97 protein-coding genes, 4 tRNA genes and 1 pseudogene (1 of these 102 cut by a window edge) are annotated in these 112,374 nt (G+C 65.8%); 53 read left to right on the top strand and 49 right to left on the bottom strand.

The features are described 5' to 3' along the window. The 6 genes from ACIGFL_RS06725 to ACIGFL_RS06700 all read left to right on the top strand — a co-directional run. A protein-coding gene (locus tag ACIGFL_RS06725) for a DNA-binding protein (protein ID WP_397496557.1) crosses the window boundary here: on the top strand, positions 1 to 22 show its 3' end. Its footprint begins 197 nt before the window's first position; the window shows 22 of its 219 coding nt (coding positions 198–219); its start codon lies off the left edge, out of view; its stop codon occupies positions 20 to 22. A 6-nt stretch (positions 23 to 28) separates the two neighbouring features. Next, a complete protein-coding gene (locus ACIGFL_RS06720; RefSeq protein WP_397496556.1) occupies positions 29 to 328 on the top strand; it encodes a DUF5447 family protein in 300 nt (99 codons plus the stop codon). A gap of 470 nt (positions 329 to 798) precedes the next feature. Continuing rightward, positions 799 to 1,167, top strand: a complete 369-nt coding sequence (locus ACIGFL_RS06715) for a hypothetical protein (protein WP_397496555.1) — start codon at positions 799 to 801, stop codon at positions 1,165 to 1,167. A gap of 15 nt (positions 1,168 to 1,182) precedes the next feature. After that, positions 1,183 to 1,362 carry a hypothetical protein gene (locus ACIGFL_RS06710; protein ID WP_021444914.1) on the top strand — a complete coding sequence of 60 codons (180 nt, stop codon included), beginning with the start codon at positions 1,183 to 1,185 and terminating at the stop codon, positions 1,360 to 1,362. Positions 1,363 to 1,373: 11 nt separating this feature from the next. Continuing rightward, positions 1,374 to 1,586, top strand: coding sequence for a hypothetical protein (locus tag ACIGFL_RS06705; RefSeq protein ID WP_397496554.1), 213 nt, complete (start codon positions 1,374 to 1,376; stop codon positions 1,584 to 1,586). A gap of 13 nt (positions 1,587 to 1,599) precedes the next feature. After that, positions 1,600 to 1,806 carry a major capsid protein gene (locus ACIGFL_RS06700; RefSeq protein WP_397496553.1) on the top strand — a complete coding sequence of 69 codons (207 nt, stop codon included), beginning with the start codon at positions 1,600 to 1,602 and terminating at the stop codon, positions 1,804 to 1,806. A 161-nt stretch (positions 1,807 to 1,967) separates the two neighbouring features. On the opposite strand, the gene ACIGFL_RS06695 is transcribed toward ACIGFL_RS06700, so the two are convergent. Then, on the bottom strand, positions 1,968 to 2,321 hold the full coding sequence (locus ACIGFL_RS06695) for a hypothetical protein (protein WP_397496552.1): 354 nt from the start codon (positions 2,319 to 2,321) through the stop codon (positions 1,968 to 1,970). Positions 2,322 to 2,468: 147 nt separating this feature from the next. Between ACIGFL_RS06695 and ACIGFL_RS06690 the strand changes: the two genes are divergently transcribed. The 5 genes from ACIGFL_RS06690 (at position 2,469) to ACIGFL_RS06670 (ending at position 7,343) form a co-directional block, all read left to right on the top strand. Next, positions 2,469 to 3,395: a virulence factor TspB C-terminal domain-related protein gene (locus tag ACIGFL_RS06690; protein ID WP_397496551.1), complete on the top strand. Its 927-nt coding sequence runs from the start codon at positions 2,469 to 2,471 to the stop codon at positions 3,393 to 3,395. Next, positions 3,395 to 3,721: a DUF2523 domain-containing protein gene (locus ACIGFL_RS06685; protein ID WP_021444918.1), complete on the top strand. Its 327-nt coding sequence runs from the start codon at positions 3,395 to 3,397 to the stop codon at positions 3,719 to 3,721. Before ACIGFL_RS06690 ends, ACIGFL_RS06685 begins: the two co-directional genes overlap by 1 nt. A gap of 12 nt (positions 3,722 to 3,733) precedes the next feature. Continuing rightward, positions 3,734 to 4,909, top strand: coding sequence for a zonular occludens toxin domain-containing protein (locus ACIGFL_RS06680; protein ID WP_397496550.1), 1,176 nt, complete (start codon positions 3,734 to 3,736; stop codon positions 4,907 to 4,909). 143 nt (positions 4,910 to 5,052) lie between these two features. After that, positions 5,053 to 6,330 carry a hypothetical protein gene (locus ACIGFL_RS06675; RefSeq protein ID WP_397496549.1) on the top strand — a complete coding sequence of 426 codons (1,278 nt, stop codon included), beginning with the start codon at positions 5,053 to 5,055 and terminating at the stop codon, positions 6,328 to 6,330. Beyond that, a complete protein-coding gene (locus ACIGFL_RS06670; RefSeq protein ID WP_397496548.1) occupies positions 6,330 to 7,343 on the top strand; it encodes a tyrosine-type recombinase/integrase in 1,014 nt (337 codons plus the stop codon). Before ACIGFL_RS06675 ends, ACIGFL_RS06670 begins: the two co-directional genes overlap by 1 nt. On the opposite strand, the gene ACIGFL_RS06665 is transcribed toward ACIGFL_RS06670, so the two are convergent. The 5 genes from ACIGFL_RS06665 to dapA all read right to left on the bottom strand — a co-directional run bounded on the left by ACIGFL_RS06665 (position 7,324) and on the right by dapA (position 11,098). Next, positions 7,324 to 7,665, bottom strand: a complete 342-nt coding sequence (locus ACIGFL_RS06665) for an HNH endonuclease (protein WP_397496547.1) — start codon at positions 7,663 to 7,665, stop codon at positions 7,324 to 7,326. The two genes, ACIGFL_RS06670 and ACIGFL_RS06665, sit on opposite strands and share 20 nt — an antisense overlap. Before the next feature lie 244 nt (positions 7,666 to 7,909). Continuing rightward, positions 7,910 to 7,999: transfer RNA gene (locus ACIGFL_RS06660), tRNA-Ser, on the bottom strand. Positions 8,000 to 8,127: 128 nt separating this feature from the next. Further along, a complete protein-coding gene (locus ACIGFL_RS06655) occupies positions 8,128 to 8,997 on the bottom strand; it encodes a phosphoribosylaminoimidazolesuccinocarboxamide synthase (RefSeq protein WP_122107364.1) in 870 nt (289 codons plus the stop codon). A gap of 87 nt (positions 8,998 to 9,084) precedes the next feature. Beyond that, a complete protein-coding gene (gene bamC, locus ACIGFL_RS06650) occupies positions 9,085 to 10,203 on the bottom strand; it encodes an outer membrane protein assembly factor BamC (RefSeq protein WP_397496546.1) in 1,119 nt (372 codons plus the stop codon). Between the two features lie 16 nt (positions 10,204 to 10,219). Further along, positions 10,220 to 11,098, bottom strand: a complete 879-nt coding sequence (gene dapA / locus ACIGFL_RS06645; RefSeq protein WP_021444964.1) for a 4-hydroxy-tetrahydrodipicolinate synthase — start codon at positions 11,096 to 11,098, stop codon at positions 10,220 to 10,222. 204 nt (positions 11,099 to 11,302) lie between these two features. On the opposite strand from dapA, the gene ACIGFL_RS06640 reads away from it, so the two are divergent. Continuing rightward, a complete protein-coding gene (locus ACIGFL_RS06640) occupies positions 11,303 to 11,860 on the top strand; it encodes a glycine cleavage system protein R (protein ID WP_021444963.1) in 558 nt (185 codons plus the stop codon). Between the two features lie 22 nt (positions 11,861 to 11,882). After that, positions 11,883 to 12,356 (top strand): peroxiredoxin, encoded by a 474-nt coding sequence (locus ACIGFL_RS06635; protein WP_122107366.1) that lies wholly within the window; start codon positions 11,883 to 11,885, stop codon positions 12,354 to 12,356. A gap of 64 nt (positions 12,357 to 12,420) precedes the next feature. Here ACIGFL_RS06635 and ACIGFL_RS06630 read toward each other — a convergent pair whose 3' ends face one another. After that, positions 12,421 to 13,485, bottom strand: coding sequence for an AI-2E family transporter (locus ACIGFL_RS06630; protein ID WP_122107367.1), 1,065 nt, complete (start codon positions 13,483 to 13,485; stop codon positions 12,421 to 12,423). 258 nt (positions 13,486 to 13,743) lie between these two features. Beyond that, positions 13,744 to 13,983 carry a sulfurtransferase TusA family protein gene (locus ACIGFL_RS06625; protein WP_021444960.1) on the bottom strand — a complete coding sequence of 80 codons (240 nt, stop codon included), beginning with the start codon at positions 13,981 to 13,983 and terminating at the stop codon, positions 13,744 to 13,746. Between the two features lie 107 nt (positions 13,984 to 14,090). Here ACIGFL_RS06625 and ACIGFL_RS06620 point away from each other — a divergent pair, with 107 nt between their 5' ends. Continuing rightward, positions 14,091 to 15,524 carry a M48 family metalloprotease gene (locus ACIGFL_RS06620; RefSeq protein WP_021444959.1) on the top strand — a complete coding sequence of 478 codons (1,434 nt, stop codon included), beginning with the start codon at positions 14,091 to 14,093 and terminating at the stop codon, positions 15,522 to 15,524. 223 nt (positions 15,525 to 15,747) lie between these two features. Here ACIGFL_RS06620 and ACIGFL_RS06615 read toward each other — a convergent pair whose 3' ends face one another. Then, on the bottom strand, positions 15,748 to 20,589 hold the full coding sequence (locus tag ACIGFL_RS06615) for an NAD-glutamate dehydrogenase (protein ID WP_122107369.1): 4,842 nt from the start codon (positions 20,587 to 20,589) through the stop codon (positions 15,748 to 15,750). 167 nt (positions 20,590 to 20,756) lie between these two features. On the opposite strand from ACIGFL_RS06615, the gene ACIGFL_RS06610 reads away from it, so the two are divergent. From ACIGFL_RS06610 to ACIGFL_RS06585, 6 genes are read left to right on the top strand one after another with little or no spacing between them, the layout of a single operon-like run. Continuing rightward, positions 20,757 to 21,716, top strand: a complete 960-nt coding sequence (locus ACIGFL_RS06610; RefSeq protein ID WP_122107370.1) for a MoxR family ATPase — start codon at positions 20,757 to 20,759, stop codon at positions 21,714 to 21,716. Positions 21,717 to 21,776: 60 nt separating this feature from the next. Beyond that, on the top strand, positions 21,777 to 22,724 hold the full coding sequence (locus ACIGFL_RS06605) for a DUF58 domain-containing protein (RefSeq protein ID WP_397496545.1): 948 nt from the start codon (positions 21,777 to 21,779) through the stop codon (positions 22,722 to 22,724). Next, entirely contained in the window at positions 22,721 to 23,215 is a 495-nt protein-coding gene (locus ACIGFL_RS06600; RefSeq protein ID WP_122107372.1) for a DUF4381 domain-containing protein, read from the top strand. The genes ACIGFL_RS06605 and ACIGFL_RS06600 overlap by 4 nt, the downstream gene beginning before the upstream one ends. Further along, entirely contained in the window at positions 23,208 to 24,212 is a 1,005-nt protein-coding gene (locus tag ACIGFL_RS06595; RefSeq protein ID WP_397496544.1) for a vWA domain-containing protein, read from the top strand. Before ACIGFL_RS06600 ends, ACIGFL_RS06595 begins: the two co-directional genes overlap by 8 nt. After that, positions 24,209 to 25,960, top strand: coding sequence for a VWA domain-containing protein (locus tag ACIGFL_RS06590; RefSeq protein ID WP_397496543.1), 1,752 nt, complete (start codon positions 24,209 to 24,211; stop codon positions 25,958 to 25,960). Before ACIGFL_RS06595 ends, ACIGFL_RS06590 begins: the two co-directional genes overlap by 4 nt. Beyond that, positions 25,957 to 27,597 (top strand): BatD family protein, encoded by a 1,641-nt coding sequence (locus tag ACIGFL_RS06585; RefSeq protein WP_397496542.1) that lies wholly within the window; start codon positions 25,957 to 25,959, stop codon positions 27,595 to 27,597. The genes ACIGFL_RS06590 and ACIGFL_RS06585 overlap by 4 nt, the downstream gene beginning before the upstream one ends. Before the next feature lie 353 nt (positions 27,598 to 27,950). Here the strand turns inward: ACIGFL_RS06585 and ACIGFL_RS06580 are convergent, their stop codons facing one another. The 10 genes from ACIGFL_RS06580 to ACIGFL_RS06535 all read right to left on the bottom strand — a co-directional run bounded on the left by ACIGFL_RS06580 (position 27,951) and on the right by ACIGFL_RS06535 (position 42,289). After that, positions 27,951 to 30,305 (bottom strand): RND family transporter, encoded by a 2,355-nt coding sequence (locus tag ACIGFL_RS06580; protein ID WP_397496540.1) that lies wholly within the window; start codon positions 30,303 to 30,305, stop codon positions 27,951 to 27,953. 18 nt (positions 30,306 to 30,323) lie between these two features. Further along, positions 30,324 to 31,418, bottom strand: coding sequence for a WD40/YVTN/BNR-like repeat-containing protein (locus ACIGFL_RS06575; RefSeq protein WP_397496539.1), 1,095 nt, complete (start codon positions 31,416 to 31,418; stop codon positions 30,324 to 30,326). 198 nt (positions 31,419 to 31,616) lie between these two features. Continuing rightward, a complete protein-coding gene (locus ACIGFL_RS06570; RefSeq protein WP_122107378.1) occupies positions 31,617 to 32,987 on the bottom strand; it encodes a DUF1329 domain-containing protein in 1,371 nt (456 codons plus the stop codon). 212 nt (positions 32,988 to 33,199) lie between these two features. After that, the gene (locus ACIGFL_RS06565) at positions 33,200 to 35,200 is read right to left on the bottom strand and encodes a DUF1302 domain-containing protein (RefSeq protein ID WP_021445932.1); all 2,001 of its coding nucleotides are present in this window, start codon (positions 35,198 to 35,200) and stop codon (positions 33,200 to 33,202) included. A gap of 484 nt (positions 35,201 to 35,684) precedes the next feature. After that, entirely contained in the window at positions 35,685 to 38,357 is a 2,673-nt protein-coding gene (gene pepN / locus ACIGFL_RS06560; RefSeq protein WP_397496538.1) for an aminopeptidase N, read from the bottom strand. Positions 38,358 to 38,409: 52 nt separating this feature from the next. Next, a complete protein-coding gene (locus ACIGFL_RS06555) occupies positions 38,410 to 39,246 on the bottom strand; it encodes a DUF2797 domain-containing protein (protein ID WP_021445930.1) in 837 nt (278 codons plus the stop codon). Further along, positions 39,246 to 39,509: a YeaC family protein gene (locus ACIGFL_RS06550; RefSeq protein WP_021445929.1), complete on the bottom strand. Its 264-nt coding sequence runs from the start codon at positions 39,507 to 39,509 to the stop codon at positions 39,246 to 39,248. Before ACIGFL_RS06550 ends, ACIGFL_RS06555 begins: the two co-directional genes overlap by 1 nt. Positions 39,510 to 39,569: 60 nt before the next feature. Continuing rightward, positions 39,570 to 40,430, bottom strand: a complete 861-nt coding sequence (locus tag ACIGFL_RS06545) for a rhomboid family intramembrane serine protease (RefSeq protein ID WP_397496537.1) — start codon at positions 40,428 to 40,430, stop codon at positions 39,570 to 39,572. Beyond that, complete coding sequence (locus ACIGFL_RS06540; RefSeq protein ID WP_397496536.1) at positions 40,427 to 41,401, bottom strand: metallophosphoesterase; 975 nt, start codon at positions 41,399 to 41,401, stop codon at positions 40,427 to 40,429. Before ACIGFL_RS06540 ends, ACIGFL_RS06545 begins: the two co-directional genes overlap by 4 nt. Then, positions 41,402 to 42,289, bottom strand: a complete 888-nt coding sequence (locus ACIGFL_RS06535; RefSeq protein ID WP_021445926.1) for an NAD(+) kinase — start codon at positions 42,287 to 42,289, stop codon at positions 41,402 to 41,404. It lies immediately after the preceding gene. 98 nt (positions 42,290 to 42,387) lie between these two features. Between ACIGFL_RS06535 and ACIGFL_RS06530 the strand changes: the two genes are divergently transcribed. After that, complete coding sequence (locus ACIGFL_RS06530) at positions 42,388 to 43,353, top strand: DUF1853 family protein (protein WP_397496535.1); 966 nt, start codon at positions 42,388 to 42,390, stop codon at positions 43,351 to 43,353. A gap of 72 nt (positions 43,354 to 43,425) precedes the next feature. On the opposite strand, the gene ACIGFL_RS06525 is transcribed toward ACIGFL_RS06530, so the two are convergent. From ACIGFL_RS06525 to ACIGFL_RS06505, 5 genes are all read right to left on the bottom strand, one after another. Further along, positions 43,426 to 44,535, bottom strand: a complete 1,110-nt coding sequence (locus ACIGFL_RS06525) for a cyclic nucleotide-binding domain-containing protein (RefSeq protein ID WP_397496534.1) — start codon at positions 44,533 to 44,535, stop codon at positions 43,426 to 43,428. 22 nt (positions 44,536 to 44,557) lie between these two features. Next, positions 44,558 to 45,496: a 1-aminocyclopropane-1-carboxylate deaminase/D-cysteine desulfhydrase gene (locus tag ACIGFL_RS06520; protein WP_397496635.1), complete on the bottom strand. Its 939-nt coding sequence runs from the start codon at positions 45,494 to 45,496 to the stop codon at positions 44,558 to 44,560. 8 nt (positions 45,497 to 45,504) lie between these two features. Then, a complete protein-coding gene (locus ACIGFL_RS06515) occupies positions 45,505 to 46,872 on the bottom strand; it encodes a chromosome partitioning protein ParA (protein ID WP_397496533.1) in 1,368 nt (455 codons plus the stop codon). Positions 46,873 to 47,074: 202 nt separating this feature from the next. After that, on the bottom strand, positions 47,075 to 47,506 hold the full coding sequence (locus ACIGFL_RS06510; RefSeq protein WP_021444514.1) for a nuclear transport factor 2 family protein: 432 nt from the start codon (positions 47,504 to 47,506) through the stop codon (positions 47,075 to 47,077). Positions 47,507 to 47,572: 66 nt separating this feature from the next. Continuing rightward, positions 47,573 to 49,606 carry an FAD-dependent oxidoreductase gene (locus tag ACIGFL_RS06505; RefSeq protein ID WP_397496532.1) on the bottom strand — a complete coding sequence of 678 codons (2,034 nt, stop codon included), beginning with the start codon at positions 49,604 to 49,606 and terminating at the stop codon, positions 47,573 to 47,575. A 202-nt stretch (positions 49,607 to 49,808) separates the two neighbouring features. On the opposite strand from ACIGFL_RS06505, the gene ACIGFL_RS06500 reads away from it, so the two are divergent. The 10 genes from ACIGFL_RS06500 (at position 49,809) to ACIGFL_RS06455 (ending at position 58,078) form a co-directional block, all read left to right on the top strand. Then, positions 49,809 to 50,834, top strand: coding sequence for a carbon-nitrogen hydrolase family protein (locus ACIGFL_RS06500; protein WP_397496531.1), 1,026 nt, complete (start codon positions 49,809 to 49,811; stop codon positions 50,832 to 50,834). Beyond that, positions 50,831 to 51,868 carry an AraC family transcriptional regulator gene (locus ACIGFL_RS06495; RefSeq protein WP_397496530.1) on the top strand — a complete coding sequence of 346 codons (1,038 nt, stop codon included), beginning with the start codon at positions 50,831 to 50,833 and terminating at the stop codon, positions 51,866 to 51,868. The genes ACIGFL_RS06500 and ACIGFL_RS06495 overlap by 4 nt, the downstream gene beginning before the upstream one ends. Before the next feature lie 125 nt (positions 51,869 to 51,993). Next, the gene (locus tag ACIGFL_RS06490) at positions 51,994 to 53,187 is read left to right on the top strand and encodes a PepSY domain-containing protein (protein ID WP_122107388.1); all 1,194 of its coding nucleotides are present in this window, start codon (positions 51,994 to 51,996) and stop codon (positions 53,185 to 53,187) included. Next, positions 53,184 to 53,729 (top strand): hypothetical protein, encoded by a 546-nt coding sequence (locus ACIGFL_RS06485; RefSeq protein WP_021444578.1) that lies wholly within the window; start codon positions 53,184 to 53,186, stop codon positions 53,727 to 53,729. The genes ACIGFL_RS06490 and ACIGFL_RS06485 overlap by 4 nt, the downstream gene beginning before the upstream one ends. Beyond that, positions 53,726 to 54,046: a hypothetical protein gene (locus ACIGFL_RS06480; protein WP_021444579.1), complete on the top strand. Its 321-nt coding sequence runs from the start codon at positions 53,726 to 53,728 to the stop codon at positions 54,044 to 54,046. Before ACIGFL_RS06485 ends, ACIGFL_RS06480 begins: the two co-directional genes overlap by 4 nt. Further along, the gene (locus ACIGFL_RS06475; RefSeq protein WP_397496529.1) at positions 54,043 to 54,606 is read left to right on the top strand and encodes a DUF6162 family protein; all 564 of its coding nucleotides are present in this window, start codon (positions 54,043 to 54,045) and stop codon (positions 54,604 to 54,606) included. The genes ACIGFL_RS06480 and ACIGFL_RS06475 overlap by 4 nt, the downstream gene beginning before the upstream one ends. A gap of 19 nt (positions 54,607 to 54,625) precedes the next feature. Continuing rightward, positions 54,626 to 55,549, top strand: a complete 924-nt coding sequence (locus ACIGFL_RS06470) for a metal ABC transporter substrate-binding protein (protein ID WP_397496528.1) — start codon at positions 54,626 to 54,628, stop codon at positions 55,547 to 55,549. Next, positions 55,546 to 56,298, top strand: coding sequence for a metal ABC transporter ATP-binding protein (locus ACIGFL_RS06465; RefSeq protein ID WP_397496527.1), 753 nt, complete (start codon positions 55,546 to 55,548; stop codon positions 56,296 to 56,298). Before ACIGFL_RS06470 ends, ACIGFL_RS06465 begins: the two co-directional genes overlap by 4 nt. Beyond that, the gene (locus tag ACIGFL_RS06460; RefSeq protein WP_397496526.1) at positions 56,295 to 57,194 is read left to right on the top strand and encodes a metal ABC transporter permease; all 900 of its coding nucleotides are present in this window, start codon (positions 56,295 to 56,297) and stop codon (positions 57,192 to 57,194) included. The genes ACIGFL_RS06465 and ACIGFL_RS06460 overlap by 4 nt, the downstream gene beginning before the upstream one ends. After that, entirely contained in the window at positions 57,191 to 58,078 is an 888-nt protein-coding gene (locus ACIGFL_RS06455; RefSeq protein WP_397496525.1) for a metal ABC transporter solute-binding protein, Zn/Mn family, read from the top strand. The genes ACIGFL_RS06460 and ACIGFL_RS06455 overlap by 4 nt, the downstream gene beginning before the upstream one ends. A gap of 376 nt (positions 58,079 to 58,454) precedes the next feature. Here the strand turns inward: ACIGFL_RS06455 and ACIGFL_RS06450 are convergent. From ACIGFL_RS06450 to ACIGFL_RS06435, 4 genes are all read right to left on the bottom strand, one after another. After that, positions 58,455 to 58,531 (bottom strand) — tRNA-Asp (locus tag ACIGFL_RS06450). Between the two features lie 100 nt (positions 58,532 to 58,631). After that, positions 58,632 to 58,708: transfer RNA gene (locus ACIGFL_RS06445), tRNA-Asp, on the bottom strand. Between the two features lie 31 nt (positions 58,709 to 58,739). Further along, a tRNA-Val gene (locus tag ACIGFL_RS06440) sits at positions 58,740 to 58,815 on the bottom strand. Between the two features lie 113 nt (positions 58,816 to 58,928). Then, positions 58,929 to 59,402, bottom strand: coding sequence for a MarR family winged helix-turn-helix transcriptional regulator (locus ACIGFL_RS06435; RefSeq protein WP_397496524.1), 474 nt, complete (start codon positions 59,400 to 59,402; stop codon positions 58,929 to 58,931). 113 nt (positions 59,403 to 59,515) lie between these two features. On the opposite strand from ACIGFL_RS06435, the gene ACIGFL_RS06430 reads away from it, so the two are divergent. The 5 genes from ACIGFL_RS06430 (at position 59,516) to ACIGFL_RS06410 (ending at position 67,665) form a co-directional block, all read left to right on the top strand. Next, on the top strand, positions 59,516 to 61,285 hold the full coding sequence (locus ACIGFL_RS06430) for an N-acetylglutaminylglutamine amidotransferase (protein WP_397496523.1): 1,770 nt from the start codon (positions 59,516 to 59,518) through the stop codon (positions 61,283 to 61,285). 171 nt (positions 61,286 to 61,456) lie between these two features. Continuing rightward, positions 61,457 to 63,196 carry an N-acetylglutaminylglutamine synthetase gene (gene ngg / locus ACIGFL_RS06425; RefSeq protein WP_397496522.1) on the top strand — a complete coding sequence of 580 codons (1,740 nt, stop codon included), beginning with the start codon at positions 61,457 to 61,459 and terminating at the stop codon, positions 63,194 to 63,196. A gap of 74 nt (positions 63,197 to 63,270) precedes the next feature. Next, on the top strand, positions 63,271 to 64,470 hold the full coding sequence (locus tag ACIGFL_RS06420; protein WP_021444346.1) for an osmoprotectant NAGGN system M42 family peptidase: 1,200 nt from the start codon (positions 63,271 to 63,273) through the stop codon (positions 64,468 to 64,470). A gap of 163 nt (positions 64,471 to 64,633) precedes the next feature. After that, on the top strand, positions 64,634 to 67,378 hold the full coding sequence (locus ACIGFL_RS06415) for a 7TM diverse intracellular signaling domain-containing protein (protein WP_397496521.1): 2,745 nt from the start codon (positions 64,634 to 64,636) through the stop codon (positions 67,376 to 67,378). A gap of 44 nt (positions 67,379 to 67,422) precedes the next feature. Further along, entirely contained in the window at positions 67,423 to 67,665 is a 243-nt protein-coding gene (locus ACIGFL_RS06410; protein WP_021445222.1) for a YheU family protein, read from the top strand. Between the two features lie 60 nt (positions 67,666 to 67,725). Here the strand turns inward: ACIGFL_RS06410 and ACIGFL_RS06405 are convergent, their stop codons facing one another. Genes ACIGFL_RS06405 through ACIGFL_RS06390 form a run of 4 tightly spaced genes read right to left on the bottom strand, consistent with a single transcriptional unit; the run spans position 67,726 to position 70,190 of the window. Beyond that, positions 67,726 to 68,319, bottom strand: a complete 594-nt coding sequence (locus tag ACIGFL_RS06405; RefSeq protein ID WP_397496520.1) for a DoxX family protein — start codon at positions 68,317 to 68,319, stop codon at positions 67,726 to 67,728. A 5-nt stretch (positions 68,320 to 68,324) separates the two neighbouring features. Next, positions 68,325 to 69,035 carry a DUF2063 domain-containing protein gene (locus ACIGFL_RS06400; protein WP_397496519.1) on the bottom strand — a complete coding sequence of 237 codons (711 nt, stop codon included), beginning with the start codon at positions 69,033 to 69,035 and terminating at the stop codon, positions 68,325 to 68,327. Next, positions 69,032 to 69,874: a DUF692 domain-containing protein gene (locus ACIGFL_RS06395; protein WP_122107400.1), complete on the bottom strand. Its 843-nt coding sequence runs from the start codon at positions 69,872 to 69,874 to the stop codon at positions 69,032 to 69,034. The genes ACIGFL_RS06400 and ACIGFL_RS06395 overlap by 4 nt, the downstream gene beginning before the upstream one ends. Before the next feature lie 22 nt (positions 69,875 to 69,896). Next, positions 69,897 to 70,190, bottom strand: coding sequence for a hypothetical protein (locus tag ACIGFL_RS06390; RefSeq protein ID WP_021443516.1), 294 nt, complete (start codon positions 70,188 to 70,190; stop codon positions 69,897 to 69,899). Between the two features lie 314 nt (positions 70,191 to 70,504). Between ACIGFL_RS06390 and ACIGFL_RS06385 the strand changes: the two genes are divergently transcribed. Both ACIGFL_RS06385 and ggpS read left to right on the top strand, forming a co-directional pair. After that, a complete protein-coding gene (locus ACIGFL_RS06385) occupies positions 70,505 to 71,755 on the top strand; it encodes an MFS transporter (RefSeq protein WP_397496518.1) in 1,251 nt (416 codons plus the stop codon). A 118-nt stretch (positions 71,756 to 71,873) separates the two neighbouring features. Then, positions 71,874 to 74,132, top strand: a complete 2,259-nt coding sequence (gene ggpS / locus ACIGFL_RS06380) for a glucosylglycerol-phosphate synthase (RefSeq protein WP_397496517.1) — start codon at positions 71,874 to 71,876, stop codon at positions 74,130 to 74,132. A 95-nt stretch (positions 74,133 to 74,227) separates the two neighbouring features. Here the strand turns inward: ggpS and ACIGFL_RS06375 are convergent, their stop codons facing one another. From ACIGFL_RS06375 to ACIGFL_RS06360, 4 genes are all read right to left on the bottom strand, one after another. Then, on the bottom strand, positions 74,228 to 74,554 hold the full coding sequence (locus tag ACIGFL_RS06375; RefSeq protein WP_397496516.1) for a hypothetical protein: 327 nt from the start codon (positions 74,552 to 74,554) through the stop codon (positions 74,228 to 74,230). A gap of 160 nt (positions 74,555 to 74,714) precedes the next feature. Further along, positions 74,715 to 75,134, bottom strand: a complete 420-nt coding sequence (locus ACIGFL_RS06370; RefSeq protein ID WP_397496515.1) for a VOC family protein — start codon at positions 75,132 to 75,134, stop codon at positions 74,715 to 74,717. 13 nt (positions 75,135 to 75,147) lie between these two features. Next, positions 75,148 to 75,573: a YciI family protein gene (locus ACIGFL_RS06365; protein ID WP_021443521.1), complete on the bottom strand. Its 426-nt coding sequence runs from the start codon at positions 75,571 to 75,573 to the stop codon at positions 75,148 to 75,150. A gap of 128 nt (positions 75,574 to 75,701) precedes the next feature. Beyond that, positions 75,702 to 76,445, bottom strand: coding sequence for an alpha/beta fold hydrolase (locus tag ACIGFL_RS06360; RefSeq protein WP_397496514.1), 744 nt, complete (start codon positions 76,443 to 76,445; stop codon positions 75,702 to 75,704). A gap of 405 nt (positions 76,446 to 76,850) precedes the next feature. Between ACIGFL_RS06360 and ACIGFL_RS06355 the strand changes: the two genes are divergently transcribed. From ACIGFL_RS06355 to ACIGFL_RS06345, 3 genes are read left to right on the top strand one after another with little or no spacing between them, the layout of a single operon-like run. Then, positions 76,851 to 78,047: a DUF6884 domain-containing protein gene (locus ACIGFL_RS06355; RefSeq protein WP_397496513.1), complete on the top strand. Its 1,197-nt coding sequence runs from the start codon at positions 76,851 to 76,853 to the stop codon at positions 78,045 to 78,047. Then, on the top strand, positions 78,047 to 79,648 hold the full coding sequence (locus tag ACIGFL_RS06350) for an SIR2 family protein (protein ID WP_397496512.1): 1,602 nt from the start codon (positions 78,047 to 78,049) through the stop codon (positions 79,646 to 79,648). Before ACIGFL_RS06355 ends, ACIGFL_RS06350 begins: the two co-directional genes overlap by 1 nt. Continuing rightward, positions 79,641 to 80,105, top strand: a complete 465-nt coding sequence (locus ACIGFL_RS06345; RefSeq protein WP_397496511.1) for a nucleoside 2-deoxyribosyltransferase — start codon at positions 79,641 to 79,643, stop codon at positions 80,103 to 80,105. Before ACIGFL_RS06350 ends, ACIGFL_RS06345 begins: the two co-directional genes overlap by 8 nt. A gap of 235 nt (positions 80,106 to 80,340) precedes the next feature. On the opposite strand, the gene ACIGFL_RS06340 is transcribed toward ACIGFL_RS06345, so the two are convergent. From ACIGFL_RS06340 to malE (ACIGFL_RS06300), 9 genes are all read right to left on the bottom strand, one after another. Further along, positions 80,341 to 82,947: a S8 family peptidase gene (locus tag ACIGFL_RS06340; RefSeq protein ID WP_397496510.1), complete on the bottom strand. Its 2,607-nt coding sequence runs from the start codon at positions 82,945 to 82,947 to the stop codon at positions 80,341 to 80,343. A 3-nt stretch (positions 82,948 to 82,950) separates the two neighbouring features. Further along, entirely contained in the window at positions 82,951 to 83,946 is a 996-nt protein-coding gene (locus ACIGFL_RS06335) for an AAA family ATPase (RefSeq protein WP_397496509.1), read from the bottom strand. 561 nt (positions 83,947 to 84,507) lie between these two features. Next, positions 84,508 to 85,143 (bottom strand): glutathione S-transferase, encoded by a 636-nt coding sequence (locus ACIGFL_RS06330; protein WP_397496508.1) that lies wholly within the window; start codon positions 85,141 to 85,143, stop codon positions 84,508 to 84,510. Between the two features lie 86 nt (positions 85,144 to 85,229). Further along, entirely contained in the window at positions 85,230 to 86,345 is a 1,116-nt protein-coding gene (gene malK, locus ACIGFL_RS06325; protein ID WP_397496507.1) for a maltose/maltodextrin ABC transporter ATP-binding protein MalK, read from the bottom strand. A 98-nt stretch (positions 86,346 to 86,443) separates the two neighbouring features. After that, positions 86,444 to 88,072: an alpha-glucosidase gene (locus ACIGFL_RS06320; RefSeq protein WP_397496506.1), complete on the bottom strand. Its 1,629-nt coding sequence runs from the start codon at positions 88,070 to 88,072 to the stop codon at positions 86,444 to 86,446. 290 nt (positions 88,073 to 88,362) lie between these two features. Next, on the bottom strand, positions 88,363 to 91,107 hold the full coding sequence (gene malT, locus ACIGFL_RS06315) for an HTH-type transcriptional regulator MalT (protein ID WP_397496505.1): 2,745 nt from the start codon (positions 91,105 to 91,107) through the stop codon (positions 88,363 to 88,365). Positions 91,108 to 91,184: 77 nt separating this feature from the next. After that, on the bottom strand, positions 91,185 to 92,075 hold the full coding sequence (gene malG / locus ACIGFL_RS06310) for a maltose ABC transporter permease MalG (RefSeq protein ID WP_397496504.1): 891 nt from the start codon (positions 92,073 to 92,075) through the stop codon (positions 91,185 to 91,187). Positions 92,076 to 92,085: 10 nt separating this feature from the next. Then, entirely contained in the window at positions 92,086 to 93,618 is a 1,533-nt protein-coding gene (gene malF, locus ACIGFL_RS06305) for a maltose ABC transporter permease MalF (protein WP_397496634.1), read from the bottom strand. A 101-nt stretch (positions 93,619 to 93,719) separates the two neighbouring features. After that, entirely contained in the window at positions 93,720 to 94,907 is a 1,188-nt protein-coding gene (gene malE / locus ACIGFL_RS06300; RefSeq protein WP_125881655.1) for a maltose/maltodextrin ABC transporter substrate-binding protein MalE, read from the bottom strand. Between the two features lie 254 nt (positions 94,908 to 95,161). Here malE (ACIGFL_RS06300) and ACIGFL_RS06295 point away from each other — a divergent pair, with 254 nt between their 5' ends. Beyond that, the gene (locus tag ACIGFL_RS06295) at positions 95,162 to 97,225 is read left to right on the top strand and encodes an alpha-amylase (RefSeq protein WP_397496503.1); all 2,064 of its coding nucleotides are present in this window, start codon (positions 95,162 to 95,164) and stop codon (positions 97,223 to 97,225) included. A gap of 56 nt (positions 97,226 to 97,281) precedes the next feature. Then, entirely contained in the window at positions 97,282 to 98,361 is a 1,080-nt protein-coding gene (locus tag ACIGFL_RS06290; protein ID WP_397496502.1) for a hypothetical protein, read from the top strand. Positions 98,362 to 98,645: 284 nt separating this feature from the next. Here ACIGFL_RS06290 and ACIGFL_RS06285 read toward each other — a convergent pair whose 3' ends face one another. The 4 genes and pseudogenes from ACIGFL_RS06285 to ACIGFL_RS06270 form a co-directional block, all read right to left on the bottom strand. Beyond that, the gene (locus ACIGFL_RS06285; protein ID WP_397496500.1) at positions 98,646 to 99,176 is read right to left on the bottom strand and encodes an REP-associated tyrosine transposase; all 531 of its coding nucleotides are present in this window, start codon (positions 99,174 to 99,176) and stop codon (positions 98,646 to 98,648) included. A gap of 217 nt (positions 99,177 to 99,393) precedes the next feature. Continuing rightward, the gene (locus ACIGFL_RS06280) at positions 99,394 to 100,119 is read right to left on the bottom strand and encodes a methyl-accepting chemotaxis protein (protein ID WP_397496633.1); all 726 of its coding nucleotides are present in this window, start codon (positions 100,117 to 100,119) and stop codon (positions 99,394 to 99,396) included. 129 nt (positions 100,120 to 100,248) lie between these two features. Then, positions 100,249 to 100,404, bottom strand: a pseudogene (locus ACIGFL_RS06275) (HAMP domain-containing protein); the annotation flags it as partial. Positions 100,405 to 101,491: 1,087 nt separating this feature from the next. After that, positions 101,492 to 103,162 carry a glucan 1,4-alpha-maltotetraohydrolase domain-containing protein gene (locus ACIGFL_RS06270; protein ID WP_397496499.1) on the bottom strand — a complete coding sequence of 557 codons (1,671 nt, stop codon included), beginning with the start codon at positions 103,160 to 103,162 and terminating at the stop codon, positions 101,492 to 101,494. A 363-nt stretch (positions 103,163 to 103,525) separates the two neighbouring features. On the opposite strand from ACIGFL_RS06270, the gene ACIGFL_RS06265 reads away from it, so the two are divergent. The 10 genes from ACIGFL_RS06265 (at position 103,526) to ACIGFL_RS06220 (ending at position 112,334) form a co-directional block, all read left to right on the top strand. Continuing rightward, positions 103,526 to 104,797, top strand: a complete 1,272-nt coding sequence (locus ACIGFL_RS06265; RefSeq protein ID WP_397496498.1) for a maltoporin — start codon at positions 103,526 to 103,528, stop codon at positions 104,795 to 104,797. 209 nt (positions 104,798 to 105,006) lie between these two features. Then, positions 105,007 to 105,930, top strand: coding sequence for a MalM family protein (locus tag ACIGFL_RS06260; RefSeq protein WP_397496497.1), 924 nt, complete (start codon positions 105,007 to 105,009; stop codon positions 105,928 to 105,930). A 169-nt stretch (positions 105,931 to 106,099) separates the two neighbouring features. Continuing rightward, a complete protein-coding gene (malE, locus tag ACIGFL_RS06255) occupies positions 106,100 to 107,344 on the top strand; it encodes a maltose/maltodextrin ABC transporter substrate-binding protein MalE (protein ID WP_397496496.1) in 1,245 nt (414 codons plus the stop codon). Between the two features lie 392 nt (positions 107,345 to 107,736). Beyond that, entirely contained in the window at positions 107,737 to 108,150 is a 414-nt protein-coding gene (locus ACIGFL_RS06250; protein ID WP_397496495.1) for an arsenate reductase ArsC, read from the top strand. 7 nt (positions 108,151 to 108,157) lie between these two features. After that, positions 108,158 to 108,514 carry a metalloregulator ArsR/SmtB family transcription factor gene (locus tag ACIGFL_RS06245; protein WP_397496494.1) on the top strand — a complete coding sequence of 119 codons (357 nt, stop codon included), beginning with the start codon at positions 108,158 to 108,160 and terminating at the stop codon, positions 108,512 to 108,514. A 17-nt stretch (positions 108,515 to 108,531) separates the two neighbouring features. Further along, positions 108,532 to 109,014, top strand: coding sequence for an arsenate reductase ArsC (locus ACIGFL_RS06240; protein ID WP_397496493.1), 483 nt, complete (start codon positions 108,532 to 108,534; stop codon positions 109,012 to 109,014). Next, the gene (gene arsB / locus ACIGFL_RS06235; RefSeq protein WP_397496492.1) at positions 109,011 to 110,081 is read left to right on the top strand and encodes an ACR3 family arsenite efflux transporter; all 1,071 of its coding nucleotides are present in this window, start codon (positions 109,011 to 109,013) and stop codon (positions 110,079 to 110,081) included. The genes ACIGFL_RS06240 and arsB overlap by 4 nt, the downstream gene beginning before the upstream one ends. After that, positions 110,078 to 110,794: an arsenical resistance protein ArsH gene (arsH, locus tag ACIGFL_RS06230; RefSeq protein ID WP_397496491.1), complete on the top strand. Its 717-nt coding sequence runs from the start codon at positions 110,078 to 110,080 to the stop codon at positions 110,792 to 110,794. The genes arsB and arsH overlap by 4 nt, the downstream gene beginning before the upstream one ends. A 15-nt stretch (positions 110,795 to 110,809) precedes the next feature. Next, positions 110,810 to 111,310 (top strand): cyclin-dependent kinase inhibitor 3 family protein, encoded by a 501-nt coding sequence (locus ACIGFL_RS06225; RefSeq protein ID WP_397496490.1) that lies wholly within the window; start codon positions 110,810 to 110,812, stop codon positions 111,308 to 111,310. 19 nt (positions 111,311 to 111,329) lie between these two features. Continuing rightward, positions 111,330 to 112,334, top strand: coding sequence for an ArsJ-associated glyceraldehyde-3-phosphate dehydrogenase (locus ACIGFL_RS06220; RefSeq protein WP_397496489.1), 1,005 nt, complete (start codon positions 111,330 to 111,332; stop codon positions 112,332 to 112,334). Positions 112,335 to 112,374: the final 40 nt, after the last annotated feature.

The following is a 112,374-nucleotide window of genomic DNA, read 5'->3' as shown; positions in this document are numbered from 1 at the left end:
TGAAGAGGAATGGACGGAATGAACGCCTATGAACCTCTCCCGCTACCTGCACCAGCCGCACCCCGCCAACTGCGACTGCTCTGTCTGCTGGGTCAGCCGAAATTGGGTTCCGCCCGTTGGCGCCACCTCCCCGTCCACACCCTGCGCCGAATGCCGCCCCGCGCAATGGTCGTTGGTAAATGGTCGGATGACATTTTTGACGCCGGCCTATATCTGCTCGAAGCACACGCCGTCGAGCCGACCGCCGAAGTACTGGCACGTTGTGAGCGACACCGGCAAACCAACGCCCTTCGTGCCGCTGCGCGACCCCTTCGAACTGGTGGGGTGAGCGCATGACCGTCTCTTTCCGCCTAGGCCGCTATCTGGTCGCCCTGCTCTGGCACTGGATTACTCCGGCTCTTGTTGGTGCAGCTGCCGCAATGATCGTGACCCTGGTCAGCCTGCGGACAAGTGTTGACGCAGTCAGTAGCGCCTTCGAAACCGCTCTCAGCAACGTGGCCGAGTCCTGCAGGGCCCCGCCTGAACCTGCATCGCCTCCGGCGTCCGTGACTGGCCAGCTCGGTCTACCAGACCAACCAACGGATTTACCGCCAGTCGCGGGCGACGGTGGCGAAACGGGATGACAAGGGCCAAGGCCCTTGGTGTTAACGAACTAACAAGCTGCGACAGCGGCAACTGAAACCCCGGCAAGTCGAGAGCCACCCTCGGGCAAAAACGAAAGTTTGCCCGTGCGGGATCGCTCGGCCTGCTGAAAGGCAAAACCCGCGCAATCACGCGCAACTAAGCGAGGAAACACAAATGGCACGTTCGACTATGGAAGTTGCATTCCTGGGCACTCAGATGACTCAGGTTGAAGACACCAAATACGCCAAGGTCTTCTACGGTGACGAACCGGACGGCAAGACCGAACACGGCCTGTCCATCATCGGCATGGCCATCGCAGAAGACGCCGCCGACGAAGTGTTTGCAGCCGGCGCCCAGTTCGCCCCGCTGGAGCTGGTGCGGATCACTTTCGACGTCGCTCGCGGCGGCCAGAACAAGGGCAAGAATCTGGCCCTGCACATCGAAGCGGTGAACCCCAAGCCGCAAACCAAGCCCGCGCCGCAGCCGGCCGCCCAACAACAAGCCAAACCGACCGGCACCCAGCCGGAACCGGCCAAGGCCTAACCCGAGGGCGCCGCCGTGCTGATCGTTGATCGCGTGCTGTGTGACTGCTGCGGGCAGCCCATGGGCCAGCTCTACAGCCAGCCCGCTCCTCAGGCCGACCGCCTGCCCGATCTGCGCACGGCGCCTGACTTCACCGTGTGCCCCGACTGCCTTGACCTGGCTGAGGTCGTCCGCGACCCCAGCTTGGCCGAGTGACAGGGGGCTCGATGAATTTCATCGCCTGCGACGGGGACTGGACGGTTGGCGCGGCTGGAGAACTCCAGTGCACCGGCCAACTGGTGTCCGTCGCGGACGACGAAATGCAGGGCCTGACCGGCTCTGCGCTCAGCTGGGATGACGTATCCGAACTGCAAGGCGAAGCCATGATTCTGTTCGCCACGGTGTTCGGCTTCCTCGTCCTGAAAAAAGTCCTGAAATAGCGAGGTAACACCCATGCAACAACTCAAAACCCTGCGTCGCTCCCTGGGCGCCGCTGCCGCCATCGGCGTGCTGTCTGTTCAGCAGGCTTACGCCGCCCTCCCCGCCGAAGTCAGCACCGAACTCGGCACCACCAAGACCGACGTAGTCGAGCTGGGCGGTCTGGTGCTGGTCGTGCTGATCGCCGCTGCCGCGTTCAAGTACATGCGCCGCGCGATGTAACCGCGTGCCTGCACGCATGTGCCGACGCAAGCAAAGCCCCGCCTCGGCGGGGTTTTCTTATCCGGATAACGCCATGAACTACCAACTCTACGTGCTGATTCTCACCGTCCTGGCGCTGTATCTCGTTTTTTTTGGCAGGGTTTAACATGACTCGTCGGCTCTTATTCAGTTTCCTTTGTTTGTTTGTGTTTTCTTCTTGCTCGTTCGCTGCCTCTTGGGTCACTGAAACTTACCCTGCCTCTCCAAAGTCCACCCCTGATGCCGCTTGCGCCTTCCTTTTCAACAACACGTTGTATAAACCCGCTGGCGGCTATTCTCTTGTTCCAGAAAACGACTATTTCCGCTGCCGCTTTAAGTATCAAACGTTTCCAAACGGCCCCGTCTACGACCGCAACGACAAGACTTACTCCAACACGCCTCCTAGCTGTACAGACGGTATCGATCCGCTCACTGGCGAATGCAACGCGCCTGCTCCTGATCCCTGCGAATCTACTCTTGGCGAGACGCTCAACCATGAGTACAACGCCGGCCCCCTGAGCCAGTCCGTTCCTAATCCGCCGCCACCTTCGCTATGCAGTGGCTCCTGTCAGTACTCCGCGCCGGGGGTCAAGGAATGCAACCGCTTCCTCGACAACGACGACGGCCAGACCGATCTGGAGTCGGTGTATTGCGTCGTCGTGTACTGGGGCCAGGGTCAGAAGTGCACCGCCAACAACCCACCGCCGGGCAACGTGTTCGACCAGCCGCCGAGCAAGGCCCCCTCCGATGCCACGCCCAGCTATTTCAGCGACAGCGACTGCGACAACTGGGTGACCCAGCCGGACGGTACGCAAAAGCGCTCCTGCACCGGCAGCCAGGAATACAAGCAGCCCGGCAAGGTCGATTGCTCCGGTGATAGCTGCAAGGCCGGCACCCCGCCGCCCGAGTACAGCAAGACCGATATCACCCAGGACAGCACCAAGACCACCAACCCGGACGGCTCCAGCTCGACCACCACCAGCACCACCACCGACAAGACCAGCTGCAAAGGCCTCAAGCCCTGCACCTCGACCAGCAAGACCGAGTCCACCACCAGCGGCACCGATGCCGAAGGCAATCCGACCGGCAACGAAAGCAGCGAATGCACCGGCGATGGCTGCAAGCCCGAGGGCGAAGAAGACGGCGAGGACGAAGAAGCCCCCGAACGCGAAGCCGTGGCCGGCAGTTGCGATGCCGCCTTGCAGTGCTCGGGCGATCCCATCGACTGCGAGATTCTGCGCAAGCAGAAAGAACAGCTCTGCCAGGCCGAAGAAATGGCCGACTTCGAAGGCAACAAGGCCGATGTGGAAGGCCTGTTCCAAGGCGAGCAATTCGAACTGCAAGAAGGCAGCGGCGATATCGACGTGCCCTCCTTCATCCAGCAAGGCACGCGCTTTCTCAACCCGTCCTGCCCGCCTGACCGGGTGATTTCCCTGTCCATGGCCGGGCGTTCCGTGGGCCTCAGTTTTCAACCGCTGTGCGACTTCGCCAGTGGCCTGGGGCCGTTCCTCATCGCCGTCACGGCGGTCATCTGCGCCCTGTACGTGGGCCGTTCCGTAGGAGGTCAGTGATGCATTACCTGTTCCTTGCTCAGCTGCTCATCATGATTGTCGGCCCACTGGTGAAAATGGCGCTGCGGGTGATCGGCTTCGGCTTCGTCTCCTACGTCGGCTTCAACATGGTCATCGATCAGGCCAAGGGCTATCTGGAGTCCAGCATGGGCCAGCTCGGCGCCGAGGTCAGCGGCATCCTCGGTCTCGCCGGCTTCGACATCATCGTGAATATGTACTTCGCCGCGATCGCCACGCGCTTCATTCTGGCCGGGATCGACAAGGCCCAGGATCGCAAACGCAATCAGGTCTGGCGCAAGCCGGGCGGCACCTCCATCGAAGCCTAAGGAGGCCGCCCCATGCTCACCATCCGCACCGGCAAACCCGGCCACGGCAAGACCCTCAACACCATCCGCGAAGTGGATCAGAAGGCCCTGGCCGAAAACCGGGTGGTTTACTACCACAACATCAACGGCCTCAAACCGGAGACACTCGAGGCGCAGTGGTTCGCCTTCGAAGATCCCGAAAAGTGGTACGAGCTGCCCAACGACAGCATCATCGTCGTCGACGAAGCACAGGGCTGGTTCGGTGCGCGTGATCCACGGGCACGGCCGCCGGAACACATCACCCGCTTCGAAACCATGCGCCACCAAGGCCACGAAGTGCATTTGATCACCCAGGACCCGCGCTACCTGGATGTTCACTTACGCCGCCTGTGCAACAGCCATATCCATTACTGGCGCGTGTTCAAGTCCTCCCAACTGCTGCGCTTCGAATCCGAAGTGGTGGTGGAAAAGGTCGAAGTCAAAAGCAGCTTCAAGGACGCCGACAAGAAAGCCTTGCGCCTGGATAGCCGCTACTTCGGCGCCTACACCAGCACCAACGCCAAGCACCACTTTCAGACCAAGGTGCCGACCAAGTTCCTAATGGCCGCTGCGGTGATCGCGGTCGCCGGGGTCTGGTCGTACCGCTTCATCACCCAGCTCAGTCCCGAGGAACAAGCCCAGGCCGCCGCGCTCGCGCCCTCGCCCAGCGTGGTCGATCAGGCCAAGGGCGCGCTGGATTCCTTCATCAACCCGCTCGGCCCGTCCTCGGGTGAGACGGGCAAGAAGCCCACCGCCACCTACCTGGGCGAACGCATCCCCCGCGTACCGCAGCTGCCCGCCTCGGCCCCGGTCTATGACGACCTGACCAAGCCGCAGACCTTCCCGCGGCTGTATTGCCTGTCCAGCAGCGACCCCGATATCTACGCCCGCACCTTCACCAAGCGCCCCAGCGGCACGGTCAACGGCAAGCAGATGGTTTGCCAGTGCTACACCCAGCAAGGCACCAAGGTCGAAACGGATTTTCAGTTCTGCCTGAACGTGGTGGAAAACGGCTACTTCGACCCGACCATCCCCGACCGCAGCAAGCAACAGCCTGGCTACGCCCAGGCCCAACCCAACCAGCAGAACACCGCCGCCTACCCCACCCAGGAATCGACTCAGCCGCCCATCACGGTGGTGACCTACGAAAAGGGGCAGTTCCTGTGGTGAGGGTAACGGGACGTCCTGTGCGCGCTCTGCGCACGCCTGCGAGCCCCGAGCAGGCGCGCAGAACGCGCCTGCTGACGTCCCTGTAGCACGTCAGATAAACCAACATCGAAATGGCAAGTAATGCCCAGTAAGGAAAGTCAGGAATGAAGATCAAAGACTTTGCTCGTCTCGACCTGAATGGGGAACACAGCACCCTTGGCCGGATTTTCGTTGATCCGGGTACGGCTCAGATTTTCGACCTATCGAAAGTCCGCCTGCTGCACTGCGGCGTCGATACCGTCCGCCAGCTTTACCGGGGATTGATCCGCCCGGAAGTCATGGGCTTGTTTGAGAAACCCGGCACCCTGGTCGATTTCGCCGGCCAGCGCTGGCACGCCGGTCGCGTCGGCAAGGACTCCGGCTACCAGTACAAGCTGCAGAATGCTGACCTCGGCTTCATCCTGCTCATCAAGAACTTCAACGCCAAGCTCGAAAACATCGGCCCGCACCTGAAAATCGAAGTCTCGCCCCACGCCATCGACGCTCTCTCGCCCGAACGGCTGCAAGAGCGCCTGGACTACTACGCCAGCCACGTCCTGACCCATGTTGAACGCAACCAGTGCGCCGTCCACCTCGCGCTAGACCTGCAAGGCTGGACGCCCCCGGCCGACCTCAATGCACGCATGCACTGCCGCGCACGTGCGGCCCGCGACATTTCCGGCATCAAGGAAATCCAGTGGACGCTGGAGTCCGCCACCTACGGCAAGGGCCAATCCTTCCTGTTTGGCTCGGCCGGTAGCGTCCAGCTCGGCATCTACAACAAGACCCTCCAGGCCCGCTCGGCTGACAAGCTGGACTACTGGGAAGGCGTGTGGCGTCGTCGCGATAGCTTCGACGAAGGCGACCCGGACAACTACAACCCCAAGCAAGACGTATGGCGCGTCGAACTGCGCTACCACCACTCGGTAATCCAGCAATTCGCCAGCGGCTCCTTCGACCTGCAAAGCGGCCAAGTCATCGACACCAACAGCTACGCGACCTTCGCCCCTCACCTCGACGGTCTGTGGCGCTATGGCCTGCGCCAATTCAAGCTGCTGGCCCGCCCCGGCTATTTCGAGCCGATCTGGACGCTGATCCGCGACGACGTGCGCGTCGATCTGCCGGTCGATTCGCTGGTCGATGAGACCGAGTACAAGCGCAGCTACAAGACCTCGCGGGGCTTCTCCGGCAAGAACGTGGAATTGTTCCTGGGAAACTTCGTTAGCCTGCTGGCACGGGAGCGAGTGGGCGCTAGAAAGGCTTTCTACCGGCTCAAGGACTGGGAATGCTGGCCGGTGATCCGCGACCACTATGCCGCCAAGGGCATGGACGAAGACGGCCTATATAAGCACATCAAAGGCATCCTGGAAGAACGGCATGTGCGCTGGGGGCGTGCCGTCTGATGGCTATCGAGCAACTGCCGGACGGCCGCTGGAAGGTCGATGTAGAACCCATCAAGGGCAAGCGCTTTCGCAAGACCTTCAAGACCAAGGGTGAAGCCCAGCGATTTGAAGCCACCTGCCGCGCCAAGGTCATCAATACCCCGGACTGGTCACCGCGCCCCAAGGATCGCCGTAGGCTCTCCCAGCTGATCGACCGCTGGGCCATCCTGCACGCTCACACCCTGAGCGACGGAGATGCACGCCGCCGGCTGCTCGATGCGTTGGCCAAAGACTTGGGCGACCCCATTGCCACCAAGATGAACGGCAAGGAATACGCCGAGTACCGAACCCAGGCACTGAAAGCCGGTGCTAATCCCAAGACCCTGAACAACCGACTCGGCTACCTGCGCTCGGTATTCAACGTCCTGCATCAGCTGGGGGAAATCGACTACCCCAACCCGCTGGCCCGTGTGCGCCTGCTCCGCCTACAGGAAAAGGAACTGGCCTACCTGACCGACGACCAGATAGAGACGCTATTCGCCACCATCCACAGCTATTGCCGGACACCTCACGTCGCCATGGTGGCCGCCATCTGCTTGGCCACGGGTGCCCGCTGGGGAGAGGCGCAAGCACTGACGCCGGACAGGGTGCGTAATCAGCTGGTGACGTTCGTGAATACCAAGGGCAAGCGGGTGCGCTCAATCCCCATCGCCCTGGAGCTGGAGCAGCAGATACACCGTCACTTCAAACAACACGGCCTGTTCAGCAACTGCCTGAACAGCTTCGACAAGGCACTGACTGAATCCCGCCTGCCCCTTCCTGCCGGCCAGTCATCGCATGTACTGCGACACACCTTCGCCAGCCGATTCGTGATGAACGGCGGGAACATCCTCACCCTGCAGAAAATCCTAGGCCACACCACGTTGGCCATGACCATGCGCTATACACACCTTGCGCCCGATCACCTGCAGGACGCGGTTAGGCTTGGCCCGGTTACCGACTTCCAGGGCTTCTTCAGTGCATGGCCGGCCTAGCGCTGTGCCATCCCCCCTTCTTCACCCTTCTCTTAACGTGCTGCTGGTACTGAGCCGGAGCCATCGGATTCTTTCGCTGGTGCCTGAGCTGGTTACAACGAATGCAGGCGGCTGCGATGTTCGAGCGAGCATCCCGTCCCCCATCCTGGCGCGCCTGAAGGTGTTCAGCTGTGCATTGGAAGTGGCGCGCCTGCTTAACGGTAATGCCGTGCTGCTTGGCAAAGGTGTCGGCTGAATCCAGCCACATGCGGAAGCCGCAGTAACAGCACTTGCCGTTCTGCTGGGTGAAGGCGGTCTTGCGGTGCTTCTGAATAGAGGTCATGGCCAACGGCTCTCCTAATGAACTAGAAGGAGTCCGTGGCTCAAATAGCTGAGCTAGACGGTACTGGTGGCAGTAGTGCTCACCAGCCAAACACGTAAGCCCTTAGGGGCTTACACTTAGCGAAGGTAGCGCTGGGCGATTCGTAAGGCAATAAGTGGTTTCGACAGGTTATCGACACTTGCCTAGCGCCAAAAAGCAAAAGCCCCCGAAACTCTAAGAATTTCAGGGGCTTAAGCTTTAGATATGGCGGGAAGATAGGGATTTGAACCCTAGGTGCCATTGCTGACACAACGGATTTCGAATCCGTCCCGTTCGACCACTCCGGCATCTTCCCAAGCGGCGCGCATGATAACAGCTGAACGCGCTTTGGCGAAGCTTATTTTGAAAATTTTTCTTGTGCTATCAGGCGCTTGTGAAAAGGCCGAGCGATGCCCGGCCTTGCGGTAGCGTTTACCTCGGGCCTCAGGCCGTGAGGCGGGTCAGGGCTTCGCGGTATTTGTCGGCGGTCTTCTGCGCCACCTCGGCCGGCACCGCCGGGGCCGGCGGTTGTTTGTTCCAGCCGGTGGATTCCAGCCAGTCGCGCACGAACTGCTTGTCGAAGCTGGGCGGGTTCTTGCCTTCGACGTAGCTGTCGGCCGGCCAGAAGCGGCTGGAATCGGGGGTCAGCACTTCGTCCATCAGGGTCAGGGTGCCGTCTTCGTCCAGGCCGAACTCGAACTTGGTGTCGGCGATGATGATGCCGCGGGTGGCGGCGTATTCGACGGCGGCGCTGTACAGGGCGATGGCGGTGTCGCGCACCTGGGCGGCCAGTTCGGCGCCGATGATGGCTTCGCACTGGGCGAAGCTGATGTTCTCGTCATGGTCGCCGACGGCAGCCTTGGTCGAGGGGGTGAAGATCGGTTGCGGCAGCTTGGCCGCTTCCTTCAGGCCGGCCGGCAGGGCGATGCCGCAGACGGTGCCGCTGTTCTGGTACTCCTTCCAGCCGGAGCCGACGATATAGCCGCGTACGATGGCTTCCACGGCCACCGGTTTGAGGCGTTTGGCGACCACCGCGCGGCCTTCCACCAGCGGCAGTTCAGCGGCCGGCACCACGTCTTCGACCTTGTCGCCGGTGAAGTGGTTGGGCACCAGGCCGGCCAGCTTGTCGAACCAGAAGTTGGAGATGGCGGTGAGGATCTTGCCCTTCTCCGGGATAGGTTCGGCGAGGATCACGTCGAAGGCCGACAGACGATCGGTGGCCACCATCAGCATGCGCTTGTCGTCGATTTCGTAGAGGTCGCGGACCTTGCCCGAGTAGATCTTCTTCAGGCTCAGGGTGGTGGGTGTGCTCATGTCGGCATTTCCGTTTCTGGCAAACAAAACAGGCGAAACCTTTGCGGGTTTCGCCTATCGGTTATCGGCAGGTGGCGCGAGCGCCGATCAGCCGAGGTTGTCCTGGATCAGGCTCAGCACGCGGCGCGAGACATCGGCCGGGGCAATGGTGTTGAGGTCTTTTTCCACGGTGACCTGGACGCCGTCGCCAACCGGCGTCAGGCGCACCTGGTAGCGCTCGGCGCGGGCTTCGAGTTCTTCCTTGCTCGGCTCGCTGCCGAACATGCGGCCGAAGAAGCCGGGCTTCTCCTCGTTGACCTGAGCCCCTTCGGCCAGGTTGATGTAGTACAGGCCGAGGCTGCGGTTGAGGTCGTCGACGCGCACGTCGGCCAGCTCCAGCGAACGGCCGACGCCCGACCAGGCGCGGTCGAAGTCGGCGCCGAGGTTGAGCACCGGGTTGCCGTTGCCGTCCTCGCTCAGGCTGACGCGGCTGGGCGCATCGAAGTCGCGGGCGGCGAGCAGCGACACCGAACCGCCCTGCTCCACGCTGCGCGCCATGCTCACCAGCATCTCGTCGAGCAGCGCGGCTTCCAGGCTGGCGTTGCCGCTGCGCGCGGCGAAGGCGACGTCGGCAGTGCTGCCGGCCGGACGCTCGGCGCTGGTGACGAAGACTTCGCTGGTGTTGCGCTGCACGCCCGGCTCGATACGCACCCGCACGCGAGTCTCGGCATCCGCGGCGACACCGGAGACGCGGCTGCTCAGGCGCCGCGCCATGCTCGCGGAGAGTTCGTCGAAACGCTGCCAGGCGGTGGTGAATTCGCCGGTCTGCGGGCGTTCGTCGGCGATACGGAAACCGTTGTCCTCGAAGAACTGACGGGCCAGCGGCCAGACTTCGGCCGGCACGCGCTGGGCCACGACCCAGCGCGACTCGCCGCTGCGCTGCAGGCTGAACTCGCGTTCGTCGGCACGCACCTGCAGGCTCTGCGGGCGCGGCACCTCGAACTTGCCGCTGGCCTCGGAGCTGGCCACCTGCGCCGGCACCGGCAGCAGCGGATCGAGACGCTTGGCCTGGACATCGGCCGGCAGCTGCATCGGCGCGGTCTGCCGCGCCTCCAGGTAATCGCTGCCGCGGTCGCGGAAGTAGCCTTCTTCACCCCAGAGCCAACCACAGCCGCTGGTACTGGAGACGATCAGAGCAAGGGCGGACAATCCGGCCAGTCGCTTCATGCGTAAAATTCCTCGATTAAACCAATACGCCGCACTGGCGCATGGCCTGGCGCAGCGGTTCGTGACAGCGCGGGCTGAGCCAGGTCAGCGGCAGACGAATACCGTCGCCCATCATGCCCATTTCGTGCAGCGCCCATTTCACCGGTATCGGGTTGGATTCGATGAACAGCGCCTTGTGCAGGGGCATCAGGCGGTCGTTGATGGCGCGGGCGATGGCCGCCTCGCCGCGCATGGCGGCGGCGCACAGCTCGCTCATCGCGCGCGGGGCGACGTTGGCGGTGACCGAGATGTTGCCCTTGCCGCCCAGCAGCATGAGTTCCACCGCGGTGGCGTCGTCGCCGGAATAGACGAGGAAGTCCTTGCTCACCCGATCCAGCACGTCCTGGGCGCGCTGCAGGTCGCCGGTGGCTTCCTTGATGCCGATGATGTTGTCGATCTTCGACAGGCGCTCGACGGTCTCCGGCAGCATGTCGCAAACGGTGCGGCCCGGCACGTTGTAGAGGATCTGCGGGATGGCCACGGCTTCGGCGATGTGGCGAAAATGCAGGTACAGGCCTTCCTGGGTCGGCTTGTTGTAGTAGGGGGTGACCAGCAGGCAGGCGTCGGCGCCGACGTCCTTGGCCGCGCGGGTCAGCTCCACCGACTCGCGGGTGGAGTTGCCGCCGGTACCGGCGATCACCGGAATGCGCCCGGCGACCTGGTCGACCACGCGCTTGATCACCTCGATGTGCTCGGGCACTTCCAGCGTGGCGGATTCACCGGTGGTGCCGACCGCGACGATGGCATTGGTGCCCTCTTGCAGGTGGAAATCCACCAATTTGCTCAGGGCCTCCCAGTCCAGACCACCCTGCGCATCCATGGGCGTGACCAGTGCCACCATACTGCCCGCAATCATGCAACCGCTCCTGCCGGAAAAATTGAGCCGTAATGGTACTGGCGCCACCAGTCCTGCACAAGCAACGGACAAGGCCGTGCACGGCCGTCTCGCCGCACGCGGGAAGCGCTTGCCGGCATTCCCCTGGGCGGTGCTTTTCGCTAACCTGCTGCCTTTGGTCGACGGCTGTCGCTCGCCGACCGTTCATCGCTTTAGGAAGGCTGCATGTCCACCCCCCTCGTTCGCGAACAATTTCTCCTCATCAGCGCCCTCGGCCCCGACGCCATGGCGCTGACCAACCTGCTGTGCCGCACCTGCCACGAGAACCGTTGCGCGGTGGTCAGCACGCGCCTGAGCCGCCACGGCGAGTTCAGTGCCCTGGTGCTGCAGGTCTCCGGCAGCTGGGACGCGCTGGCGCGCCTGGAGTCGAGTCTGCCGCTGCTGGCGAAGAAAAACGCCTTCTCGGTCAACCTGATCCGCAGTGCCGCCGCCGAGGCGCGCCCGCAGGCCCTGCCCTACGTCGCCTACGTCAGCTCGGTATACCGCCCGGACATCCTCAACGAGCTGTGCCAGTTCTTCATCGACCACCGCGTCGAGCTGGAAAGTCTGACCTGCGACACCTACCAGGCACCGCAGACCGGCGGCACCATGCTCAATGCCACCCTGACCGTGACCCTGCCGGCCGGCACCCAGATCAGCTGGCTGCGCGACCAGTTCCTCGACTTCGCCGACGCCCTCAACCTGGACGCGCTGATCGAACCCTGGCGCCCGCAGAATCCCTGACAGCCAACCTCAAGGAGCTCCCATGACCGTCGCCATCGACCAAGCCGTCGCCGACTTCCAGGCCGAGGCCACCAGCGGCAAGCAGGTGAAACTGTCCGACCTCAAGGGGCAGCAGGTCGTGCTGTATTTCTACCCCAAGGACGCGACCCCGGGCTGCACCACCGAGGGCCTGGACTTCCGCGCTCGCTTCGCCCAGTTCCAGGCGGCCAATACGCAGATCTTCGGCGTGTCGATGGACAGCCTGAAGAAGCACGAAAGCTTCAAGTGCAAGCAGGAGTTCCCCTTCGAACTGATCAGCGACCCGGATCACCAGCTGTGCGAGCAGTTCGGCGTCTACCAGCTGAAGAAGAACTACGGCAAGGAATACATGGGCATCGTGCGCAGCACCTTCCTCATCGACAAAGATGGCGTGTTGCGCCAGGAGTGGCGCAGCGTCAAGGTCGCCGGGCATGTCGACGAGGTGCTGGCGGCAGCCGAGGCCCTGCACAAGGCCTGACCCTCACCGCTATCGAAAAAGGCCGCAATTGCGGCCTTTTTTCCGTCCGTGCTCTATTTGTCTCTCACTCGGCAGACACCGGCTCAATCCGCGGCCAGGCGTTGAGCACCGCCTTGAACAGGGTCGCCAGCGGGATGGCGAAGAACACCCCCCAGAAGCCCCACAGGCCGCCGAACAGCAGCACCGCGCAGATGATCGCCACCGGGTGCAGGTTGACCGCCTCGGAGAACAGCAGCGGCACCAGCACGTTGCCGTCCAGCGCCTGGATGATGCCGTAGACCACCATCAGGTAGAGGAACTGGTCGCTCCAGCCCCACTGGAACAGGCCGATCAGCGCCACCGGCACCGTCACCACCACCGCGCCGATATAGGGCACCACCACCGACAGGCCGACCAGCAGCGCCAGCAGCGCGGCGTAGTTGAGGCCCAGGTAGGCGAAGGCGATATAGGTGACCACGCCGCAGATGATGATCTCGATGAACTTGCCGCGGATGTAGTTGGCGATCTGCTGGTTCATCTCCTGCGCCACCTGGGTGATCAGCGCGCGCTCGCGCGGCAGGTAGCCACGGAACCACTGGCCGATCTGTTCGCGATCCTTGAGGAAGAAGAACACCAGGATCGGCACCAGCACCAGGTAGATCATGATGCTGACCAGCATCGGCAGGCTGGACAGGGAGAACGACAGTGCCCACTGACCGAACTTGCCGGCCTCGCCGCGCATGCTGTCGATCAGTTGGACGATCTGCGCGTCGGTGATCAGGTTCGGGTAGCGTTCCGGCAGCAGCAGGAACACCGACTGCCACTCCGCGGCCATCCGCGGCAGCTCGTTGAACAGGGTGCTCAGCTGCTGCCAGAGCAGCGGCATCAGCACCAGCAGAAACACCGTCAGGCCGCCCAGGAACAGGGCGAACACCAGCCACACCGCGAGCACCTGCGGCACCTTCAGGCGCTCCAGGCCGTTGACCAGGCCCTGCATCAGGAAGGCCAGCACCAGGCCAGTCAATACCGGCGCGAGCATGCCGCCGAGGGTCAGCACCACGGCGAAGCCGAGCACCAACAGCACCGCCAGCACCACCGCTTGCTCGTCGGAGAAGTAGCGGTGCAGCCAATCGCGTAAAACCTTGACCATCAGAATTCCTTAACCCGGGACAATACCGGCTCACTCATACGCCAGACGCATGAAAAATGACGTGCACGGCCGGCAAACGGCGACAGCGCATATGTTTCAAGCCGCTACAGCGGTTGCAGAACCTGTTCACGATCTCGCGAGCTAGAGCCATGCAAGGCAAAAACAGGCGAGGACGCGGAGTTTACGAGCTGTAAATGAGCAGTCCGAGCCTGTTTTTAACGCAGCAGGGCCGACGCGCAGCAGATCATGAACAGGTTCTCAAGCCTTGCGCAGCCAGTAGCGATACACCCCGCCCTCCACCTCTTCGTGCAGCAGGGCATGCCCGGCCAGGCTGGCGAAGGCGCGGAAATCGCGCTGCGAGCCGGCGTCGGTGGCACTGACCTTGAGCACCGCGCCGCTGGCCAGGCGATTGAGCTCAAGCTTGGCCTTGAGCAAGGGCAGCGGGCAGTTCAGCCCGCAGGCATCCAGTTCGGCATCGAAGGCCGGTACGTCTGTCATCGTCTACTCCGTAAAGGCGGCTAGGATACCCAAGGCTGAAGAACCCTGGCCAGCGCCGCAGCTGGCCGGCTACAGTAACGCCTTTGCCGCCTGAGAGCCTTGAGTGCATGACTTTTCTGCGCCCTACCCTGTTGACGCTCGCCTGCCTGTTCGCCGGCCAGATCGGAGCCAGTGACCTGCCGTCGCTGGGCGACGCCAGTTCCTCGATCGTCTCGCCGCAGCAGGAACACCAGCTCGGCCGCGCCTGGCTGGGCCTGCTGCGCGGCCAGGTGGCCCAGCTGGACGACCCGCAGCTCAAGGACTTCGTCGAGACCAGCGTCTATCGCCTGTCGGAAACCAGCCAGCTGCAGGATCGCCGCCTGGAGTTCGTGCTGCTCAACAGCCCACAGCTGAACGCCTTCGCCGCGCCCGGCGGGATCATCGGGGTCAACGGCGGCCTGTTCCTCTATGCGCAGACCGAAGCCGAATACGCCTCGGTGATGGCGCACGAACTGGCGCACCTGTCGCAACGCCACTTCGCCCGCGGCGTCGAGGCCCAGCAACGCATGCAGCTGCCGGTGATGGCGGCCATGCTCGCCGGCATAGTCGCGGCGGCGGCCGGTGCCGGTGATGCCGGCATGGCGGCGATCATGTCGACCCAGGCAGCGGCGATTCAGGAGCAGCGCCGCTTCTCCCGGCAGAACGAACAGGAGGCCGACCGCATCGGCCTGCTCAACCTGGAAAAGGCCGGCTACGACCCGCGCGCCATGCCGCTGATGTTCGAGCGGCTGATGCGCCAGTACCGCTACGACGCCAAGCCGCCGGAATTCCTGCTCACCCACCCGGTGTCCGAATCGCGTATCGCCGATACCCGCAACCGCGCCGAGCAGTACCCGGCCCAGGGCCGCGAAGACAGCCTGCGCTACCAGCTGATGCGCGCCCGCGTGCAGCTGACCTACGAGGAAACCCCGGGGGTAGCGGCCAAGCGTTTTCGCGCCATGCTCGACGAGAACCCCGGCCTCGACGCCGCGCGCTACGGCCTGGCATTGGCGCAGATGAAAACCGGCCAGCTCGGCGAAGCCGGACAGACCCTGGCGCCCCTGCTGAGCAAGGCGCCGGAGGATATCGTCTACAACCTGGCGCAGATCGAACTGGACATGGCCGCGAACCGCCTGGACGCCGCACAGCGGCGCCAGGAGCGCATGTTCGCGCTGTATCCCAGCAACTACCCGCTGCAGCAGGCGCATATCGACCTGTTGCTCAAGCAGCAGCGCACCCGCGAGGCCGAACGGGCGCTGGACGAGTTGCTGAAGAACCGCGCCAAGGATCCGGATGTCTGGTACCAGGTCGCCGAGGTACGCGGCCTGAGCGGCAACACCATCGGCCTGCACCAGGCCCGCGCCGAGTTCTTCGCCCTGGTCGGCGACTACAACCAGGCCATCGAGCAGCTCGACTTCGCCAAGCGCCGCGCCAGCAACAACTTCCAGCTGGCCTCGCGCCTCGACGCCCGTCAGCGCGAGCTGGCCGAGGAAAAGCGCCTGGTGGAGCAGATGCTGCGCTGATCGCACTCCCCTGCGTAGGGTGGATGACGCTTTTTCATCCACCGGGGCGGCGTGATGGTGGATCGGTGAAGCGTGATCCACCCTACGACGCTACACGTCATGTAAAGCGCCCTATCCCGGGTATCGCTGCGCTCAACCCAGGCTACGCAAAGCTCATGAATACCGCACCACCTGAATGAAAAAGCCCCGCACTGGGCGGGGCTTGTTCATTTCAGCGGATGGCTCAGGCGCTCTGCGCCAGGTCCATCAGCTCGCGGTTGGCCACCGCGTACATGGCATAGTCGGTGCCGGTGGCCGCGCGCAGCTCGGCCAGCATCAGCTTCCAACGCTCGACCAGGCGGTGATGCTGCTCCAGCCACAGCGCCACCCGCGCCTCGATTTCCTGCGGGCCGTCGGCCATCTGCAGCACCGACACGGTGATCGCGCGCTGCTGCCAGTCGAGGTCGTCGCGGAAGGCTTCGCGGGCCAGCGCCTGCCAGTTGTTTTCCACCGGCAGGCCGGTGATCTGCTGCAGGTACCAGGACAGCTCCAGCGCGCCGCCGACTGCGAAGTAGGCGGTGGCCACCTCGCTGGCGTCCTTGCCGGTGACGTCCGCCGCCTCGATGATCGGCAGCAGGGTGTACAGGTGGCTGGTGCCGGCCACAACGCGCGCCAGTTCCTCCGGCGTACCCGCCTCGACGAAGCTTTGATAGCGCGCCAGCCACTGCTCGCGCGCCGGGCCTTCGAGCAGCTCGTCCAGGCGCCCGACCAGCGCCTCGATGCGCGGCGCGAAGTGCGCCACGTCGCGCGCGGCGTCCAGCTCGTTGCGTCGGCTGCGCAGGAACCAGCGGGTGGCGCGGCGGCCCAGACGCATCAGCTCGTCCATCAGCTGCAGCTGCAGCTCGGCCGGCACCTTGTAGTCCAGCGCCTCGATCTGCGCCCACCAGTGCGGCAGGCGGAACAGGTCGCGGACGATCACATAGGCGCCGGCGACGTTGGCCGCGCTCATGCCGGTGGACTCCTTCAGGCGCTGCACGAAGGTGATGCCCATATGGTTGACCAGGTCGTTGGCGATCTGCGTGCTGACGATCTCGCGCTTGAGGCGATGGCGGCGCATGGCGTCGCCGAACTTCGCGCTGAGCACCGCCGGGAAGGCGGTCTCCATCTCGCGCGCCAGGTAGTCGTCGTCCGGCACCAGGGACTTGAGCAGCGATTCCTTGAGGTCGATCTTGCTGTAGGAGATCAGCACCGACAGCTCCGGCCGGGTCAGGCCCTGGCCGTTGGCGGCGCGCTCGTTGAGCGTTTCGTCGCTGGGCAGGAACTCCAGCGCCCGGTCCAGCTTGCCGGCGCCCTCCAGGGCGTTCATCAGGCGCTTGTACTCGCCGACCCGCTCACGGGCGCGGCGCTCGGCCAGCGACAGCGCCTGGGTCTGCTTGTAGTTGTTGCCCAACACCAGCTCGGAGACGTCGTCGGTCATCTCCACCAGCAGCTTGTTGCGCTGCTTCTCGGTCATATCGCCGGCGGAGACGATTTCGCCGAGCAGGATCTTGATATTGACCTCGTGGTCGGAGCAGTCCACACCGCCGGCGTTGTCGATAAAGTCGGTGTTGCTCGCTCCTCCATTGAGACCGTATTCCACGCGCCCCAACTGAGTCATGCCCAGGTTGCCGCCCTCGCCCACCACCTTGGCGCGCAGCTCGCAGCCGTCCACGCGCAGGGCGTCGTTGGCCTTGTCGCCGACGTCGGCGTGGCTTTCCTTGCTGGATTTCACGTAGGTGCCGATGCCGCCGTTCCACAGCAGGTCGACCGGCGCCTTGAGCAGCGCATTGAGCAGCTCGGTCGGCGCCAGCTTGTCGGCGGCGATGTCGAAGCGCGCCTTCATCTGCGGGCTGATGGCGATGCTCTTGGCGCTGCGCAGGAAGATGCCGCCGCCCTCGGAGATCAGCCCCGCGTCGTAGTCGGCCCAGCTCGAGCGCGGCAGATCGAACAGGCGCTTGCGCTCGGCGAAGCTCTTGGCCGCGTCCGGATTGGGGTCGATGAAGATGTGCAGGTGGTTGAAGGCCGCCACCAGCTGCAGCTTGTCCGACAGCAGCATGCCGTTGCCGAACACGTCGCCGGCCATGTCGCCGATGCCGATCACCGTGACGCTGTCCTTCTGCACGTCGATGCCGCGCTCGCGGAAGTGGCGCTGCACGCTGACCCAGCCGCCCTTGGCGGTGATGCCCATGCCCTTGTGGTCGTAACCGGCCGAGCCGCCGGAGGCGAAGGCGTCGCCCAGCCAGAAACCATATTCCGCCGCAATCCCGTTGGCGATGTCGGAGAAGGTCGCGGTGCCCTTGTCGGCCGCCACCACCAGGTAGGGGTCGTCGGCGTCGTGGCGCACCACGCTCACCGGCGGTACCACGGCGCCGTCCTTGAGGTTGTCGGTGATGTCGAGCAGGCCGCTGATGAAGATGCGGTAGCAGGCGATGCCCTCGGCCAGTACCTCGTCGCGGCTACCGCCGACCGGCATCTTGCGCGGCACGAAGCCGCCCTTGGCGCCCATCGGCACGATCACCGCGTTCTTCACCTGCTGCGCCTTGACCAGGCCGAGCACTTCGGTGCGGAAGTCCTCCTCGCGGTCCGACCAGCGCAGGCCGCCGCGGGCGACGTCACCGAAGCGCAGGTGCACGCCCTCGACGCGCGGGCTGTAGACGAAGATCTCGAACTTTGGCGTCGGCCGCGGAATCTCCGGAATCGCTCGCGGGTTGAGCTTGAAGCTGAAATAGCTCTTCGCCGCGCCGCTGGCGTCGGCCTGGTAGAAGTTGGTGCGCAGGGTGGCCTTGATCAGGTCCAGGTAGCGCCGCAGGATGCGGTCTTCGTTGAGCACCGCGACGTTGTCCAGGGCGGCGAGGATGGCCTGCTCGAGTTTCTGCTGCTTGTCTTCCAGGTCCTCGGCGGCGAGCTTGCGCGCCAGGTAGAAGCGGGTGCGGAACAGGCGCACCAGCTCCTTGGCGATATCGGCGTGGTTGACCAGGGTGGCGGCAATGTAGCTCAGGTCGAAGCCCAGGCGGATCTGCTTGAGGTAGCGCGCGTAGGCGCGCAGCAGGGCGACGTCGCGCCAGGGCATGGCGGCGGTCAGCACCAGGCGGTTGAAGGCGTCGTTCTCGGCATCACCGCCGACGATATGGATAAAGGCGTCCTGCAGGGTGTCGTTGAGCTGCTGGATGTCGACGTTGAGGCCTTCGGCGTAGGTGAAGGCGAAGTCGTGGATCCAGAACTCGCGGCCGTCGACGCGGCGCAGCTTGTAGGGGAACTCGCCGAGCACGCGCAGGCCGAGGTTCTCCAGGATCGGCAAGACGTCCGACAGCGGCAGCGGCGTGTCGGCGTGGTACAGCTTGCAGTGCAGCTGCTGGTCGCCCTGCGCCAGCGGCTGGTAGAAGCTCATCACCAGCGGTTTGTCGTTGCTCAGGCTGAGCAGGTGCTGCATGTCGACCACCGCCGAGTGCGGGGCGAAACGCTCGCGGTAGCCGGCCGGGAAGCCGCCGGGGAACTCGGCCAGGACGTTGGTGCCCTGGGCCTCGCCGAGACTTTCCACCATCAGGCTGACGTAGTCGTCCTTCCACGAGCGGCAGGCCTGGATGACTTCCTTCTCCAGACGCACGGGGTCGATCTGGGTCTTGTTCTTCGGGTCGACGCGCAGGATGAACTGCACCCGCGCCAGCACCGACTCGGAGAAGAAGGTCCAGAACTCGCAATCGGTGGCCTGCAGGCGCTCCATCAGCACCTGCTGGATCTTCATCCGGGTTTCGGTGGAGTAGACGTCGCGCGGCACGTAGGCCAGGCAGTAGCAGAAGCGGCCGTAGGGGTCGCGGCGCAGGAACACGCGAATCTTGTTGCGCTCCTGGATCTGCACGATGGCCAGGGCGGTGGCGAACAGGTCGTCCACCGGGGTCTGGAACAGGTCGTCGCGCGGCAGCACTTCCAGCACCTGGGCCAGTTCCTTGCCCAGGTGGGCGCTGCTGTCGAAGCCGGAGCGCTGCTTGATCACGTCCACCTTGCGGCGGATGTAGGGGATGTTCCACACGCTCTCGGCGTACACCGCCGAGGTGTACAGGCCCATGAAGCGGCATTCCTTGACCACGTTGCCCTTGGCGTCCAGCTCGCGGATCGAGACGAAGTCCGGGTAGGCCGGCCGGTGCACGCGGCTGGGCACGGCGGCCTTGGCGAACGACAGCAGCTGCGGCTCGCGCAGGTAGGCCACCGCTTCCGGCTCGATGTGCAGTTCCTCGGCCTTGAGCCCGCTGCGCAGGCGCTTGGAGAGGCCGAGCAGGGATTTCTCGTCGTAGACCAGGGTGCCGCCGTCGGCGCTCGGCGTCACGGTGAACTCCTCGTAGCCGAGGAAGGTGAAGTGGTTGTCCAGCAGCCAGCCGAGGAACACCTTGACCTCGTCCAGCTCGGCCTTGTCCACCTTGAGCTTGGCGCGGTCGAGCCAGGCCAGCAGCTCGCGGGCCTTGGCCTTCATCGGCTGGAAGTCGGCGACGCTCATGCGCACGTCGCCGAACACCTCGTGTATGGCCTTTTCCAGGGTCTTCAACTCGCCGGCGCTGGCGCAGCGGTCGATCTCCAGGAACATCAGCGCTTCCTGCAGCACGCCCTCGCCCTGGCTGCCCTTGGGCAGGATCTCCAGCAGCTCGCCGTTCTTGTCGCGGCGCACGCTGAACACGCTGTTCTGCAGGGTATGGATGCTGTAGCCGCGACGGTTCAGTTCCATGCGCACCGAGTCGACCAGGAACGGGATATCGCCATGCAGGATCTCCACCGCGGTGTGGGTCGACTGCCAGCCGTGCTTCTCGTAGTCGGGGTTGAACGCGCGTACCTGCGGTTTGCCGTGATCGAAACGCTCCAGCATGCGCCAGGCCGACAGGGTGCAGCCGACCAGGTCGGACAGGCGCCGCTGGGTCAGCTCCTCGAGGGCGATGATGCCGAAGAATTGTTCGGCGAACAGCGCCACTTGTGGCAGCGCCTGCTCGCTCACGTGCTGCGCCAGCGCCGCTTGCAGTTGATGCTGGAAGTCGGCTTTGCTGGCCGCCGTAAAGAACGCCATGGTTGTGCTCCATTTTCGACTGGGGGCGTGAAGAGGTGGGGGTGACCGTCGCCACAAGGTTATGGATCAACGTTAGTCTAGGTGACCGCGATTGCATTAAAGTGGCGGTCCCAGAACCCCGGCGAAGTCTTCGACTCGCCGGTCACTCTCGCCGGATGAGCTTAACGATGGAACACCGTGAGGCGCTTGTCGCGCTGCGACATTTTCTTTCAACCCAGATCCTCGGCCAGGAAAAACTCATCGAACGGCTGCTGATCGCCCTGCTCGCCGACGGCCACCTGCTGGTCGAGGGCGCCCCCGGGCTGGCCAAGACCAAGGCGATCAAGGAACTGGCCGAAGGTATCGAAGGCGAGTTCCACCGCATCCAGTTCACCCCCGACCTGCTGCCGGCGGATATCACCGGCACCGAGATCTACCGCCCGGAGACCGGCAGCTTCGTGTTCCAGCAGGGGCCGATCTTCCACAACCTGGTGCTGGCCGACGAGATCAACCGCGCCCCGGCCAAGGTGCAGTCGGCGCTGCTCGAGGCCATGGCCGAGCGCCAGGTCTCGGTGGGCCGCTCGACCTACGACCTGTCGCCGCTGTTTCTGGTGATGGCGACGCAGAACCCCATCGAGCAGGAAGGCACCTACCCACTGCCCGAAGCTCAGCTCGACCGCTTTTTGATGCACGTGAAGATCGGTTTTCCCGACGCTGCGGTGGAGCGCAAGATCCTCGCCCAGGCACGCGGCGAGGCGCTGCACGGCGAGACCAAGCCGGAGCACCGGCTCAGCCAGCAGGCGGTGTTCGCCGCACGCAAGGAAATCCTCGGCCTGTACATGGCCGACGCGGTGGAGGAATACCTGGTGCAGCTGGTGATGGCCAGCCGCACCCCGGCCAAGTTCGACCCCGAACTGGCCGAGTGGATCGCCTACGGCGCCAGCCCGCGCGGCTCCATCGCCCTGGATCGCTGCGCACGCGCCCACGCCTGGCTGGCCGGGCGCGACTTCGTCAGCCCCGAGGACATCCAGGCGATGCTGTTCGACGTGCTGCGCCACCGCATCATCCTGTCGTTCGAGGCCGAGGCCTCGGGCATCGACCAGGACCGGGTGATCCAGCGCATCCTCGACGTGGTGGCGGTGGCCTGAATGCGCACCCCTGGCCGCACTGCCGCAACCCGGATGCAATCCGGGAACGCCCCCTAGACCATGTCCAGCCCCGCCGGCGCCAATGCCATCCACCTCGATCTCGCCGAGCTGATCGAGATGCGCCATCGCGTGCATGAGGTGCCGCTGTTCTCCACCCCGGCGCGGCGCAGCCCGCTGATCGGCCTGCACCACTCCAAGCTGCGCGGGCGCGGCGTCGACTTCGACCAGGTGCGCGTCTACCAGGCCGGCGACGACGTGCGCAACATCGACTGGCGCGTCACCGCGCGCACCCAGGAACCGCACACCAAGCTGTTCCACGAGGAGCGCGAGCGGCCCATCTTCATCCTCGCCGAACAGAGCCAGCGGCTGTTCTTCGGCTCTGGGCAGTGCTTCAAGTCGGTGCTCGCCGCCCGCGCCGCGGCGCTGGTCGGCTGGGCCGCGCTGGCGCACAACGACCGCATCGGCGGCCTGGTGTTCGCCGACACCGAGCACCACGAGGTCAAGCCGCGGCGCAGCAAGCAGAGCCTGCTGCAACTGCTCAACCTGCTGGCCCGCGCCAACCAGGCGCTGGGCCCCGACGCTCCGCCCGGCGCCGCGCGCGACACGCTCGGCCTGGCCCTGCGCCGCGCCCGCGAGGTGCTGCGCCCCGGCAGCCTGGTCATAGTGCTGTGCGACGAGCGCGCGCTGAACGACAACGCCGAGCAGCAGCTGACCCTGCTCGCCCGCCACACCGACCTGCTGCTGCTGCCGCTGTCCGACCCGCTCGACCACGCCCTGCCGGCCGCCGGCCTGCTGCGCTTCACCCAGGGCGGCGCGCAGCTGGAGCTCGACACCCATAACGGCGACCTGCGCCAGGCCTATCGCGCCCAGGCGCAGGCCCGCGAGGCGCGCTGGCAACGCCTGGCGCAGAAGCTCGGCGTGCCGCTGCTGCCGCTGAGCACCCAGGTCGAGCTGATCGAACAGCTGCAGGAACTGCTCAGCGCCCTGCGCCCGAGGAAGGCGCCATGAATCCGCTCGACCAGCTGCAGCCCTTGATCGACCCGCCACCGGTGCCCTGGTGGCCGCCGGCGCCCGGCTGGTGGCTGCTGGCCGTGCTGCTGCCGCTGGCCGGCTGGGGCCTGTGGCGCCTGCTGCGGCGCTGGCGCGTCCGCCGCCGCCAGGTGCGCGCCGAGGCGCCGCTGGAGCCGCTGCGCCAGGCCGCCCTGGCGGAGCTGGCGCAACTGCGCAAACCCTACGACGGCGCCCCGGCCGGGCCCTGGCTGCAGCAGCTCAACGCCCTGCTCAAGCGCCTGTGCCGCGAACGCTATCCGGACAGCCACAGCCACGTGCTGAGCAGTCGCGCCTGGCTGGCCTTCCTCGACAACCGCTGCCCGGCCGCCGGCCTGACCCGCTGGATGGTGCTGGTCGAGGGCGCCTACAAACCGCAGTGCACGCTCAGCGACAAGGCCATCGACGAGCTCGAGCAGGCCGTCGCCACCTGGATTCGCAAGCATGTTTGAGTTCGCCTGGCCCTGGGTCTTCGCCCTCGCCCCACTGCCCTGGCTGCTGCGCCGGCTGCTGCCGGCCGCCGACAGCGGCGACGCGGCGCTGCGCGTGACCTTTCTCGACGAGCTGCAGGCGCTCAGCGGCCGCCGCGCCCGCGCCGGCCTGCCGAGCTGGCGCCAGCAGGCGCCGCTGGCCCTGCTCTGGCTCCTGTTGCTGTGCGCCGCGGCCCGCCCGCAATGGGTCGGCGAGCCGCTGCCGCTGCCGGCCAGCGGCCGCGACCTGCTGCTGGCGGTGGATGTCTCCGGCTCCATGGATTATGCCGACATGCTCTGGGACGACGAGCCGATCAGCCGCCTGGAACTGGTCAAGCGCCTGCTCGGCGACTTCATCGAGGACCGCCGCGGTGATCGGGTCGGCCTCATCCTGTTCGGCAGCCAGGCCTACCTGCAGGCGCCGCTGACCTTCGACCGCCACACGGTGCGTACCTGGCTGGACGAGGCGCTGATCGGCATCGCCGGCAAGAACACCGCCATCGGCGACGCCATCGGCCTGGCCGTCAAGCGCCTGCGCCAGCGCCCGGCGCAGAGCCGCGTGCTGGTGCTGATCACCGATGGCGCCAACAACGGCGGCGAGATCGAACCGCTGACCGCCGCACAACTGGCCGCCGAGGAAGGCGTGCGCATCTACACCATCGGCATCGGCGCCGATCCGCAGCAAAGCGGCGTGCTCGGTGCGCTCGGCTTCAGCACCCTCGACCTGGACGAAACCAGCCTGCGCGCCATCGCCGACGCCACCGGCGGCGAGTACTTCCGCGCACGCAGCCAGGCCGAGCTGAGCCAGATCGAGCTGACCCTGGACCGTCTCGAACCGGTCGCCCAGCAACCCACCCTGGCCCGCCCGGCCCAGGCGCTGTACGCCTGGCCGCTGGCCCTGGCACTGCTCGGCAGCCTGCTGCTGGCCAGCCGCACGCTCTGGCCGGACCTGCCGCAACGCCTGCGGAGGCGCGCATGAGCCTGCTCTGGCCACAATGGCTGCGCCCGCTGTGGCTGCTGCTGGTGCCGCTGCTGGTCTGGCTGCTGTGGCGCCTGTGGCACCGCGAGCGGCAGAGCGGACGCTGGCAACTGCTGCTGCCGGCCGCCTTCCATCAGACGCTGCTGGCGGGCGGCAACGGCCGCGGCAGCCGGTTGCCCTGGCTGGCCCTCGGCCTGGCCTGGCTGCTGGCCGTGCTGGCGCTGCTCGGGCCGAGCTGGCAGCGCGTCGAGCAGAGCAACCAGAAACCGGCCGACCCGCTGCTGGTGCTGCTCGAACTGACGCCGCAGATGCTCGCCGCGGACGGCCCGCCGAACCGCCTGGAACAGGCCCGGCGCAAGCTGCTCGACCTGCTCGAAGCCCGGCGCGACGCGCAGACCGCGATCATCGTCTACGCCGGCAGCGCGCACAGCCTGGTGCCGCTGTCCGACGACCTGGCCACCAGCCGCAACCTGCTCGAAGCGCTCAAGCCCTCGCTGATGCCCGAACCGGGCCGGCGCGCCGACCTGGCCGTGGCGCGCGGCCTGCAGTTGCTCGAGCAGGCGCAACTGGGCCAGGGCCGCCTGCTGCTGATCACCAGCGCCCTCGACGAGCAGGAACGCAGCGGCATCCGCCAGGCGCTGGAACGCCGTGCCACACCGCTGCTGATCCTCGGCATCGGCAGCCGCGAAGGCGCGCCGGTGGTGCAGGAGGACGGCAGCTTCCTCAAGGACGAGCGCGGCGCCATCCTCATCCCGCGTCTGGATGCGCCCGGCCTGCGCGAGGTCGCCGAGGCCCACGGCGGCCGCTACGCCCAGGCCCGCCTCGACGACGACGACCTGCGCCGCCTCGGCCTGCTCGATGGCCCGCAGGCGCTGCGCGCCGCCGGCGAGCCGACCCAGCTCGAGGCGCGGATCGACCAGGGCTACTGGCTGCTGCTGCCGCTGCTGCTGCTGGCCGCCTGCGCCGGGCGGCGCGGCTGGCTGTTCTGTCTGCCCCTGCTGCTGATGCTGCCGCCGCAGACCAGCCAGGCCATGACGATCGACGACCTGTGGCTGCGCCCGGACCAGCAGGGCCAGCGCCTGCTCCAGGCGCAGCGCCCGGCCGAGGCGGCGCAACGCTTCGCCGATCCGCAGTGGCAGGGCAAGGCGCTGTACGAGGCCGGCGACTACGCCGCCGCCGCCGAGCGCTTCGCCCAGGGCGACGGCGCCGCCGACCACTACAACCGCGGCAACGCCCTGGCCAAGGGCGGCGAACTGGAGGCGGCGCTGGACGCCTACGAGCAGGCGCTGGAACGCCAGCCAGAGCTGAGCGCGGCGCAGCACAACAAGGCCCTGATCGAGGAGGCGCTGGAGCGCCAGGCGCAGCAGCAGTCCGGCGACAGCGCGCAAGCGCCACCGCCGAGCCAGGAGGCGGACAGCGGCGAGCCCAACGAGGCCCCGGCCGGCCAGGCTGCCGAGCCGCCGCCGAGCCAACCGGCGCAAGCGAACCGCCCGGACGAAGCGGGCGACAACGGCGAGCCGCAGCCGAGCGAGAGTGACGACAACGCCGCCTCGACAGCGCCGGGCGACGAAGCAGCGGCGGATACCGGCACCGCCGAAGGCCCGCTGGCGGAAGAACAGCTGGGCTCGGCCGACGAGCGCCAGCAAGCGCTGGAACAATGGCTGCGACAGATTCCGGACGACCCGGCCGAGCTGTTGCGGCGAAAATTCTGGTACGAACAGCAACAACGTCAGGAACCCTCCCGATGAAGCGTCTAGCCACGCTGCTCCTTCTCCTGCTGGCCGGCCAGGCCAGCGCCGAGGCCTTCTTCGCCAGCGTCGACCGCACCCGCCTGAACGAAGGCGAGACCGTGGTACTGACCCTCGAGTCCACCGACCCGACCCGTTTCGGCCGGCCGGACCTGAGCCCGCTGGACGAGCACTTCGAAATCCTCGGCAGTCGCCAGGTCAACCGCCTGAGCAACCTCGGCGACACGCCGCGCGCTGCCACACGCTGGATCCTCACCCTGCAACCCAAACACAGCGGCGAGGTGGTGATCCCCCCGATCCGCCTGGAAGATGCCGAAACCCTGCCCATCACCCTGCAGGTGCAGGCGACCGGCGAGCCGGGCAACGGCGAGAAGCTGGCGCCGGTGTTCATCGACGCCAGCCTGGATCAGGACAGCGTCTACGTGCAGGCCCAGGCCGTGCTGACCCTGCGCATCTACCACTCGGTGTCGATGTACGACGACAGCAGCCTGACCCCGCTGCAGATGCAGGATGCGCGCATCGAGCAACTGGGCGAGCCGCGCACCTACGAGAAGACCATCGGCGGCGTGCGCCACGGCGTGATCGAGCTGCAGTACGCCATCTACCCGCAGCGCAGCGGCGAGCTGAGCATCCCCGGTCAGGTGTTCAGCGCCACCCTGGTCGACCGCTCGCGCGGCGACGACTTCCTGCCCTTCGGCCCGCGCGCCGGCAAGGTGTCGCGGGTCAAATCACCGGACATCCCGCTGCAGGTCAAAGCCAAGCCGGCCGAGTACCCGGCCGACGCCCCCTGGCTGCCGGCACGCGCCCTGGGCCTGGCGGAAACCTGGAACCCGCAGCCGGGACAGAGCCGGGTCGGCGAGTCGCTGACCCGCCGCCTGATCCTCAAGGTCGATGGCCTGTCCAGCGCCCAGCTGCCGCCACTGCCCGCCACCCAGGTCGACGGCCTGCGCCGTTATCCGGATCAGCCGCAGCTCAGCGACCAGCGCAGCGAAACCGGCATCATCGGCAGTCGCGAAGACCGCGAGGCGCTGGTGCCGAGCCGCAGCGGCAGCTTCGAGCTGCCGGCGCTGGAGGTGCAGTGGTGGAACACCCAGACCGACAGCCTGGAACGCACCGCCCTGCCCGCGCGCACCCTGCAGGTGGCGGAAAACCCGCAGCTGCACAGCGACGAGCCGGCCAGCCCCAGCGTGGTGACCACGCAGGGGCTCGAAGGCCCGCCGCTGTGGCCCTGGCAGCTGGCCTGCGCCCTGCTCGCCGGCACCAGCCTGCTCGGTTTCGGCCTGTGGTGGCACGCCCGGCGCCAGCCGGCGATCCAACGCGCCGCGCAAAGCGGCCCGAGCCCGCGCACCCTGCTCGACGACCTCAAGCGCGCCTGCCTGGCCGGCGACGCCCAGACCACCCGCCACGCCCTCGACGCCTGGGCGCGCCAGCAGCCGGAAACCCTGGCCGACATGGCGGCGCGCTACGTGCCGCTGTCCGACGCCCTCGACGGCCTCAACGGCGCGCTGTACAGCGAGACCGGCCAGCAGTGGCAGGGCGAGGAATTGTGGAAAGCGATCCGCAACCTGCCGGCCGCCCAGCAACCGAGCGCCGCCACGCAGGAAAGCAGCGCGCTGCCGCCGCTCTACCCACGCTGACGGCGATATTGCGGGTGCGCACGGCGCCGCCAGGGTCGATCGCAGGCAGGCTTGGGTAGGGTGCGCCGCGCGCACCGGCTATCGGGCATTTATCCGCTGTAGCCGTCCACCCCTGATCGGCAGCCGTTGTCGGTAATTCGCCAACGCAGGGCGTACCCCCCGTATCCATCGGAACTGGCTGCCGGCGAAGGCCCCGGATTTCATCCGGGCTACCGGCGCCAGCGCGTGCCTTCGCCAGCGCCCCCCGGTTGACGGACGAGCCTGGCGGCCTATCCGCCCTGCGCGCGGCGCACCCCAGCGCCATAAAAAAACCGCGACCCAAGGGCCGCGGTTCTTTTGCTACAGGTCAGGCATCAGCCCTTGGCGCGCAGCTTCTCCGGGTTGATCAGGAAGCGGGCCAGGGCCGGCAGCAGCCAGATCGCGCCGATCATGTTCCAGAGGAACATGAAGGTCAGCATCAGGCCCATGTCGGCCTGGAACTTGATCGCCGAGAAGATCCAGGTCGCCACGCCGATGGCCAGGCACACGCCGGTGAACAGCACCGCCTTGCCGGTGGACTTGAGGGTCTCGTAGTAGGCGTCCTGCAGCGACAGGCCCTGACGCAGGTAGGTCTCCATGCGGCTGTAGATGTAGATGCCGTAGTCCACGCCGATGCCCACGCCGAGGGCGATCACCGGCAGGGTGGCGACCTTGACGCCGATGCCCATCCAGGCCATCAGCGCGTTGCCGAGGATCGAGGTCAGCACCAGCGGCAGGATCACGCACAGGGTCGCGGCCAGCGAACGGAAGGTCAGCAGGCACATGATGCTCACCGCCGCGTAGACCGCGATCAGCATGGTGGTCTCGGACGCGGCGATCACCTCGTTGGTGGCCGCCTCGATACCGGCGTTACCGGCCGCCAGCACCACCTGCAGCTCGTCGCTGCTGTGCTGCTTGGCGAACGCCTCGGCGGCGGCCACGGCACGCGACAGGGTCTCGGCCTTGTGGTCCTCGAGGAACACCAGCACCGGCGCCACCGAGCAGTCGGCGTTGTACAGGCCTTCGGCACGGGCGATCGAGTTGTTCAGCACGTCCTGGTTGCGCGACAGGGTTTCCCATTTCAGGTTGCCCTCGTTCATGCCCTTGATCACCTGCTTGGACACGGTGACCATGGAGATGGCCGATTGCACGCCCTGGGTGTTCTCCATCTGCCACATCAGCTCGTCCATGGCGGCCAGGGCCGGATAGGTGGAGCAGCCTTCGGTGGCAGTCTTGATCATCACCACCAGCACGTCGGAGCTGGTCGAGTAGTTGCGGATGACGAAGTCGTTGTCCAGGTTGTAGCGCGAGTCCGGATGCAGTTCCGGGGCGCCCTGATCGAGGTCGCCGATCTTCAGGTTCTGCCCGTACCAGACGCCGCCGGCCAAGGCCACCACGGCGACCACCACGGAGATCGGCGCCACCATCGGGTGGGCGAAGTTGGAGATGGCACGCCACAGCGGATGGTCCTTGGCTGCCTCTTCGCGGCTGATCTTCACCGCCTTCTTGCTGATGCCGATGTAGGAAATCATTACCGGCAGCAGGATCAGGTTGGTCAGGATGATCACCGCCACGCCCATCGAGGCACCGATGGCCAGTTCGCGGATCACGCCGATGTCGATCAGCAGCAGAGTGACGAAGCCCACGGCGTCGGACAGCAGCGCCACCAGGCCGGGGATGAACAGCTGACGGAAGGCCATGCGCGCGGCGGACAGGGCGTCGGTCGCCTCACCCGAGGCCATGGCGATGCCATTGATCTTCTGCACCCCGTGGGAGATGCCGATGGCGAATACCAGGAACGGCACCAGCATCGAATAGGGGTCGAGACCGAAGCCCAGGGTATGCAACAGGCCGAGCTGCCAGACCACCGCGATCAGCGTGGTGATGACCACCGCCAGGGTGCTCTTGAAGCAGTGGGTGAACCACAGCAGCAGGACGAAGGTGATGCCGATCGCCACGGCGAAGAACAGCGCCACGCCGAACAGGCCGTCGATCAGGTCGCCGACCTTCTTGGCGAAGCCGATGATGTGCACCTTAACGTCGGGGTTCTGCGCCTGGTATTTCTCGCGAATCTTCTCTTCCAGCTCGTGGGAGAACTTCTGGTAGTCCAAGGACACCAGCTTGCTCTGGTCGTTGGGGTCCGGGTAGGACTCCAGCAGCGGCACGTCGATGATGCTCGACTTGAAGTTGTTCGCCACCAGGCGGCCGATCTGTCCGGACTTGAGGATGTTGCTGCGCAGGTCCTCCAGGCTTTCCACGGAACCGTCGTAGGTCTGCGGAATCACCTCGCCGCCGGCGAAGCCTTCCTCGGTCACTTCGGTCCAGCGCACGCTGGGGCTCCACAGCGACTTGAGGCCGGAACGATCGACGCCGGGGATGTAGAACACCTCGTCGTGGATCTGCCGCAGGGTCTCCATGTATTCCTTGCTGAAGATGTCGCCCTCGGTGGCTTCCACCGAGATGCGCACCGTATTGCCCAGGTTGGCCAGGTCGTTACGGTGCTCGAGCATCTTCTGGATATAGGGGTGACCCAGCGGAATCATCTTCTCGAAGCTGGTCTGCGGGCGTACCTGGGCGGCCTGGTAGAACAGGAACAGGCTGATCAGCAGGCAGATCAGGATCACCGCCGGGCGATTGTTGAAAATCAGCCGCTCGAGGAAAGAGGCAGGCGTTTGTTGATGCTTGGTCATGCAAAGGCTCCCGGCTTGTTATTGTTGGCCCAGATCGGCGCCAGTCGCGGCGGCGAGGTGAACGCCGCCCTGCCCCACCAGGATCAGGTTGCCGTTATCCAGTGCAGTTACCCCGGCCAGCGAGATGCGGTCGGGACGGTTGATCAGGCTGAAACTCTGCCCGTGGTCGGTGCTGCGCAGCACGGTGCCGCCATGGCCGACCACGGCGATGCTGCCGTCGGCCAGCAGGGTGCCATCGGCCAGGCCGAACTCCAGCGGGCCGTTGTTCGGCGTGTTGATGACGATCTGCTGCCAGCTGTCGCCGAAATCGGTGGAGCGGAACAGGTGGCCGCGCAGGCCGTAGGCCAGCAGGGTGCCGGCCTGGTCGGTGCCGAGCACGCCGAACAGCGAGCCATCGTAGGGCTGCTCCTCGATGCGTTCCCAGGTCTGTCCCCAATCGGCGGAACGGAACATCTGACCGAGTTCGCCGACGACGAACAGCCCCGCATCCTTCACCGAGGTGATGGCATTGAGGTGATAGGCATCTTCGTTGTCGAGGCGGTCGCTGACGTCTTCCCAGTTCTGCCCGCCGTCGCTGGTTTCCAGCAGCGCGCCGTAGGCGCCGATGGCGTAGCCGGTTTGCAGGTCCTTGAACCAGATGTCCAGCAGCGGCGCTTCGCGCTCGAGGTCTTCGAACTGCTTGATCCAGCTCAGGCCGCCGTCACTGGTGGCGAGGATCTGCGCGTCGTGGCCAACGGCCCAGCCATGCTGCGCATCGACGAAGAACAGCGAGGTGAGCATCTGCCGGCTGGGCACCTTGGCCTGCGTCCAGCTCTGTCCCTGGTCGTCGGAATAAAGGATATGGCCGCGGTCGCCGACGGCGACCAGGCGCTTGCCGGTGTTGACCACATCGAGCAGCAGGCTGTGCACCGCCTGGGGCGACTCGATGGCATAGCCGGCCTCTGCGGCTGCCGAGGTTTCGGCCTGCAGCGGCGCGGCGGCGAAGCTCAACACGGACAGCACACTGCACAGCGAGAGCGCTTTGGCCAGCGGCGAATGGACACGGAGCGCCGGTTTGCGCGCCAGGATGGACGCCAGACCGGACTGGGTGCGCCGCATGACGGGCTCACTCATATACCTTCCCCCTTATTGTTATAGGCGGTACTGCCTTATTAGCAGGCCGCTCATCCTAGCGAGCTTCGGAAAGCCCTGACAATCGGCGCGACGTTATGTTTTGTTAAGGCCGCAGCCGCTTGAGCACGGCCCATTCGCCGAGCTGATACGAAAAGGCCGCTACTACTGTAGCGGCCTTCGCGTGAGACTACACGACTATTAGCGGGTGCCGCGACGACGCAGGGCGGCCGGCTTGAAATAACCGTCGTCCGGAATCGCCTGGCTGAAGTCGATGGTGTTGTTCTCTTCGTTGTCCAGGTTCTGCACGTGGTAGCGACGCGCCTGCAGATCGTGGAACACGTCCAGCGCGGACCAGGTGGTCGGCAGGTCGTAGTAGTTCTTCAGGTAGGCGATGGATACGCGCCACAGCTCGCCGCGACCGTCGTACTGATCCACCACCGCGGCCTGCCAGCTGTCCTCGTCGAGGAACAGGGTGCGCTTGGAATAGATGTGGCGGGCGCCGGACTTCAGCGTGCCTTCCACCACCCAGACGCGGTGCAGCTCGTTGCGGGTCAGCGCCGGGTTGAGGTGGCCGACCTGCAGCAGATCCTTGTACTTCACGTCCGGGCTGGTGACCTGGTAGTTGTTGTAGGGGATGTAGATTTCCTTCTTGCCCACCAGTTTCCAGTCGTAGCGATCCGGCGCACCGTTGAACATGTCGGTGTCGTCGGCGGTACGCAGGCCGTCGGCAGCAGCGATCGGGGTGTCGTAGGCCAGGTTCGGCGCACGCCGCACGCGACGCTGGCCAGCGTTGTAGCCCCAGGCCTGACGCGGCTCCTTGACCTGATCCAGGGTCTCGTGAACCAGGGTGGCGCCACCGGCCAGGCGCGCCGGGCTGGTGGTGAACGACAGGTAGTAGAACATGATGTTGTTCAGATCGGCGAAGGAGCCGTTCTGCATGTAGTACTTGAACATCGCCTCCTGCTGCGAGGTCACCAGCGAGTAGGCGCCGTTGCGCTGCACCGCCACTTCCGAGGCGCGGCGCACGATGTAGGTGCCGCGGTAGCGGGCGATGTGGTTCCACAGCGCCTCGACGCCGTTCTGCGGAATCGGGAACGGGATGCCGCCATAGGCATTGCTGAAGCCGTTACCGCCATCGGCCAGCTTGGCGCTGGTGGCGTTCTTGATGCTGTTGTCGTAGACCCACTGCGGCGCGGAGCCGGAGCGGCGGGTCTGGTACACCGGCATCTGGTAGGTTTCCGGATAGGCCTTGAACATGGCGATCTGACCCGGGGTCAGGTTGGCCTCGTACTGGCTCAGGTTGGCCGCGGTGATGGTGAACAGCGGCTTGTCTTCCGGGAAGGGGTTGACGTGGTGCTGGCCCGAACGGGTGTAACCGGCCGGCGCCTGGGTGATGCCGCCGGTCCAGGCCGGGATGGTGCCGGCGGCGTTGCCGGCCTTCTCGGCGCCGAAGGGGGTCAGGGTATCGCCGAGCTTGGCGGCTTCCTGCGGGGAAACGGCAGCCAGCGCGGTGCCGGCGGAAAACGCCAGTGCAACGGCTACGGCCATCAGCCTGTGCTTGTTCAGCATGGTAATTCTCCGTGAAGAGTCTGGCCGAACGCCCTGCGGCGCCCGGCTGTTTTTCTGGTTATGGGTCTTTAGAGCCTGTTTACGATCTCGCGAGCTAGAGATAAACGGTGGCGAAAACGGCCGAGGAAGCGGAGTTTACGTATGTAAATGAGCATTCCGAGGTCGTTTTCAACGCCGTTTAGCCGACGCGCAGCAGATCGTGGACAGGCTCGTTAGAAGGAGTACTTGACGTTGACGCCGACGTTGTCGCGGTCGCGCGAACCGTTGTTCTGCCCGGCACCGTAGAACTCGGTGTACTGGATCTCGGCTTCCAGGCTGTTCAGGTAGCTGGCGCGCATGCCGACGGTGTAGGCCATACGGCCTTCGACGAAGTTGCCGGTCTGGTGCGAGTTGCCCTCGAAGTCGTGCTTGAACACGGCGAACGGCGACAGGTTGACGCCGGCGTAGACGTCGTTCCAGGTGCCGGACATGACCAGGGTGTAGCCGTAGGCGTTCTTGTTGATCTGGTCGTCGCGGTCATAGCCGGAAACGTAGGAGTTGTTCGGCCGGCCGGCGTAGTAGCGCACGTTGCCCTGGTAATCGACGTACTGCAGGCTGTCGCCGCGCACGTGCTCGGACGCCAGCTCGGCGACGCCGAACAGCGAGTCGAAGCCCAGCGACGGACCGAAGTTGTAGATGGTGCCCAGCGAGGTGTTGAAGGCCTCGACACGGGTGGAGTTGTGGATCTGATCGTCGATATCGACCATCTGACCGCCGATGTTCACCGGGCGGCCGGCAGACAGGTGGGCGGCCTGGCCGAGCAGGTCGCCTAGCAGGTCGTTGGTGGTGGCGATGCCGATCGGCAGGTTCGGCCGGTAGGACAGCTCGCCGAACACCGAGGCCTCGCCGACCGTGGTATTGAAGCTCATGCCGTACATGCGGATATCTTCGGCGTACTCGCGGCGGGCGTTGACCTGGTTGGCCACGTCCACGGCGGCGGCGCCGTTGACCAGGCCCAGCACGGTAGCCGCGGCCGGGTTGCTGGCGGCCTGACTGACCAGATCGTCGTAGCTGGTGGCGCTGACCCCCAGCAGGCTGCCCAGGCTGGCCAGCTGATCGATGTTCAGGCCGGCGTAGGTGGAGTTGATATCGGCGTAGATGGTCGGTTCTTTGGCGTGGTAGTTGACGAAGTAGAAGCCGAACTCGGTGGAGTTGAGCTCTTCGGCGATATAACGGAAGGCGACGCCGAACTGGCCATCGTTCTTGGCATTGATGTCGGAGCCGACGCTGGCCACCTTGATCACGCCGTTGCTGTCCAGATAGTTGGTGCCCTGCAAGCCGCCGAAGTTGGCCGGCAGACCGGCGAAACCGCCATTCACCGCGCCGTTGTAAACGGTCTGGAACAGCGGATTGGACAGTGCATCGACCGTGGTGTAGGCGGTGTTGCCGCCATCGGCGAACAGATCGGTCTCGGAGAAGTAGGTGCCCACCGGGTCGACCGCGGTTTCCTTCCAGTTCCACTGGTAGAAGGCTTCCATCGACAGGTTGTCGGTCAGGCCGAGGTTGAAGCTCAGCGCCTCGACCGGCACCAGCACTTCCTTCACTTCCGAACCGGGCAGGCGGAACTTGGCGGCGTCGACCGGGTTGGTGGTGTTCACCCCGCCGCGGTAGAACAGGCCTTCGCCCCAGTTGAACACCTGCTTGCCGAGACGGCCGGAGACCGGCATATCGCCCACGTCCCAGTTGCCGTAGACATAGGCATCGAGGATCTGCGCATCGCGGCCGGCCTTGTGCCGGGTCTCGTAGGTGAAGCTGTCGTCGCGCGGGAAATTCTGGCTCGGCTGGGCCGGATCGTTGGCGCCGTAGTAGTCGTTGCGCTTGTCCATGATCTGGGTGTCGTAGAACGCGGTGCCGCGCACGAACACGCCGTAGTTCTGATACGAGGCTTCCAGATCGGTGGTGATCTTGAACACTTCGGAAACCAGGCCGGTATCGAAGTTGCGGTTGCCGTCGTTGGTGTTGATGTCGTTGTTGCTCTTGTCCTGGCCCTGCACGCGCCACAGCTGGCCGTAGGACACGGTGGTATCGATGGAACCGGTGATTTCGTTGTCGGCGAAGCTGAACTCCACCGCCTGAACCTGGGCGGCAACCAGCAACGGCAGGACGCCAGCGAACGCGAAGCCGGCGGTGGCCGGGGCAAATCGCAGAACGGGCTTGCGGGACTTAATTTCCATCGAGACTTTACTCCGTGGACAGATCATTCTTTTGGGCGATCCCGCAGGCGGGACGGCGATATGCCGTACTGACGACGGCTTGTTTTGGCTTGCGCCAATGCATTGCAGCGGCCCCTGGCACAGCGGCGTGGGGCCGAATCCCGTCCTGCACTGCAACCATGGTGCCAATTCAAACGAGCGTATCAGCGCAAAGGCGCTAGTTAGACAATCGGCGGTGTTTCCTTCGGTGACTGATCATTCACTGACCAATCTGTCAGCTATTCGCCTGGCCGGTGGCGTCTTTTGTCCTACGATCCGACGCTTTATGCCCCTTGCTAGAGGTCTCGCGTGGGTTTACGCGCAAGCAAGAGCGCCACTCAGTCAAGGGCCAAGACCCTAACTTAAGTGTGCAAATGCATAACAGGCGAAGGGCATATTTCTTTGAGTAACAAAAAAGTGTTACCAGCCAGAGACTGGTAACACTTCTTGTGCAGCAGAACCCGTCTTAGGCCAGGCTTTTGCTCACCACCTCGTAGACATCGCTGGACAGCTCGCCGGAGGCGAGGATGCGCTGCAGTTCGGCCTGCATTTGCGCCTGACGGGCGGCGCCGTACTTGCGCCAGCGGGTCAGTGGCGCCAGCAGGCGCGAGGCGATCTGCGGGTTGAGGGCGTTGAGGGCGATCACCTGGTCGGCGAGAAAGCGGTAGCCCGCCCCGTCGGCGCGGTGAAAGTTGACCAGGTTCTGGTTGGCGAAGGCGCCGATCAGCGCGCGCACCTTGTTCGGGTTCTTCAGGGTGAAGGCCTCGTGCTGCATCAGCGCATGCACCCGCTCCAGACCGCCGGGCAGCGGGCAGCCGGCCTGCACGCTGAACCACTGATCCATCACCAGCGGGTTGTCCTTGAAGAAGTCGGCGAACATCGCCAGGGCCTTGCCCTGCTCGTCCCGGAACGGCGAGTTGACCAGCACCGCCAGCGCCGCCAGGCGCTCGGTCATGTTGTCGGCGTTCTCGAACTGATCGACGCAGACGGCCAGCACCTCGGGCCGCTCGCTGAGCATCAGGTAGGACAGTGCGATGTTCTGCAGGCTGCGGCGGGCGAAGTGGGCGGCCTCGGCGACATAGGGGGTGACCTTGGACACTTCGCGGTTGGCCTGGTAGCGCGCCCACAGTGGCTCGAACAGCGCGCTGGCCAGCTCCTTGCGGGCGAACTCGCGGGCGACGTGGATGGCCTCGACGTCGGCCACCTCGCTGATCTCGGTGAGGTAGGCTTCGCCCGGCAGCGAGAGCATCTCGGCGACCATGGATTGATCCAGCGCTTCATCCTCGAGCAGCGTGCGCAGCGCCGTGACCAGGCGCCGATCCAGCAGCAGGGTCTCGCCGCGCTGCTGCTGGCCGATCAGCTCCTGCAGCACCTGCACGGACAGCTGCTGGCCGGCTTCCCAGCGATTGAAGCCGTCCGAATCGTGCTGCATGAGGAACATCAGCTGGTCGCGGTCGTAGGGAAAATGCAGCTTGACCGGTGCGCTGAAGCCGCGCAGCAACGACGGCAGCGGCCGCTCGGCGACATCCACGAAGGTGAAGCATTGCTCGGCCTCGGTGACCGACAGCACGCGGCTGGTGCCCTGCGCGGCAGCCTCGCCCTGCAGGCGCAGCGGCAGCTCGTGGCCCTGGGCATCGAGCAGGCCGAGCGCGACGGGGATGACGAAGGGCTGCTTGTCCTTCTGCCCCGGCGTGGCCGGGCAGCTCTGGCGGAAGCTCAGGCTGTAAGTCTGGGCCGCGGCGTCATAAGCCTCGCTGACCTCCAGGCGCGGCGTGCCGGCCTGGGTGTACCAGCGCTTGAACTGGGTCAGGTCGACGCCGCTGGCATCCTCCATGGCCTTGACGAAGTCGTCGCAGGTCACGGCCTGGCCGTCGTGGCGCGCGAAGTACAGATCCGAACCCTTGCGGAACAGCTCCGGCCCGAGCAGGGTGTGGATCATGCGCAGCACTTCCGAGCCCTTTTCATAAATAGTCAGGGTGTAGAAGTTGGAGATCTCCATGTACGCATCCGGGCGCACCGGGTGGGCCATGGGGCCGGCGTCCTCGGCGAACTGGTGGGTGCGCAGATAGGCCACGTCCTCGATGCGCTTGACCGTGCGCGAGTGGGTGTCGGCGGAGAACTCGGCGTCGCGGAACACGGTGAAGCCTTCCTTGAGCGACAGCTGGAACCAGTCGCGGCAGGTCACGCGGTTGCCCGACCAGTTGTGGAAGTACTCGTGGGCCACCACCGCCTCGACGCGCTGGTGGGCGGCGTCGGTGGCGGTCTCGGCGCGAGCCAGCACGCAGCTGGAGTTGAAGATGTTGAGGCCCTTGTTCTCCATGGCGCCCATGTTGAAGTCGTTGACCGCGACGATCATGAAGATGTCCAGGTCGTACTCGCGGCCGTAGACCTCCTCGTCCCACTTCATCGAGCGCTTGAGGCTGTCCATGGCGTGCTGCACCTTGTCGATGTTCTCCGGCTCGACGTAGATGCGCAGCGCGACTTCCCGCTGACTCATGGTGGTGAAGCTGTCTTCCACGCACCAGAGGTCGCCGGCGACCAGGGCGAACAGGTAGGCCGGCTTCTTGAACGGGTCTTCCCAGGTCGCCCAGTGCCGACCGCCCTCTTCCGCACCGCTGGCGATCGGGTTGCCGTTGGACAGCAGCACCGGGTAGCTATGCTGCTCGGCGCTGACCGTGGTGGTGAACTTGCTCATCACGTCCGGGCGGTCGAGGTAGAAGGTGATCTTGCGAAAGCCCTCGGCCTCGCACTGGGTGCAGAACATGCTGCCGGACTTGTACAGGCCCTCCAGTGCGGTGTTGCTTTCCGGATGGATACGCACCGTGCTGTCGACCACGAAACGCTCCTGGGTCGGCTGCAGGGTCAGGTGGCTGTCGGTCAGCGTGTAATCGCCTTCGCCCAGCTCGCGGTCGTCGAGCTTGAGCTCCAGCAGTTCAAGCTGCTGACCATCCAGCACGAGCGGCGGCATGCGGGCCCCCGACAGGCCGGCGCCGGCCTCGGGATTACGGCGCATGACCAACTGCGCGTGCACCAGGCTATGGTCCTCGAACAGCTCGAAGGTCAGGTGGGTCTCGTCGATCAGGTAGTCGGGGGCCTGATAGTCCTTGAGGTAGATCATCTTCGGTTGTTCGGTACGCATGGCTCTTGGCCTCTCGTCTGCGGCGCGCCGGGCGCCGGGTGGCAATCGGGGGTCAGGCGGCGATCTCGTGGACGGCCAGCTGGTAAGCGGTGTACTTGCGGATATTGATCACGCCGGTGTCGAACATCAGGTACTGGCCTTTGATCCCGAGCAAGGTCCCCTCGGCCAGTGGCTGCTTGTCCAGGTTGAAGCTGGCGATCTTGGCCGGATAGGCCGCGATGGGATAGCGGATGTCCAGCACCTCGGCGGCGCCGAGCGGCTGAATGGCCTGCAGACCGAAGCGCTGCTGCAGCTCGGCGATGCCCGCGGCGCAGCTGGCGAACAGCTGCTCGCGGATCGCCGGCAGGTCGACCGGCGCGGCATCGCCCTTGAGCAGCGCGCGCCAGTTGGTCTTGTCCGCCACCTGGCTGCGCAGCAGGTCCTCGACGAAGCCGGACTGCTGCCTGGTGGCCACGCGCAGGATCGGCAGCGCCTGGGTCGCGCCCTGGTCGATCCAGCGGGTCGGCACCTGGCTGGCGCGGGTGATGCCCACCTTCACGCCGCTGGAATTGGCCAGGTAGACGATATGGTCGGTCATGCAGAACTGCTCGCCCCAGCTCGGCTCGCGGCAGGTGCCCTGATCGAAGTGGCACTTCTCCGGGCTCATGATGCACAGATCGCACTGCGCCAGCTTCTGCATGCAGGGGTAGCAGTAGCCCTGGCTGAAGCTGGTCTTGGTCTTGCGCCCGCAATGGCTGCAGTGGATGGCGCCGAGGTATTCCAGGCGCAACGTCTTGCCCAGCAGCGGGTTGACCGGCACCTCTTCGTCGCCGAGGCGCAAGGCGTACTGCACCGGCGCGTCCAGGCGCGCCGCCATCTTGCTCAGCGAGCCTCGTCCCAGTTCGCTCATCAGTGCAGGGTTTCCGAGGACTTGAACAACAGGTTGGGCACCGGCTCGGACTTGCTGCTGCACTCCTGCGGGCCCATGTAGCCGGTGCGCTGATCCTCCGGCAGGTTCTGCTGTTCCCAGGCGATCATCGCCTGCAGGCTCAGCTCCTTCTGCTCCTGAGTCAGCTTGCGGCCATCGGGCCATTTGCCGATTTCCACGGCCAGCTTGAGGCTCTGGTAGATTTCCGGGGTGATGTTTTCGATGGCTTCGAGAAAGGACGACATGGGGTCTCCGGATGGATCCTGGGGCGGGTGCAACCCGCCGGAACGGTCAATATGATCGGTTCAAGCGCTGCGTCTGGCCAGCATACCGCCAAGCAGCCCGGTGAGGCAGCCGGTGAGCAGGCCGCCGAGATGCGCGGCATTGGCGATGGCGCCGAACTGCAGCAGTTCGAAGACGCCGGTCATGCAGATCGCCAGCCAGGCCAACATCATCACCAGCACGCCGGGCGGCAGGCGGTAGGCCGGGTTCGGCGCCAGACGCTGGTAGATCCAGCAATGCCCGAGCAGGCCGTAGAGCACGCCGGACAAGCCACCGAACAGCGACGGCCCGGCCCACCAGTACTGGGCGAAGTTCGACGCCAGGGCGAACAGCAGGGTCAGCCCGAGCAGACCGATGGCGCCCTGCCGAAATTCGATGCGCCGGCCCAGCTCCCAGTACCACAGGCTGTTCATCGCCAGGTGTAGCCAGCCGAAGTGGATCAGCATGGGCGTCAGCAGACGCCACCACTGGCCGCTGGCGAGCGTCGCCTCCAGGTAGGTCAGATAGAGGTGCTCGCCGTCGATACGGAAGTCGACGAAGCTCAGCCAACGGATGGCGGCGAAGTTCTCCCCGGCCGCGGTCACGGCGAAAACGATGAAAGTCAGCAGCAGCACGGCGCCAGTCAGCGGACTGCGGCGCAGTTGCTGCAATACGCCCTCGCGCTCCGGCGCGACGGGGTCGGCAACCTCGCCGGCGGCATCGCCATCCGGGTAGCGCGCATAGAGCTCGCGCACCTGTTCGGCCAACTCCTCGCCGGCCACCCAGAGCACCTGCTCGCCGCCCTCCTCGATCACCCGGTGCGGCACCTGCAGACGCCGCAGCAGGGCGACGAAACCGCTCAGATCGGCGGCGAGCGGCAGGCGCAGCACGGCCACGGCGCTCATCGCGGCGCCTCCGCGGGATCGACGTCGACCCAGACGAACTTGCCCGACTCCAGGCGCTGCTCCTGGTCCAGGCGGTAGGCCACCAGCTTGCCGCCAACCACCGCGCTGTAGTCCAGGCAGGCCAGGTTAGCGCGGATCGGCGCCGGCTTGCCGCGGCGCCAGTAGTGGCCGACGAACAGCAACGGCTCGTGTGCGCCGTAGCGCAGCAGCTCGTCCTTCTGCAGTTCGGTCAAAGGCGTCTGCGCCGCCAGCTCGGGCAGCGCGTCGGGCTGGAAGACGATGTCGCCATAGGTCTCGGGATTCTCTTCCCAGAACTTGGTACGGAAATAGGAACGGGTGAAGCCGTCGTCGCTGGTCAGGGTCAGGCCATGCGGCAGGCGCATGTCGGTGCCGCGCAGCAGGCGATCCAGGGCCAGGTTGGCGAAGCTGCCGGGCACCGCCGAGGCCTGGACGAAATGCTCGTCGATGCAGCCGTCGGCGAACTGCGCGCGCAGCGGCTCGATCAGGCCGCTGTCCCAGCAGGCATGCACCACGCGAAAACGCCCGGCATCGAGAAACAGCGGCATCTCGTAGAACCAGCGCAGGAACTCGCGCCATTCCTGCGGATAGGCCTCGAACTGCGCCAGGGTCTCGCGCATCAGGCGCTGGTGGCGCGAGCTGTGCTCGCGGACGAACTGCCGGCCGCTGCCCGGCGGCGCCGGCGTGCTCCAGCCCAGGGCGTTGAATTCGTGGTTGCCCATGATGCACAGCGCCTGGCCGGCCGTGACCATGGCCTGCACCAGGTGCAGGGCCTCGCGGATGCCGGGGCCGCGGTCGATCAGGTCGCCGAGGAAGATCGCCTGGCGCGAGGCATGGCGCCACACGCCGCCCTGCTGGCGATAGCCGAGCTGCTCCAGCAGGCGCTCCAGGGTGCGCGCGCAGCCGTGGATATCACCGATCAGGTCGTAACCACGATGGGGGTCGAGGGACATTCAGTCGTGCCCCCCGAGGCGGCTACCCCAACCCAGCTTGGTGCGGCAGACCTCGTAATAGTTGTGATCCAGCGGATGGATCAGGCGCAGCTTCTGCGCCTTCTTGGCCACGTGCAGGGTGTCGCCCGGCGCGCAGGTGAAATGGTTCTGACCGTCGCAGGAGACCTGCGGGTAGATCTGCAGGTCCTGCGACACCACTATCTTCAGCTCGCTGTTGCCGTCCACCACGATCGGCCGGCTGGACAGGGTGTGCGGGTACATCGGCACCACCACTATGGCGTCGAGCTTGGGGTGCATGATCGGCCCGCCGGCCGACAGCGCATAGGCGGTGGAGCCGGTCGGGGTGGCGACGATCAGGCCGTCGGCCTTCTGGCTGCAGACGAACTGGCCGTCGATGAACAGCTCGAACTCGATCATCCGCGTCGACTTGCCTGGGTGCAGCACCACGTCGTTGAGCGCATCGCCCTGGCCGATGGCTTCACCGTGGCGGCGCACCTCGGCCTCGAGCAGGAAGCGGTTCTCGGTCAGGTACTGGCCTTCGAGCACCTGGGCCACCTTGAACTCCAGCTCGTCGGGGCGGATATCGGTGAGAAAGCCCAGGCTGCCGCGGTTGATCCCCAGCACCGGCACCTTGTGCCGGGCCAGCGCACGCGCCGCGCCGAGCATGCTGCCGTCGCCGCCGACCACTATCACCAGGTCGCAGACCTCGCCGAGCATCTTGCGTGAGGAGGTCTGCAGGCCGTGGCCGGGCAGCACCTCGGCGATGGTGTCCTCGAGGATCACGTGCAGGTGGCGGTCGATGAGATAACGCTTGAGTCGGCGGACGGTCTCCAGCACCCGTGTGCTGCCGAGGCGCCCGATGATGCCGATATTGCGAAATTGCTCCATGGGATGCCCGCCAGACTTGAGATGGGAGAGACGGCGATTATCGGTCAAAGGCCGAGGCCGCAGCAAACCGCCCACCGCACTGGGCTATGCTCGCTTACATGAGCCCGCTCGATGTCCTCCACGACCTGCCCCGCCACCTGCACCGCCCCGCCGTCCGCGACCTGGCCTGGGTGCTGCTGTCGCCGCCGCTGCTCGGGCAGACGCCCAAACCGCAGCGCCACCCGCTGCAGGCCAGCCGCTGGGGCACCCAGCCGGCACTGCTGGCCGACTGGCTGCGCCGGCTGGACCGCGACGACGGCGAGCTGAGCGTCTGGCTGGCCGGCAATCCGGTGCGCCGCCTGGGCCTGTACTACGAACGCCTGTGGCAGTTCGCCCTGCATGGCGCGCCGGATATCGAGGTGCTGGCGGCCAACCTGCCGATCCGCCAGAGCGGCCAGACCCTGGGCGAGCTGGACCTGCTGCTGCGCGACGCCGAGGGCGAGCACCACCTGGAGCTGGCGGTGAAGTTCTACCTCGGCCCGCCCGCCGAAGACGGCGGCGACGCCGCGCAGTGGCTCGGCCCCGGCAGCCACGACCGCCTCGACCTCAAGCTGGCCCACCTCAGCCAGCGCCAGCTGCCGCTGTCCTCGCGGCGCGAGGCGCGCAGCACGCTCAACGCCCTGCGACTGGGCGACACCCAGGCCGCCCTGTGGCTCGGCGGCTACCTGTTCTATCCCTGGGCGCAGAGCTGCGCCGCGCCGCGCGGAGCCTCGCCGCAGCACCTGCGCGGACGCTGGCTGCACCGCCGCGACTGGCCGGCCTTCCTCCGCGAGCAGCCGCCGAGCGTCTGGCAGCCGCTGCCGCGCCTGGCCTGGCTGGCCCCGGCGCGGGTGGACGCCGAGCAGCGCTGGTCGGGCGAACGCCTGCAGCAATGGCTGGATGCCCTGCCGGCACAGGCCGGCGCGCAGTTACTGGTAAGTTTGGAAGAAGCCGCTGACGGCAGCTGGCAGGAAGTGCAGCGGATCTTTCTGGTCGGCGACCAGTGGCCGGGCCAGGCCGAGCCCCAGGCGGTCGACAGACCGTAGCCCGGCTGCAATCCGGGACAGGCTGCAGCCCTCCGCGGATCGCATGCGCGCCGCAACCGCCCCGCCTTCAGCTCAGCGGCTGCGTTCGATGCGTCCGCCCGAACGCGCCAGGTAGCCTGCGCCGCTCTCGCACAGCAGGGCGTCGCGCTGCACCGCCGGCAGGCCATCGAGGCCGTTGCGCAGGGCGTAGACGCTGTAACCCAGCTGGGCGAGGAGAAACACCGCGCTGGCGCTGCGCTTGCCGCTGTCGCAGTAGCACAGGTAGGTGCACGCCTTGTCCAGCAGACGCGTCTTCAGGCGCAACAGCTGCAGCGGCATGTGCAGGGCCTGCGGCGCATGCGCCTGCTGGTATTCCTCGAGCAGGCGCACGTCCAGCCACTGCGCGCCCTGGGCCAGCAGACGCGCCGCTTCGCCGAGGGACACCTCGGCCACCACCGGCGCCTTGAGCAGGGCGAAGAACTCCTGGCGATCCAGGCGCAGCACGCTGCCGTCCTCGATCATGGTCACCGTGGCGTTGCGCGGCCGGTCAGCCAGCAGCGCCTCCTCGCCGAAACAGGCGCCCACCTCCAGCTCGGCCAGCACCTGACTATCGCCGCCGGCGCCGCGGATCACCTCGGCACGGCCGCTTTCGAGGAAAAAGCAGCAATCGCCCGCCGCGCCCTCCTCCAGCACCCGGCTGCCGGCCGGGAGCTGGACGCGCTGCAGGCGGCCGAGCATGTTCTGCACGTTGGCCGGCGGCACCTTGGCGAACAGCGGGTTGTCCAGCAGGCGCTCCAGCCACTCGACGTCCGTGCCGCTCTGCTGCAGCGCCAGCAGCAGGTCCTGGTAGGCCAGGCGCCAGGTCAGCAGACGGTCCAGGGTGGCGCTGTCGATGGCCAGCACACTGACGTCGCTCAGCGCGCGCGCCTCGTGCAGCCGCGGCAGGCTGGGCGACAAGGGATGGCAGCTGGCCTCGCTGCCGGCCCGCAGACGCTGCACCTGGCCGTCGGCGCCCTGCAACTGCAGCTCGCCCGCCAGCAGGTAGTAGGTCAGGCGCGCCTGGTCGCCCTGGCGGAACAGCAGTTGACCGGCCAGCAGGGGTTGCGGCACCAGCTGGCTGCGCAACTCGCGCCACTGCTGGTCGGACAGCACGTTGAGCGGGGTCAGGCTGCGCAGCTGTTCGGGGTGGAGAGGTTCGCTCATGGGGGATTCCAGGCTCCGCTGGTCAGACCTCAGTGTAGTCGGCGGCGGCGCCCATCAGTGCGCGCCGCCCCTGCAGACCGCCGGTATGGACGAAGATCAGGCGACTGCCGCGGGCAAGGTAACCGGCCTCGACATGCTGGCGCAACGCCATTAACGCCTTGCCGGTGTAGACCGGCTCCAGCAGCAGGCCGCTGGCCCGCTCGCTGCGCAGGATAAACTCGTGCAACTCGTCGTCGATGCGGGCGAAGCCGCCGCGCGCCGCCTCGATCAGCCGATAGCCCCGATCGGGGCGACCGGCCTGGCGCAGCAGCGCGCTCACCTGCGCGGCCACACCATGGCTGCCGGGCACCGCCAGGGCGCCGTACACCGGGCAGCGCCCCACCTCGCCCAGCACCAGGCCGGCCAGGGTGGTGCCGGTGCCGGCGGCCAGCCACCAGCCGTCGCAGTTGTCCCAGCCGAGACCGTCCAGCTGCGCCCGCGCCATCTGCACCAGGCCGCTGCAGCCCTCGGCCGCGAGCAGGCCCAGGCCACCCTCGTCGACCGGATGAAAGCGCGGGTAGCGCTGCAGCCAGGGCTGCCAGAAATCCGCCTGATGCCGCGCCCGGTAGCCGCCGTAGCCCAGCCAGTGCAGTTGCATGCCGCAGGCCTGCAGATCAACGACGGTCGGCGTCTGCTGCGGCTCGCCGCGCAGCAGGCCGACGGTGGCAAAGCCGAAACGCTTGCCGGCCGCGGCCAGCGCATGCAGGTGATTGGAATGGGCGCCGCCCAGGCTGATCACTCCGGCTGCGCCGCCGGCAGCGGCGGCCTGCAGGTGCGGAGCGAGCTTGAACCACTTGTTGCCGGACACCAGCGGGTCGATCAGCTCCAGGCGCAGGCAGGCCAGCTCGATGCCGGCCGCGTCCAGCCAGTCCAGATGCAGGGGTTGCAGCGCCGCCTGCGGGCGCCAGTCGGGGAATTGCAGGGCCAAGATCAGCCGACGGTACGCAGGCGACTACCCGCCTTGTGCCGCGCGCAGCAGTTGGAGTCGCCGGCGTTGAAGCGACTGGGCGAGTCGATCCGGTCGATGGGAATGGCGCAGCGTTCGCCGCTGGGCAGGCTGGCATCGCAGGTCGGCTGCTGATAATGCGCCAGCCACTGGCGGTACTGCGGCTCGGAGACGAAGCATTTGGCCGCGGCATAGGCCATGGGGTTGTCCTGGTAGCGGGCGATGTCCTGCAGCGGGATGGTCAGGTGGCCGGCGCCCGGGTGGTAGACCACGAATACCACGCCGAGCTTGGCCAGGCGCTCGAGCACCTGGTCGCCGCCCTGGCTGGCGAATTCGTCGCGCTCGCGCTTGAGCCGGGCGTTCTCCCGCTGCAGCTGGGCATCCTGCTCGTTGCGGTAGGCCAGCTCGACGTCGCGGATGGCGATCTGTTCCTTGTACTCCACCACCGCTGCGGCGACCTTGGCCTGCAGCTCGCCGTCGAATTGCGCGCGGAGGATATCGCCTTCGGTGCGGCCGTGGCGCTCGAGGGCGCGCAGCTGCTGGGTCATTTCCTCGCGGCTGCTCTGGAAACTCTCGGCCTGGGCGGCCAGCTGCGCCTTGAGACTGGCGTTGAGTTCCTCCTGCTGGCGCAGCGTCTGCTGCAGGCCCTGGATCTGCGCCTGCAGGTGCCTGCCCTGCTCCTCGCTGGCCAACTTGGCCTTGGCCAGCTCCTCCTCGTGCTGCTGGCTCAGGCTGCTGATGCGCAGGCGCTGCTGCTTGATCAGCTGGGCGGTCTTCAGGCGGTGTTCCTGATCCATCTTCTGCGCCAACTGATCGGCCACTTCCTTGGCCGGATCGGGGGCGTACCACTTGTCCTCGGACGCCATCTGCAGGCGCTCGGCGACCACCGCCTGGGCATTCTCGTCTTCCACCAGCAGCCCGAGCTTATTGCCTTTGACCGCATCGCGCAGCAGCACCAGATCGTTCTGCCCCGGCGCCAGGCTAGGGTCCCACAGGTGCATCTGGTGCCAGGACACCGGGCACTGGCTGCGGCAGGCCAGGCGGATGGGGCCGGCGCCCAGGTCGGGACCACGCCCGGCGCGCTCGGCCAGGTGCTGCAGGGGGATGTTCCAGCCCTTGTCGGGGCTGCCGTCCGCGTTGAAGTCCAGGTAGAAGAACACCGCCGCCTTGACCAGCAGGCGCGGGTTGATGGTGACGAAGGCCACGCGCATCTGCTGGTCGGCGAATTCGGGCATGTTGACCACGCCGTCGAGCAGGGCCTCGAACTCGGGGAACAGCATCTGTTTGCAGATACCGCGTTCACTGAAGAACATCACGGCTTCCACCATCTGCGGCTTGTTCTGCATTCTCATCGGCTTCCCTCTGGACCAACGCGGGTGGCATCTGCGCGCACGGACGACTGCCGACAAGGCCTTGTCAGGCCTGAGCTGCCGGCGCCGTCCATTGTTCAGCCAAGTCTAGGGGAAAAACCCGCCGCAGCAATGTGACGGGCTTGGCACTCGACCAGCCGCCCAGCAGAGTGCGACGAGCCGCAAAACAAAACTGTGATGGATTTCAGTGCTTGGCCGCGGCGAGAAAGGGCGCCAGGCGTTGCGCCATCTCCGCGCCCAGCGCCTGCAGGCCGCTCATCGGGCGGATCATCACCTCGAACTCGACGATCTTGCCGGTCTCGTCGAAACGGATCATGTCGATGCCTTTGAGCTCCCGGCCAGCGACCCTGGCGCTGAACTCCAGCACCACGCTGAGGCCGTCGGCCGTGGCCAGCTCGCGGTGGTAGGCGAAGTCCTCGAACACCTTGAGCACGGTATTGAGGATCAGGTTGACCGCCTGCGCGCCCGGGTAGGGGGTGTGCGCCATGGGCGAGCGAAACACCGCCTGCGGGTGCAGCAACTCCGGCAGCGGCCCCAGGTCCTTGGCGGCGATAAGCTGGTGCCAGCGTTGCAGGCTAGCCGCGGCGGCGGGCTGCAGTTGGGCTTCGAGGGACATCGGGCTTCTCCTTGTTATTGTCGGCCACAAACAAAATGCCCCGCACAAGGCGGGGCGTCTTCTTGCTTAGAGCTCGGCGGCCAGGCGCGAGCCCTGGTTGATCGCGCGCTTGGCGTCCAGTTCGGCCGCCACGTCGGCGCCGCCGATCAGGTGCACGCGCTGGCCGGCGTCCTCCAGGCCCTGCTGCAGCTCACGCAGCGGGTCCTGGCCGGCGCAGACGATCACCGTATCGACCGGCAGCAGCTGCGGCTCGCCGCCGGCGATGCGGATATGCAGGCCGGCGTCGTCGACCTTGAGGTACTCGACCGAGTTGAGCATCTGCACGTTCTTGTTCTTCAGCCCGGTGCGGTGGATCCAGCCGGTGGTCTTGCCCAGGCCGTCGCCGACCTTGGACTTCTTGCGCTGCAGCAGGAACACCTGGCGCGCCGCCGGGTGCGGCTGAGCCGCGATACCGGCGACGCCGCCGCGCGCCTCAAGCGCGCCGTCGATGCCCCACTCCTTCCAGAACGCCTCGCGGTCCAGGCTGGTGGCCTGGCCCTGGTGGGTGATGTACTCGGAAACGTCGAAACCGATGCCGCCGGCGCCGATCACCGCGACCTGCTGGCCGACCGGCTTGCGTTCGAGGATGGCGTCCAGGTAGCTGATCACCTTGGCGTGTTCGATACCGGGAATCTCCGGGGTGCGCGGGGCGATGCCGGTGGCCAGGACGATCTCGTCGAAACCGCCGCTCGCCAGCTCGTCGACGCCGACGCGGGTATTGAGGCGCAGATCGACGCCGCTGGTTTCCAGCTTGCGCTTGAAGTAACGCAGGGTCTCGAAGAACTCCTCCTTGCCCGGCACGCGCTTGGCCACGTTGAACTGGCCGCCGATCTCGCCGGCGGCATCGAACAGGGTCACGCTGTGGCCGCGCTCGGCCGCGACGGTCGCCGCTGCCAGTCCGGCCGGGCCGGCGCCGACCACCGCGATCTTCTTCACCTGCTGAGTGGGGATATAGTTCAGCTCGGTCTCATGACAGGCGCGCGGGTTGACCAGGCAACTGGTCAGCTTGCCGCCGAAGGTGTGGTCCAGGCAGGCCTGGTTGCAGCCGATGCAGGTGTTGATCTCATCGCTGCGGCCTTCGGCGGCCTTGTTGACGAAGTCCGGGTCGGCAAGGAAGGGACGGGCCATCGACACCATGTCGGCATCGCCCTCGGCCAGCACCTGCTCGGCTACTTCCGGGGTGTTGATGCGGTTGGTGGTGATCAGCGGGATCGACACCTCGCCCTTGAGCTTGGCAGTGACCTTGGTAAAGGCCGCGCGCGGCACCTTGGTGGCGATGGTCGGGATGCGCGCCTCGTGCCAGCCGATGCCGGTGTTGATCAGGGTGGCGCCGGCGGCCTCGATGGCCTTGGCCAGCAGCACGATCTCGTCCCAGGTGCTGCCGCCCTCGACCAGGTCGAGCATCGACAGGCGATAGATGATGATGAAGTTCGGCCCGACCGCCTCGCGCACGCGACGGACGATCGCCACCGGCAGGCGCATGCGGTTCTCGTAGCTGCCGCCCCAGCGGTCGGTGCGCTGGTTGGTGTGGGCGACCAGGAACTGGTTGATGAAGTAGCCTTCCGAACCCATGATCTCGACGCCGTCGTAGCCGGCCTGCTGGGCCAGGGCGGCGCAGTTGACGAAGTCCTGGATCTGCTTCTCGATGCCCTCCTCGTCCAGCTCGCGCGGCTTGAACGGGTTGATCGGCGCCTGGATGGCGCTCGGCGCGACGGATTTGGGGCTGTAGGCGTAGCGCCCGGCATGCAGGATCTGCATGCAGATCTTGCCGCCGGCCTCGTGCACCGCCTGGGTGACGACCTTGTGCTTCTCCGCTTCCTCGACCGTGCTCAGCTTGGCCGCGCCGGCGTACACACCGCCCTCCTCGTTCGGGCCGATGCCGCCGGTGACCATCAGGCCGACGCCGCCGCGGGCGCGCTCGGCGAAATAGGCCGCCATGCGCTCGAAGCCGCCCGGCTTCTCTTCCAGGCCGGTGTGCATGGAGCCCATCAGGGTGCGGTTGCTCAGCGTGGTGAAGCCGAGGTCGAGCGGGGCCAGCAGGTGCGGGTAACGAGCAGTCATGGAATTCTCCACATCGCGGTGCAGTTCACGGATTGCCGCGGTCTCATGGTCACGCGGTCGGTTATGGGGCCAGACGATAAAGAGCCCGCCAGCCCGGCTCAATGATCGAAACTGACAAGATAATGATCGAAATGAGCAAGCTGACTTGGCAGGCCCGCCCAATCGACCTAACCTGCAGCGCAACTCCAACGAAAGCCCCGCCATGCGTTTACTGATCCTCAGCGTCCTGTCCCTCGCCCTGCTCGCCGGCCTCGGCAGCTACGCCCACTGGTGCGAGCAGCGCCCCAGCGGCCACTACCTGTCCGACCTGCGCAGCCGACTCGCCCTCGACCGCGGCCAACCCGGCCCGCGCGGCAACCTGCTGGGCATCCAGCCCGAGCTGTTCGCCGCCGACTACCAGAGCCTCGGCCGCCTGCGCCTGAAACTGGCCGCCTACCTCGACCAGGCCCGCGACCTGGGCCTGCTCAGCGAACGCACCGTAGTCGTGCTGCCGGCACATATCGGCACCTGGTTGCTGGCGGTGGGCGAGAAGGACGAGCTGTACCGCGCCGCGGATCGGCGCCAGGCCCTGCGCTGGCTGGCGGCGAGCAACCCGCTGGCCTTCCTGCGCGCCCTGCTGGCCGCCGAGGGCGACGCGCGTCTGGACGACGCCCTGCTGCGCACCAAGGCCAGGGCCATGGCCCAGGACTACCAGCAGCTGTTCGGCGGCCTGGCCCGCGACTACGGCATCACCCTGGTGGCCGGCTCCATCGTCCTGCCCGAGCCGCGCGTCGAACTGGGCCGCCTCGAGGTGGGCCGCGGGCCGCTGTACAACGTCAGCCTGGTGTTCGACCGCGCCGGCAATCCGCTGGGCCAGCCGCAGCGCCAGGCCGTTGCCGCAGGCGCCGTGAGCGCCGCCCCGAGCGCGGCGCTGCAGGTGCTCGACACACCGGCCGGACGCCTCGGCGTGCTGCTCGGCGACGACGCCCGGCAGGCTGCCAGTCGCGCCGCCCTGGTCGGCCAGCAGGTCGAGCTGCTGGCCATGCCCGGCGACCTGGAAGGCGCCGGCCACAACGCCGAGCTGGCCCGGCACCTGCACGCCGACGGCGTACGCGCCGGCCTCCGGGTGCACCTGCGCGGCCGCCTGTGGGGGCGCAGCGGCCAGGCTGCGGGGCTGGCGTTCGACGCCGGCCAGGTGCAACAGGGCGCCAAGGACCGCGGCGCACAACTGCTCAACCTGTGGCTATGAAAGCCTCGCGCGTTCGCCTCGGCGACCTCTCGGTCGGCTTCACCCAGGCGCTGGCCGCGGCCCTGCGCGAACGCGGGCACGACCCGCAGCCGCTGCTCGAGCAGTTCGGCCTGGACGCCGCGCGCCTGAGCGAGCCGCGCGCACGCCTGTCGATCCCGCGTTTCATGCGCCTGGGCCACAGCGCCATCGCACTGTGCGGCGACCCGGCGCTGGGCCTGGACATGGGCCGCCTGAGCCGCCTCGGTCAGGTCGGTCTGGCCGGTATCTGCGCCGCCCAGGCACCCAGCCTGGGCGCGGCGGCGCGCGTGCTGACCGACTTCGAGGCGCTGTATGCGGCCAACTACCGCGGCAGCTCGGGCTTGGTCGAGGACGGCCGCGGCGCCTGGCTGCACTTCTATTCCATCAGCCCGTACAACGCCTACAACCGCTTCGTGGTCGACTCGGTGCTGGCCGGCTGGCAGAGCAACCTGAGCCAGGTGATCGGTCGCCCGGTGGCCCTGGAGAGGGTCGAGATCGAGTTTCCCGCGCCGGTCTATGCCGAGCGCTACGAGGCGCTGTTCGGCTGCCCGGTGGAGTTCGCCGCCGGCGCCAACCGCCTGCGCCTGAGCGCCGCCAGCCTGGCCCAGGGCAACCCGGAGCACTGCCCCGGCACCTGGCAGCAGTTGCTGGAACTGTGCGAGCGCGAACGCGAGCAGCTGACCCGCACCCGCAGCCTGCGCGAACGGGTGATCCAGTTGCTCGGCCCGCTGCTGCACGGCCGCGAGCCGGACCTGGAAGAGCTGGCAAGACGCCTGCAACTGCCGAGCTGGACGCTGCGGCGCAAGCTGGCCGAGGAAGGCACGCAGTTTCGCGCCATTCTCAACGACACCCGCCGCGATCTGGCCATGGCCTATATCCGCGACACCGAGCTGGCCTTCGGCGAGATCGCCTACCTGCTCGGCTTCGCCTCCGCCGAAGCCTTCCAGCGCGCCTTCAAGCGCTGGCTCGGGCAAACGCCCGGCGACTACCGGCGCGCGCAACGCCGAGCGGGCTGATCGCGCACGGCAACCTTGATCGCCAATCGTTTGCAACTTAGAATCCTTTTCATCCGCGTTTGCGGTCGCTTCTTACTCCATTCATTCCGCGCCGGCCCGCCGCGCGCGCCAACGACCCCGCGACCATGTCCAAGAAATCCCGCTCCAGACTCTGGTTTCTCGTCCATAGCTGGCTGGCTCTGCCGGTCTGGTTCTTCCTGCTGATCATCTGCGTCACCGGCACCCTGGCCACGGTCAGCCAGGAGATCGTCTGGCTGGCCAACCCGGACGTGCGCGCCAGCAAGCCGTCGGACGACGCCGAGCGGCTCAGCTACGGCCAGGTGCTGGCGGCGATCCAGCGCGCCGAGCCGGAACTGGTGGTGCAGAGCATCGAGCGCCCGGACGAGGATCACTTCGCCCTCACCGCCCGGGTCAGCTACCCGGACGGCAGCTCGCCGATGATCTACGTCAACCCCTACACCGGGGTGATCCAGGGCATCAGCCCGCAGTTCGACTTCCGCCAGTTCACCCGTGCCCTGCACGGCTGGTGGCTGGTGCCCTTCACCAACGGCTTCAGCTGGGGCTGGTACCTGGTGTCGCTGACCGGCATTCCGATGCTGCTGTCGCTGATCACCGGGCTGGTGGTCTACAAGAAATTCTGGAAAGGCTTCTTCCGTCCGCGCCTGCGCGTGGGCCAGGGCGCGCGGATCTTCTGGGGCGATTTCCATCGCCTGTCCGGCATCTGGTCGATCTGGTTCATCGCGGTGATATCCATCACCGGCATCTGGTTCCTGATCCGCGCGCTGCTGTTCGACTTCCACATCTCCATCTCCACCGAGGGCGTGCCGCCGGTGGTGAGCCGCGAGGAGGTGCCGCTGGCGGCCAGCGCCAGGGAGGTGCCGCGCATCGACCTGGACAAGGCGGTGAGCATCGCCCAGGGCGCCGTGCCCAGCCTGGAGGCCAGCTCGATCGACCTGCCCATCTATGCCTATGGCCACATCACCGTCTCGGGTCGCGGCTGGTATCCGCTGATGTTCCAGTCGGTGACGGTCAACCCCTACAACGGCGAGATCGACGCCAAGCGCCTGCTCGACGACCGCTCCGCGCTGGAATTCGTCACCGAGTCCATGCGCCCGCTGCACGTCGGCGACTTCGGCGGCCTGTGGGTCAAGCTGATCTGGTGCTTCTTCGGCCTGCTGCTGAGCATGATGGTGCTCAGCGGCCTGCTGATCTGGAGCAAACGCACCGTGCAGGCCACTGCCGCAGTGGTCAGACGCGCCCCGCGGCCGACCCGGGCGGCGCCCATCGCCATCGCCGAAGTCTCGGAGGGTCGTCCATGAGCAAGGCCGCAACCGCCGCCCCGGCGCCTTCTGCCCTGAGCCGCTGGTGGCACAGATGGCGCTTCCACCTGAATGCGCTGCTGATCCTGATTCCGCTGGGCTTCATGCCCAAGTATTTCCACGACGTGGCGCTGTTTCGCGGCGACAGCGGCCTGGGCGAGCGCGAGATCGGCGAAGTCCAGGTCGGCCCCTGGAGCCTGCGCCTGGCCGAGTTCCGCAATCTGCCGCCGCAGCTCGAAGGCCCGGCCGGCTACATGAAGGCGTTCAACGCCGCGCTGTGCCAGGGCTGCGGCGAGCAGGTCAAGGCCACTTACCTGCGCATCGGCAAGCCGCGCAGCCTGCGCGCCGCCGGCGGGCTGTTCTTCGGCAGCCCCTATCGCATGGGCGCGAGCATTCCCGTACCGCCGCGCACCAAGCCCGACGCCGAGCTGTGGATCACCGCCGAAGGCTGGGACGGCACGGTGCACCAGGCATCCATTCCCCTGGCCGAGGCGTCGCCGGCGACCCTCGCCTGGCTCAAGCAACAAGGAGGCAAACCATGACCCCCACCCTGCGTATCGGCCTGTTCGTCCTCGGCGTCGGGCTCGCCCCCCTGGCCCTGGCGCACAACCCGATCTGCCAGTGCGAAGCCGGCGACGGCGAGGAAATCGTCTGCACCGGCGGCTTCTCCGACGGCAGCGGCGCCCCGGGCGTGACTCTCGACGTGATCAGCTACGAGGAAGAGGTGCTGGTGCCCGGCAAGCTCGGCGAGGATTCCCGGCTCAGCTTCAAGCGCCCGGACGGCGAGTTCTACGTGCTGTTCGACGCCGGCCCCGGCCACGTGGTGGAGATCGACCACACGGAAATCGCCGCGCCATGACCACCCAGGTGGTACGCCCGGCCGGCGCCGGCCACGAAAGCCTGCAGGTGCTGCTGCTCAGCCTGGCGATCCTCGCCCTCGCCGCGCTGGTCATCGTCTGGCGGAGCGAGCCGGCGCCGCAGCAGGAGGTCGCCGGCCACCAGCTCGACGCCCGCCGCGACCTCAATGCCGCCGAGCAGGGCATCCACACCGACCTCGCCGTGGCGTACGACGAAATCCTCCTGCTGCAAGGCGAGCTGCAGGCCCTGCCCAGCCCGCAGGCCCTGGCCGACGAGGGCCTGCCGCCCTTCGTCGCCGACGCCAGCGCGAGCAAGCGCGGCGGCCATCGCTGGCAACTGCTGCAGCGCGGCGAGCGCAGCGCCTACCTGGGCCTGAGCGGCGACGTCGCGGTGGCCGGCACCTTCCTCCTGCTGCCCGGCGGCGACACGCCAACCATCTGGCTCAAGCGCAGCGCCGCCACGCCGCCGACCGCGCTGCACGACGACGCCCTGAGCGCCGCCGGCTGGCAGCAGGTGGTGACCCACTACGATGCCGGCGTCACCCGCCAGCATCGCCACTGACCCTTTGGAAGACCCGCAGATGACCCTCTCCGCCCCCCTGCGCCGCCTGCTCGGCGGCCTGCTGCTCGGCGCCGCGCTGCTGCCGGCCCTGGCCCAGGCCACCGACGGCCAGCGCCTGCGCATCGGCATCACCCTGCACCCCTACTACAGCTACGTCAGCAACATAGTCGGCGACCGCGCCGAGGTGGTGCCGCTGATTCCCGCCGGCTTCAATCCGCACGCCTACGAGCCGCGTGCCGAGGACATCAAGCGCATCGGCGGCCTCGACGTGGTGGTGCTCAACGGCGTCGGCCACGACGACTTCGCCGACCGCATGATCGCCGTCAGCGAGAAGCCGCAGGTGCCGGTGATCGAGGCCAACGCCCGCGTGCCGCTGCTGGCCGCCACCGGCCAGGCCGCGCGCGGCGCAGGCAAGGTGGTCAACCCGCACACCTTCCTCTCCATCAGCGCCTCGATCGCGCAGATCAACAACATCGCCCGCGAGCTGGGCAAGCTCGACCCGGACAACGCCAGGTTCTACAGCCAGAACGCCCGTGCCTACGGCAAGCGCCTGCGCGGCCTGCGCGCGACGGCGCTGAGCCAGCTCAGCGCCGCCTCGGGCAACGAGCTGCGGGTGGCCACCATCCACGGCGCCTACGACTACCTGCTGCGCGAGTTCGGCCTGGAGGTCACCGCGGTGGTCGAACCGGCCCACGGCATCGAACCCAGCCCCAGCCAGCTGAAGAAGACCATCGACCAGCTCAAGGACCTCGACGTGCAGGTGATCTTCTCGGAGATGGACTTCCCCTCCAGCTACGTCGACACCATCCAGCGCGAATCCGGGGTCAAGCTCTACGCCCTGACCCATATCTCCTACGGCGACTACAGCCCGCAGAAGTACGAGGAAGAGATGCGCCACAACCTCGACACCGTGGTGCGGGCGATTCGGGACTCCGGCGCATGAGTGCACTGGAGAACGCGCTGCCGCGCCCGAGCGGCCCGGCCATCGAGTTCGACGCGGTGCAGCTGGCGCTCGGCCGCACGCGCATCCTCGACAACGTCAGCTTCCAGGTGCGCGCCGGCAGCGTGCACGCCCTGGTCGGCCCCAACGGCGGCGGCAAGAGTTCGCTGATCAAGACCCTGCTCGGGCAGATGCCGCACCAGGGCGAGCTGCGTCTGCACTGGCCGGCCGCCCCCGGCACCATCGGCTACGTGCCGCAGGCGCTGGAGTTCGACCGCGGCCTGCCGATGACGGTGGACGATTTCATGGCTGCCATGTGCCAGCGCCGCCCGGCCTTCCTCGGCCTGTCGCGGCGCCACGCCCCGGCCATCGAACAGGCGCTGGCGCGGGTCGGCATGCTCGACAAGCGCAAGCGGCGCATGGGCGCGCTGTCCGGCGGCGAGCGCCAGCGCGTGCTGCTGGCCCAGGGCCTGGTGCCCGAGGCGCAGCTGCTGGTGCTGGACGAGCCGATGTCGGCGCTGGACGAGCCCGGCGTGCAGGTGTTCGAACAGTTGCTGCGCGACTGGCGCCAGGCCGGCACCACGGTGCTGTGGATCGAGCACGACCTGCAGGCCGTCGGCCGCCTCGCCGACCGCGTCACCGGGCTCAACCGCCGCGTGCTGTTCGACGATGCGCCGCAGCAGGTGCTGACTCCGGAACGGCTGCTCGAACTGTTCTCCAGCCATCCGCGCCAGCAAGAGGCCTCGTCATGAGTTTCGAAGACATCCGCCTGGCGATCCAGGCCTGGGCCAGCGCCGGCTACCTGCCCGAGGCCCTGGCCTACGGCTTCGTGGTCAACGCCCTGCTCGCCGGCCTGCTGATCGGCCCGGTGCTCGGCGGCCTCGGCACCCTGGTGGTGGTCAAGCGCTTCGCCTTCTTCTCCGAGGCGGTTGGCCACGCCGCGCTGACCGGGGTGGCCATCGGCATCCTGCTCGGCGAACCCTACACCGGCCCCTACGGCAGCCTGTTCGGCTACTGCCTGCTGTTCGGCATCCTGCTCAACTACCTGCGCAACCGCACCGGCCTGGCGCCGGACACCCTGATCGGCGTGTTCCTCTCGGTGTCGCTGGCGGTCGGCGCCAGCCTGCTGCTGGTGCTCGCCGGCAAGATCAACATCCACATCCTGGAGAACGTGCTGTTCGGCTCGGTGCTGACGGTCAACGCCCAGGATCTGGCGGTGCTGGCGCTGGTCTCGCTGCTGGTGCTGGGCTTGGCGCTGCCGCTGTACAACCGCATCATGCTGGCCAGCTTCAACCCGCAGCTGGCCAGCGTGCGCGGCGTCGCGGTGAAACCGCTGGACTACCTGTTCGTGATGCTGGTGTCGCTGGTCACCGTAGCCGCGGTCAAGGTCATCGGCGCCATCCTGGTCGGCGCCCTGCTGGTGATCCCAGCGGCCGCCGCACGCCTGCTCAGCCAGTCGCTGAAGGGCTTCTTCTGGCTGTCGGTGCTGATCGCCACCTGCAGCACCCTGGCCGGCATCTTCCTGCCGATCGCCCTGGAACTGCCGGTCCCCTCCGGCGCCGCGATCATCATGGTCGCCGGCCTCGCCTTCGCCCTCGCCGCCGTCGCCCGCGGCATCCTGCCTAGCCTGAAAGGGAACCTGGGATGAACCTGCAACGCCTGAGCCTCGCCCTCGCCGCCTGCGCCCTGCTCGCCGGCCCGCTGCACGCCGAAACACAGCCCGTGCGCATTCTCGCCAGCCTGCCGATCACCTACGGTCTCGGCGCCAGCCTGCTCGACGGCAGCGCCGTGCAGCTGCAACGCGCCGCTCCGCCCAACCTGCCGGCCAGCCGCCAGCCCTCGTACTTCGCCGGCCGCGGCGCAGGCGCCCTGGACAAGGCCGCGCGCGACGCCGACGCGGTAATCGCCCTGCGCTCGCTGTGGCCGGACGACCCGCTCTACCCCCTGGCGCGGCGCAGCAATATCCGCATCGTCGAAGTCGACGGCGCGCGCCCGGTGGACGGCGCCCTGCCCGGCGTCGCCCTGCGCAGCGACGGCGGCGACGCCCTGGCCAGCCAGCCTTGGCTCAACATCAACAACCTGGGGCGCATGGCCGATGTGATCGCCGCCGACCTGGGCCGCCTGGCGCCGCAGGCCAAACCGCAGATCGAGGCCAACCTGGCGACGCTCAAGCAGCGCCTGCTCAAGCTCAGCGCCAGCAGCGAAAGCCGCCTGGCCGAACTGGACAACCTCGGCGTGGCCAGCCTGTCGGATCACTTCGATTACCTGATCGGCGGCCTCAACCTCGACCGCATCGAACTGAGCGTGGCGCAAGACGCCGAATGGACGGCCGAGACCCTGGCGCAACTGAGCGCCGAGCTGCGGGACAACGAGGTCGCCGCCGTGCTCGCCCCACGCCAGCCCTCGGCGGAGCTGGCCAAGGCGATCAGCGATGGCGACAGCCGCCTGGTGGTGATCGAAGACAACCAGGACGCGCCCATCGCCGGACTGGAAACGGCCATCGGCCAGGTGCTGGACGCTCTTTCGCCCTGAGCGCGGGTAGCCCGGATGAAAGCCGGGCTACGAGAGCGAGCGGCAGCCGCCTGGCCGGCGCCCCATTGCGGGGCGCCATGGCCCGTTAGAGCTCGGTGGCGTCCTCGACGCCATCCACCGCATCCTGCTCCAGGGCGCTCAGTTCCAGCAGTTCTTCCTGATAATCGTCCATCGCTCGCTCCTCCCGCATGACCCGTTCAACGATAAACAAGAAACATGCCCATCAGGCTAGAACGGCGGGATGAAGACAAGATGACGAAAAGCCGCGGGCAGGAACATTTGCCGCCAGCACATGTTGCCGTCGTGCCAGGGTGGCCGCCATGAACGACAGGCAACAAAAAACCCGCTGATCTTGCGATCAGCGGGTTTCCGTATATGGCGCAGCGGACGGGACTCGAACCCGCGACCCCCGGCGTGACAGGCCGGTATTCTAACCGACTGAACTACCGCTGCGTGTCGGTTGGACTTGCGTCCAAAGAACTCTTGCAAACGTCGGATGGCACCCTGGCGGGTTTGCCATCTCAGACCGACGAAACGTCGGGCTGGGAAATAATGGCGCAGCGGACGGGACTCGAACCCGCGACCCCCGGCGTGACAGGCCGGTATTCTAACCGACTGAACTACCGCTGCGCGTCGGCCGGACTTGCGTCCGAATTCGCTATGGTGGGTGGTGACGGGATCGAACCGCCGACCCTCTGCTTGTAAGGCAGATGCTCTCCCGGCTGAGCTAACCACCCATGTGCCTTAGCGAGGCGCGCACTTTATGCAGGCGACGACGCTAAGTCAACACCCTGCTTGAATTTTTTCTGGAAAAAGCGGTTTTCCAGCGCCGCCCCGAGGCGGCGCCGCCTCAATCCATTTCCCCGCACAGCTCGGCGGCGCGCAGCAGCGCGGCAGTCAGGCTGTGGCGCTCCCAGTCGGCCAGGGCGGCGAAGCGCCGGTTGAACTCCGGCGGCAGCAGCGACGGCGCCTGCTGGATCAGCTCGCGGCCGGCGTCGCTGATCAGCAGCCACTGGCGGCGGCGATCCTGGTCGTCGCGCTGACGCTGCAGCAGGCCGCGTTCCTCCAGGCGGTCGAGCATGCCGGACAGGGTCGCCGCGGTCAGGCTGACCCGCCCGCTGAGGGCGCTGGCGGTCAGGCGCGTCTCGCTGGCCAGCACCTGCAGGATCAGCAGCTGCATGGGCGTCAGCCCGCCGAAACGGGCCAGGCGCTTGGCGTGCACCTCGCCCGCCTGCTGCAGCCGTCGCAAGGCCTGGAACAGGGGCATTTCGAAGGCCATTACGGATGACAAATCTATTTCAGTAGGAACTTTTTTGTCGCTCATACATACCTATATATCGCACCATAAACTTTGACATAAAAGCATTTTTTTGTTTTGGTGTAAAAGGCTCGGCCACCACCGAGCCCCTCCCCAACGGCAATACCGGTAAGGAAAATATGTGCGGAATAGCTGGAGAACTACGTTTTGATCGCCGCCCCGCGGACCTCGCGGCCGTCGAGCGCATCACCCATCACCAGGCCCCTCGCGGCCCCGACGCCTACGGTTTCCACAGCCAGGGCCCCGTCGCCCTCGGCCACCGCCGCCTGAAGATCATGGACCTGGCCGAAGCCTCCGGCCAGCCGATGATCGACAGCGACCTGGGCCTGTCCATGGTGTTCAACGGCGCCATCTACAACTACCCCGAGCTGCGCGCCGAACTGCAAGAGCTGGGCTACCGCTTCTTCTCCGGCGGCGACACCGAGGTGCTGCTCAAGGGCTACCACGCCTGGGGCGAAAAACTGCTGCCCAAGCTCAACGGCATGTTCGCCTTCGCCGTGTGGGAGCGCGACCGCCAGCAACTGTTCATCGCCCGCGACCGCCTCGGCGTCAAGCCGCTGTACCTGTCGCGCACCGGCGAGCGCCTGCGCTTCGCCTCCTCGCTGCCCGCCCTGCTGCAGGGCGGCGATATCGCCAGGACCCTCGATCCCGTGGCGCTCAACCATTACCTCAACTTCCACGCGGTGGTGCCGGCGCCGCGCACCATCCTCGCCGGCGTGGAGAAGCTGCCGCCGGCCACCTGGCTGCGCATCGACGCCGACGGCAACTGCCAGCAGCAGAGCTGGTGGCAGCTGGAGTTCGGCCCGCAGCGCGAGGAAATCCCCTTCACCCTGGAAGACTGGCGCGAGCGCGTGCTCGACGGCATGCGCGAGGCGGTGTCGATCCGCCAGCGCGCCGCGGTGGATGTCGGCGTGCTGCTGTCCGGCGGCGTCGACTCCAGCCTGCTGGTCGGCCTGCTGCGCGAGGCCGGGGTAGAGAATCTGCTGACCTTCTCCATCGGCTTCCAGGATGCCGGCGGCGAGCGTGGCGACGAGTTCCAGTACTCGGACCTGATCGCCGAGCGCTTCGCCACCCGCCACCACCAGCTGCGCATCGACGAGCACGAGATCATCGAGCAGTTGCCGGCGGCCTTCCGCGCCATGAGCGAGCCGATGGTCAGCCACGACTGCATCGCCTTCTACCTGCTGTCGCGCGAGGTGGCCAAGCACTGCAAGGTGGTGCAGAGCGGCCAGGGCGCCGACGAGCTGTTCGCCGGCTACCACTGGTACCCGCAGGTGGACGGCGCCGACGACGCCTTCGCCGCCTACCGCGCGGCCTTCTTCGACCGCGACTACGACGAGTACGCCGCCTGCGTGCAGCCGCAGTGGCTGACCGGCGACATGGCCGGCGAATTCGTCCGCCAGCACTTCGCCGCCCCCGGCGCCGCCGCGCCGGTGGACAAGGCGCTGCGCCTGGACAGCACGGTGATGCTGGTCGACGACCCGGTCAAGCGGGTGGACAACATGACCATGGCCTGGGGCCTGGAGGCGCGCACGCCGTTCCTCGACTACCGCCTGGTGGAACTGTCGGCGCGTATTCCGGCGCGCTTCAAGCTACCGGACGGTGGCAAGCACGTGCTCAAGGAGGCGGCGCGCCAGGTGATCCCCGGCGAGGTGATCGACCGGCCCAAGGGCTACTTCCCGGTGCCCGGACTCAAGCACCTGGAAGGCGCCACCCTGGGCTGGGTGCGCGACCTGCTGCTCGACCCCAGCCAGGATCGCGGCCTGTTCAACCCGGCCATGCTCGACCAGCTGCTGACCGACCCGCAGGGCCAGCTGACGCCGCTGCGCGGCTCCAAGCTGTGGCAGCTGGCGGCGCTCAACCTGTGGTTGAGCGAGCAAGGCCTGTAAACGCCTAGGGTGGAAAACCGCGAAGCGTTCTCCACCGACAGGGTGGATGTGAAAAGCGACATCCACCCTACGCTTCGGCACAGCCGTAGCCCGGATGCAATCCGGGGTTGTCGCGACTCCATTCACGCCCGGATCCGATCCGGGCGTTGCAGACAGCAAAGGACCATTCCAATGCGCCCCACTGCCTACAACCAACGCCTGCTGCGCGGCCAGACGCCCTCCTACGAACGCCTGCAGGCGCGTCTGGCCGAGGATCACAACGCCCAGCCCAGCCAGCCGCTGGCCGTGCACTGCGGCTGGGGCCGCCTGCTGATCGGCCACACCTACCCGGATGCCGGCGAACTGGCCGCCGCCCTGCTCGACGAGCAGCCCGGCGAGCGTGATATCGCCCTGTACGTCGCCGCTCCGCACCAGGTGTTGGCGCAGGCGCCGCAGCAGCTGTTCCTCGACCCCTCCGACACCCTGCGCCTGTGGTTCACCGACTACCGGCCGGCGCGCCGCGGCTTTCGCGGTTACCGCGTCCGCCGCGCGCAGAACGAGGCCGACTGGCAGGCGATCAACTGCCTGTACCAGATGCGCGGCATGCTGCCGATCGAGCCGGGGAAACTCACCCCCTACAACGAAGGAGGGCCCACCTACTGGCTGGCCGAGGACGAGGACAGCGGCGCGGTGATCGGCAGCGTCATGGGCCTCAACCACCAGCGCGCCTTCCACGACCCGGAAAACGGCAGCAGCCTCTGGTGCCTGGCGGTGGACCCGCAGTGCAGCCGCCCCGGCGTCGGCGAGGTGCTGGTGCGCCACCTGATCGAGCACTTTATGAGCCGCGGGCTCAGTTATCTCGATCTTTCCGTCCTGCACGACAACCGCCAGGCCAAGCAGCTCTACGCCAAGCTGGGTTTCCGCGAGCTGCAGACCTTCAGTCTCAAGCGCAAGAACGGCATCAACCAGCCGCTGTTCCTCGGCCCCGGCCCGCAGGCCGAGCTCAACCCCTATGCGCGCATCATCGTCGACGAGGCACTGCGCCGCGGCATCGAGGTGCAGGTGGACGACGCCGAGGCCGGGCTGTTCACCTTGAGCCAGGGCGGCCGGCGCATCCGCTGCCGCGAATCGCTGACCGACCTGACCAGCGCGGTGAGCATGACCCTGTGCCAGGACAAGCGCCTGACCCACCGCGCCCTGTCGCGCGCCGGCCTCGCCGTACCGGCGCAGCGCCTGGCCGGCAGCGCCGAGGACAACGCCGCCTTTCTCGCCGAACACGGCGCCCTGGTGGTCAAGCCGGTGGACGGCGAACAGGGCCAGGGCGTGGCGGTCGACCTGCGCACGCCGGGCGAGGTGCAGGACGCCATCGAGCGCGCCCGCGTGTTCGACCAGCGCGTGCTGCTGGAAAGCTTCCACCAAGGCCACGACCTGCGCGTGCTGGTGATCGGCTACGAGGTGGTCGCCGCGGCCATCCGCCGCCCGGCCGAGATCATCGGCGACGGCCGCCACAGCGTCGGCGCGCTGATCGACGCGCAGAGCCGCCGGCGCCAGGCCGCCACCGGCGGCGAAAGCCGCATTCCCAAGGACGCCGAAACCCTGCGCACCCTGCACGGCGCCGGCCTCGACTACGCCAGCGTGCTGCCCGCGGGCCAGCGCCTGGCCGTGCGCAAGACCGCCAACCTGCACACCGGCGGCACCCTGGAGGACGTCACCGCGATCCTCCACCCGAGCCTGCGCGAGGCGGCGATCAAGGCCGCGCGCGCCCTGGAGATCCCGGTGGTCGGCCTCGACCTGCTGGTGCCGGCCGCCGACCAGCCGCAGCATGTGTTCATCGAGGCCAACGAACGCGCCGGCCTGGCCAACCACGAACCGCAGCCGACCGCCGAACGCTTCGTCGACCTGCTGTTCCCGCTGAGCCAGGTGATCAGCTGAGCGCTGATCGGTAGCCCTCTCCCTCCCCTCTCCCGTAAACGGGCGAGGGGCAATGGCAACGCCGAGGAGTCCATATGCCGCAACTACCCGAACCCGACCTCGACTACCTGCAGAAGGTGCTGCTGGAGATGCTCGCCATCCCCAGCCCCACCGGCTTCACCGACACCATAGTGCGCTACGTCGCCGAGCGCCTGAACGACCTCGACATCCCCTTCGAGCTGACCCGCCGCGGCACCATCCGCGCCACCCTCAAGGGCCGCCAGAGCGATTGCGAGCGCTGCGACCGCGCGGTGTCGGCACACCTCGACACCATCGGCGCCATCGTCCGCGAGGTGCAGGACAACGGCCGCCTCGGCCTGGCCCCGGTGGGCTGCTGGTCGAGCCGCTTCGCCGAGGGCAGCCGGGTCAGCGTGTTCACCGACCAGGGCGTGCTGCGCGGCAGCGTGCTGCCGCTGATGGCCTCCGGGCACGCCTTCAACACCGCGGTGGACAACCTGCCGATCAGCTGGGACCACATCGAGCTGCGCCTCGACGCCTACACCACCACCCGCGCCGACTGCGAGTCGCTGGGCATCTCGGTGGGCGATTTCGTCGCCTTCGACCCGCTGCCGGAATTCACCGAGAGCGGCCATATCAGCGCCCGCCACCTCGACGACAAGGCCGGCGTCGCCGCCCTGCTGGCCTCGCTGAAGACCATCAAGGAGCACGGCCTGCAGCCGGAGATCGACTGCCACCCGCTGTTCACCATCACCGAGGAGGTCGGCTCCGGCGCCGCCGCCGCGCTGCCCTGGGACGTCAGCGAGTTCGTCGGCATCGACATCGCCCCGGTGGCGCCCGGCCAGCAGTCCAGCGAACACGCGGTCAGCGTGGCCATGCAGGACTCCGGCGGCCCCTACGACTATCACCTGTCGCGCCAGCTGCTGCGCCTGGGCGCCGAGCAGGAAATCCCGGTGCGCCGCGACCTGTTCCGCTACTACCACAGCGACGCGCAGTCGGCGGTCACCGCCGGCCACGACATCCGCACCGCGCTGCTGGCCTTCGGCTGCGACGCCACCCACGGCTACGAGCGCACCCATATCGACAGCCTCAAGGCGCTCAGCCGCCTGCTCACCGCCTACCTGCTCAGCCCGCCGGTGTTCGCCAGCGACGCGCAGCCGGCGCAGGGCTCGCTGGAGCGTTTCAGCCACCAGCTCGAACACGACGCGCAGATGGAAAGCGAGACGCGCGTCCCGCCAGTGGACAGCCTGCTCGGCCAGCACGACAAGGACGCTTGAAGGGGCCCGCGCATCCGGGCAAAGTGGCGCGAAAGAACCAGGGGGGGCCGCGAGCGCCCCCGCTGCAACCGCCAGCCATCCCTGGCGGTCACCCTTCGGGCCGTCGCGACGCGACGTTGGACATGATTCCCGGCCATTGTTGGTGGCCCACTGAGGTTTCCGGATGCCTCGTCTGTGCCTGGCTTTGCTGCTGTTCTGGCTGACGTCCCCGAGCTGGGCCCTGCCACCCGCGCCGCTGGATAGCGACGACCTGCGCCTTTCCCTCGGCCCCTACACCGGCTACTACGAGGACGTCGGCGGCCAGCTGAGCGTCGACCAGGCGCTGGCACTGGACGACGACGCCTTCCGCCGCATCGAGGGCGAGCACGCCAACCAGGGCAAGAACGCCTCGGTGTGGTGGTTCAAGGTGCGCCTGGTCAACGGCCTGACGCAGGCGCTGGGCGGCTACCTGGAGGTCAACTACCCGCTGCTCGACCACCTGCAGGTGTTCCTCGTCGCCCCCGACGGCCGCCGCCTGGAACAGGAAAGCGGCGACCGCTACGCCTTCTCCCAGCGCCCGGTGCAGGTGCGCAACTTCTGGTTCCCGCTGCAGCTGGAGCCCGGCGTCAGCACCCTGCTGGTGCGCGTCGACACCACCAGCACGGTGTTCGTGCCGCTGTTCTTCAGCACCTACGGCGCCAGCGCGGTGGCCCAGGAAAACCTCATGGGCTTCAACGGCGCGTTCTACGGCGTGCTGTTCGCCATGTTCTGCTACAACCTGTTCCTCTACCTGTCGCTGCGTGAAGCCGCCTACCTCTGGTACCTGGCCTACAACCTCAACGTCGGCCTGCTCGCCGCCTGCTTCGACGGCATGCTGTTCAAGCTGCTACCCGAGCACGTGGCCTTCCAGTCGGTGAGCATCTACATCCTGATGTACCTGCACTGCCTGACCGCCATCCAGTTCAGCCGCCACTTCCTCCACGCGCGCCAGTACTTCCCGCGCCTGGACACCGGCCTGCGCCTGCTGATGCTGGCCTGCGCCGGCATCCTGCTGTCGGCGCCGCTGATCGGCCTTTCCGCCTGGAACATCCTGGCCAGCGTCACCGTCTCGCTGGTGTCGCTGATCCTGTTGCTCACCGGCGTCTACGTCTGGCGCCGCGGCGTGCGCTACGGCTCCTACTACACCCTGGCCTGGGCCATCCTGCTGTTCGCCTTCATCCAGGCCACCACCGGCTCGCTGGGCCTGGAAGTGTTCGGCGTGTTCGGCGCCACGGTGGTGAAGATCGGCGTGACCATCGAGCTGATCACCCTGTCCATCGGCCTGGCCGACCGCATCAACCTGCTCAAGGAGGAAGGCTTCCGCTCGCGCCGCGCCGCCGAACAGGCCGAGTTCGAGAGCCAGGCCAAGAGCCGCTTCCTGGCCAAGATGAGCCACGAGATCCGCACCCCGCTCAACGGCGTGCTGGGCATGCTGCAGCTGCTGCGCGAGACGCCGCTGGATCGCAGCCAGCGCTTCTACGTCGACACCATCTCCAGCTCCGGCAGCTCGCTGATGGCGGTGATCAACGACATCCTCGACTACGCCCGCATCGAGTCCGGCAAGCTCAGCCTGGAGCAGATCGAGTTCGACCTGGAAGACCTGATCTCCGAGACCCTCAGCCTGTTCACCGGCCAGGCCCTGGACAAGCGCCTGCGCCTCTACGTCAGCCTCGAAGGCGGCGTGCCGCGGCGCATCCAGGGCGACCCGACGCGGCTCAAGCAGGTGCTGATGAACCTGCTCAGCAACGCCCTGAAATTCACCGCCGAGGGCCACGTGGCGATCAGCGTCAGCCGCCGCAGCGACAGCCACGGCCAGCCGCACCTGGTGTTTGCCGTCAGCGACAGCGGCATCGGCATCAGCGAGCAGGCCCTGGCCCAGCTGTTCGAATCCTTCGCCCAGGGCGACTCCAGCACCACCCGTCGCTATGGCGGCAGCGGCCTGGGCCTGGCCATCAGCAAGGAGCTGGTGGAGATGATGGACGGCCGCATCGAGGTGCAGAGCACCCCCGGCCAGGGCACCCGTTTCGCCTTCGACATTCCGCTGCTGAGCGCGGCCGAGGCGCCCGACGAACTCGGCCGCCTGCTGGCCGGGCGCACCGCCCTGCTCGCCTCGCTCGACGGCCTCGGCCTGGACGCCGCCAGCCGCCTGCTCGGGCGCTGGGGCATGCGCACCGAACGCTGCCAGACCCCGGAACGCCTGCTGGATTACCTGGAGGATTTCGCCGCGCCGCCGCTGCTGGTGCTGATGGCGCCCTGGCCGGGCAGCGTCAACCACTGGCTCGACTCGCTGCGGCCCAAGCTGCAGCCACAGCAGCGCGTGCTGCTGGTCTGCCCGCCCGAAGCCTGCCAGCAGCTGCCGGCCAGCCAGGGCCTGCGCCTGCAGCACCTGGCCCAGCCGATGGCGGTCAACGCCCTGCGCCAGGCGCTGGGCGAACTCTACGAAGAACCCCGCGCACAGGTACATCAGTTGCTCAGAGAGATACGCAGCGACAACCACGACACCCCCTGCATCCTGGTGGCCGAGGACAACCCGGTGAACCAGCTGGTGGTCCAGGGTTTCCTGAAGAAGCGCGGCTACAGCGTGCGCCTGGTCACCGACGGCCAGGCCGCGGTCGCCGAATACGGCCGCGACCCCGGCGCCATCCAGCTGATCCTGATGGACTGCGAGATGCCGCTGATGGACGGCTTCGAGGCCACCCGGCAAATCCGCCGCCTGGAGCGCAGCCAGCAGCTGGCGGCGGTGCCGATCGTCGCGCTGACCGCGCATATCCTCGACGAACACCGCCAGCACGGCCTGGACGCCGGGATGGACGACTTTCTCGGCAAACCACTGGACAGCGGCCTGCTCTACAGCACCCTGGAGCGCTTTCTGCGGGTGCACAGTACCTGACGCGCGCGCTAGCATGGGCACCGTTTGACTGGAGCCTTCCTGCCGTGCTGATTCCCGCTCACCTGCTGCAAGCCGATACCCTCACCGCGCTGATCGAGGACTTCGTCACCCGCGAGGGCACCGACAACGGCGACGAAACCCCGCTGGAAACCCGCGTGCAACGGGTGCGCCGCGCCCTCGACAAGGGCGAGGCGGTGATCGTCTTCGACCCCGACAGCCAGCAGTGCCAGCTGGCGCTCAAGCGCGACGTGCCCAAGGAATGGCTGGTCGAACTACGCCAGGAGTAGGTTGGCGCCGAGCGCAGCGAAGCCCATGATCGCCGACCCGGATGCAATCCGAGGACAGTTTCAGCGCCGCCAGCGCCGCGCCAGCCAGTAATCCAGGCTCAGCCAGCGCCCCGCCCCGCCGAAGAACAGCGCCAGCAGCATCGCCAGGTAGGTGGCGGCGAACTCGATGCCGTTGTTCAGCACCACGAACTGGCCACTGCCGGTCAGCCATTGGTAGTTGCCGTGCTCGCGCAACAGCGCCCGTGCCCGCTGCAGTTTCTCCGCCGCCGCCAGCACCCGCTCGTTGGCGAAGGGCGCCGTGGGGTCGGCGATGGCCTGCCAGCCATAGGGCCAGTGCACGGCGAAGATCGCCACCAGCATGGTCACCATCAGCGGAATGCTCACCCAGCGCACCGCCAGGCCGAACAGCAGCAGAATCGCCCCGCCCGCCTCGGTCAGCGCCGCGGCCCAGGCCAGCAGCTCGGGAAACGGCAGGCCCAGGCCCCAGTCCGGGTTGCCGAACCAGGCGGCGGTGGCGTCGATATCCTTGAGTTTCCGCGTACCGGCCATCCAGAACACCGGCACCAGGTACAGGCGCAGCAGCAGCGGGCCGAGAAAATCCAGGCGGCGGGTGGCGTCCAGGGCATCCTGGCATCGATTGAGCACGGCGAGCATGAGGGTCAGTCCTCGGTGGAAGGAAACCAGATGGCGCGCCGCTGCCAGTCGTCCAGCAGCGCGCGGGCGTTATTGAGGTAGTCGCCATCGGCGACCAGGCCATGCTCGGCGGCCAGGGCCGCGAGCGCGGCAGCGGGCGCCTCGCCGGCCTGCAGGCGCAGCGCCAGGCGGTAGGCGAACGGCGCCAGCTGCATGAAGCGCACCCTGTCCTGGCCGTCGCGCCAGGCCAGCAGGCAGCTGGGTTCGGCCGGCGGCGTCTCGGGGCGGTAGTCGCGGCCGATGCGCTGCACCGGCCAGGCATAGGCCAGCGGCCAGGCCAGGGGCGACCAGCCGCGGGCCGGCAGCTCGGCCTCGCTGACGTCCAGCGCCAGCTCCACCCATTCGTAGTGCGCCAGCTCGAGGATGAACGGCGGATCGCCCGCCTGCGCCCGGTAGCCTTGCTGCAGCCAGGCGAGAAACTCCTGACTGATCGCAAGAAAGTAGGGCGTCGTCGCCCGGTGAGCGGCGATAAAGGCGCGCAGCAGCGAGCGCCAGCGCGCCTCGTCGAACAGCGAACGCAGCACCGGGAAGGCGCCGCTGACGAAACCCTCGATATTGTTGAAAAACAGCTCTTCATAGACCGCCATGCGCTCGGCCGCGATGCCGGGCAGCAGGGGCTCGGCCTCGGGCTGGCGGATGCGCGCGGCGAAGGCGCGCTGATGGTCGACGCCGCTCATGTGCCGTACCTGCGCGCGCCCGCGGCCGCGTCCTGCAGGCGGCGGATCTGCGCCAGCTCGGCGTACAGCTCGGCCAGCGGCGGGAAGTTGAAGTCGCGCTCCAGCAGCGTCGGGCGCACGCCGTGACGCGCGTAGGCATGCGCCAGCAAGGCCCACACCGGGTCGATCACCGGCGCGCCGTGGGTGTCGATCTTGAGATCGGCGGCCTGGTCGTAATGCCCGGCCACATGCAGGTAGGCGATGCGCTCGCTCGGCAGCGCGGCGGTATAAGCCTGGGCATCGAAGTTGAAATTGATGCTGTTGACGTAGAGGTTGTTGACGTCCAGCAGCAGCTGGCAATCGGCGCGCTCCAGCACCGCGCGAACGAAGCTCGCCTCGTCCAGCTCGCCCGGCAGCTGCGCGTAAGCCGAGACGTTCTCGATGATCAGCGGCCGCTCCAGCAAGTCCTGGACGATGCGCACGCGCTCGGCAATGCGCACCACCGACTCCTCGGAGAACGGCAGCGGCATCAGGTCGTAGAGCTGGCCGTGATCGGCACAGGCCGACAGGTGCTCGCTGTAGCCGAGCACGCCATGGGCATCGAGAAATGCCTTGATGGCCCGCAGCAGCTCCAGGTCCAGCGGCGCGAAGCCGCCGAGATTGAGGGACAGGCCATGGCAGAGCAGCGGCCGGCGTTCGCTGAGCGCGCGCAGTTGCCTGCCCAGGCGCCCACCGACGCCGATCCAGTTCTCCGGCGCCACTTCGAGAAAGTCCGCACCGCTCGCCCCGTCCTCCTGCAAGGCGGCGAGCAGGCCACGACGCAAGCCGAGGCCGGCGCCGCTGACGAAACGAGCCTGCATGATCCGTCCCCCGTTCCCTGCCTTATTCGCTCTTCTCGGCGCCGCACTTGCCCTCGCCGCATTTGCCTTCGCCGTCGGCCTTCATCTCGCCGCCGCATTTGCCCTCGCCACACTTGCCCTCGCCTTCGGCCTTCATCTCGCCGCCGCACTTGCCTTCGCCGCAGCTGCCCTCATGGCCCTTCTCGTGCGCGGCCAGACTGTAGCCGCTGGCGAGTTCCTCGGCGGCGAAGGGATTGCCCGCCGCCTGGGCGGTGAAGGCGACGGACGTGAGCAGCGCGGCGCCCAAGGTGGCGGTCAGGGTATTGAGCTGTTTCATGGCAATTCTCCGGAAGTTTTCCTGCGTGGGGCCGGATTGGCACCCTCGCTGAAATGGACGGGGCGGCCTGCCTGGCGTTACAGCGCCGCCGGCTCTTTTTTCCGGGCCAATGCAGGAAACGCCGCTCGCGGCACGCCGGGACTATCGGCCGAGCCCTGCACCGCCAGGGTGCGCCGCCGCGTGCAGAAAAAATCCATGGACCTTTTGTCGATAAATTTACTTCTTATATTTCAATAACTTAATTAATTACCCAGCTATTCATTGGCGTACTTCCTGCTTGCCATCACCGGCACAGTCCCCTAGGGTAGTTCGCCATGTGGTCCCTGATTGCCCCCATCGGCTCGTTGCTGAGCGGGGTCGCGTTACTCCTGCTCGGCAATGGCCTGCTCAACACCCTACTGACCCTGCGTGGCGTCGCCGAAGGCTACTCCACCACGATGCTCGGCCTGATCATGTCCGGGTACTTCGTCGGGTTCCTCCTCGGCACCTGGCTGGCGACGCCGCTGGTCAGGCGCATCGGGCATATCCGCGCGTTCGCCTGTTGCGCCGCCCTGGCCGCCATCGCCGCCCTGCTCCACCTGTTGCTGATCGATCCCTGGGTCTGGCTATTCTTACGCGTGCTCTACGGCCTGGCCCTGGTGACGCTGTACATGGTCATCGAGAGCTGGCTCAACGCCCAGGCGCCCAGCGAGCAGCGCGGCCAGGTGTTCGCTGTGTACATGGCGGTCAACCTCGGCGCCCTGGCCCTGGCCCAGCAGTTGCTGCACCTGGCCGACCCGGTGCAGTTCACCCTGTTCGCCCTCGCCGCCATCCTGATCAGCGCGGCGCTGATGCCCATTACCCTGACCCGCCAGGCCCAGCCGAGCCTGCCGGAAGCGCCGCCGAGCAACCTGCGCCAGCTGTGGGCCATCGCGCCGCTGGCCATAGTCGCGGCGGGCCTGTCCGGCCTGGCGCTCGGCGCCTTCTGGGGCATGGCGCCGGTGTACGCCAGCCTAGCCGGCTTCGATACGCCCGGCGTCGGCCTGCTGATGACCGCGACCATCCTCGGCGGCGCCCTGCTGCAATGGCCCATCGGCCTCTACTCGGATCGCCACGACCGCCGTCGGGTGCTGCTCTGGGTGGTGCTGCTGGCCGTGGCCCTGGCGCTGGTCATGAGCCTGCTGCCGGCCGGCCCGTTGCTGCTCGGCGCGATCTTCGTCTGGGGCGGCCTGGCCTTCGCCATCTACCCCATCGCCGTGGCGCAACTGATCGACCAGCTGCGCAGCGACGAGATCCTCTCCGGCTCCGCCAGCCTGCTGATGGTCAACGGCATCGGCTCGGTGTGCGGGCCGCTGCTGGCCGGCGTACTGATGGAGCAACTCGGCGCCGGCGCGCTGCCGCTGTACTTCGCCTGCACCCTGGGCCTGCTGGCCGCCTACGCCTTCTACCGGCTGCGCCATGTCAGCGACCTGGTCAGCGGCGACGCCGCCCACTTCGTGCCCATGCTGCGCACCAGCCCCACGGTGCTGGAACTGATGCCCGATGCACCGCCCCATGATTCGACGGAGGAGACGACCACGTCCTGAAGTCATGCCACCGGCTGTTTCGGCAAGGCCCCGAGCCTATCCCAAGCAGCCAGAAACCCGGCCCGTCGGCCGCGCGCATTAGCGCCGAGCCGCACAGGCCACTTCTGGAGAAACTACGATGCTATTAGCTACCGATCTGGATGGAACCTTTCTCGCCGGCGACCCCGAAGATCGCCTGAGCCTCTATCAGACCATCGCCGCCCACCCGGAGATCAAGCTCGCCTACGTCACCGGGCGCAGCCTGGAGGCGGTGCTGCCGCTGCTGGCCGACCCGACGCTGCCGCAGCCGGATTACATCATCGCCGACGTCGGCGCGACGCTGGTGCATGGCGACAGCCTGCAACCTATCCAACAGCTGCAAAGCCTGGTCGATGCCCGCTGGCCCGGCGAAACCCAGGTGGCCAGCGCCATCGAGCCGTTCGCCCTGGAGCGTCAGGACGTGCCGCAGGCGCGCCGCTGTTCCTACTTCTGCACGCCCGAGCAGGCGGCCAACCCGGCGCTGCGCGAGATCGCCGACGCGCTGGGCTGCGACCTGCTCTACTCCGCCGAGCTGTACCTGGATTTCCTGCCCAAGGGCGTGAACAAGGGCAGCAGCCTCAAGGCCCTGGCCGACTGGCTTGAGCTGGACCACGACCAGGTGCTGGCTGCTGGCGACACCCTCAACGACCTGTCCATGCTCAGCGCCAGCTTCCACGGCGTCTGCGTCGGCCAGTCGGAAACCGCACTGCTGGAAGCCACCGCCAACCACTCGCGCACCCTGCATGCCAGCCGCCCCGGCTGCGGCGGCATCCTCGAAGCCTTCGCCCACTTCGGCTTCCTCGGCGAGCACGGCATCGCCGCCGAACGCCGCCAGGCCGCGCAACCGGGCAAGGCCGAGCTGGTGATGGTCTATCACCGCCTGCCCTACGAGGAATACCGCAATGCCGCCGGCAAGCTGCAACGCCGCCGCCCGACCTCGCCCAACGGCATCATCCCCACGCTGCTGAGTTTCTTCGGCGACGGCCGCCCCGGCTCCTGGGTCGCCTGGGCCGTGCACGAGGACGACGCCGAGCCCTTCGACAGCCACACCACGGTGGATGCCGAGCGCTATCCCAAGCTCACCGCCGCGCGGGTCAAGCTGAGCAAGGAAGAAGTGGACATCTTCTACAAGCGCTTCTCCAAGGAAGCCTTCTGGCCGACCCTGCACACCTTCTGGGAGCGCGCCACCTTCAACGAGGACGACTGGCAGGTGTTCTGCAAGGTCAACCGCGCCTTCGCCGCGCGCACCGCGCTGGAGGCCGCCGAAGGCGCCATCGTCTGGCTGCACGATTACAACCTGTGGATGGTGCCGGCCTACCTGCGCGAGCTGCGCCCGGACCTGCGCATCGCCTTCTTCCACCACACCTACTTCCCCTCGGCGGACGTGTTCAACGTGCTGCCCTGGCGCCGGCAGATCGTCGGCAGCCTGCTGCAGTGCGACTACATCGGCTTTCATATCCCACGCCAGGTGGAGAACTTCGTCGACGTCGCCCGCGGCGTATTCCCGCTGCAGACCCTAAGCCGGCAGAACTGTGCACCGCGCTTTATCACCTATGGCTGCGCCGTGGGTCTGGAGCGTATGACCAACGCGCTGGACACCGGCACCCGCCAGGTCAAGCTCGGCGCGCATCCGGTGGGCCTGGACATCGACCGTGTGCGCAATGCCCTGGAAGCGCCAAAGATTCGCCAGCTGATGGCCCACCTGCGGGAGGAGATGCAGGGCGTGAAGCTGATCCTCTCGGTGGAGCGCCTCGACTACACCAAGGGCATCCTGGAAAAGCTCAACGCCTACGAGCGGCTGCTGGCCGACAATCCGGAACTGCTGGGCAAGGTCACCCTGGTCAGCGTGTGCGTGCCGGCGGCCAAGGAAATGACCATCTACGACGAGCTGCAGACGCAGATCGAACAGGCGGTGGGCCGCATCAACGGCCGTTTCGCCCGCATCGGCTGGACACCGCTGCAGTTCTTCTTTCGCAGCCTGCCGTTCGAGGAAGTCAGCGCCTGGTACGCCATGGCCGACGTGATGTGGATCACCCCGCTGCGCGATGGCCTGAACCTGGTGGCCAAGGAGTTCGTCGCAGCGCAAGGCCTGCTCGGCGGGCGTGGCGTGCTGGTGCTGTCGGAGTTCGCCGGCGCCGCGGCCGAGCTCAAGGGCGCGCTGCTCACCAACCCGCACGACCCGGCCGATCTGGCGCAGACCTGCTACCTGGCGCTGAACCTGCCCGCAAGCGAGGCCCAGGCGCGCCTGCGCGAGCTGTTCGATATCGTCTGCTACAACGACATCCGCCGCTGGGGCGAGGAGTTTCTCGCCGGGGTCGAACCGTTGCAGGAAAGCGAGGTGCTGGAGCTGGCCGGTTGAATCCGTTGCTGCGCACGGCCCAGGCGGCCGCGCGCCACCCTACGGATGGTCGACACCCTCCATAGGGTGCGCCGGCAAACGCGCGTCTCCCCGGCTCAATACCCCCCACCGCCGCGGCCGCGTCCCGGCTTGCCGTACTTCTTGTTCAGGCCGGGCGGCACGCCTTTGGGTCCCTTGGCCCAGGGGCCGTCGTGCCGGCCGGAGGAATACCAGTGGTTGTCGTGCCAGCGGTAATAGATGTGGTCGCGGTAGTACAGGTGCGGCCAGCCGATGACCACATAGGCGTCGATACCCGGATCCCAGCGCCACTCGACGTGAGGTGGCGGCGCATAGTACGGAGGCGGACGGTGCCCGCCGACGTGCACGCTGCAGGCCGTCAGCGGCACCGCCAGGCCCACCAGCAGCAGATAGCGCAGTTTCATCGCGAAGCCCTCTTGCCGGCCCTGTCTTGAGCTTAGACCTCGGCTGCTTCGCGCGGTTTTCAGGCGACCTGGGGGCCAGGCGGGCAGCGCGCCCCGCGACATGCGCGGGCCGACACCGCCCGAGGTGACGCGGGGCCGACCCGGTCAGCCCCGGTCCGGCTCAACCCTGCTGGCTATCCACCGCGCAGTTGATCATCCAGGACACACCGAAACGGTCGGTGAGCATGGCAAAACGCGTGGCCCAGAAGGTGGCCTGCAACTCCATCTGCACCGAACCGCCAGCCGACAGCGCGGCGTATAGGCGCTCGGCCTCGGGCACGTTGTCCACCTGCAGGGAAACGGAACAGCCCTTGATGCCCTCATAGGGGTACTGCGGCAGATTGTCGGAGGCCATCAGCAACTGGTCGCCGACCGTCAGGCACACATGCATGATGCGTTGCTGGTACTCGGCCGGGACCTCCATATCCTCCGGGCTGTCGGCGTAGCGCATCATCTCCAGCTGGCCGCCGAAAACTTCCGCGTAGCGGTTGAAGGCGGCCTCGCACTGGCCGTCGAACATCAGATAGGCATGAATCTTCATCACAGCACTCTCCTTAGTTTTCAATGCCGATGCGCGCGCGAATGCGGTCTTCCTGCTCGCGCAATTCGGGGGTGAACTCTTCACCGAAATCCTCGGCCTCGAAGATCTGGCGGATCTCGATCTCGGAATCGCCGGGCATCGGGTTGGGGCAGCGCTTGACCCACTCGATGCATTCGGCCAGCGAGGCCACCCGGAAGATCCAGAAGCCGGCGATCAGCTCCTTGGTTTCCGCGAAGGGGCCGTCGATCACCGTGCGCTGACTGCCGGCAAAGCGCACCCGCGCGCCCTTGCTGCTGGGCTGCAGGCCTTCGCCGGCGAGCATCACGCCGGCCTCCACCAGTTCCTCGTTGTAGCGCCCCATCGCCGCCAGCAGCTCCTCGCTGGGCATCACACCGGCTTCGGAATCCGCGGTGGCCTTGACTATCACCATGAAACGCATCGCCTGTCTCCTTGTTCGAGTCGAAGTAGCGCAGGGGTCTCCCTACGGCTGACACTGAACCCATGGCTGGGGTTCTGAAGACTAGTCGAGCGGGCGACGGACGATTCGACAGGGGGCGGGAAATTTTTTCAGGTTAGCTGCAAGGCGCACTTCAGGGCGGCGAGAAAGGCCTGCGGCCGCTCCAGCATTGGCAGATGGCCGGCGTCGGCGATCTGCGTCTGGCTGGCGGCGGCCTGCTCGGCCCAGGCCGGCACGTGCCAGCCGGCACGTGAACGGGCACCGGCCAGCAGATGCACGGGATGGCTGGCGAAGACCCGGCGCAGGCCGTCGCGATAGCCGTCCGGGGCGGTCAGCGCCACCACCGAACGGGCCATGGCCTGCAGCGTGCTGGCCGGCTGCTGGGCCAGCCAGCGCTCGGCGATACCCAGGCTACAGGCATCGACGGCGACCCCGGAACGCGCCAGCCAGGCGCCCGGATCGGCGCGAAAACCATCGAGCATTGTCTCGGCTTCGAGCGCCGACATACGCGCCACCGCCGCCGACCAGAAGGCGTCGTCCAGGCTGAAATTGCCCTCCACGCTGACCAGGCTGCGCACCCGCTCGCCATGGGACTGGGCGAACAGCATGGCGACCGCCCCGCCCACCGAATGACCGACCAGATGCACCGCCTCGCCGGGAAACTGCTCCTCGATCACGCGATACAGATGCTCGACCTGCGCCGGCAGATTGATGGCCTCGGCCGGCACCCGGCGCTGCGCGCCGTAGCCGAGCAGATCGGGCGCCAACGCCCGCCCCGGGGCGAAGGCGGCGCACATGTCGGGAAACTGCAGGGTGCCGATCAGGCCGTGGATGAATACGACGGGGGCGTGCATGGCGAAATCCTTTCCGAGCCATCAACAAAGCGCCGAGCATAACCCCTTGGGGTGCGCTGCGCGCACCGATGCGTTGTTTGGGGCAGGACGGCTAGGTTCGAACCTGGCGCACGAGTACGTTGGCAACGCGCGGGCAATCTTGGCCATCCGCCCCGGCGGTCGACAGGAGCCATCATCAAGGGCCGGAACCGCCCGATATCATTCGGTCGCGGCGGGCAACAATCGGCCAGGAGCGGTCATTGTGTGCCCACAAGCACAGGAGCAATTCAGCGCTTGAAGAGAATAAGCATAAACTTCATGAGCGCCACTGCACGTCAACCAATCAGCCTATGACTAGGTTGCCAATAGAATCGACAATCATAATCCGCTAAGATCCTAAAAGCTGACACCATTGTGTGGAAAAAAATGAAAATTGAAGAAGGCATTCAGGGTGATCTTTTTGCGCTTCCAGCCTTTGAGTCGCTGAGTTCGCTATTAGTTGATGATGGCAAGCCGCCTATTATCGTAATTGGTTGTGGCCGCCACAAGAAAAAATCTCCTACTCGTGCTAGTGAATTATATACTTCAGATAGATTCAAAATTTCAAGAGCAATAGCAACCAATATCGGAGCCGATTTTTTTGTGCTTTCAGCGAGGCATGGTCTTCTTGAGCCGAACCAAATTATTGAACCATACGATGTTGAAATCTCGGCTTTGAATGAGCAAGAAAAAAACCAATGGGCGGATTCTGTATTAAGGTCTATCAGTAGCTTTAGGGATGGTGCGACTGTCACGATCTTGGCTGAAAAAGATTACGCGCTTCCACTTATAAATCGCAATTCTCCAGATCATAGAATTAAAATACAAGCTCCTTTTTCGGAGCTCTCGCCGGAACATATACCACTTTGGCTGAAGCAAGCCGAACGAGTCAGTGTACGCATCAGAGATTTGAAAAAGCTATATATGTACATTGATGTGGCTCGAAAAGAAAAGCTTACGTTTAAATTTTCAGAGCTCCCCAGCAGAAAGCTTGCAAAGCGCGGAGTTTATATTTTTCTAGATCCCCGTGAGAAAAATTTTCTCAAAAATGGGCCAAGAATCGTTCGGATTGGCACGCATGCCGTAAGTTTAGAATCTAAATCCACGTTGAAAACTAGGTTGAGAAGCCATTTTGGTCAGATGGATGGTGGTGGAAATCACCGTGGATCTATTTTTCGGCTTCATGTTGGCAGAGCCCTTTTGGAGTCCAAAGAGTTAGACTTTCAGAGAGACTCATGGGGAGAAGGGCAGTACGCACCAATCGAGATTCGTGAGGGGGAAGTGGAACTTGAGCGAAAAGTCAGTATCTACCTTAGCGATCTAGAAGTTTTTGTTATCCCGATTGATGATGAGCCATCAAAAGACAGTTTAAGGGCCCATATCGAGACACAGCTTATAGCGCTTTGCACGGAAAATTTTGAACCTATTGATACATCTGAGCCTAAATGGCTTGGACATCATTCTCCCATGTCACCAATAGTCAAATCCGGCCTGTGGAATCTACGTGACGTGGCAAAAAAATATAAACCAGATGATCTTGGCTCAGTAGCCCACTTAATATCTTTGCAAGAGAACCTCAAGTAATGGATGACCTGACTGCAGCGACTCTTCGCCAGCCCTCATTGCCACGTTTTCTGTGCCATCTCTACCAACGTCTCCAGCAAGAGCGCTTGAATCTTGTGACAGGAGCAGGAATTTCAATTGATGCAGGCGTTCCAAACTGGTACGGCCTACTTGAACGGCTCGCTGCGACTCCTACCGCATTAGCAGGTGACTATCTAGCTCACAAGACTGCTGGGCTCACTCCTGAATATCTCGGCCAAATCATTTATAATCGACGTCGCAATATTGAAGATGATAGTTTCAACGAATCAGAAGAGGCGACAGTGAACCACGACTGGGCTTCTTCAATTCATGAAGCCATTTATAAAGATGTACCAAAGAATGTAGCGGATCTCTTTGAAAAACACCCATATTTGACAGAGTTAAGGGATCTAGCTAAAAAAATCCCCTTTGTTATTAATTTTAACTTTGATGATATTTTAGCGCAGGCTATCAGCTACAATCCTAAGCGCGAAAGTCAAAGCCGCTCATACTCTGTTGAGTGGCGACCAGCTCTACTAGATCGCTCAAACCACACAACTATATATCACGTCAACGGGCTACTACCTCAAGTCTCATTGAAAAAAAGAAGCCCTAGATTAATTTTTACGGAAGATTCCTTTGCTGATGCAATGGCAAGGGCCCCTGGAGTTAGCTCAGAATATATTTTTATGCGTTTTGTTCAAAATACAATGCTCATAGTAGGTCACTCATTAGCTGACGCTTCACTAAAAAATTATCTTCGCCTTAATCGAGATAAAAGCCCGGCAAATCATCACTACATGATTCATTGGATAAGCGACGTGGCTTCGCTAAGTTGCGAGCAGCAATCTGATATATTTAATGCCAATCTTGATCTCTACAATGTGTTCACAATTTTCTTAACCTCTGCAGAGATGAAGTCATTCTTTTCTCTTTTGGGTTTAGACAAGCGTACATTCAGCAACCGGCTTGACGAAATGGGCGAGGATAGACGTTCGCGTTGGCATTATTATATCGTCGGCCCAGTGGCTGCGGGCAAGTCTTCGCTGCTGGAGCACCTTCGCTGTTTCGATACTCACGAAGAGTGGACGCAACCACCACCACCTGAAATGTATCGATCATTTGATACATTAAGTGAAGAAGAAGCCAAGAAGGTAGACAGCTTCGTTTATAGTGAGCTTAAGGAAAAAAATAACAGGATGCATTCGGCACCGGTTGGTTTCCACTTTATGGATAGAGGCCCGCTTGATTTGTACGCGTTCTCCAAAGACATAGAGGAAAAAAAGAAAAAAACTTCTGAAATGAAGAGCGTCATTACGCGTCATCGTGAGTGGCAAAACGGAGAAATCATCTTCTTAGAGGCGAACGCATCAACACTAGTATCGAGAAACTATTCTCGCGGCAGATCACCAGACCAATCTGGGAAAGAAGATTATCTTGATGCTCAAACAAAAGCGCTGAAAGCTATTTATAATCCTAAATTTGTTTTTAACACTGAAGGTCAAACGCCAGGACAGATAGCGAAAAGAGTTGTTAGAAGGGTTTTGCTCAAAAACTACGACCCCACTAACCTGATGAACATAATGGATCAGTATGTTTAAGTTTAAAGTTTCACGCAGGCCGCGCGCATACTTGGCAGCACCTCTATTCAATGATATGGAGCGGAGCTTTAATGCAAAAATTGAATCATTGATATCTCCTTTTATTGATGTGTTTTTACCGCAGCGAGATGGTGGGTTACTTACAAAGCTTGTGGCAGATGGAATGTCACTGAAATTAGCAAAACAATATGTTTTCAAAAAAGATATCGAAGCTATAGCCAACTCAGACATCGTAATTGCAGTGCTGGATGGCCGCACAATAGATGAGGGCGTTGCTTTCGAACTGGGGTACGGCTATGCACTTGGGAAGTTATGTATAGGGCTGAAAACTGATGACCGTACTCTACTTGTCACTGGCGACAATCCTATGATCACAGAAAGTTGCCACAAACTTTTAACCTCGGAAGATGAGCTAGTAAATGCAATACGGCTCCCATCTGAGTTTTTCTCATCTTGAGGCTACGCACGCCGTACGCGGAACGTTATTAGCTAGAATGCACAAGTTTGGGATGTTTGAAAGTGTTGTGGTCAGCGCGAAATTGTTTGAACCGCTGAAAGGGACAATAGGAGACAGACCACGGTTTTGGCTTGAATAATCAGACAGAAGCGAAATTAAACGTGGTCTTTCCCTTATTGCTGCACCCTATTGGTCACATGTCCGGTTTTCGAGAGCGTCGAACAGATGCAGACAGTTAAGCTCTAGGAGATTGCTGAACCTGAATAGCCGGCTGGATACGGACTCTCTGCCTTATTTCCTCATAGATGGGGAGCTGGACACCTTCGCCGACTTCAAACGAAACGGCTATGCCGTATGGTACGGGTGAGTCTATAGCAGCAGCTTCTTTTCGGCAGTTGACCTTTATTACTAAGCTGTCGCCATCTACAAAGGGGTGAGCCGATTGACCTTCGAAAATTTCATGCTGAAGCGTGCCTCGCTTTACCGCTTGCCATCCTGATCTGCCACTAGAAGCCTCTTGTCTTTGGTTCGCGATCTGGTTGTTGGCTTCGAACCACATGCTGGCACATCTGTATTTTTGATTGCTGGGCTGAACGGGTGATATCCATGCCAGCGTTATGGTTAATCTTCGCCACTCCCTAACAGAACTCAACGACGGTGGGAGCGGCAGCCTGAAAAGATGTGCTTGCCCATCGAGCAATTGGCCGTATCCCAGTACTGTTGCCCTTTGTGCTGTACACTCTAGAACTTTTTGAATGTCCGGCACCCCATAACCCAGCCAGCGGCTTGCAAAGCTAGCGGGCGCCGTTACATGTTCCAAGGTGCTAATAACTTGAGTCAGCCTTTCCCCGGTTTCTCCCCAGGAGCATCCGTGTACAAGCATCGCTTTTAATAATGGTGCGGTGTAGCTGTCGAGATAACCGTCTATAGAGCTACTGCTCAATATATCCATTAGGGTAGTATGACACTGCACGGCGGCCCGACTTGCTAGTGCAGTAGAATTACTGGTTCCGCGAGTATAGCCAGTTGAGTCAAGAGCCCCTTGATTCCCTGGTATGGCAACTTTGTTTCCTGGTGCTCTAAGGGTGCTGCTGGGTGAAAGGCTAACCGGTTGACTGCCTATATATGGCTTGTCATATAAAATCTTCCCGCCTGGAAGAACAAGGTCAGGTTTTATAGATCGTCTATACCCGCTTCCAAAAGAAGACACAGGGCTTGGAAGTGGCATGGTGTATGGATCGAATCGATTACCAACGAATGTATTGCTGTCGCCATCAAAGTGAATTGATCCCACACAGATCCCATTGATGCTTTCAGCAGGAGAAAGGATGGATCGAGAGCGTGCGTTTATGAGGATGGATCTTACGGTTAAGCTTTCTAGTTCACCGGGAGAAAGCTGTTCTAGGTTATCTAATGTGGTATCAAGAGGGACGGGGGAAGTCTGGTTTCCCGCGCTAATAATAAATAGAATGCCGTATTTTGAGCTTAGCCAATCTAGCAGTCTGGCAAGCGGGCTCATATTTTGCGAGAACTGCCTGCTGTAGTCGCCAATCGAAAGATTTATGATCCTGACAGTAGGTGCGGCGGCTGCCTCCTCCCCATCACCCTCTAGTATTCTTTTTACAGCTCGATGGATGAGATCAACAGGCAGTATGTCGGTTGGAATGCTCTCTCGTCTTGGTGATCTGAAATCCCTTTCATCAGGGCGCATTATGGGTCTGATATAAATCGGGCTTTGAAGTGGACCCAGCCCACAATTTAGATCACCATGGATGGCAAGGGAGGCCATTGTCGTGCCATGTATACGCTCTACAGCAGGATAGTCTTCTGCCCAGCCATCTGGGTCATCTATGATTAGCCTGCTTTCTAAAAGACTATGATTTGCAAGCGGCATACCATCAAGAATAGCCAGAACAGGCAAGGTGGTAGCAGGCAAGACCCTGTCCATCTGCAGCGGCTCAGAGTAATCCTCTGCCGGCTCTTCCCCCGAAGAAATTTGCCCAATTGGGCGGAAGAACATGATGTTGTCACACTTAACGAGCTCTGTTTCTGGCGTACTGATAATTTCTTGAATTTTATTCGCTGGAAGTTCTGCCAGTATGGCGTGGTACTGTATGCCGCTAACGACACTACTGCTGATGACTTGACCTTGAAGTTGCTCGATTAGGTCAGTAACTGTACGTTCACTAGCTGCTCTTCGAGAATCAGAGTCCCTATACCAAAGCTCTGCTTCGAAGCGTATGGGGCGGTCTTGTAGCTCGGGGTCGTTAAGCTCTTCCTGCCAAACATCAAGGACGCCTGTTTCGATAAGCCTATCTTGAAGGCCCCACCGACGGATATCCAGAAGTTGACAGAATACGTCTCTGAACTTAGTTAGGCCTCTGTCAAATTTTAACTTTTCGTCATCTTGATCTTTGTAGCGCTGCCAAAGTGAAAGTAGTTCTGTCAATGCTTGTTGGTTGGTTAGAACTAGGTAAAGCCTGCCATTTAGAGATTTTTCGGGGGACTCGGTATTGAAAAAATCTTCATCGGGCGGAAGGTTTTCAACTTCTATCTCACCAAGCCATTCTAGACCATCGATTTTCTTTACTGCTTTAGAGAAGTCGTCAACTGTTCCGGCGGTTTCAATTACTAAAACTTGTTCTGGATCAACACCGGCGGCCGTTTGAAGCACTTCGGCTCTGCGAGCCTCAAAGGCCTCTTGCAACTGTGTAAGCTTAACACCAACGCGCTCGCCCTGTTTTTGATGGGTGGGTTTGTGCAGGTTATTAACTGGAGGAGCTAGTTTTGTTCGTGATGCATCTTGGGGCTGTGGAAACCACAGTAGTGGCCGCTCAGTCATCCGTTACTCCCGGTCGTCCTGGTAGGTTGTTTTAGCTGTCTGCGCTGGCCATAGTTTCAATTCGTTAGAAACTATATATTTTGTATTTGAGCCTGGTTGGTCAAGGGCATGCCTGCGAAGCACGTTAATGCAGAACTCTTCGACCTCCGAAAAATTGTATCCTTGAAACTTTCTGGCAAGGTATTCAGAAGAGAGGCCAAAATCTAATTTTGCATTCTTTTGGAACCGTTCAAACCATTCAGTTAATCTTGACCGCGTTGGGGCGGGGATGTCTATTCGAATTTGAAAGCGTCGCCATACTGCTCTGTCTAGTAATTCAGCGTGATTGGTTGCGCCTATGACGACAACATGGCTAGGAAGGTTGTCGATCTGGAGGAGTAGTGAGCTTACAACGCGTTTTATTTCGCCGGTCTCGTGTGTGTCTCCTCGCTCTTTTCCTAGCGTTTCAAATTCATCAAAGAATAGTACGCATTTTCTTGTTGCTGCGTATTCAAAAAGTTTCCTGATCCGGACTGCTGTTTCACCAAGATAGGTGCCGACTATGCTTTCATATCGGACGACTAAGAGAGGAACCATGAGCGCTTCGGCGATTGCTTCGGCTAGGGATGTTTTGCCATTGCCGGGTGGGCCTATTAATAGAACTCGGTTCCTTGGTTCAAGATTATAGGCTCGTAGAAGATCGGCGCGGTGATGCTCTTGGACTAACTCTGTAATTATGTTTTGCACTTCATGAGGTAGTATGAGATCGCTTAGTCTTTTTTGTGGAGTTACTTCGCTGACAAGGTCTCTTATAGATGATCCAGAGATTGCGCCAAAGGAAGCTTGAGGCGGGGGGGCTTCAATTACTCTGGAAAGTACTGTTTCAAGTCGATCCGCCAAGACCTTATGCTGCTTTGATCTTTCTTCTGCGATTATAGCTTCGGCAACTTTTCGAAACTTCGATTGATTGCCGGCAACTCCTGACTGAACTAGGCTAACAAGTAAGTCGGCCCTCGCCATAATTTTCTCCTGACACTGCCTGTCGGGCAGTAATTTAAATTCGGTGGTCGTATCGTCTTGCTATCGGGATAGCCTTGAACGTCATCGGTTTGGCTTTGAGGTTGATTGTACCGTAGCACTCCACCGGAGGTCTTCGTCCTGATAAGGGAATGGCCCTGGAAGCGAGGTGAAATCATCTGATCCAGAGCGTGATGGTCGGTTCGTCTCAGGGCTGGCGGGGACTGCGGTGTGCTGTATCGACTTGATGCACTCGTCCCCAAACGCTACATGATGGCGCATGCCATCTGCGTCCGGGAATTCTGCTCTAGAGATGAGGAGGACTTTTTGACCCCTTGATAGCAACAGGATGGAAGGAGTGTGCCTTGACGCCCCTGACTTACCAATACCTGCGCGAAAAGGTGCGAAAAGGAGATTTATTTATAGGACAGATTGACCGCTCCTGGCCGGTTTCTGCCGGTTCTCACAACCAGTTTTGGGTCAAGAACAAGGAATCCCTACTCCGCCCATAGCCCCCTTCCCGCACTGCTAACGATCATGGCGAGGTCCTTGTCGCACCACATATCAGGCCGAGACGCTGCAGGTGCCGAGGCCATGGGGCGCCGCGCGAAAAGGTGCCAGGCGCTCGGCGCGGTCGGAGAGCTCGGCCAGCGCCGGATAGCGCGCCGGCTCGATCAGCTCGGGCAGCATCTGCACGGCGAACTGCCAGGCCACCGCCGTGCTGACGGCGGCCTGGTCGATGTTCGCCTCGCTCAGTTCGGGCACCCGCCCTTCCCACTCGTCCTGCAGCGCCTGCAGGGCGGCGTACAGTTGGCCGGTCACCCGCTCCAGCCAGGGCTGGTGCAGCTTCTCGCGCGGCCTGAGGTTGTGCTCATAGACCACCTGTACGCTCTTCTCGCAGGCGGCCAGGGCCAGGCCGATGCGGCGCAGCACCTGCGTGCGCGGCGCCAGCGCGCTCGGCATCAGACTGCGCGGCGCGGCCAGGGTCTCGGCGTAGTCGAGGATCAGGCCGGAGTCGATCAGCACCGTGCCGTCGTCGCAGATCAGGGTCGGCGCCTTGACCAGCGGGTTGATCCGCTGGAATTCGTCGAAGGTGCTGAACACCGACAGGGCGCGGTGCTCGAAGTGCAGCTCGAGCAGCTGCAGGGAGATCGCCACGCGGCGGACGTAGGGTGAGTCGAGCATTCCGATCAGCTGCATGGCGGCTCCTTGTGCGCAGGACTATGAGTCGCGCAGCTTAACCCTCGGGGCACGCCGCGCGCACCAGCGCCCGATGCCGCGCCCGTTCAGCCGTAGATCGCCGGCTCGCGGTAATGCCGCGGGCAGGCCTGGCCGTCGGCGCGGAACAGGTGGCACTTGTTGGCCATCAGCCCGGCGGCGAAGGTCTCGCCCACCGCCACGCGGCGGTCGCCGTCGCTGCGCAGGGTGATGATGTGCTCCACCCCTTCCAGGCTCAGGTAGATCAGGTTGTGATCGCCCAGGCGCTCGGCCACGCTGATCTGCCCGTAGAAGGCGAAGTCGGCCTGCTCACTCGCGACGAAGTGCTCCGGGCGCACGCCCAGGGTCAGCTGCTCGCCGGGCTCGACGCCGGCGCCGTCGACCAGCACCTGCATGCGGTAGCCGCCGGGCAGTTCGATCTCCACCGCCTCGCGGCTGGCGCTGAGCGCGCGCACCTGGAGGAAGTTCATCTGCGGCGAGCCGAGGAAGCCGGCGACGAAGCGGTTGCGCGGGTAGTGGTAGAGCTCCAGTGGCGCGCCGACCTGGGCGATGCGCCCGGCTTCGAGCACGACGATCTTGTCGGCCATGGTCATGGCTTCGACCTGGTCGTGGGTGACGTAGACCATGGTGGCCTTGAGGCGCTGGTGCAGGCGCGAGATCTCGATGCGCATCTGCACGCGCAGGAAGGCGTCGAGGTTCGACAGCGGCTCGTCGAACAAAAACACCTTGGGCTCGCGCACCAGGGTGCGGCCGATGGCCACGCGCTGGCGCTGGCCGCCGGAAAGGTCCTTGGGCTTGCGTTCGAGCAGCGCGTCGAGCTGCAGGATACGCGAGACCTCTTCGACCTTGCTGCGGATCTGCGCCTTGCTCACCTTGGCCAGCTTGAGGCCGAAGGCCATGTTCTCCGCCACCGTCATGTGCGGGTAGAGGGCGTAGGACTGGAACACCATGCCCACCGAGCGCTCCATCGGCGGCAGCTCGTTGACCCGCTGGCCGTCGATCAGCAGCTCGCCGGAGCTGATCTCCTCCAGCCCGGCGATCAGCCGCAGCAGGGTGGACTTGCCGCAGCCGGAGGGGCCGACGAAGACCACGAACTCGCCGTCGGCGATGTCCAGGTCGATGTTGCGGGTGATGGCGGTGCCGTCGTAGTGCTTGCAGATGTTGCGCAGGGTAAGGCTGGCCATGGGATGCCTCTCGAGAGGGGCCGGGCAGCGATGGACTCGGCCCGGCCGGAAAGCTTGATAAACCTGCAGGAGCCGGGGCTCCTGCAAACGCAGGGGCCCTAGCCCAGCAGGCGGGCGAAGCCGAAGCCGTGGGCCGGCAAGTGTACCCAGCTGCCGAGGAACTCGGCAGTGCTGGCCGGCACGCCCTCCAGCGGCTCGACCATCAGCGGCAGGTCGTAACGTCGCTCGCGGGCGCCGAGGTTGAACAGGCACAGCCAGGCCTGCTCGCCCAGGCGTCGCTCGAACACCAGCAGGTCGTCGTCGTGGTGGCGTATGCGGATCTCGCCCTCGATCAGCAGCGGCTGCTCCTGGCGCCAGGCGAGGAAGCGCCGGTAGCTGTTGAGCATCGAGGCCGCGTCGGCCTCCTGCACGTCCACCGCCAGGGCGCGGTGGCGTTCGTCCAGCGGCAGCCAGGGCCGCTCACTGGAGAAGCCGGCGTGGGCGCCGTCGCGGCTCCAGGGCATCGGCGTGCGGCAACCGTCGCGGCCCTTGAACTCGGGCCAGAAACGGATGCCGTAGGGGTCGACCAGGTCTTCATAGGCCAGCTCGGCCTCCGGCAGGCCCAGCTCCTCGCCCTGGTACAGGCACACGCTGCCGCGCAGCGACAGCAGCAGCGCCATCAGCAGGCGGCCGCGCGCCGGGCTCTCCTCGCCGGCCAGGGCCCAGCGGCTGATCACCCGCACCACGTCGTGGTTGCCTACCGACCAGCAGGGCCAACCGTCGCCCAGTTCGCGCTCGATGCTCTCGATAGTGTGGCGGATGAATGCCGGGCTGCACTGGGCGGTGAGCAGGTCGAAGGAATAGGCCATGTGCAGGGTGTCGCCGCCGCTGGTGTAGGCGGCCATGGTGCGCAGCGAGTCGTCGCAGCCGATCTCCGCCACCGTGGCGGTGCCGGGGTAGCGCTCCAGCAGCGCGCGCAGGCGGCGCAGGAAGTCGAGGTTCTGCGGCTGGGTCTTGTCGTACAGATGGCGCTGGTAGGCGTAGGGGTTGTCGGCGCGCACGCCGATGCCGCCCTCGCGGATATCCGGGTTGGGCGGGTTGTTGCGCAGCGCCTGGTCGTGGAAGTAGAAGTTGGCGGCGTCCAGGCGGAAGCCGTCGACGCCCAGCTCCAGCCAGAACTGCATGTCGTCGAGCAGTTGCTGCTGCACCGCCGCGCAGTGGAAGTTGAGGTCCGGCTGGCTGGCCAGGAAGTTGTGCAGGTAGTACTGCTTGCGCCGGCCGTCCCAGCTCCAGGCCGAGCCGCCGAACACCGACAGCCAGTTGTTCGGCGGCGTGCCGTCCGGGTTCGGCTCGGCCCAGACGAACCAGTCCGCCTTGGCGTTGCTGCGGCTGCTGCGGCTTTCCTCGAACCAGGGGTGCTGGTCGGAGCAGTGGTTGAGCACCTGGTCGATGATGATGCGCAGGCCGCGCTCGTGGGCGGCCGCCACCAGCGCGCGGAAGTCGTCGAGGGTGCCGAACAGCGGGTCGACGCCGCGGTAGTCGGAGACGTCGTAACCGAAGTCCTTCATCGGCGAGGTGAAGAAGGGCGACAGCCAGATGGCGTCGACGTTGAGGCTGGCGATGTAGTCCAGCTTGGCCAGCACGCCGGGCAGATCGCCGACGCCGTCGTCGTTGCTGTCGAGGAAACTGCGCGGGTAGACCTGGTAGATGACGCCGCCGCGCCACCATTCCTTGCGGATAACAGCCATACAGCAAAGCCTTTTGTTGTTCGTGGTGTGCTTACCACTCTAGGCAAGGGTGATCGCTGCCACATCCTCCCCGGCGGGGTTTTCACCGGCGTAGCTTTCGGCCGGCAAGGGGGAGGAGTTTTCGGGATGGACACCGCGGGCGCGGGGGCGAACCGTAGGGTGCGCTGTGCGCACCAATCCGCGCTTACTGGGAGGAACGACACGCACGACGGCGATCCTGGGAAATGCATCGGTGCGCACGGCCTAGGCGGCCCCGCGACACCCTGCGAGGTCGGGGTATCGGCTCTCCCCTACTCGCCCTGAATCTTGCTCAGCAGGCTGCGCGCCAGCTGCACCGCCTCGCTGCGCTGGGTGATGGCGAGCTTCTGGTAGAGGCTGCGGATATGCGTCTTGATGGTGGTCGGGGCGACGTTGAGGTGCTCGGAAATCTGCTCGTTGGACAGCCCGGCGTGGATTAGGCTGAGCACCTGCCATTCGCGCCGGGTCAGCGGCGAATGGCGGATCAGCTCGGGCACGTCGGGACGGTTGATGATGTCCTGAATCACCGCCTCATCCAGGGTGATGCGGATCGCCCGGCTGAAGTCGCGCTGCTGCTGGGCCAGCTGGATCAGGCGTTCTGCGCGCTGCTGCTCCAGCTCGTCGAGCCGGCGCTCGAGCTGCAGCGCCTTGAGCATGGCGATCAGCGGCTTGCCCAGGCTGAGAAAGCTGCCGATGGCGCCGGTGCCGCTGGCCAGGGTCAGCGCCTGGTGCAGGTGGTCGAGGCTGCTCTGGCGCTCCTCGCGTTGCCAGTAGGCCAGCGCCTGGAGGATATGGTTGCGGTTCTGGTCCATCACCAGCTGATGGCGCTCGGCGTCTAGCTGCAACTGGCGCAGGATCGGCAGCGCACGCTCGCCCTGGTTCAATGCCAGGTAGGCGCGCACGTGGTTGCGCGCGTTGCCCTGGGCGAAGTGGTTGGCCCCGGGCTTGAGCGGCGGCGCGGTGGAAAGCCACTGGCGGATGCTGTCCTTGTCCTGGGTCGAGTCCCAGTAGGCGAGCATCGCCGCGTGGGCGTTGGCCTGCCAGTCGATGTGGTAGTCGTCGCCGGCCAGCAGGCTCTTCAGCCGGCCGATGTAGTCGGCGCACTGGCTCTGCTGGCCCCGCGCGTGGGCGACGCGGGCGAGCAGCACGTAGCACTGCAGGAACCAGTGATCGCCCACCGCATCGAGGATCTCCAGGCCCTGCAGGGCGCACTGCTCCGCCGCATCCAGGTGGTGCCATTCCAGCAGCACCTGGCCGCGCACGCGGTGGATGAACTCCATGATCGGGGTGACCGGCAACTGCTCCTGCTCGATGTACTGCAGCGCCCGCTCCTGCAGGTTGTAGGCCTTCTGCAGATGGCCCTGGGCCACGGCGATCTCCGACAGCTGGCCGAGACTCCACAGCACCGGGTGCGAGGCATTGATCTGCTGCGCGCGGCGCACGGTCTCCTCGTGCTGCTGCTGGGCCTTGGCCAGCTCGCCCTGGACGAAGTGCGCCTCGGCCAGCACCGACATCGCCGCCACCTTGGAGGTGCGCATGGTCAGCGGCTCGAAGGCCAGCGCCTGGCGGGCGAAGGCCATGGCGCGCTGCTGGTCGCCCTGGTTGATCGCCACCTGAGCGCGTACCGCCTGGTAGTCGGCCTCGATGCGCTGCCACTGTTCGGCGCTGAACTGCTCGCGTTGCACCGCCTCGCCGGCCTGCAGCCAGCGCTCGACCTGATCGCTCTGATACTGGTTCTGCGAGGCCCAGGCCTGCAGCAGGGTGAACAGCGGGGATTCGGCCACGCGGCTCTCCGGCAGCACGGCCAGGCAGCGCTGCAGCAGTTCCAGGCGGCCCTGGCGGTAGAAATGCCGGCCATGGGCCTCGAGGATCTGCGCCACCCGCTGCGGGTCGCGCGCCAGCAATGCATGGCGCGCCGCCTCCTCGGCCATCTTCTCCTCCAGCAGCGCCTCGGCGGCGCGCAGGTGCAGTTCGGCGACGCGCTGCGGCTGGTGGGTGGACAGCTCGTTGCGCAGGAAGCTGGCGAACAGCGGGTGGTAGGCGAACCACTGGCGCAGCGGGTCCACCGCCTGGATAAACAGGCCGCTGCGTTCCAGGGTTTCGAGCATCTCGCGGCCGTTGCAGCTGTCGGTCAGACGGTCGGCCAGCGCCGCACTGAAGCGCTCCAGCAGGCAGGTGGACTGGAGGAAATCCTGGGTGGCGCCGTCCAGGCCATAGAGCACCTGCTCACGGAAATAGTCGCGGATATAGGGGTGACCGAGCTGCAGCGCCTCGAGGAACAGGTCCATGCCGCGCCCGGTCTGTACCTCCTGCAGGGTCAGCTGCAGGGCGCAGGGCCAACCGCCGATGCGCCGGTTGAGGCGCTCGACCTGCTCGCGGTTTACCTCGATCCGCAGGCCCAGCTCCAGCAGCGCCTGTACCTCGTCCAGCTCGAAGGCCAGCTGGCCGGCATCCAGCGCCAGCAGCTGGCGCTTGACCCGCAACTCGGCGACGCCGAGGTCCGGCAGGCCGCGGCTGCACACCAGCAGGGTCAGCCAGTCGGGGGCGTTGCGCAGAAAGAAGCGCAGCGCGGCGATCACCTCGCGGTTGCGCAGCACCTCGAACTCGTCGAGCACCAGCAACAGCGGCGCATGCTCGGCCGGCAGCTCGGCGAGCAGGCGGGTGAGCAGGCCGTCGAGGCCGTCGTCGCCCTGCTCGGCGCGGCCGACGCACTGCGGGCAGCCGCCGTCGAGCTGGCGATGCAGGGCGTTGAGCAGGTAGCGGCCGAACTGCCGCGGGCTGTTGTCGTTGCCGTCGAGGTTGAGCCAGGCCACGGCGCCGGCAAAGGCCGCCGCCCACTGGCTGGCCAGCACGGTCTTGCCGAAGCCGCTGGGCGCCTGCAGCACGGCCAGGCGCACCTGCGGCAGGCGCTGCAGCCACTCGTCGAAGCGCGGCCGCGGCAGCAGGCCGGGATGCAGCGCCGGCGCAGCGAGCTTGGCCGGTATCAGGGGCAGGGGCGGACGCGCCGCTGTGGTCATGATCCTCTCCCGTTATTTGTAGTTGTCCGGGCTATGGCGAATCTTACATCGGTATCGGGGCGGCGGGTTCCACCACCCTACCCCTTAACGCCCCCCGCGGTCAGCCCACCGACTATCCACTTCTGGCAATAGAGGAACACCGCGGTGATCGGCAGACCGGAGAGCACGGCGGCGGCGGCGAAGTCGCCCCACAGGTAGTTCTGCTCGTACAGGTACTGCTGGGCGCCGACCGACAGGGTCAGCTTGTCCACGTCCAGCAGCAGCACCGAGGCCATGGGGTATTCGGTGATGCTGGTGATGAAGGCGAGGATGAACACCACGGCGAGGATCGGCACGCTCATCGGCAGCAGGATGTGCACGAAGGCCTGCCAGGTGGTGGCGCCGTCGACGATGGCGGCCTCCTCCAGCGAGGCGTCGATGCTTTCGAAGTAGCCCTTGATGGTCCAGATATGCAGGGCCATGCCGCCGAGCGAGGCGACGATCACCGCGCCGTGGCTGTTCACCCCGAGCCAGCCGGCGTGCTTGCCGAGCTGGTCGAACAGGGCGTAGATGGCCACCAGCGACAGCACCGGCGGGAACATCTGGAAGATCAGCATGCCCTTGAGGATCGGCCCCTTGCCGGCGAAGCGCATACGGGCGAAGGCATAGGCGCTGGTGGTCGACAGCAGCAGGATCAGCGCCGAGCTGATGAAGGCGATCTTCACCGAGTTCCACAGCCAGGTCAGCACCGGGAACGGCGGCTGGGTCACCGAGCCATCGGCATGCTGGTAGGGAATGCCAAGGGCCAGCGACCAGTGCTCCAGGGTCGGGTTGTCCGGCAGCAGGCTGCCGGTGGCGAAGTTGCCTTCGCGGAAGCTGATCGACACCACCATCAGCAGCGGGAAGACGATCAGCGCGATGAAGCCGAGCAGACCGGCATGGGTCAGCCACAAGCGGTATTTCACGGATTTCGGTTGCACCATCGCCATGGCGGGTTCCTCAGACTTTGACTTTCGACAGTTTCAGGTTGAGCCAGGCCAGCGCGCCCACCACCAGGAAGATCAGCGTGGCGATGGCCGCCGCCAGGGCGAAGTTCTGCCCCGAGTCCTGGAAGGCGATGCGGTAGGTGTAGCTCACCAGCAGATCGGTGGTGCCGGCCGGGGTGGTGGCGCCGATGATGTCCGGGCCGCCGCGGGTCAGCAGGGTGATCAGCACGAAGTTGTTGAAGTTGAAGGCGAAGCTGGCGATCAAAAGCGGCGCCAGCGGCTTGATCAGAAGCGGCAGGGTGATCTTCAGCAAGTTGTCCAGGGGCGTGGCGCCATCCATCGCCGAGGCCTCGTAGAGGTCGCGCGGAATGGCCTGCAGCAGGCCCATGCACAGCAGCAGCATGTAGGGGTAACCCAGCCAGGTGTTGACCATCAGGATCATCGAGCGGGCCAGGGTCGGGTCGCTGAACCAGTCCGGGCGGATGCCGAACAGGCCGTTGAGCAACAGGTTGATCTCACCGAAGTTCTGGTTGAACAGGCCGCGGAACACCAGGATGGAGATAAAGGCCGGCACCGCGTAGGGCAGGATCAGCATCAGCCGGTAGAACGCCTTGCCGCGCACCAGATCCCACTGCAGCAGGCTGGCCAGGACCAGGCCGACGGCCAGGGTGAAGAGCACGGTGAGGCCGGCGAAGGCCACGGTCCAGACGAAGATCTCCAGGAACGGGCCGCGGATGCTCGGGTCGGTCAGTACCCGGGTGAAGTTGCTGGTGCCGGCAAACACGGTGAAGCCCGGCGCCACCTTGTTGCCGTGGCTGTCGAGGTAGAAGCCGGTGGTATGGTCGGGCTCCAGGCGCTCGTTGCTACGCGTGTTGAGCAGGTCGCCGTTTTCCAGCAGGCGGTACAGCGGCTTGACCGCCGCCACCTCGCGCAGGCCGTACAGACGCAGCAGCTCGCCGTCGCTGCCGCGCAGCACCCACTGCTCGAGCTCGGCGCGGCGCTGGATCACCTCGCGCAGCGCCAGTGCCTCGCCCAGCTCGCCGGGTTCGCGTTCGGCCCTGAGCGCCAGCGGCTCGCCGGCCGCGTCGCCGGTCGCATCCCCAACGAGAGGCGGCGAGACGAACGCGCCGCGCTCGCCCTTGTCGACGCGCAAACGCAGCTCGCCGGCCTCATCGCGGTGCAGGCTGAAGGCGTAGCGCTCGCCGGCCAGGTAGGTCTGGCGCAGGTGATAGCGCTGCACCTGCTCGAAGCTCAGCAGATTGCTGCCGCTGTAGTTGGTGAAGCCGATGCCCACGGTGTACAGCAGCGGAAAGATGACGAACACCAGCATGCCCGCCAGCGCCGGGTAGATATAGCGATGGGCGTAGGCGCGGCGGCTGATGAACACGTAGCTGGCGATGCCGGTGACCACCAGCCCGAGCAGGGCGAAGGCCAGCTGCTGCTGGGCGTAGAGCGCCAGCACCAGGTACAGCGCCAGGGCGTTGAACAGGCCCCACAGGCTCCAACGCAGGCCGGCACGCAGGGATGGCAGGGAAAACAGTTTCATGGGCGTACTGGCCACGGCGGCGGAAAGATTGACGACGGACATCAGGTTTATAGCCTCGGAGCGGGGCCGCCGCGACGCCAGGCGTCGACGGCGGCCGGATTTCACTTGGCGATGCGCTTGGCGGCGTCGTCCAGCGCGGCGTCCACGGTCTGCCGACCGGAGGTGATGTTGCTCAGCGCCGGCGCCATGGCCGACCAGAAGGCGCCCATCTCCGGCACGTTGGGCATCGGCTGGCCGAGCTGGGCGTTGTCGAAGGTGGCCTTGATCAACGGGTCGCTGGCCAGCTCGGCCATATAGGCCTTGTTCGGCACGGCGCCGAGCGGCACGTCGGCGCTCACGGTCTTGAGCCCCTCGACCTGCAGCAGGTAGTTCTCGAGGAACTCCACGGCCAGCGCCTGGTTGGGGCTGGCGGCGTTCAGCGCGGCGGCCATCACCCCGCTGAAGGGCCGGCTCGGCGCGTCGCCGACCGCGGGAATCGGCGCCACGCCGAAATCGATGCCGCTCTTCTTGGCGTTGGCCCAGGCCCAGGGGCCGCTGATGAACATGGCCGACTCGCCCTTGTTGAAGGCGGCCTCGGCGACGCTGTAGTCGGCGCCCTTGGGCATCACCCCGGCGTCGATCAGCGCCTTGAGGGTCTGCGCGCCCTGCTTGGCGCCGGCGTTGTTGACCCCGGTGCGACTGGTGTCGTAGCCGCCCTCGGCGGCGGCGAAGGCATAGCCGCCGTTGGCGGCCAGCAGCGGCCAGGTGAAGTAGGTGTTGTTGTAGTCCCAGAGGATGGCGCGCTTGCCGGACTTGGCCAGCTCGGCGTTGAGCGCCAGCACCTCGTCGAAGCTGGCCGGCGGGGTCGGCACCAGCGCCTTGTTGTAGAGCAGGCCGATGGCCTCGACCGCCATCGGGTAGCCCCACAGCTTGCCGCCGTAGGTCACCGCCTCCCAGGCGAAGTCCTCGATCTCGCCCTGGACCTTGGCGCTGGGGGTGATCGGCGAGATCAGCCCGCTCTGCGCCCATTCGCCGAGGCGGTCGTGGGCCCAGATGAAGATGTCCGGGCCGTTGCCGGTGGCGGCGGCCTGCTGGAACTTGTCGGTGGCACTGTCCGGATGGGCCACCTCGACGGCGATGCCGGTGTCGGCGGTGAAGCGCTCGCCGACCTTGGCCAGACCCTTGTAACCCTTGTCGCCGTTGATCCAGATGACCAGCTTGCCCTCCTCGATGGCGGCCTGGGCCGGCAGGGAATGGCTCAGGGTGGCGGCGAGGCCGATGGCGACTGCGCTGAGCAGCGTCTTGTTCATGTCTTGTTGTCCTCGTGGCTTCTTGTTTTTGATCCACAACCGCGGCGAGCCGGTGAGCGCTCTGCCAGCCCGGTCATCCTCGACCGAAAGGGCAAGCGCCACATCCTCCCCGGTCGCGCTCTCGAGGGCGTAGAAGCGGGGGCGTAGTCTGCCAGCGCCTCCCTGAAAAAAGTATGCACCCCTGCCCCTTCTGCGCCTGTTGCAGGCGGCGTGGTGCGGGTGTACTGGAGGCTCGCCAGTTGCGGGAGAACCCCATGCGCCGCCCTTCGTTGCCTACTTCGCTCACCACCCTGGCCTGCGCCCTGCTCTGCCAGTTTGCCAGCGCCGAGCCGCAGCTGCAGGCCTGGCTGGATCAACGGCCAGTGCCGCTGCAATGGAATAACTCCGCGCCGCAGCGCTACAGCGTCGAGCTGGAACTGAGCGCCGGCCAGTTGCGTCTGCAGGCGCCCAATGCCAGCGGCAGCGCCCAGCCGCTGGCCTTGTACCAGCGTCAGGACTGGCACGCGGGCAGCTCACTCAGCCTGCAGATCGGCGAGCCCGGCCGCTATCGCCTGCTGTTTCAGGAAGACGCCCAGCCCCATCTGCGCCTGCTGCCGCTGCGCGAGCAGGCGCCGCGCAGCACCTGCCGCACCTGGCAGGGCGAGGCGCTGAGCGTCGCGGTCGGCCAGGTATTCGCCGATGGCGAGGTGCTGCGCGATGCCTACAGCGGCCAGTTGGCCACGGTGGAAAACGGCCGTATCGAGCTGACCCCGGCGGCGCATAGCGACGGCCTGCTCCTGCTCGAGCCAACCGAGCCGGCGCCAGCGCCCGCCCACGACTGGCGCAATGCCACGGTGTATTTCGCTATCACCGACCGCTTCGCCAATGGCGATACCGGCAACGACCGCAGCTACGGGCGCCAGCCCGACGGCGAGCAGGAGATCGGTACCTTCCATGGCGGCGACCTGCGCGGCCTGACCGGCAAGCTCGACTACCTGCAGCAGCTGGGGGTCAACGCACTGTGGATCAGCGCGCCCTTCGAGCAGATCCATGGCTGGGTCGGCGGCGGTGACAAGGGCGACTTTCGCCATTACGCCTACCACGGTTACTACGCCCTGGACTTCACCCGCCTGGACGCCAACATGGGGACGGAAGACGAGCTGCGCGAGCTGATCGCCCAGGCTCACGCCCGCGGCATCCGCGTGCTGTTCGACGTGGTGCTCAACCACCCCGGCTATTCGACCCTGGCCGACATGCAGGCGCTCGGCTTCGGCGCGCTGCGCGGCGGCATGCAGCAGTACCTGCCGCCGCGCTGGAGCGACTGGCAGCCGGAGAGCTTCGAGAACCTGCACGCCTACCACAACCTGATCGACTACCAGCACGACGCCTGGCGCCAGTGGTGGGGCAAGGACTGGGTACGCGCCGACATCGCCGACTATGACAGCCCGCCCAGCGTGCTGGTCGACCCGCGCCAAGGCTCGCTGGCCTTCCTCCCCGACTTCAAGACCGAGAGTCAGCAGCCGGTGTCCCTGCCGCCCTTCCTGCTGCGCAAGGCCGACACCCGCGCCGTGCCACGCGAGGGCTACCGGGTGCGCGACTATCTGGTGGAATGGCTGAGCTTCTGGGTGCGCGAATTCGGCGTCGACGGCTTTCGTGCCGATACCGTCAAGCACGTCGAACTGGAGAGCTGGGCGGCGCTGCGCCAGGCAGCCGACAAGGCGCGCGCCGAGTGGTCGGCGGCCAACCCCGATGATCCCATGAGCGGCAGCCCGTTCTGGATGGTCGGCGAGGTGTTCGGCCACGGCCCGCAGGCCAGCGTTTACCAGGACCACGGCTTCGACGCGCTGATCAACTTCGACTTCCAGGGCGAGCTGGCCGCCAGGGGCAGCGAGTGCCTGCGCCAGATCGAGGACGGCTACCGCGACTACGCCGAGCTGCTGGCCAACGACGCGCGGCACAACTTCATGAGCTACGCCTCGTCCCACGACACCTCGCTGTTCTTCGCCGACCAGGGCCATCAACTGGCGCGCCAGCGCGGCCTGGCCGGAGCCCTGCTGCTGGCACCCGGCGCGGTGCAGATCTACTACGGCGACGAAAGCGCGCGCCCGCTCGGGCCCACGGGTTCGGACCCGCACCAGGGCACGCGCTCGTCGATGAACTGGGACGCCCAGCAGCAGGCGCCCATCGCCGAACTGCTGGCGCACTGGCGCCTGCTCGGCCAGTTCCGCGCGCGCCACCCGGCCATCGGCGCCGGCCGCCACCAGCAGCTGTCCACCCAGCCCTACGCCTTCGCTCGCACCCTGGGCAAAGACCGGGTGGTGATAGTGCAAGGGCGATAAGCGCATATGCCAACGCCAACCCGTAGGGTGTGCTGTGCTCACCAACAGGACCCGATATGACACCCGAACAACAACGCCGCCAAAGCCAACTGGCCTTCGCCGCCAGCCGCGCCGAACTGGAGGTGGGCTCGCTCGCCGGTTGCCCGCTGCCCCTCGAACACCTGCTGGCCACCCGCCCCGCCAGCCCCTGGGTACGTCGCCATTTCTCCGGTGGCCTGACCGCCGAGGTCTACCAGCTGGAGGCCGGCGGCCAGCTGTGGACGCTCAAGCGCGCGCGCAACCCGTGCAAGGTGCGCAACCCCGACGGCCAGACCTCCTTTCTCAACGAGGTGCAGCGCCGCGCAGAGCTGCAGGCCTTGAAACAGCAGCCGGCCTGGGGCGAGGCCCTGGCCGGCATCGTCGAGACGCGTTACGCCAGCTACCGCCAGGGCCTGCTGCTGTCGCCCTGGATCGCCGGCGAGGCGATCGGCGAATGGGACGAGCGGCGCCTGCTGCAGCTGTTCGATACGCTGCTGGCGCTGCTGCAGCTGGGCTTCTTCGAGTGGGACCTGTGCCCCGGCAACCTGCTCGACGACGGCCGCATCCGCCTGTTCGACTTCGGCTATATGTACCGCTTCGAGCCGCTGCACAGCTTCAACAGCAACGGCCAGCTGACCCCGCAGTGCCACGCCGCCGAACGCTTCGAAACGCGCTGCTACTACGCCCACCTGCTGCACCTGGAACGCGAGCGCGGACAGAGCGCCGCGCTGGCCGCGCTGGAACTGGAAAAGCGCATCGCCCTGGAGTGCTACCGGCGCCTGCGCAGCCATCTGGCTGGACGCGGCGCCAGCGCCACGGTACTGGCCTGGCTGCAACGCATCATCGACCAGTGGCAGGACGCGCTGGGCGGCGGCCTCGACGGCCTGTACCTGCGCGAGGCCTGGCGCTCGCACCTGAGCGATCTGGAGGACGACCTCGGCGGCCAGACCTGCACGCCGCTGACCCTGCAGCGCATCGACTGGCTGCAGCAATGCCTGCACGAGTGCGGCGCCCAGCTGCAGCGCCTGGAACTGCTCGCCGGGCGCACCCCGGACGCCTGGCGCGCCGAGCTGGAACAGGCGCTGCAGCAGGCGCATGAGTGGCAGGTTGGTGAATAGGCAGAGGGTTGGTGCGCACAACCTAGGCGGCCCCGCGCGCCCCCTACAAAAGCCTGCCGTGCTCTTAGGGTGCGCCGCGGCGCACCGCGGCCTCGGTGGCTCTTTCTGCATACCACATCCAGCGGCGACAACCCGACCGGATCGGGAATAGGCGCCGGCCTGGCAGATCGGCGTTTATCCCTGGTGCGCACGGCGCACCCTAGGGCTCGCCGCACCATATCCGCAGAGCTACATATCGGCGTATCGGCACCATCGGGTGCGCCGTGCGCACCGAGCTTGCGCGGTCACTCGCCGAACGCCCCCTCATCCTCCGCCACCCCGCCCCAATCCGCCGGGTACACGCCTTCGCGCACCAGGCGGTGGAAGCTCGACCAGGGCCAATCCGCCACCTGCCGCACCAGGCCATGGCGCACCGGATTCCAGTGCAGGTAATCCAGGTGCCTACTGAGGTCCTGCTCGTCGCGGATGCGGTGTTCCCAGAAGCGCCTTTGCCACAGCCCCGCCTCGCGGCGCAGACGCCGGCTCAGGCTGACACCATCGGCTTGCGGCAGGGCCTGGCTGGTCAGGCGCTTGATCATCGACCAGCGCAGGGCAAAGTCGGCATCGCCCGGTGGCAGTTGCCACAGGCAGTGCAGGTGATCGGGCAGCAGCACCCAGCCGTGAATGGCAAAGGGATAACGCTGGCGCACCTGCTCGATGGCCCCGCGCAAGGCCGCGCGCAGCGGCGCCTCGGTGAGCAGCGGCCGACGCTGGTGGCTGACCTGGGTGAGGAAATAGCAGGCGCCCTGCTCCCGGGCACGGCGGTAGTCGGACATTCCCTGTCTCCTGGCGCTGATTGCCTGTACAGGATAGCCTCCGGTGCGCGCAGCGCCGCCTACCGGGATCGCCACGCTCGGCACGGTGCTGCATTTCGTAGGGTGCACCGTGCGCACCGCGGCTTGCGCGGTCAGTCGCCGAACCCGCCCTTATCGTTGTCCCCGGCACCGCCCCAATCCGCCGGATACACGCCTTCGCGCAGCAGGCACCGATCGCTCAGGTCAGGTAGCGGGCGCACAGCGCCTGCTGCTCGGCCACCATGGCCGCCTGGCGCTCGCTGCTCTCGGTGATACCGACGATGCGCTGCATGTTGTCCTCGGCCACCGCGTGGATGTCGTGCATGCTGCGCGTCACGTCTTCGGCAGCCAGGCGCTGCTGGGCGGTGGCCTGGCTGATCTGCCGCGACATGCCGGCGATGGCGCCGACCTGCTCGTGGATCCGCTGCATCGCCTGATCGGCCTCGCCGACCTGGGCCAGGTTGGCCTGCATGTGCTGGCGGCTCAGCTCCAGCGACTGTACCGCCGCCTGGATGCCCTGCAGCAGACCGTCGATATGCGACTGGATCTCGCCGGTGGAGCTGGCCGTGCGCAAGGCCAGGCTACGCACCTCGTCGGCGACCACGGCGAAGCCGCGGCCCTGCTCGCCGGCACGCGCCGCCTCGATGGCCGCGTTGAGGGCCAGCAGGTTGGTCTGCTCGGCGATGCTGCGGATCACCGCGAGGATCTGGCCGATGCGCTGCCCGCCGGCCTCGACCTCGGCGATCTCGGCCACGCTGCCCTGCAGCTGCTGCGCCAGCGCCTGGGTGCTGCGGATGGTGCCGGCCATGATCTGGCTGCCGCTGTCGACGCAGGCGCCGACGCTGTCGACCCGCCGCGCGGTCTGCTCGGCATGCACCGCCACCTCGGCGAAGCTCGATTCCATCTGGGTCAGGCTGGCGGCCAGCGCACCGATGCTCGAGCGCTGCCGATCCAGGCCCTGGCGCGCGTCGGCGCAGGAATCGGCATTGCCACGGGCGATGGCGTCCTGCTGGTCGGCGGCGCGGCCCAGCTGCGCCAGGGCGTCGCGCAGGTTGCCGGCGACCCGATTGACGTCCGCTGCGACCCGGCCGAACTCGTCTGCCCGCTGGTAATCGCAGCGGCCGCGCAGATCGCCCTCGGCCAACCGGTTCAGCGCGCCGGACACCGCGCCCAGCGCCCGGCGCATGGTGCGGCTGAGCCAAACGCCCATGCTCAGGGCGATGCCGAGCGACAGCGCGGCCAGCCACAGCAGGCGATCGAAGCCGCGCCGATAGGTCAGGCGCGCCTGTTCGAGCTGCGCCCGGGCGTCGCGCTCGCTCGCCTCGATCAGTTGCCCGACCTGCTCGCCCACCTGCGCCTGCAACGCCTGCAGCTGGCGCTTGCGCTCCTGGTTAGCCTGCTTGTCGGCGAGCCAGCCGGCGTACTGGGCCAGCGCGCCCTGGCCGTCGAGCAGCAGGTTGCGCTCGATCTCGGCGAACTCACCCCGATAGGTATGCACATAGTCGGTGCGACTGTCCTGGTGGGGCAGTAGGTCGTCCAGCACCCGCCCCAGCTTGTCATGTAGATTGGGCAGGCGTTCCCTGACCTTGGCCTCGGCCTGCTGCAGGCGCTGCGGCGAGGCGCTGCCGACCGCGTCGAAGACCAGTGCCTCGACCTGCTCCAGCGGAATGATGAACTGCTTGAGCGAGTAGGCGACGTAGTCGTCCTTGGTGACCGCCTGCACCCTGAGCAGGTCCTGCTTGAAGCGCGACAGTTGCAGCTGCAGGTTGCGCAGCGTCACCGCGGTGCGCTCGACCCGCGCCAGCACCTGGCGCTGCGCCTCCAGCAGTTCGCGGCTCTGCGCGTCCAGCTGCGGCAGCAACTGCCCCAGCCGCACCAGCTCGGCCTGTTCGGCGCCGTTCCCCAGGGTCCGCATGACGTCCAGGCGGGCGTCGACCCGTTCGGCATGCTGCCCATGCGCGGTGGCGAAGGCCTCGAGCTCCTCGGCGCGTTCGGCGCCGAGGGCATCGGACAGGTTCTGGGTCAGGCCCTGCAGGGCACTGAAGAAGCTCTGGCTGGCCTGCAGCCGCGCGGCGCTGTGGGCGATGCGTTCGCCCGAGCCCTGCAGCTCGCCGATGGCGCTCAGGCTGCTGCCGCCGAGCAGCACCAGCAGCAGGGCCAGCGCCGCGATCAGCAGGTACAGCCGCGGCAGGAAGCCGACCTTGAAGGCGGTCAGCCGGTTTACAAGAGGGGACAACATCGATCTCTCCTGTCGATAGAGACCGGGCCGCCGGGAACGGCGCGGCGGCCCGGCAGACTCAGAAGCCGCCGCTGGTGGTGGCCCCGGCCGTAACCGTCAGGCTATTGTTGCCTCCCGGCTGCCAGGTCTTGACCTGGGTCGGGTCGCTCTCGTTACGGATGATGCATTTCCACTCCACCTGCTGGCCGGCCGGCAGGGCGATGCTGCCCTTCCAGGTCGGGTAGGCGCTGGTGTCGCTCAGGCGCACCGCGCTGGCCGCGCTCCAGTTGCCCAGCTGGGCGACGTTACCCACCGCATAGACGCTGTCGCCCCACTGGGTCACGCCGTTGTCGCAGCGGAAGTTGACGCTGACCAGCTCGCCCTGCTCTTCATCGTCACCCTGGCCGCTGCGCCAGATACGGATCGCACCGTTGTCGGCGTTGAGCGCCTGGGTGAAGTCGCCGCTGGCCACCTGGCCGGGCGAGGACAGGTTGGAGTCCAGGGCGATCAGCAGCTGCTGCTGGCTGCCGCTGACCGTCGCCACCAGGCCGGAGAAGCCCTCATGGAACTGGATCGCTGAGGCGGCCTTGACCCCGGCCGCGCGGCGAATCTGGATCAGCTGGCGGATGAAGTCGCCATGGCCCCAGTCGTACATGTGCGGCCAGTACACCACCGGCGTGCCGGGGCTGCTGAGGATGTAGGCGTAGGCCTGCTTGAGGCGATGATCCGGCAGCGGCCAGTGGTGCTGGCCGCCGTTGGGGCCGGGCGAGTAGCCGGTGTCGTGGTTGTCGACGAAGGTCACCGCCACCTCGCGCCAGCGCGCATCGGGATTGCCGTTGAGGCCGTGGCGCCAGTCGGCTATGCCGCCGTTCTGCATGCGCTCCTTGAGGGCGAAGTCGAAGATGGTGCACTTGGCCCGATCCGACCAGTCCTTGAGGATCTGCTGCCAGCTGGCGCCGTTGCGCCAGTCCCAGCTCGGGTATTCGCCCGGCGCCTTCCACAGCTCGCCGAGGCAGAAGCCGTTGTCGTGGGCATCGCTCATCCAGCCGTCGACCCGCTCACCGGCATAGCCGCGGACGAAGTCGAAGCGAAAACCGCCGGCGCCGTACTGGCTGCGCAGGTTGGCGAACTCGTCGCGGAACATCGCCTGGTTCTGCGGGTGGCCGGTATTGAGGTCGGCGTCGCCGCCCATGAAGCGGTCGCCGTCGTCGCAGTCGTTGGCGTAGTTGCCCGGGTCATTGCAGTCGTGGCGCCACAGCCCCTGGCCGGCCGGCAGGTTGATTTCCTTGTCCGGGTAGCCGCGGTTCATGTGGTTGGGCACCACGTCGTAGATCGGCTTGACCCCGGCGGCGTTCAGCGCATTGGCGGCCTGCTTGAGCAGGCTGTCGCTGCCGTAGCGGCCGTTCTTGTTGAAGTCGTGCCAGAAGTAGCCTTCGCCGCCGCCCGAGGTGCCGTTGTTGGGGTCGCTCCAGCTGGAGAAGTCGCGCCAGGGCACCGGCATCCAGATCGCGCTGAAACCATCGGCGGCCAGGGTCGGCGCCATGCTGGACAGGGTCGCGTACCAGTTGCTGGAGGTGGTACGCACCGTGTTCCAGTGAAAGCCCTGGAGGATGACTTCGTCACCGCCGTGGTAGCGCACGCCGCTGGCGCTCTTGCCCGGCGCGTCCGCCGCCCTGACCAGGTTGCCCCAGGGGTAGGCGAGCGGGGCCATGGCCAGCACCAGGCCGGCCATTCGCAGGTATCGGTTCATCTTGAAGCTCCGTTCTTGTCATTGTTGTGAGCATCCGACTACGGGGGACAGCCCCCGGATGGACTGATCGGAGCACCGCGCGGGCGACCCGATCACGGCAGCCTGCCGCGCCTGGCCGCACCACCAAACCTCCCCCGCGCACTTTCTGCAGGCGTAGGGCACAGGCGTAGAAATTCCGCCTGCCAGCCATACCCCCGCCGCTTCGCTACGCCCTGCCGCTCCACCTCGAAAAAAGCGCCCCGGGGAGGATGTGGTGGCGCCTTGCCTTGCCCGACTCTTGCCCGCAGCGCCACCGGGCCGACTGCCTGCCCTGTCGCGCCCAGTCAGTCCGACACCGAATCCAACAAGAAAGAAGGACCCACGATGAACACCAAGCAACCCGCCCAGCTGCTGCGTCCCAGCGCCCTGTTCGCCGCCATGCTGCTGGCCACCCCGGCCCTGGCCGTGGACTTCCATGGCTACATGCGCTCCGGCATCGGCGCCACCGCCGGCGGCGGCGACCAGGCCTGCTTCCAGGCCGCCGGCGCGCCGGCCAAGTATCGCCTCGGCAACGAGTGCGAGACCTATGCCGAGATCGGTCTCGGTCACGAGGCGTGGAAGGAAGGCGATCAGAGCTTCTATATCGACAGCATGATCGCCTACAAGTCGGATCAGGCGAACGACTGGGAAGCCACCGACAGCGACGGCAACCCCTACGCCAACGGCACCAGCTCGATCCGCCAGTTCAACGTGCAGGCCAAGAACTTCCTGCCCGCCCTGCCCGGCGCCACCCTGTGGGCCGGCAAGCGCTACTACAAGCGCAACGACGTGCACATCAACGACTACTACTACTGGGACGTTTCCGGCCCCGGCGCCGGCATCGAGGACATCGACCTGGGCTTCGCCAAGGCGCACGTGGCCTGGATGCGCAACACCGATGGCGAGTGGGTCTACAACGGCACCGGCACTGGCACCAACGTGGCCAACGACACCCTCGACCTGCGCCTGACCGATATCGACTTCAACACCGACGGCAAGCTGGAATTCGGCTACGACTACGGCAAGGCCAACCTCACCGAGGAGCAGAAGGACGATCCCGGCTACACCGACCAGAAGGGTCATCTGCTCACCGCGCAACACATCCAGGGCAACTGGTTCGGCGGCTTCAACAAGCTCGCCCTGCAGTACGGCACCGACGGCATCATCGGCAGCACCGGGCGCAACAGCACCGGCAACAGCGACGGCAAGATGTTCCGCCTGGTCAACCAGGGCGTGGTCGGCCTGACCGACGACATCGAGATGATGTACGTGCAGATCTACGAAGATAAGGACTTCGACAACGACTCCGGGCAGACCTGGGCGTCGTTCGGCGTGCGCCCGGTGTACAAGTGGAGCAACACCATGAGCACCGCGCTGGAGTTCGGCTACGACCATATCGACCCGCAGGCCGATGGCGAGGAATCCCGCGATCTGAAGAAGATCACCCTGGCCCAGCAATGGTCGGCCGGCCGCAGCTTCTGGGCACGCCCGCAGATCCGCGTGTTCGCCACCTACGCCATGTGGGACGGCGGCAAGTACAACGCCGCCAGCGAATCCATCGATGCCGGCGACGACGACGGCCTCACCTTTGGCGTCCAGGCCGAAGCCTGGTGGTAAGCGCTCAGTCATCCGTTGCATCCGGATGACTGGCAAATTCCGTAACGCTGCTCCTGTGGTCCTTGCCCCGGTTCTGCAATAGGCCGGGGCCTTTTACCTAGCGTGCCCGCTGCCCTCATCCGGCGCTTCGCGCCACCTTCTCCCAGGGGGAGAAGGGCATCAAGGAGGGCGTCGCTGCGCGACTTCCAGACTAATAAGAGGAATAACCCATGCCACCGTTCAAGATCGCCAGCCTCGCGCTGCTCACCCTGCTATTGACCGGCTGCGCCAGCGAACCGCTGCGGCGCATCGACGCCCTGAGCGCCAGCCCCGCCCCCCTGCAGACCTCGGCCGGCAACGCCGAACAGGCCCTGGCCGCCGCCCCGTCCTGCTGCACCTCGCTGCGCGAGCTGCCCTACCAGCCGATCCCGGTGAACTTCAGCGGCGAGGTGCGCATCGACACTGGCGCGCCCGCCTTCGCCTTCGACAGCGGCAAGAGCTATTTCCGCGCCTTCCAGCTGCCGGCCGCCAGCAAGTCGTTCGAGATCCGCCTGTACAGCCAGGCCGGCGACACGGTGCTGGCGCCCAACGCCATGCTGCTCGACAGCCAGTTCCGCGTCACGCGCCTGCTCGGCGCCGAGGATTTCGTCTACGCCCCGGCGTCCGGCCTCAAGGGCGACAGCCTGGACGCGCGCCTGCGCGTCGACCGCCTGTACCTGGACAACCCGGGCAACGAACATTACCTGGTGCTCTACACCAGCGAGGCGCAGATGCGCGGCCGGACCGTCATCGAACACCCGGCCAAGGCCTATGCCCGTGCCCTCGGTAACGAGGCGCCGAACATCCCCGACCCGGTGGCCAAGCATGCGCCGGTGGGTGTGATCAAGATGGTGCTGATTGAGGACAAGGTCGCCGGCCAGCAGGCCAACAGCTACGTGCCGCCGTTCAGCATCGGCCGCGAGATGGGCAACCAGCTGCCCAGCGTGCCGGCCCCGGCGGTACTGCCCGAGACCCAGGCCTACTACCGCCAGGCCATCGACGCCGCCCTCGCCAGCAAGGACCTCGAACGTGCCCTGCGCCTGGCCGACGAGGCCGCGCGGGTCGGCGACGACAGCGCCAAGGCCTATCTGCTCGAACGTATCCAGATCCGCTGAAACGATCGTCCCGGGGTGACCTGGCCGGCGCCACCGCCGCAGCCGTAGGAGCCCCACCCCGGGGCGAAGCTATGCTGGCTCCGGGTTGCCGTCCCGCGCATTCGCCGCGGGGCGCGGCTCCTACAGAGGCGGGCAGGCTTGACGACCGACCGCCCAACCAGAGGTCGAGATGAGAACAACAATAAGGCTCGCGACACTGATTCTGCTGTGCACCACCCCCTGGCCAGCTCTGGCCTTCGAGAAGAACGTGCTGACCGTCTGGATCGGCCAGGACAAGGGCTTCAACGGCCTCGCCGAGATCGGCCAGCGCTACACCGCCGACAGCGGCATGCCGGTCAAGGTCGCCACCCCGGATGACCTGCCCGGCCAGTACGACAGGCTCGCCGCCACCGCCAAGGGTCCGGATATCGTCATCTTCGCCCACGACCGCTTCGGTTCCTGGATCAACAACGGCCTGCTCGCGCCGGTGCAGCCCAGCGCAGAAGCCCTGCAGCGCGCCCCCGGCTTCGCCTGGGAAGCGCTGACCGTGGGCGCGCAGCGTTTCGGCTACCCCCTGGCCACCGAGGTGGTCAGCCTGATCTACAACCGCAGCCTGCTGGCCAGCCCACCGCGCACCCTCGCCGAAGTCGCCACGCTGGACAGGCGCCTGCGCGCCCAGGGCAAGCGCGCCATCGCCTGGGACTACAACAACCTGTACTTCTCCTGGCCGATCATCGCCGGCGCCGGCGGCTACAGCCTGCGCAAGCAGGGCGGCATCTACGACCTGGCCGATGTCGGCGTCGCCACCCCCGGCGCCATCGCCGGCGTGGAGGCGCTCAAGCAACTGCTCGATCAAGGGGTGCTGGAGCCCGGCGACGATTACGCCAGCGCCCTGGACGGCTTCAAGCAGGGCCGCATCGCCATGATCGTCAACGGTCCCTGGGTGTGGAACGAGCTGCGCGACGCCGGCCTCGACTTCGCCGTCGGCCACGTGCCGGGCATCGACGAAACGCGCCAGGGCCGGCCCTTCGTCGGCATCCTCGCCGCAGCGATCAACGCCAACAGCCCGCACAAGGCGCAGGCCCGACGCTTTGTCGAGGACTACCTGAGCAGCGCCGAGGGCCTGCGCAGCCTCAACGCCGACAAGCCGCTGGGGGCGGTGGCTAACCTAGAGGTCATGGCCCAGCTGCGCCACGACCCGCTGATCGAACACACCTACGAGTCCGCCGCCAGCGGCGAGATCATGCCGGACATCCCGGAGATGAAGCGCTTCTGGGTGCTGTTCGCCTCGCGCCTGGGCGCCATGCTCAAGGGCGAGAAGCCGATCGCCGCCACCCTGGAACAGATCGCCCAGCGCCTGCGCGCCGCCGGCGAGGTGCAGGCCTGGCGCCGTCGTCACTACCCGCTCGCCGACTCCACGGCGGGGGCGCCCTGAGCGCCCCCACTCCCCATCCCCTCCAGGGAAATTCGGGCGGCCTCGGCCGCTCTTTTTTTGTCCGCTCCGCCGCCGACTCTTCGCCCCGCGGCAGGCCCCCAGCAACACACGCACTCTCGTCAGTGAGGACGGAACAGAGCCTTAGCTGCTCGTCGCAAGGTTCCTCGCGGGAATCGGGTTGGGCAGGACTGAGCGCCGCCGGTAGGACGGATTCGTGAACGGCCACAAATATGCGATTAAGCGAATATAACGGTGTGGCAATCAAGCACGCACTGCCGCCAGGCAGAGCAAAATCTGGGTAATCCCGGGCAAGTGCACAAGGCAGCGACGTCTTTACCACTCATACGAAAATCCATATATTCGCCAAACCATATCTAAGCGAGATGTCAGAGATGGCCTACAAGACCCGCGTGCTGTTCGTCTGTACCGCCAACGCCGCCCGCTCGCAGATGGCCGAGGCCCTGCTGCGCCACACCGATTCGGACAACTTCGAGGCGCACAGTGCCGGCAGCCAGCCGGGCGAGGTCGACTCGCGCGCCCTGGCCGCCCTGCAGCACCTCGGCGTGAACACCGACGGGCTGCACAGCAAGGGCCTGGACGCCTTCCACTGGAACGATTTCGAGTACGTCATCAGCCTGTGCGACAAGGCCAGCCAGGAATGCCAGCACATCCCCTTCGAGGGCCAGCGGCTGGCCTGGCACTTCGAGGACCCGGTGACCAGCACCCAGCCCGAGGCCTTCCGCCACTGCCTGCACGAGATCCACGAACGGATCAAGATGTTCGTGCTGGTCAAGACCAAGCGCTGAGGTAGCCATGGCCGAACTGCTCACCCCCACCAGCGTCTTCAAATGCCTGGCCGACGACACCCGTGTACGCCTGATGCTGCTGGTCGCCCGCGAACAGGAGCTGTGCGTGTGCGAGCTGACCTGCGCCCTCGGCGAGAGCCAGCCCAAGGTTTCGCGCCACCTGGCGCAACTGCGCAGCTGCGGCCTGCTGGCCGACCGCCGCCAGGGCCAGTGGGTCTACTACCGCCTGCACCCGCACCTGCCGGACTGGGTGATCGCCGTGCTCGACGCCACGCTGGCGGCCAACAGCCACTGGCTGAGCCCGGACAGCAAACGCCTGGCCGCCATGGGCGAGCGCCCGCAACGCATCGCCGTGTGCTGCTGAAGATCAAGGAAGCCCGGATGAAATTGCTGTTTCTCTGCACCGCCAACAGCTGCCGCAGCATCTTGAGCGAGGCGCTGTTCAACCACCTGGCCCCGGCCGGCCTGCGCGCCTACAGCGCCGGCAGCCAGCCCCGGGGCGAGGTGCATCCGCTGAGCCTGGCCGCCCTGCGCCGCGCCGGCATCGCCTGCGAAGGCCTGCACAGCAAGGCCTGCGAAGCCCACGCCGAGCTCGCCCCGGACCTGGTCATCACGGTATGCGACAAGGCCGCCGGCGAGTCCTGCCCGGTGTTCTTCGGCCCGGCGGCGAAGGCGCACTGGGGCCTGTGCGACCCGTCCGAGCTGACAGGCTGCACCAGGGAGATCGAAGCAGCCTTCGATAGCGCCCTGACGATCATCCGTACCCGTGTAGAGGCCTTTCTCGCCCTGCCGCTGCAACACCTGAGCCGCGCGCAGCTGCAGGCCGAACTGGCCCGCATCGGCACCCTGGGAGCCCGACCATGAGCAACAGCCGTCTGTCGTTTCTCGACCGTAATCTGACTCTGTGGATCTTCCTCGCCATGGGCCTGGGCGTGGGCCTGGGCAGCCTGTTCGAAGGCCTGCCGGCCTGGCTCGACAGCCTGTCGCTCGGCAGCACCAATATCCCCATCGCCATCGGCCTGATCCTGATGATGTACCCGCCGCTGGCCAAGGTGAAATACGAGGAGCTGCCGCAGGTGTTCCGCGACAAGCGCATCCTCGCGCTGTCGCTGGTGCAGAACTGGCTGATCGGCCCGCTGCTGATGTTCGCCCTGGCGGTGATCTTCCTGCGCGATCAGCCCGAGTACATGACCGGGCTGATCCTTATCGGCCTGGCGCGCTGCATCGCCATGGTGCTGGTGTGGAACCAGATCGCCGGCGGCGACAACCAGTACGTCGCCGGCCTGGTGGCCTTCAACAGCCTGTTCCAGATCGCCTTCTTCAGCCTCTACGCCTGGCTGTTCCTCGGCGTGCTGCCGCCGCTGCTGGGGCTGCAAGGCAACGTGATCGACGTGAGTTTCCTGACCATCGCCGAGTCGGTGCTGATCTATCTGGGCATCCCCTTCCTCGCCGGCTTCCTCACCCGCAAGCTGCTGATCGCGCGCCGCGGCGAGCAGTGGTACAGCGAACGCTTTATCCCGCGCATCGGCCCGCTGACCCTGGTGGCGCTGCTGCTGACCATAGTGGCGATGTTCAGTCTCAAGGGCGACATGGTGCTGCAGTTGCCGCTGGACGTGCTGCGCATCGCCATCCCGCTGACCATTTACTTCGTGGTGATGTTCGCCATCAGCTTCGCCATGGGCAGGCTGCTCGACGCCGACTATCCGCGCACCACCTCGCTGGCCTTTACCGCCGCCAGCAACAACTTCGAACTGGCCATCGCCGTGGCCATCGCCACCTTCGGCCTGGCCTCGCCGGTGGCCTTCGCCACGGTGATCGGCCCGCTGGTGGAAGTACCGGTGCTGATCGCCCTGGTCGGCGTGGCGCTGTGGCTCAAACGCCGCTGGTTCGATAGCGACGAGGCCGCACTGGCCCAGGAGCAGAGCAAATGAACGACGATCACATCCCCCAACTCGCTGCCGACTTGGCCCAACCGCCCAGCGCCGAGCGCCTCGACATCGCCCGGCAGTTTGCCCACAAGCCGCGCATCCTGCTGCTGTACGGCTCCAACCGCGAGCGCTCGTTCAGCCGCCTGCTGACCGAGGAAGCCGCGCGCCTGCTCCAGCGCTTCGGCGCCGAGACCCGTATCTTCCACCCCGCCGGCCTGCCGCTGCCGGACGACGCGCCGGACAGCCACCCCAAGGTGCAGGAGCTGCGCGAGCTGATGCAGTGGTCCGAAGGCCAGGTGTGGTGCTCGCCGGAGCGTCACGGGGCGATGACCGCGGTGTTCAAGGCGCAGATCGACTGGGTGCCGCTGGCCATGGGCGCGGTGCGCCCGACCCAGGGCAAGACCCTGGCGGTGATGCAGGTGTGCGGCGGCTCGCAGTCGTTCAACGTGGTCAACCAGCTGCGCGTGCTCGGGCGCTGGATGCGCATGTTCACCATCCCCAACCAGTCCTCGGTGCCCAAGGCCTTCCTCGAATTCGACGGGCGGGGGCGGATGAAAGCCTCGTCCTACTACGACCGCCTGGTGGACGTGATGGAGGAACTGGTCAAGTTCACCCTGCTGCTGCGCGAGCGCACCGACTACCTGGTCGACCGCTACTCCGAGCGCAAGGAATCCGCCGAACAACTGTCCGCGCGGGTCAACCAGCGCGCCATCTGAATTAAGGAAGCCTGCATGAGCCATCCCTACGACCTGCTGAGCATTCCCGGCTGCGCCGGCCAGCTGATCTTCACCCCCTGCCCCGGCACCCGGGGCAGCTCGCTCGACGCGGCCCTGGCCACCCTGCAGCAGGCCGGCGCCAGCGCGGTGATCAGCCTGATGCCGCGCAGCGAACTGGCCGCCAATGCGGTCGAGGCCATCGACGCGCGCTGCCAGGCCCTGGGCCTGGCCTGGTTCCACCTGCCGGTGGCCGACGAACAGGTGCCGCTGGACGACTTCGCCGCGGCCTGGCAGCAGTCCAGCGCCGCCATCCTGGCACGCCTGCGCGCCGGGCAGCGCCTGGCCCTGCACTGCAAGGGTGGATCCGGACGCACCGGGCTGATCGCCGCGCGCCTGCTGATCGAGGCCGGCGTAGCGCGCAGCGAGGCCATCGCCCTGGTCCAGGCGCTGCGCCCCAAGGCCATCCAACACCCGGCGCACGTCGACTGGATCAACCAGTTCGACGCCACTCACTGACCCCAGCGGAGACCAGCACATGAGCATCAAAGTCGGTATCAACGGATTCGGCCGCATCGGCCGCCTGGCCCTGCGCGCCGCCTGGGACTGGCCGGAACTCGAGTTCGTACGGATCAACGACCCGGCCGGCGACGCCGCCACCCACGCCCACCTGCTGAATTTCGACTCGGTGCACGGCCGCTGGCAGCACGAGGCGGGCAGCGACGGCGACTGCGTGGTGGTGGGCGGCCGGCGCATCCAGGTGACGGCCAACAAGGCCATCGCCGACACCGACTGGAGCGGCTGCGACCTGGTGCTCGAGGCCAGCGGCAAGATGAAGACGGTCGAGGTGCTGCAGGCTTATCTGGACCAGGGCGTGAAGCGCGTGGTGGTCTGCGCGCCGGTCAAGCAGGCCGGTGCGCTCAACGTGGTGATGGGGGTCAACCAGCAGCTGTTCGACCCGGCCCGGCACCGCATCGTCACCGCCGCCTCCTGCACCACCAACTGCCTGGCGCCAGTGGTCAAGGTGATCCACGAGGCACTGGGCATCCGTCACGGCTCGATCACCACCATCCACGACCTGACCAATACCCAGAGCATCCTCGACCAACCGCACAAGGACCTGCGCCGGGCGCGCGCCTCCGGCATGAGCCTGATCCCGACCACCACCGGCTCGGCCACGGCGATCGCCGAGATCTTCCCCGAGCTGCGCGGCAAGCTCAACGGCCACGCGGTGCGCGTGCCGCTGGCCAACGCCTCGCTGACCGACTGCGTGTTCGAGGTCGAGCGTGCCACCACCGCCGAGGAGGTCAACGCCCTGCTCAAGGCCGCCGCCGAAGGGCCGCTCAAGGGCATCCTGGGTTACGAGGAACGCCCGCTGGTGTCCATCGACTACCGCACCGATCCGCGCTCCTCCATCGTCGATGCGTTGTCGACCCTGGTGGTGGCCGGCACCCAGGTGAAGATCTACGCCTGGTACGACAACGAATGGGGCTACGCCAACCGCGCGGTGGAGCTGGCGCGCCTGGTCGGTCTGGCCAGCTGACTCTGCTCTTGTGGGAGGGGCTTTAGCCGCGACCGGAGCG

This window comes from Pseudomonas sp. NPDC077649 (genome assembly GCF_044542855.1).
Lineage (GTDB): Bacteria > Pseudomonadota > Gammaproteobacteria > Pseudomonadales > Pseudomonadaceae > Aquipseudomonas.
The sequence above is the reverse complement of the archived record's forward strand: the minus strand, read 5'-3'. Positions and strand labels throughout refer to the sequence as shown.

What these genes read in the sequence shown, in the direction of transcription:
- ACIGFL_RS06330 (WP_397496508.1), bottom strand. Translation starts at nt 85,143, where the DNA reads ATGCAGCTGATCGGAATGCTCGACTCACCCTACGTCCGCCGCGTGGCG.
- malE (WP_397496496.1), top strand. Translation starts at nt 106,100, where the DNA reads ATGAGAACAACAATAAGGCTCGCGACACTGATTCTGCTGTGCACCACC.
- ACIGFL_RS06480 (WP_021444579.1), top strand. Translation starts at nt 53,726, where the DNA reads ATGACCCCCACCCTGCGTATCGGCCTGTTCGTCCTCGGCGTCGGGCTC.
- bamC (WP_397496546.1), bottom strand. Translation starts at nt 10,203, where the DNA reads ATGAAGCGACTGGCCGGATTGTCCGCCCTTGCTCTGATCGTCTCCAGT.
- ACIGFL_RS06320 (WP_397496506.1), bottom strand. Translation starts at nt 88,072, where the DNA reads ATGGCTGTTATCCGCAAGGAATGGTGGCGCGGCGGCGTCATCTACCAG.
- ACIGFL_RS06635 (WP_122107366.1), top strand. Translation starts at nt 11,883, where the DNA reads ATGACCGTCGCCATCGACCAAGCCGTCGCCGACTTCCAGGCCGAGGCC.
- malG (WP_397496504.1), bottom strand. Translation starts at nt 92,075, where the DNA reads ATGGCGATGGTGCAACCGAAATCCGTGAAATACCGCTTGTGGCTGACC.
- ACIGFL_RS06590 (WP_397496543.1), top strand. Translation starts at nt 24,209, where the DNA reads ATGAGCCTGCTCTGGCCACAATGGCTGCGCCCGCTGTGGCTGCTGCTG.
- ACIGFL_RS06465 (WP_397496527.1), top strand. Translation starts at nt 55,546, where the DNA reads ATGAGTGCACTGGAGAACGCGCTGCCGCGCCCGAGCGGCCCGGCCATC.
- ACIGFL_RS06540 (WP_397496536.1), bottom strand. Translation starts at nt 41,401, where the DNA reads ATGTCCCTCGACCCCCATCGTGGTTACGACCTGATCGGTGATATCCAC.
- ACIGFL_RS06400 (WP_397496519.1), bottom strand. Translation starts at nt 69,035, where the DNA reads ATGAGCGGCGTCGACCATCAGCGCGCCTTCGCCGCGCGCATCCGCCAG.
- malE (WP_125881655.1), bottom strand. Translation starts at nt 94,907, where the DNA reads ATGAACAAGACGCTGCTCAGCGCAGTCGCCATCGGCCTCGCCGCCACC.
- ACIGFL_RS06250 (WP_397496495.1), top strand. Translation starts at nt 107,737, where the DNA reads ATGGCCTACAAGACCCGCGTGCTGTTCGTCTGTACCGCCAACGCCGCC.
- ACIGFL_RS06505 (WP_397496532.1), bottom strand. Translation starts at nt 49,606, where the DNA reads ATGACTGCTCGTTACCCGCACCTGCTGGCCCCGCTCGACCTCGGCTTC.
- ACIGFL_RS06665 (WP_397496547.1), bottom strand. Translation starts at nt 7,665, where the DNA reads ATGACCTCTATTCAGAAGCACCGCAAGACCGCCTTCACCCAGCAGAAC.
- ACIGFL_RS06570 (WP_122107378.1), bottom strand. Translation starts at nt 32,987, where the DNA reads ATGCTGAACAAGCACAGGCTGATGGCCGTAGCCGTTGCACTGGCGTTT.
- ACIGFL_RS06585 (WP_397496542.1), top strand. Translation starts at nt 25,957, where the DNA reads ATGAAGCGTCTAGCCACGCTGCTCCTTCTCCTGCTGGCCGGCCAGGCC.
- malT (WP_397496505.1), bottom strand. Translation starts at nt 91,107, where the DNA reads ATGACCACAGCGGCGCGTCCGCCCCTGCCCCTGATACCGGCCAAGCTC.
- ACIGFL_RS06500 (WP_397496531.1), top strand. Translation starts at nt 49,809, where the DNA reads ATGCGTTTACTGATCCTCAGCGTCCTGTCCCTCGCCCTGCTCGCCGGC.
- ACIGFL_RS06365 (WP_021443521.1), bottom strand. Translation starts at nt 75,573, where the DNA reads ATGCGTTTCATGGTGATAGTCAAGGCCACCGCGGATTCCGAAGCCGGT.
- ACIGFL_RS06415 (WP_397496521.1), top strand. Translation starts at nt 64,634, where the DNA reads ATGCCTCGTCTGTGCCTGGCTTTGCTGCTGTTCTGGCTGACGTCCCCG.
- ACIGFL_RS06290 (WP_397496502.1), top strand. Translation starts at nt 97,282, where the DNA reads ATGACACCCGAACAACAACGCCGCCAAAGCCAACTGGCCTTCGCCGCC.
- ACIGFL_RS06435 (WP_397496524.1), bottom strand. Translation starts at nt 59,402, where the DNA reads ATGAGCGACAAAAAAGTTCCTACTGAAATAGATTTGTCATCCGTAATG.
- pepN (WP_397496538.1), bottom strand. Translation starts at nt 38,357, where the DNA reads ATGCGTACCGAACAACCGAAGATGATCTACCTCAAGGACTATCAGGCC.
- ACIGFL_RS06225 (WP_397496490.1), top strand. Translation starts at nt 110,810, where the DNA reads ATGAGCCATCCCTACGACCTGCTGAGCATTCCCGGCTGCGCCGGCCAG.
- ACIGFL_RS06605 (WP_397496545.1), top strand. Translation starts at nt 21,777, where the DNA reads ATGTCCAGCCCCGCCGGCGCCAATGCCATCCACCTCGATCTCGCCGAG.
- ACIGFL_RS06555 (WP_021445930.1), bottom strand. Translation starts at nt 39,246, where the DNA reads ATGAGCGAACTGGGACGAGGCTCGCTGAGCAAGATGGCGGCGCGCCTG.
- ACIGFL_RS06470 (WP_397496528.1), top strand. Translation starts at nt 54,626, where the DNA reads ATGACCCTCTCCGCCCCCCTGCGCCGCCTGCTCGGCGGCCTGCTGCTC.
- ACIGFL_RS06515 (WP_397496533.1), bottom strand. Translation starts at nt 46,872, where the DNA reads ATGAGAATGCAGAACAAGCCGCAGATGGTGGAAGCCGTGATGTTCTTC.
- ACIGFL_RS06295 (WP_397496503.1), top strand. Translation starts at nt 95,162, where the DNA reads ATGCGCCGCCCTTCGTTGCCTACTTCGCTCACCACCCTGGCCTGCGCC.
- arsB (WP_397496492.1), top strand. Translation starts at nt 109,011, where the DNA reads ATGAGCAACAGCCGTCTGTCGTTTCTCGACCGTAATCTGACTCTGTGG.
- ACIGFL_RS06350 (WP_397496512.1), top strand. Translation starts at nt 78,047, where the DNA reads ATGGATGACCTGACTGCAGCGACTCTTCGCCAGCCCTCATTGCCACGT.
- ACIGFL_RS06595 (WP_397496544.1), top strand. Translation starts at nt 23,208, where the DNA reads ATGTTTGAGTTCGCCTGGCCCTGGGTCTTCGCCCTCGCCCCACTGCCC.
- ACIGFL_RS06640 (WP_021444963.1), top strand. Translation starts at nt 11,303, where the DNA reads ATGTCCACCCCCCTCGTTCGCGAACAATTTCTCCTCATCAGCGCCCTC.
- ACIGFL_RS06375 (WP_397496516.1), bottom strand. Translation starts at nt 74,554, where the DNA reads ATGAAACTGCGCTATCTGCTGCTGGTGGGCCTGGCGGTGCCGCTGACG.
- ACIGFL_RS06270 (WP_397496499.1), bottom strand. Translation starts at nt 103,162, where the DNA reads ATGAACCGATACCTGCGAATGGCCGGCCTGGTGCTGGCCATGGCCCCG.
- ACIGFL_RS06355 (WP_397496513.1), top strand. Translation starts at nt 76,851, where the DNA reads ATGAAAATTGAAGAAGGCATTCAGGGTGATCTTTTTGCGCTTCCAGCC.
- ACIGFL_RS06335 (WP_397496509.1), bottom strand. Translation starts at nt 83,946, where the DNA reads ATGGCGAGGGCCGACTTACTTGTTAGCCTAGTTCAGTCAGGAGTTGCC.
- ggpS (WP_397496517.1), top strand. Translation starts at nt 71,874, where the DNA reads ATGCTATTAGCTACCGATCTGGATGGAACCTTTCTCGCCGGCGACCCC.
- ACIGFL_RS06680 (WP_397496550.1), top strand. Translation starts at nt 3,734, where the DNA reads ATGCTCACCATCCGCACCGGCAAACCCGGCCACGGCAAGACCCTCAAC.
- ACIGFL_RS06265 (WP_397496498.1), top strand. Translation starts at nt 103,526, where the DNA reads ATGAACACCAAGCAACCCGCCCAGCTGCTGCGTCCCAGCGCCCTGTTC.
- ngg (WP_397496522.1), top strand. Translation starts at nt 61,457, where the DNA reads ATGCGCCCCACTGCCTACAACCAACGCCTGCTGCGCGGCCAGACGCCC.
- arsH (WP_397496491.1), top strand. Translation starts at nt 110,078, where the DNA reads ATGAACGACGATCACATCCCCCAACTCGCTGCCGACTTGGCCCAACCG.
- ACIGFL_RS06695 (WP_397496552.1), bottom strand. Translation starts at nt 2,321, where the DNA reads ATGGTTGAGCGTCTCGCCAAGAGTAGATTCGCAGGGATCAGGAGCAGG.
- malF (WP_397496634.1), bottom strand. Translation starts at nt 93,618, where the DNA reads ATGAAACTGTTTTCCCTGCCATCCCTGCGTGCCGGCCTGCGTTGGAGC.
- ACIGFL_RS06565 (WP_021445932.1), bottom strand. Translation starts at nt 35,200, where the DNA reads ATGGAAATTAAGTCCCGCAAGCCCGTTCTGCGATTTGCCCCGGCCACC.
- ACIGFL_RS06705 (WP_397496554.1), top strand. Translation starts at nt 1,374, where the DNA reads ATGAATTTCATCGCCTGCGACGGGGACTGGACGGTTGGCGCGGCTGGA.
- ACIGFL_RS06700 (WP_397496553.1), top strand. Translation starts at nt 1,600, where the DNA reads ATGCAACAACTCAAAACCCTGCGTCGCTCCCTGGGCGCCGCTGCCGCC.
- ACIGFL_RS06260 (WP_397496497.1), top strand. Translation starts at nt 105,007, where the DNA reads ATGCCACCGTTCAAGATCGCCAGCCTCGCGCTGCTCACCCTGCTATTG.
- ACIGFL_RS06420 (WP_021444346.1), top strand. Translation starts at nt 63,271, where the DNA reads ATGCCGCAACTACCCGAACCCGACCTCGACTACCTGCAGAAGGTGCTG.
- ACIGFL_RS06620 (WP_021444959.1), top strand. Translation starts at nt 14,091, where the DNA reads ATGACTTTTCTGCGCCCTACCCTGTTGACGCTCGCCTGCCTGTTCGCC.
- ACIGFL_RS06655 (WP_122107364.1), bottom strand. Translation starts at nt 8,997, where the DNA reads ATGAGCACACCCACCACCCTGAGCCTGAAGAAGATCTACTCGGGCAAG.
- ACIGFL_RS06580 (WP_397496540.1), bottom strand. Translation starts at nt 30,305, where the DNA reads ATGACCAAGCATCAACAAACGCCTGCCTCTTTCCTCGAGCGGCTGATT.
- ACIGFL_RS06720 (WP_397496556.1), top strand. Translation starts at nt 29, where the DNA reads ATGAACCTCTCCCGCTACCTGCACCAGCCGCACCCCGCCAACTGCGAC.
- ACIGFL_RS06430 (WP_397496523.1), top strand. Translation starts at nt 59,516, where the DNA reads ATGTGCGGAATAGCTGGAGAACTACGTTTTGATCGCCGCCCCGCGGAC.
- ACIGFL_RS06285 (WP_397496500.1), bottom strand. Translation starts at nt 99,176, where the DNA reads ATGTCCGACTACCGCCGTGCCCGGGAGCAGGGCGCCTGCTATTTCCTC.
- dapA (WP_021444964.1), bottom strand. Translation starts at nt 11,098, where the DNA reads ATGATTGCGGGCAGTATGGTGGCACTGGTCACGCCCATGGATGCGCAG.
- ACIGFL_RS06390 (WP_021443516.1), bottom strand. Translation starts at nt 70,190, where the DNA reads ATGAAACAGCTCAATACCCTGACCGCCACCTTGGGCGCCGCGCTGCTC.
- ACIGFL_RS06675 (WP_397496549.1), top strand. Translation starts at nt 5,053, where the DNA reads ATGAAGATCAAAGACTTTGCTCGTCTCGACCTGAATGGGGAACACAGC.
- ACIGFL_RS06510 (WP_021444514.1), bottom strand. Translation starts at nt 47,506, where the DNA reads ATGTCCCTCGAAGCCCAACTGCAGCCCGCCGCCGCGGCTAGCCTGCAA.
- ACIGFL_RS06615 (WP_122107369.1), bottom strand. Translation starts at nt 20,589, where the DNA reads ATGGCGTTCTTTACGGCGGCCAGCAAAGCCGACTTCCAGCATCAACTG.
- ACIGFL_RS06405 (WP_397496520.1), bottom strand. Translation starts at nt 68,319, where the DNA reads ATGCTCGCCGTGCTCAATCGATGCCAGGATGCCCTGGACGCCACCCGC.
- ACIGFL_RS06340 (WP_397496510.1), bottom strand. Translation starts at nt 82,947, where the DNA reads ATGACTGAGCGGCCACTACTGTGGTTTCCACAGCCCCAAGATGCATCA.
- ACIGFL_RS06535 (WP_021445926.1), bottom strand. Translation starts at nt 42,289, where the DNA reads ATGGAGCAATTTCGCAATATCGGCATCATCGGGCGCCTCGGCAGCACA.
- ACIGFL_RS06370 (WP_397496515.1), bottom strand. Translation starts at nt 75,134, where the DNA reads ATGAAGATTCATGCCTATCTGATGTTCGACGGCCAGTGCGAGGCCGCC.
- ACIGFL_RS06475 (WP_397496529.1), top strand. Translation starts at nt 54,043, where the DNA reads ATGACCACCCAGGTGGTACGCCCGGCCGGCGCCGGCCACGAAAGCCTG.
- ACIGFL_RS06240 (WP_397496493.1), top strand. Translation starts at nt 108,532, where the DNA reads ATGAAATTGCTGTTTCTCTGCACCGCCAACAGCTGCCGCAGCATCTTG.
- ACIGFL_RS06385 (WP_397496518.1), top strand. Translation starts at nt 70,505, where the DNA reads ATGTGGTCCCTGATTGCCCCCATCGGCTCGTTGCTGAGCGGGGTCGCG.
- ACIGFL_RS06630 (WP_122107367.1), bottom strand. Translation starts at nt 13,485, where the DNA reads ATGGTCAAGGTTTTACGCGATTGGCTGCACCGCTACTTCTCCGACGAG.
- ACIGFL_RS06530 (WP_397496535.1), top strand. Translation starts at nt 42,388, where the DNA reads ATGAGCCCGCTCGATGTCCTCCACGACCTGCCCCGCCACCTGCACCGC.
- ACIGFL_RS06715 (WP_397496555.1), top strand. Translation starts at nt 799, where the DNA reads ATGGCACGTTCGACTATGGAAGTTGCATTCCTGGGCACTCAGATGACT.
- malK (WP_397496507.1), bottom strand. Translation starts at nt 86,345, where the DNA reads ATGGCCAGCCTTACCCTGCGCAACATCTGCAAGCACTACGACGGCACC.
- ACIGFL_RS06575 (WP_397496539.1), bottom strand. Translation starts at nt 31,418, where the DNA reads ATGAGTGAGCCCGTCATGCGGCGCACCCAGTCCGGTCTGGCGTCCATC.
- ACIGFL_RS06245 (WP_397496494.1), top strand. Translation starts at nt 108,158, where the DNA reads ATGGCCGAACTGCTCACCCCCACCAGCGTCTTCAAATGCCTGGCCGAC.
- ACIGFL_RS06625 (WP_021444960.1), bottom strand. Translation starts at nt 13,983, where the DNA reads ATGACAGACGTACCGGCCTTCGATGCCGAACTGGATGCCTGCGGGCTG.
- ACIGFL_RS06220 (WP_397496489.1), top strand. Translation starts at nt 111,330, where the DNA reads ATGAGCATCAAAGTCGGTATCAACGGATTCGGCCGCATCGGCCGCCTG.
- ACIGFL_RS06360 (WP_397496514.1), bottom strand. Translation starts at nt 76,445, where the DNA reads ATGCACGCCCCCGTCGTATTCATCCACGGCCTGATCGGCACCCTGCAG.
- ACIGFL_RS06685 (WP_021444918.1), top strand. Translation starts at nt 3,395, where the DNA reads ATGCATTACCTGTTCCTTGCTCAGCTGCTCATCATGATTGTCGGCCCA.
- ACIGFL_RS06460 (WP_397496526.1), top strand. Translation starts at nt 56,295, where the DNA reads ATGAGTTTCGAAGACATCCGCCTGGCGATCCAGGCCTGGGCCAGCGCC.
- ACIGFL_RS06545 (WP_397496537.1), bottom strand. Translation starts at nt 40,430, where the DNA reads ATGAGCGCCGTGGCCGTGCTGCGCCTGCCGCTCGCCGCCGATCTGAGC.
- ACIGFL_RS06670 (WP_397496548.1), top strand. Translation starts at nt 6,330, where the DNA reads ATGGCTATCGAGCAACTGCCGGACGGCCGCTGGAAGGTCGATGTAGAA.
- ACIGFL_RS06455 (WP_397496525.1), top strand. Translation starts at nt 57,191, where the DNA reads ATGAACCTGCAACGCCTGAGCCTCGCCCTCGCCGCCTGCGCCCTGCTC.
- ACIGFL_RS06485 (WP_021444578.1), top strand. Translation starts at nt 53,184, where the DNA reads ATGAGCAAGGCCGCAACCGCCGCCCCGGCGCCTTCTGCCCTGAGCCGC.
- ACIGFL_RS06495 (WP_397496530.1), top strand. Translation starts at nt 50,831, where the DNA reads ATGAAAGCCTCGCGCGTTCGCCTCGGCGACCTCTCGGTCGGCTTCACC.
- ACIGFL_RS06610 (WP_122107370.1), top strand. Translation starts at nt 20,757, where the DNA reads ATGGAACACCGTGAGGCGCTTGTCGCGCTGCGACATTTTCTTTCAACC.
- ACIGFL_RS06550 (WP_021445929.1), bottom strand. Translation starts at nt 39,509, where the DNA reads ATGTCGTCCTTTCTCGAAGCCATCGAAAACATCACCCCGGAAATCTAC.
- ACIGFL_RS06525 (WP_397496534.1), bottom strand. Translation starts at nt 44,535, where the DNA reads ATGAGCGAACCTCTCCACCCCGAACAGCTGCGCAGCCTGACCCCGCTC.
- ACIGFL_RS06345 (WP_397496511.1), top strand. Translation starts at nt 79,641, where the DNA reads ATGTTTAAGTTTAAAGTTTCACGCAGGCCGCGCGCATACTTGGCAGCA.
- ACIGFL_RS06490 (WP_122107388.1), top strand. Translation starts at nt 51,994, where the DNA reads ATGTCCAAGAAATCCCGCTCCAGACTCTGGTTTCTCGTCCATAGCTGG.
- ACIGFL_RS06600 (WP_122107372.1), top strand. Translation starts at nt 22,721, where the DNA reads ATGAATCCGCTCGACCAGCTGCAGCCCTTGATCGACCCGCCACCGGTG.
- ACIGFL_RS06395 (WP_122107400.1), bottom strand. Translation starts at nt 69,874, where the DNA reads ATGCAGGCTCGTTTCGTCAGCGGCGCCGGCCTCGGCTTGCGTCGTGGC.